Annotated in this window: 97 protein-coding genes, 1 tRNA gene, 1 pseudogene and 1 riboswitch (2 of these 100 cut by a window edge); of the genes and pseudogenes, 79 read left to right on the plus strand and 20 right to left on the minus strand. The window is 71.9% G+C overall.

The annotated features are described in order from the left end of the window. From carA to ACFQ46_RS00940, 14 genes are all read left to right on the plus strand, one after another. Positions 1 to 294, plus strand: partial view of a glutamine-hydrolyzing carbamoyl-phosphate synthase small subunit gene (gene carA, locus ACFQ46_RS00875; RefSeq protein ID WP_380256271.1) — the final stretch only. The gene continues 852 nt to the left of window position 1, outside the view; only the last 294 of its 1,146 coding nucleotides appear in the window; the start codon falls outside the window, past its left edge; it ends in the stop codon at positions 292 to 294. Then, complete coding sequence (locus ACFQ46_RS00880) at positions 291 to 1,484, plus strand: AAA family ATPase (protein ID WP_380256273.1); 1,194 nt, start codon at positions 291 to 293, stop codon at positions 1,482 to 1,484. Before carA ends, ACFQ46_RS00880 begins: the two co-directional genes overlap by 4 nt. Continuing rightward, positions 1,481 to 2,098, plus strand: a complete 618-nt coding sequence (locus ACFQ46_RS00885; protein WP_380256275.1) for a DUF4276 family protein — start codon at positions 1,481 to 1,483, stop codon at positions 2,096 to 2,098. Before ACFQ46_RS00880 ends, ACFQ46_RS00885 begins: the two co-directional genes overlap by 4 nt. Further along, complete coding sequence (gene carB / locus ACFQ46_RS00890) at positions 2,098 to 5,403, plus strand: carbamoyl-phosphate synthase large subunit (RefSeq protein ID WP_380256277.1); 3,306 nt, start codon at positions 2,098 to 2,100, stop codon at positions 5,401 to 5,403. The genes ACFQ46_RS00885 and carB overlap by 1 nt, the downstream gene beginning before the upstream one ends. After that, positions 5,400 to 6,251 carry an orotidine-5'-phosphate decarboxylase gene (gene pyrF, locus ACFQ46_RS00895; RefSeq protein WP_380256279.1) on the plus strand — a complete coding sequence of 284 codons (852 nt, stop codon included), beginning with the start codon at positions 5,400 to 5,402 and terminating at the stop codon, positions 6,249 to 6,251. Before carB ends, pyrF begins: the two co-directional genes overlap by 4 nt. Before the next feature lie 63 nt (positions 6,252 to 6,314). Next, entirely contained in the window at positions 6,315 to 6,596 is a 282-nt protein-coding gene (locus tag ACFQ46_RS00900) for a hypothetical protein (protein ID WP_380256281.1), read from the plus strand. A gap of 129 nt (positions 6,597 to 6,725) precedes the next feature. Beyond that, on the plus strand, positions 6,726 to 8,528 hold the full coding sequence (locus tag ACFQ46_RS00905; RefSeq protein WP_380256283.1) for an ExeM/NucH family extracellular endonuclease: 1,803 nt from the start codon (positions 6,726 to 6,728) through the stop codon (positions 8,526 to 8,528). Between the two features lie 179 nt (positions 8,529 to 8,707). Further along, positions 8,708 to 9,058 (plus strand): integration host factor, actinobacterial type, encoded by a 351-nt coding sequence (mihF, locus tag ACFQ46_RS00910; RefSeq protein ID WP_328295919.1) that lies wholly within the window; start codon positions 8,708 to 8,710, stop codon positions 9,056 to 9,058. Positions 9,059 to 9,063: 5 nt separating this feature from the next. Then, a complete protein-coding gene (gmk, locus tag ACFQ46_RS00915) occupies positions 9,064 to 9,642 on the plus strand; it encodes a guanylate kinase (RefSeq protein ID WP_380256286.1) in 579 nt (192 codons plus the stop codon). 34 nt (positions 9,643 to 9,676) lie between these two features. Then, entirely contained in the window at positions 9,677 to 9,943 is a 267-nt protein-coding gene (gene rpoZ / locus ACFQ46_RS00920) for a DNA-directed RNA polymerase subunit omega (protein WP_328295920.1), read from the plus strand. Further along, the gene (gene coaBC / locus ACFQ46_RS00925) at positions 9,940 to 11,199 is read left to right on the plus strand and encodes a bifunctional phosphopantothenoylcysteine decarboxylase/phosphopantothenate--cysteine ligase CoaBC (protein WP_380256288.1); all 1,260 of its coding nucleotides are present in this window, start codon (positions 9,940 to 9,942) and stop codon (positions 11,197 to 11,199) included. Before rpoZ ends, coaBC begins: the two co-directional genes overlap by 4 nt. Before the next feature lie 26 nt (positions 11,200 to 11,225). Continuing rightward, the gene (metK, locus tag ACFQ46_RS00930) at positions 11,226 to 12,428 is read left to right on the plus strand and encodes a methionine adenosyltransferase (protein ID WP_380256290.1); all 1,203 of its coding nucleotides are present in this window, start codon (positions 11,226 to 11,228) and stop codon (positions 12,426 to 12,428) included. Between the two features lie 13 nt (positions 12,429 to 12,441). Further along, positions 12,442 to 14,502, plus strand: a complete 2,061-nt coding sequence (locus ACFQ46_RS00935) for a primosomal protein N' (RefSeq protein ID WP_380256292.1) — start codon at positions 12,442 to 12,444, stop codon at positions 14,500 to 14,502. A 38-nt stretch (positions 14,503 to 14,540) separates the two neighbouring features. Continuing rightward, on the plus strand, positions 14,541 to 15,551 hold the full coding sequence (locus ACFQ46_RS00940) for an aldo/keto reductase family protein (RefSeq protein WP_380256294.1): 1,011 nt from the start codon (positions 14,541 to 14,543) through the stop codon (positions 15,549 to 15,551). Positions 15,552 to 15,566: 15 nt separating this feature from the next. Here the strand turns inward: ACFQ46_RS00940 and ACFQ46_RS00945 are convergent, their stop codons facing one another. Continuing rightward, complete coding sequence (locus ACFQ46_RS00945; protein ID WP_380256296.1) at positions 15,567 to 15,863, minus strand: DUF6458 family protein; 297 nt, start codon at positions 15,861 to 15,863, stop codon at positions 15,567 to 15,569. Between the two features lie 198 nt (positions 15,864 to 16,061). Between ACFQ46_RS00945 and def the strand changes: the two genes are divergently transcribed. From def to ACFQ46_RS01010, 13 genes and pseudogenes are all read left to right on the plus strand, one after another. Beyond that, the gene (def, locus tag ACFQ46_RS00950) at positions 16,062 to 16,607 is read left to right on the plus strand and encodes a peptide deformylase (RefSeq protein WP_328295926.1); all 546 of its coding nucleotides are present in this window, start codon (positions 16,062 to 16,064) and stop codon (positions 16,605 to 16,607) included. After that, entirely contained in the window at positions 16,607 to 17,527 is a 921-nt protein-coding gene (fmt, locus tag ACFQ46_RS00955) for a methionyl-tRNA formyltransferase (protein ID WP_380256298.1), read from the plus strand. The genes def and fmt overlap by 1 nt, the downstream gene beginning before the upstream one ends. Further along, positions 17,524 to 18,984 (plus strand): RsmB/NOP family class I SAM-dependent RNA methyltransferase, encoded by a 1,461-nt coding sequence (locus ACFQ46_RS00960; protein WP_380256300.1) that lies wholly within the window; start codon positions 17,524 to 17,526, stop codon positions 18,982 to 18,984. The genes fmt and ACFQ46_RS00960 overlap by 4 nt, the downstream gene beginning before the upstream one ends. Before the next feature lie 62 nt (positions 18,985 to 19,046). Continuing rightward, a complete protein-coding gene (locus tag ACFQ46_RS00965; protein ID WP_380256302.1) occupies positions 19,047 to 19,823 on the plus strand; it encodes an isocitrate lyase/phosphoenolpyruvate mutase family protein in 777 nt (258 codons plus the stop codon). 66 nt (positions 19,824 to 19,889) lie between these two features. Next, complete coding sequence (locus tag ACFQ46_RS00970) at positions 19,890 to 20,933, plus strand: alpha-hydroxy acid oxidase (protein WP_380256304.1); 1,044 nt, start codon at positions 19,890 to 19,892, stop codon at positions 20,931 to 20,933. Positions 20,934 to 21,016: 83 nt separating this feature from the next. After that, the gene (gene rpe / locus ACFQ46_RS00975) at positions 21,017 to 21,682 is read left to right on the plus strand and encodes a ribulose-phosphate 3-epimerase (RefSeq protein ID WP_328295931.1); all 666 of its coding nucleotides are present in this window, start codon (positions 21,017 to 21,019) and stop codon (positions 21,680 to 21,682) included. A gap of 54 nt (positions 21,683 to 21,736) precedes the next feature. Then, positions 21,737 to 21,865, plus strand: a riboswitch (FMN riboswitch). 188 nt (positions 21,866 to 22,053) lie between these two features. Further along, positions 22,054 to 23,142 (plus strand): bifunctional diaminohydroxyphosphoribosylaminopyrimidine deaminase/5-amino-6-(5-phosphoribosylamino)uracil reductase RibD, encoded by a 1,089-nt coding sequence (ribD, locus tag ACFQ46_RS00980; protein WP_380256306.1) that lies wholly within the window; start codon positions 22,054 to 22,056, stop codon positions 23,140 to 23,142. Further along, positions 23,123 to 23,752 carry a riboflavin synthase gene (locus tag ACFQ46_RS00985; protein WP_380256308.1) on the plus strand — a complete coding sequence of 210 codons (630 nt, stop codon included), beginning with the start codon at positions 23,123 to 23,125 and terminating at the stop codon, positions 23,750 to 23,752. Before ribD ends, ACFQ46_RS00985 begins: the two co-directional genes overlap by 20 nt. A gap of 29 nt (positions 23,753 to 23,781) precedes the next feature. After that, positions 23,782 to 24,360, plus strand: a pseudogene (gene ribB / locus ACFQ46_RS00990) (3,4-dihydroxy-2-butanone-4-phosphate synthase); the annotation flags it as partial. Between the two features lie 32 nt (positions 24,361 to 24,392). Beyond that, a complete protein-coding gene (ribH, locus tag ACFQ46_RS00995) occupies positions 24,393 to 24,878 on the plus strand; it encodes a 6,7-dimethyl-8-ribityllumazine synthase (protein ID WP_328295935.1) in 486 nt (161 codons plus the stop codon). A 140-nt stretch (positions 24,879 to 25,018) separates the two neighbouring features. Next, entirely contained in the window at positions 25,019 to 25,282 is a 264-nt protein-coding gene (locus ACFQ46_RS01000) for a phosphoribosyl-ATP diphosphatase (protein WP_380156636.1), read from the plus strand. Positions 25,283 to 25,292: 10 nt separating this feature from the next. Next, complete coding sequence (hisG, locus tag ACFQ46_RS01005; RefSeq protein WP_380156634.1) at positions 25,293 to 26,138, plus strand: ATP phosphoribosyltransferase; 846 nt, start codon at positions 25,293 to 25,295, stop codon at positions 26,136 to 26,138. After that, on the plus strand, positions 26,135 to 26,602 hold the full coding sequence (locus ACFQ46_RS01010; RefSeq protein ID WP_380256310.1) for a PH domain-containing protein: 468 nt from the start codon (positions 26,135 to 26,137) through the stop codon (positions 26,600 to 26,602). Before hisG ends, ACFQ46_RS01010 begins: the two co-directional genes overlap by 4 nt. On the opposite strand, the gene ACFQ46_RS01015 is transcribed toward ACFQ46_RS01010, so the two are convergent. Both ACFQ46_RS01015 and ACFQ46_RS01020 read right to left on the minus strand, forming a co-directional pair. Continuing rightward, entirely contained in the window at positions 26,599 to 27,174 is a 576-nt protein-coding gene (locus tag ACFQ46_RS01015) for a dephospho-CoA kinase (protein WP_380256312.1), read from the minus strand. The two genes, ACFQ46_RS01010 and ACFQ46_RS01015, sit on opposite strands and share 4 nt — an antisense overlap. Further along, complete coding sequence (locus ACFQ46_RS01020; RefSeq protein WP_380256314.1) at positions 27,165 to 28,433, minus strand: GNAT family N-acetyltransferase; 1,269 nt, start codon at positions 28,431 to 28,433, stop codon at positions 27,165 to 27,167. The genes ACFQ46_RS01015 and ACFQ46_RS01020 overlap by 10 nt, the downstream gene beginning before the upstream one ends. Before the next feature lie 52 nt (positions 28,434 to 28,485). Here ACFQ46_RS01020 and hisF point away from each other — a divergent pair, with 52 nt between their 5' ends. After that, a complete protein-coding gene (gene hisF / locus ACFQ46_RS01025) occupies positions 28,486 to 29,259 on the plus strand; it encodes an imidazole glycerol phosphate synthase subunit HisF (RefSeq protein ID WP_380256316.1) in 774 nt (257 codons plus the stop codon). Here hisF and ACFQ46_RS01030 read toward each other — a convergent pair. Then, positions 29,256 to 29,909 (minus strand): TIGR03085 family metal-binding protein, encoded by a 654-nt coding sequence (locus ACFQ46_RS01030; protein ID WP_380256318.1) that lies wholly within the window; start codon positions 29,907 to 29,909, stop codon positions 29,256 to 29,258. The two genes, hisF and ACFQ46_RS01030, sit on opposite strands and share 4 nt — an antisense overlap. 61 nt (positions 29,910 to 29,970) lie before the next feature. On the opposite strand from ACFQ46_RS01030, the gene hisI reads away from it, so the two are divergent. The 10 genes from hisI to ACFQ46_RS01080 all read left to right on the plus strand — a co-directional run bounded on the left by hisI (position 29,971) and on the right by ACFQ46_RS01080 (position 42,549). Continuing rightward, positions 29,971 to 30,327: a phosphoribosyl-AMP cyclohydrolase gene (gene hisI, locus ACFQ46_RS01035; RefSeq protein ID WP_380256320.1), complete on the plus strand. Its 357-nt coding sequence runs from the start codon at positions 29,971 to 29,973 to the stop codon at positions 30,325 to 30,327. Then, positions 30,324 to 30,920, plus strand: a complete 597-nt coding sequence (locus tag ACFQ46_RS01040; RefSeq protein ID WP_380256322.1) for a Trp biosynthesis-associated membrane protein — start codon at positions 30,324 to 30,326, stop codon at positions 30,918 to 30,920. Before hisI ends, ACFQ46_RS01040 begins: the two co-directional genes overlap by 4 nt. Positions 30,921 to 31,032: 112 nt before the next feature. Next, the gene (locus tag ACFQ46_RS01045) at positions 31,033 to 31,338 is read left to right on the plus strand and encodes an HGxxPAAW family protein (RefSeq protein ID WP_380256324.1); all 306 of its coding nucleotides are present in this window, start codon (positions 31,033 to 31,035) and stop codon (positions 31,336 to 31,338) included. 78 nt (positions 31,339 to 31,416) lie between these two features. Then, entirely contained in the window at positions 31,417 to 32,241 is an 825-nt protein-coding gene (gene trpC / locus ACFQ46_RS01050) for an indole-3-glycerol phosphate synthase TrpC (RefSeq protein WP_380256326.1), read from the plus strand. Next, the gene (trpB, locus tag ACFQ46_RS01055; protein WP_380256328.1) at positions 32,238 to 33,551 is read left to right on the plus strand and encodes a tryptophan synthase subunit beta; all 1,314 of its coding nucleotides are present in this window, start codon (positions 32,238 to 32,240) and stop codon (positions 33,549 to 33,551) included. Before trpC ends, trpB begins: the two co-directional genes overlap by 4 nt. After that, the gene (trpA, locus tag ACFQ46_RS01060) at positions 33,548 to 34,372 is read left to right on the plus strand and encodes a tryptophan synthase subunit alpha (RefSeq protein ID WP_380256330.1); all 825 of its coding nucleotides are present in this window, start codon (positions 33,548 to 33,550) and stop codon (positions 34,370 to 34,372) included. Before trpB ends, trpA begins: the two co-directional genes overlap by 4 nt. Positions 34,373 to 34,412: 40 nt before the next feature. Beyond that, complete coding sequence (locus ACFQ46_RS01065; RefSeq protein ID WP_380256332.1) at positions 34,413 to 35,237, plus strand: DsbA family protein; 825 nt, start codon at positions 34,413 to 34,415, stop codon at positions 35,235 to 35,237. After that, positions 35,234 to 36,235, plus strand: coding sequence for a prolipoprotein diacylglyceryl transferase (gene lgt / locus ACFQ46_RS01070; protein WP_380256334.1), 1,002 nt, complete (start codon positions 35,234 to 35,236; stop codon positions 36,233 to 36,235). Before ACFQ46_RS01065 ends, lgt begins: the two co-directional genes overlap by 4 nt. Before the next feature lie 241 nt (positions 36,236 to 36,476). Next, positions 36,477 to 41,099 carry a glutamate synthase large subunit gene (gene gltB / locus ACFQ46_RS01075; RefSeq protein WP_380256336.1) on the plus strand — a complete coding sequence of 1,541 codons (4,623 nt, stop codon included), beginning with the start codon at positions 36,477 to 36,479 and terminating at the stop codon, positions 41,097 to 41,099. Further along, entirely contained in the window at positions 41,092 to 42,549 is a 1,458-nt protein-coding gene (locus tag ACFQ46_RS01080) for a glutamate synthase subunit beta (RefSeq protein WP_380256338.1), read from the plus strand. Before gltB ends, ACFQ46_RS01080 begins: the two co-directional genes overlap by 8 nt. Before the next feature lie 79 nt (positions 42,550 to 42,628). Here ACFQ46_RS01080 and ACFQ46_RS01085 read toward each other — a convergent pair whose 3' ends face one another. Next, a complete protein-coding gene (locus tag ACFQ46_RS01085; RefSeq protein WP_380156606.1) occupies positions 42,629 to 43,009 on the minus strand; it encodes a hypothetical protein in 381 nt (126 codons plus the stop codon). Between the two features lie 150 nt (positions 43,010 to 43,159). Here ACFQ46_RS01085 and pyk point away from each other — a divergent pair, with 150 nt between their 5' ends. Beyond that, complete coding sequence (gene pyk, locus ACFQ46_RS01090) at positions 43,160 to 44,599, plus strand: pyruvate kinase (protein ID WP_380256340.1); 1,440 nt, start codon at positions 43,160 to 43,162, stop codon at positions 44,597 to 44,599. Between the two features lie 164 nt (positions 44,600 to 44,763). Here the strand turns inward: pyk and ACFQ46_RS01095 are convergent. After that, a tRNA-Leu gene (locus ACFQ46_RS01095) sits at positions 44,764 to 44,837 on the minus strand. Positions 44,838 to 44,947: 110 nt separating this feature from the next. On the opposite strand from ACFQ46_RS01095, the gene ACFQ46_RS01100 reads away from it, so the two are divergent. The 9 genes from ACFQ46_RS01100 (at position 44,948) to polA (ending at position 56,274) form a co-directional block, all read left to right on the plus strand. Then, a complete protein-coding gene (locus ACFQ46_RS01100; protein ID WP_328295954.1) occupies positions 44,948 to 45,574 on the plus strand; it encodes a response regulator in 627 nt (208 codons plus the stop codon). 302 nt (positions 45,575 to 45,876) lie between these two features. Further along, positions 45,877 to 47,058 carry a branched-chain amino acid ABC transporter substrate-binding protein gene (locus ACFQ46_RS01105; RefSeq protein WP_380256342.1) on the plus strand — a complete coding sequence of 394 codons (1,182 nt, stop codon included), beginning with the start codon at positions 45,877 to 45,879 and terminating at the stop codon, positions 47,056 to 47,058. A gap of 84 nt (positions 47,059 to 47,142) precedes the next feature. Next, a complete protein-coding gene (locus ACFQ46_RS01110; RefSeq protein WP_380256344.1) occupies positions 47,143 to 48,132 on the plus strand; it encodes a branched-chain amino acid ABC transporter permease in 990 nt (329 codons plus the stop codon). Then, positions 48,129 to 49,277: a branched-chain amino acid ABC transporter permease gene (locus ACFQ46_RS01115; protein ID WP_380256346.1), complete on the plus strand. Its 1,149-nt coding sequence runs from the start codon at positions 48,129 to 48,131 to the stop codon at positions 49,275 to 49,277. The genes ACFQ46_RS01110 and ACFQ46_RS01115 overlap by 4 nt, the downstream gene beginning before the upstream one ends. Then, positions 49,270 to 50,097, plus strand: a complete 828-nt coding sequence (locus tag ACFQ46_RS01120) for an ABC transporter ATP-binding protein (protein WP_380256348.1) — start codon at positions 49,270 to 49,272, stop codon at positions 50,095 to 50,097. The genes ACFQ46_RS01115 and ACFQ46_RS01120 overlap by 8 nt, the downstream gene beginning before the upstream one ends. Next, the gene (locus ACFQ46_RS01125) at positions 50,094 to 50,846 is read left to right on the plus strand and encodes an ABC transporter ATP-binding protein (protein ID WP_328295959.1); all 753 of its coding nucleotides are present in this window, start codon (positions 50,094 to 50,096) and stop codon (positions 50,844 to 50,846) included. Before ACFQ46_RS01120 ends, ACFQ46_RS01125 begins: the two co-directional genes overlap by 4 nt. Before the next feature lie 274 nt (positions 50,847 to 51,120). After that, positions 51,121 to 51,720, plus strand: coding sequence for a GNAT family N-acetyltransferase (locus ACFQ46_RS01130; RefSeq protein WP_380256350.1), 600 nt, complete (start codon positions 51,121 to 51,123; stop codon positions 51,718 to 51,720). 38 nt (positions 51,721 to 51,758) lie between these two features. Further along, positions 51,759 to 53,423 (plus strand): diguanylate cyclase domain-containing protein, encoded by a 1,665-nt coding sequence (locus ACFQ46_RS01135; RefSeq protein WP_380256352.1) that lies wholly within the window; start codon positions 51,759 to 51,761, stop codon positions 53,421 to 53,423. A 49-nt stretch (positions 53,424 to 53,472) separates the two neighbouring features. Next, positions 53,473 to 56,274, plus strand: a complete 2,802-nt coding sequence (gene polA, locus ACFQ46_RS01140) for a DNA polymerase I (protein WP_380256354.1) — start codon at positions 53,473 to 53,475, stop codon at positions 56,272 to 56,274. A gap of 202 nt (positions 56,275 to 56,476) precedes the next feature. On the opposite strand, the gene ACFQ46_RS01145 is transcribed toward polA, so the two are convergent. Continuing rightward, on the minus strand, positions 56,477 to 57,295 hold the full coding sequence (locus tag ACFQ46_RS01145; protein ID WP_380256356.1) for a class I SAM-dependent methyltransferase: 819 nt from the start codon (positions 57,293 to 57,295) through the stop codon (positions 56,477 to 56,479). Positions 57,296 to 57,474: 179 nt separating this feature from the next. On the opposite strand from ACFQ46_RS01145, the gene rpsA reads away from it, so the two are divergent. Then, positions 57,475 to 58,998 (plus strand): 30S ribosomal protein S1, encoded by a 1,524-nt coding sequence (rpsA, locus tag ACFQ46_RS01150; protein ID WP_380256358.1) that lies wholly within the window; start codon positions 57,475 to 57,477, stop codon positions 58,996 to 58,998. Positions 58,999 to 59,079: 81 nt separating this feature from the next. On the opposite strand, the gene ACFQ46_RS01155 is transcribed toward rpsA, so the two are convergent. Beyond that, positions 59,080 to 60,117: a LacI family DNA-binding transcriptional regulator gene (locus tag ACFQ46_RS01155; protein ID WP_380256360.1), complete on the minus strand. Its 1,038-nt coding sequence runs from the start codon at positions 60,115 to 60,117 to the stop codon at positions 59,080 to 59,082. 370 nt (positions 60,118 to 60,487) lie between these two features. Between ACFQ46_RS01155 and chvE the strand changes: the two genes are divergently transcribed. From chvE to ACFQ46_RS01205, 10 genes are all read left to right on the plus strand, one after another. Beyond that, positions 60,488 to 61,639 carry a multiple monosaccharide ABC transporter substrate-binding protein gene (gene chvE / locus ACFQ46_RS01160; protein ID WP_380256362.1) on the plus strand — a complete coding sequence of 384 codons (1,152 nt, stop codon included), beginning with the start codon at positions 60,488 to 60,490 and terminating at the stop codon, positions 61,637 to 61,639. A 108-nt stretch (positions 61,640 to 61,747) separates the two neighbouring features. Next, entirely contained in the window at positions 61,748 to 63,346 is a 1,599-nt protein-coding gene (gene mmsA, locus ACFQ46_RS01165) for a multiple monosaccharide ABC transporter ATP-binding protein (RefSeq protein WP_380256364.1), read from the plus strand. Beyond that, the gene (mmsB, locus tag ACFQ46_RS01170) at positions 63,343 to 64,572 is read left to right on the plus strand and encodes a multiple monosaccharide ABC transporter permease (protein WP_380256366.1); all 1,230 of its coding nucleotides are present in this window, start codon (positions 63,343 to 63,345) and stop codon (positions 64,570 to 64,572) included. Before mmsA ends, mmsB begins: the two co-directional genes overlap by 4 nt. Positions 64,573 to 65,166: 594 nt before the next feature. Next, on the plus strand, positions 65,167 to 66,051 hold the full coding sequence (locus ACFQ46_RS01175; protein WP_380256368.1) for a glycosyltransferase family 2 protein: 885 nt from the start codon (positions 65,167 to 65,169) through the stop codon (positions 66,049 to 66,051). Further along, positions 66,048 to 68,381, plus strand: coding sequence for a glycosyltransferase (locus ACFQ46_RS01180; RefSeq protein WP_380256370.1), 2,334 nt, complete (start codon positions 66,048 to 66,050; stop codon positions 68,379 to 68,381). Before ACFQ46_RS01175 ends, ACFQ46_RS01180 begins: the two co-directional genes overlap by 4 nt. An 11-nt stretch (positions 68,382 to 68,392) precedes the next feature. Beyond that, the gene (locus ACFQ46_RS01185) at positions 68,393 to 69,499 is read left to right on the plus strand and encodes a polysaccharide pyruvyl transferase family protein (protein WP_380256372.1); all 1,107 of its coding nucleotides are present in this window, start codon (positions 68,393 to 68,395) and stop codon (positions 69,497 to 69,499) included. Next, entirely contained in the window at positions 69,496 to 71,835 is a 2,340-nt protein-coding gene (locus ACFQ46_RS01190; RefSeq protein WP_380256374.1) for a glycosyltransferase, read from the plus strand. Before ACFQ46_RS01185 ends, ACFQ46_RS01190 begins: the two co-directional genes overlap by 4 nt. Next, a complete protein-coding gene (locus tag ACFQ46_RS01195; RefSeq protein ID WP_380256376.1) occupies positions 71,832 to 72,800 on the plus strand; it encodes a hypothetical protein in 969 nt (322 codons plus the stop codon). Before ACFQ46_RS01190 ends, ACFQ46_RS01195 begins: the two co-directional genes overlap by 4 nt. Then, positions 72,797 to 74,977 carry a hypothetical protein gene (locus tag ACFQ46_RS01200; protein ID WP_380256378.1) on the plus strand — a complete coding sequence of 727 codons (2,181 nt, stop codon included), beginning with the start codon at positions 72,797 to 72,799 and terminating at the stop codon, positions 74,975 to 74,977. The genes ACFQ46_RS01195 and ACFQ46_RS01200 overlap by 4 nt, the downstream gene beginning before the upstream one ends. Then, entirely contained in the window at positions 74,974 to 76,323 is a 1,350-nt protein-coding gene (locus ACFQ46_RS01205; protein ID WP_380256380.1) for a lipopolysaccharide biosynthesis protein, read from the plus strand. Before ACFQ46_RS01200 ends, ACFQ46_RS01205 begins: the two co-directional genes overlap by 4 nt. Here ACFQ46_RS01205 and ACFQ46_RS01210 read toward each other — a convergent pair. Beyond that, positions 76,308 to 77,189: a family 16 glycosylhydrolase gene (locus ACFQ46_RS01210; protein ID WP_380256382.1), complete on the minus strand. Its 882-nt coding sequence runs from the start codon at positions 77,187 to 77,189 to the stop codon at positions 76,308 to 76,310. The two genes, ACFQ46_RS01205 and ACFQ46_RS01210, sit on opposite strands and share 16 nt — an antisense overlap. A 94-nt stretch (positions 77,190 to 77,283) precedes the next feature. Next, positions 77,284 to 78,189, minus strand: a complete 906-nt coding sequence (locus ACFQ46_RS01215) for a family 16 glycosylhydrolase (protein ID WP_380256384.1) — start codon at positions 78,187 to 78,189, stop codon at positions 77,284 to 77,286. A gap of 225 nt (positions 78,190 to 78,414) precedes the next feature. On the opposite strand from ACFQ46_RS01215, the gene ACFQ46_RS01220 reads away from it, so the two are divergent. Further along, on the plus strand, positions 78,415 to 80,490 hold the full coding sequence (locus ACFQ46_RS01220) for a hypothetical protein (RefSeq protein ID WP_380256386.1): 2,076 nt from the start codon (positions 78,415 to 78,417) through the stop codon (positions 80,488 to 80,490). A gap of 68 nt (positions 80,491 to 80,558) precedes the next feature. Here the strand turns inward: ACFQ46_RS01220 and ACFQ46_RS01225 are convergent, their stop codons facing one another. Further along, on the minus strand, positions 80,559 to 81,503 hold the full coding sequence (locus tag ACFQ46_RS01225; protein WP_380256388.1) for a family 16 glycosylhydrolase: 945 nt from the start codon (positions 81,501 to 81,503) through the stop codon (positions 80,559 to 80,561). A gap of 214 nt (positions 81,504 to 81,717) precedes the next feature. Here ACFQ46_RS01225 and coaE point away from each other — a divergent pair, with 214 nt between their 5' ends. Then, on the plus strand, positions 81,718 to 82,851 hold the full coding sequence (gene coaE / locus ACFQ46_RS01230; protein ID WP_380256390.1) for a dephospho-CoA kinase: 1,134 nt from the start codon (positions 81,718 to 81,720) through the stop codon (positions 82,849 to 82,851). A 49-nt stretch (positions 82,852 to 82,900) separates the two neighbouring features. Further along, positions 82,901 to 85,030 carry an excinuclease ABC subunit UvrB gene (uvrB, locus tag ACFQ46_RS01235; protein ID WP_380256392.1) on the plus strand — a complete coding sequence of 710 codons (2,130 nt, stop codon included), beginning with the start codon at positions 82,901 to 82,903 and terminating at the stop codon, positions 85,028 to 85,030. On the opposite strand, the gene ACFQ46_RS01240 is transcribed toward uvrB, so the two are convergent. Further along, the gene (locus ACFQ46_RS01240; RefSeq protein ID WP_380256394.1) at positions 85,018 to 85,404 is read right to left on the minus strand and encodes a DNA polymerase ligase N-terminal domain-containing protein; all 387 of its coding nucleotides are present in this window, start codon (positions 85,402 to 85,404) and stop codon (positions 85,018 to 85,020) included. The two genes, uvrB and ACFQ46_RS01240, sit on opposite strands and share 13 nt — an antisense overlap. 110 nt (positions 85,405 to 85,514) lie before the next feature. Here ACFQ46_RS01240 and ACFQ46_RS01245 point away from each other — a divergent pair, with 110 nt between their 5' ends. Beyond that, positions 85,515 to 87,665 (plus strand): acyltransferase family protein, encoded by a 2,151-nt coding sequence (locus tag ACFQ46_RS01245; RefSeq protein WP_380256396.1) that lies wholly within the window; start codon positions 85,515 to 85,517, stop codon positions 87,663 to 87,665. Between the two features lie 15 nt (positions 87,666 to 87,680). Here ACFQ46_RS01245 and ACFQ46_RS01250 read toward each other — a convergent pair whose 3' ends face one another. Then, a complete protein-coding gene (locus ACFQ46_RS01250; protein ID WP_380256398.1) occupies positions 87,681 to 88,253 on the minus strand; it encodes a MarR family winged helix-turn-helix transcriptional regulator in 573 nt (190 codons plus the stop codon). A 224-nt stretch (positions 88,254 to 88,477) separates the two neighbouring features. Here ACFQ46_RS01250 and uvrA point away from each other — a divergent pair, with 224 nt between their 5' ends. Continuing rightward, on the plus strand, positions 88,478 to 91,375 hold the full coding sequence (gene uvrA, locus ACFQ46_RS01255; protein WP_380256784.1) for an excinuclease ABC subunit UvrA: 2,898 nt from the start codon (positions 88,478 to 88,480) through the stop codon (positions 91,373 to 91,375). 348 nt (positions 91,376 to 91,723) lie between these two features. After that, positions 91,724 to 93,070: a protoporphyrinogen/coproporphyrinogen oxidase gene (locus ACFQ46_RS01260; RefSeq protein WP_380256400.1), complete on the plus strand. Its 1,347-nt coding sequence runs from the start codon at positions 91,724 to 91,726 to the stop codon at positions 93,068 to 93,070. A 27-nt stretch (positions 93,071 to 93,097) separates the two neighbouring features. Here ACFQ46_RS01260 and ACFQ46_RS01265 read toward each other — a convergent pair whose 3' ends face one another. Further along, on the minus strand, positions 93,098 to 94,702 hold the full coding sequence (locus tag ACFQ46_RS01265) for a methyl-accepting chemotaxis protein (protein WP_380256402.1): 1,605 nt from the start codon (positions 94,700 to 94,702) through the stop codon (positions 93,098 to 93,100). A gap of 192 nt (positions 94,703 to 94,894) precedes the next feature. Between ACFQ46_RS01265 and ACFQ46_RS01270 the strand changes: the two genes are divergently transcribed. The 4 genes from ACFQ46_RS01270 to ACFQ46_RS01285 are packed head-to-tail and all read left to right on the plus strand — an operon-like array spanning position 94,895 to position 96,955. After that, the gene (locus ACFQ46_RS01270) at positions 94,895 to 95,764 is read left to right on the plus strand and encodes an ABC transporter substrate-binding protein (RefSeq protein WP_380256404.1); all 870 of its coding nucleotides are present in this window, start codon (positions 94,895 to 94,897) and stop codon (positions 95,762 to 95,764) included. Positions 95,765 to 95,801: 37 nt separating this feature from the next. After that, positions 95,802 to 96,161, plus strand: coding sequence for a hypothetical protein (locus tag ACFQ46_RS01275; RefSeq protein ID WP_380256406.1), 360 nt, complete (start codon positions 95,802 to 95,804; stop codon positions 96,159 to 96,161). A 3-nt stretch (positions 96,162 to 96,164) separates the two neighbouring features. Continuing rightward, positions 96,165 to 96,653: an AAA family ATPase gene (locus ACFQ46_RS01280; RefSeq protein WP_380256408.1), complete on the plus strand. Its 489-nt coding sequence runs from the start codon at positions 96,165 to 96,167 to the stop codon at positions 96,651 to 96,653. A 17-nt stretch (positions 96,654 to 96,670) separates the two neighbouring features. Then, on the plus strand, positions 96,671 to 96,955 hold the full coding sequence (locus ACFQ46_RS01285; protein ID WP_380256410.1) for a Smr/MutS family protein: 285 nt from the start codon (positions 96,671 to 96,673) through the stop codon (positions 96,953 to 96,955). Here the strand turns inward: ACFQ46_RS01285 and wecB are convergent. Then, complete coding sequence (wecB, locus tag ACFQ46_RS01290) at positions 96,933 to 98,114, minus strand: non-hydrolyzing UDP-N-acetylglucosamine 2-epimerase (protein WP_380256412.1); 1,182 nt, start codon at positions 98,112 to 98,114, stop codon at positions 96,933 to 96,935. The two genes, ACFQ46_RS01285 and wecB, sit on opposite strands and share 23 nt — an antisense overlap. A gap of 180 nt (positions 98,115 to 98,294) precedes the next feature. On the opposite strand from wecB, the gene uvrC reads away from it, so the two are divergent. From uvrC to ACFQ46_RS01335, 9 genes are all read left to right on the plus strand, one after another. Then, the gene (uvrC, locus tag ACFQ46_RS01295) at positions 98,295 to 100,319 is read left to right on the plus strand and encodes an excinuclease ABC subunit UvrC (RefSeq protein ID WP_380256414.1); all 2,025 of its coding nucleotides are present in this window, start codon (positions 98,295 to 98,297) and stop codon (positions 100,317 to 100,319) included. A gap of 98 nt (positions 100,320 to 100,417) precedes the next feature. After that, on the plus strand, positions 100,418 to 101,329 hold the full coding sequence (gene rapZ, locus ACFQ46_RS01300; RefSeq protein WP_380256416.1) for an RNase adapter RapZ: 912 nt from the start codon (positions 100,418 to 100,420) through the stop codon (positions 101,327 to 101,329). Beyond that, positions 101,326 to 102,408, plus strand: coding sequence for a uridine diphosphate-N-acetylglucosamine-binding protein YvcK (yvcK, locus tag ACFQ46_RS01305; protein WP_380256418.1), 1,083 nt, complete (start codon positions 101,326 to 101,328; stop codon positions 102,406 to 102,408). Before rapZ ends, yvcK begins: the two co-directional genes overlap by 4 nt. A gap of 91 nt (positions 102,409 to 102,499) precedes the next feature. Beyond that, a complete protein-coding gene (gene whiA / locus ACFQ46_RS01310; protein ID WP_328295985.1) occupies positions 102,500 to 103,480 on the plus strand; it encodes a DNA-binding protein WhiA in 981 nt (326 codons plus the stop codon). Positions 103,481 to 103,642: 162 nt separating this feature from the next. Beyond that, positions 103,643 to 104,647, plus strand: a complete 1,005-nt coding sequence (gap, locus tag ACFQ46_RS01315; RefSeq protein WP_380256420.1) for a type I glyceraldehyde-3-phosphate dehydrogenase — start codon at positions 103,643 to 103,645, stop codon at positions 104,645 to 104,647. 89 nt (positions 104,648 to 104,736) lie between these two features. Next, entirely contained in the window at positions 104,737 to 105,963 is a 1,227-nt protein-coding gene (locus tag ACFQ46_RS01320) for a phosphoglycerate kinase (protein WP_380256422.1), read from the plus strand. A gap of 32 nt (positions 105,964 to 105,995) precedes the next feature. Further along, entirely contained in the window at positions 105,996 to 106,781 is a 786-nt protein-coding gene (tpiA, locus tag ACFQ46_RS01325) for a triose-phosphate isomerase (protein WP_380256424.1), read from the plus strand. A gap of 44 nt (positions 106,782 to 106,825) precedes the next feature. Beyond that, complete coding sequence (gene secG / locus ACFQ46_RS01330; protein ID WP_328295989.1) at positions 106,826 to 107,077, plus strand: preprotein translocase subunit SecG; 252 nt, start codon at positions 106,826 to 106,828, stop codon at positions 107,075 to 107,077. Positions 107,078 to 107,132: 55 nt separating this feature from the next. Then, positions 107,133 to 107,483 (plus strand): RNA polymerase-binding protein RbpA, encoded by a 351-nt coding sequence (locus ACFQ46_RS01335; RefSeq protein ID WP_328295990.1) that lies wholly within the window; start codon positions 107,133 to 107,135, stop codon positions 107,481 to 107,483. Positions 107,484 to 107,551: 68 nt separating this feature from the next. Here ACFQ46_RS01335 and pgl read toward each other — a convergent pair whose 3' ends face one another. The 5 genes from pgl to tkt form a co-directional block, all read right to left on the minus strand. Next, entirely contained in the window at positions 107,552 to 108,295 is a 744-nt protein-coding gene (pgl, locus tag ACFQ46_RS01340) for a 6-phosphogluconolactonase (protein ID WP_380256426.1), read from the minus strand. Further along, complete coding sequence (opcA, locus tag ACFQ46_RS01345) at positions 108,292 to 109,446, minus strand: glucose-6-phosphate dehydrogenase assembly protein OpcA (RefSeq protein ID WP_380256428.1); 1,155 nt, start codon at positions 109,444 to 109,446, stop codon at positions 108,292 to 108,294. The genes pgl and opcA overlap by 4 nt, the downstream gene beginning before the upstream one ends. A gap of 22 nt (positions 109,447 to 109,468) precedes the next feature. Continuing rightward, positions 109,469 to 111,010 (minus strand): glucose-6-phosphate dehydrogenase, encoded by a 1,542-nt coding sequence (gene zwf / locus ACFQ46_RS01350; protein WP_380256430.1) that lies wholly within the window; start codon positions 111,008 to 111,010, stop codon positions 109,469 to 109,471. Then, on the minus strand, positions 111,007 to 112,128 hold the full coding sequence (gene tal / locus ACFQ46_RS01355; RefSeq protein ID WP_380256432.1) for a transaldolase: 1,122 nt from the start codon (positions 112,126 to 112,128) through the stop codon (positions 111,007 to 111,009). Before tal ends, zwf begins: the two co-directional genes overlap by 4 nt. A 93-nt stretch (positions 112,129 to 112,221) precedes the next feature. Beyond that, positions 112,222 to 114,315 carry a transketolase gene (tkt, locus tag ACFQ46_RS01360; RefSeq protein ID WP_380256434.1) on the minus strand — a complete coding sequence of 698 codons (2,094 nt, stop codon included), beginning with the start codon at positions 114,313 to 114,315 and terminating at the stop codon, positions 112,222 to 112,224. 356 nt (positions 114,316 to 114,671) lie between these two features. On the opposite strand from tkt, the gene ACFQ46_RS01365 reads away from it, so the two are divergent. Further along, positions 114,672 to 115,343: the 5' portion of a heme o synthase gene (locus tag ACFQ46_RS01365; RefSeq protein ID WP_380256436.1), read on the plus strand. It continues 348 nt past the right edge of the window; only the first 672 of its 1,020 coding nucleotides appear in the window; its start codon is at positions 114,672 to 114,674; the stop codon falls past the right edge of the window.

The raw sequence follows: 115,343 nt of genomic DNA on the forward strand, positions 1-115,343 counted from the left end.
CACCGCGGGATCAATCAGCCGGTGATGGACCTCACGACCCGCAAGGTCGAGGTCACCGCGCACAACCACGGTTTCGCTGTCGACGGAACCGCCGGGGAGGTCCGCGACACCCCCTACGGGCGGGCCGAGGTGAGCCACGTCGGTCTCAACGACGGCGTCGTCGAAGGGCTGCGCTGCCTGGACGCGCCGGCGTTCTCCGTGCAGTACCACCCGGAGGCGGCGGCCGGTCCGCACGACGCCGCGTACTTGTTCGACCGGTTCGTCGACCTCATGGAAGGGCGGGGCGCGTCGTGACTAGGGAAGCGCAACCCCTCGTCGAGAAGCTGACCATCAAGAACTATCGAGTTCTTAAGGCAGTTGAGTTCGAGAAGCTGTCGCCGCTAACTGTACTCCTAGGCCCCAATGGTAGTGGCAAGTCGACGACCTTCGATGCGATCGCTTTCTTGCACGAAGCGTTCACTTCGGGGCTCAGAGGCGCGTGGGACTCACGCAACCGGATGGCGGAGATCAGGAGTCGCGGTCAGTCCGGGCCGGTCTCGTTCGAAATCAAGTACCGCGAGCACAAGGGTGCCAAGCTCGTCACTTATCATTTGGAGATCGACGAGATCGATAGTCGGCCCGTCGTGGTCGCAGAGAAGATGCGCTGGGTCACTGCGCCGGCTCAGGGTCGGCCCCGTGAAATTTTGACTTTCGAACACGGGCAGGGGACGGTCTATGACGAAGAGACCGCTACCTACACACACGAACGACTCGAGTCACCGGAGTTGCTGGCGGTTTCCACTCTCGGACAACTGAGCCGCCATCAGCGTGTATCGGGTCTGCGTCGGTTCATTGCTGGGTGGTATCTCTCTTACTTGAGTGCTGATCAGACGCGAACTACACCACTGGCTGGCCCTCAGGACAGGCTGTCTCCGACGGGGGACAACCTTCCAAATGTCGTGCAGTTTCTACAGGAACGGCATCCTGAACGTCTTGCCAGCATCCTGCAAGCTCTAAGTCGTCAAGTTCCGCATCTTGAAGGAATCTCCGCGGGTACGCTGCAGGATGGCAGGCTTCTCCTACGTCTGAAAGATGCGCCCTTTGACGACCCAATTCTGTCGAGGTTCACGTCGGACGGCACGTTGAAGCTCTTTGCCTACCTGACGGTCCTCTATGACCCGACGCCAGCAAGCATCGTTGGCATCGAAGAGCCGGAGAATCAGCTCCACCCCAGACTTCTCCCAATGCTGGCGGAGGAAGCGCGACAGGCTGCGGAGCGCAGTCAGGTTCTCGTGACAACCCACTCGCCTCAGTTCGCAGATGCGCTGCAACCACGTGAGCTCTGGATCGTTCATCGAGCTGCTGATGGTTTCACGCGCGTCACGCGTGCTAGTGACATCCCTGTAGTGAACTCGATGATGCGGGCTGGGGCGCAGCTCGGCGACCTTTGGATGGAGAACTACTTCGGGGTCGGAGATCCGCTCAGGGCGGGAGCGGGCGTATGACACACGTCGAGGTCCTGGTGGAAGAACTTTCTGCTGAGCGCGCGCTCCGCCATCTTATCCCTCTCATCGTCCCTTCGGTGTCGTTTGACGTGCGTACCTTCAATGGCAAGCCCGACCTTCTACGCAAGCTGCCGGGTAGACTTGCTGGGTACTCAACCTGGATCCGCCAGGCGGACACGGTGGTTGTCGTGTTGACCGATCAAGATGATGACGACTGTATTGAACTCAAACAAGGTATCGAGGAAGAGTTTGCTCGGGTTGGCCTCGTAACCCTAAGTCAGTCTCAAAGGGGACTGGATGGCTGCACGCGGATTGCAGTTGAGGAGCTCGAGGCGTGGTTTTTTGGAGACGTACCCGCGCTCATCTCTGCCTTCCCTGGAGTTTCCCCGTCGCTTGCACAGCGCCGTGGGTACCGCGACCCCGATGCAATCGCAGGCGGAACGGCCGAGGCACTCGAACGAGTTTTAGACAAGGCTGGCTACGGTTCGTCGCTTCGCAAGGTCGCCACTGCCGAAGCTGTCGCGCCGTTCATGGACGTTGAAGCAAACCGGTCTCGAAGTTTTCAAGTGTTCCGCGACGGCATTCGTCGCCTCACCTCCCTCAAGGAGTCCTGATGCCCCGTCGCACCGATCTGAAGTCGGTCCTCGTCATCGGGTCCGGGCCCATCGTCATCGGCCAGGCCGCCGAGTTCGACTACTCCGGGACCCAGGCCTGCCGCGTGCTGCGTGCCGAGGGGCTGCGCGTCATCCTGGTGAACTCCAACCCGGCGACGATCATGACCGACCCGGAGATGGCCGACGCGACCTACGTCGAGCCGATCACCCCCTCCGTGGTCGAGGCGATCATCGCCAAGGAACGTCCCGACGCGGTGCTGGCGACCCTGGGGGGCCAGACCGCGCTGAACACCGCGATCGCGCTCTACGAGAACGGCGTCCTCGAGAAGTACGGCGCGGAACTCATCGGCGCCGACGTCGACGCCATCAAGCTCGGTGAGGACCGCCAGCTGTTCAAGGGGGTCGTCGAACGTTGCGGTGCGGAGTCCGCGCGCAGCCACCTCTGCCACTCGATGGACGAGGTCCTCGCCGGAGCGGCCGACCTCGGCTACCCCGTCGTCGTGCGCCCCAGCTTCACCATGGGTGGTCTGGGCTCGGGTTTCGCCTACGACGAGAACGACCTCCGGCGCATCGCCGGTCAGGGGCTGCACCACTCGCCCGTGACCGAGGTGCTCCTCGAGGAGTCGATCATGGGCTGGAAGGAGTACGAGCTCGAGCTCATGCGCGACCGCGCCGACAACGTCGTGGTCGTCTGCTCGATCGAGAACTTCGACCCGATGGGCGTCCACACCGGCGACTCCATCACCGTCGCGCCCGCGATGACCCTCACCGACCGCGAGTACCAGCGGATGCGCGACATCGCCATCGCCGTCATCCGCGAGGTCGGCGTCGACACCGGCGGTTGCAACATCCAGTTCGCGGTGAACCCCGCCGACGGCCGCATCATCGTCATCGAGATGAACCCGCGGGTGTCGCGTTCCTCCGCGCTGGCGTCGAAGGCGACGGGTTTCCCCATCGCCAAGATCGCCGCCCGCCTCGCCGTGGGCTACACCCTCGACGAGATCCCGAACGACATCACCCGGTCGACCCCGGCGAGCTTCGAGCCCTCCCTCGACTACGTCGTGGTCAAGGTCCCCCGGTTCGCGTTCGAGAAGTTCCCGGCCGCCGACCCCACGCTGACCACGACGATGAAGAGCGTCGGCGAGGCCATGGCACTGGGCCGCAACTTCACCGAGGCGCTGCAGAAGGCGCTGCGCAGCACCGAGAAGCGCGGTGCGCAGTTCTCCTGGGCGGGTGACCCGGGGGACCGCGCGGACCTGCTGCGCCGCGCCGCGCAGCCCACCGACGAACGCATCGGGCTGGTCATGCAGGCCATCCGTGCGGGCGCGACCCCGGCGGAGCTGTTCGAGTCCACCCGGATCGACCCGTGGTTCCTGGACCAGTTGTTCCTGCTCGACGAGATCGCCGTCGAGGTCCGCGAGAGCGACGAACTCACCCCGGACCTGCTGCGCCACGCCAAGCGGCACGGGTTCTCCGACCTGCAGATCGGTGAACTGCGCCACCTGCCCGAGGACGTCGTCCGCGGCGTCCGGCACGCGCTGGGGATCCGGCCCGTCTTCAAGACCGTCGACACCTGTGCCGCCGAGTTCGCGGCGAGCACGCCGTACCACTACTCCAGCTACGACGAGGAGGACGAGACCCGCCCCCGTGAGAAGGAGGCGATCCTCATCCTCGGCTCGGGCCCCAACCGCATCGGGCAGGGGGTGGAGTTCGACTACTCCTGCGTGCACGCGAGCTTCGCGCTGCGCGACGCCGGGTACGAGACCGTCATGCTCAACTGCAATCCCGAGACGGTGTCGACGGACTACGACACCTCCGACCGGTTGTACTTCGAACCGCTGACCCTCGAGGACGTCCTCGAGGTCGTGCACGCCGAGATGCGCTGCGGCCCGGTCAAGGGCGTCATCGTGCAGCTCGGCGGGCAGACCCCGCTGGGCCTCGCCGCCAAGCTCGAGGAGGCGGGTGTCCCGATCATCGGGACCTCCCCGCAGGCCATCGACCTCGCCGAGGAGCGCGGCGCCTTCGGCCAGGTGCTGGAACGCGCCGGGCTGGTCGCCCCGAAGCACGGGACCGCGTCGAGCTTCCCGGGCGCCAAGGCGATCGCCGCCGAGATCGGCTACCCCGTCCTCGTCCGCCCGAGCTACGTCCTCGGTGGCCGCGGGATGCAGATCGTCTACGACGAGGCCTCCCTTGAGGAGTACATGCGGACCGCGACCGAGGTGTCGCCGGAACGTCCCGTGCTCGTCGACCGGTTCCTCGACGACGCCATCGAGATCGACGTCGACGCGTTGTTCGACGGCGAGGAGATGTACCTCGGCGGGATCATGGAGCACATCGAGGAGGCCGGCATCCACTCCGGCGACTCGGCCTGCGTCATCCCGCCCGCGACGCTCGGGAACTCCGAACTCGCCCGGGTCCGCACCGCGACCGAGGCCATCGCCCGCGGGGTCGGGGTGCGGGGTCTGCTCAACGTGCAGTTCGCCCTCGCCGCCGACATCCTCTACGTCCTCGAGGCGAACCCGCGGGCCTCGCGCACCGTGCCGTTCGTCTCCAAGGCCACCGGGGTCGCGCTGGCCAAGGCCGCCGCACGGTTGATGGCGGGCACGTCGATCCGGGACCTCCGGGCCGAGGGTCTCCTGCCGTCGCGAGGCGACGGTGGGCTGCTGCCGGCGGACTCGCCGGTGTCGGTGAAGGAAGCGGTGCTGCCGTTCGCGCGGTTCCGCACCGCCGAGGGCGTCGTCGTCGACTCCCTGCTCGGGCCGGAGATGCGCTCGACCGGTGAGGTCATGGGCATCGACGTCGACTTCCCGACGGCGTTCGGGAAGTCGCAGACCGCCGCCTACGGCGGGTTGCCGACGGAGGGGACCGCGTTCATCTCGGTCGCCGACCGGGACAAGCGCGCGATGATCTTCCCGATCAAGCGCCTCGCCGACCTCGGGTTCACCCTGGTCGCCACCGAGGGCACCGCGCAGGTGTTGCGCCGCAACGGGATCGCCTCCACCGTGGTGCGCAAGCTCACCGAGGGCGTCGGGGAGGACGGGGAACCCACGATCGTCGGGCGCATCGGGGACGGCGAGATCTCGATGGTCGTCAACACCCCCTCCGGCAACCAGGCCCGCGCCGACGGCTACGAGATCCGCGCCGCTGCCACCGCGGTCGGGGCGCCGATCATCACGACGATCCAGGAGCTCTCCGCTGCGGTGCAGGCCATCGAGGCCTACCGCAACGGCGGCGGGCGGAACGTCGCGTCGCTGCAGGAACACACCGCGCGGCTCGTCGCCGCCTGGGACGGGTTCCGCGCGTGACCACGACGGCGCGCTTCGGTGCACGTCTCGCCGAGGCGATGGCCGCGCACGGTCCGCTGTGCGCGGGCATCGACCCGCACGCCCCGCTGCTCGCGGCGTGGGGCCTGACCGACGACGCCGCGGGCGTCGAACGGTTCGGCCGCACGGTCGTCGAGGCGCTCGCCGGGAACGTCGCCTGCGTCAAACCGCAGGCGGCGTTCTTCGAACGGCACGGCTCCCGGGGGGTGGCGGCGCTGGAACGCGTCGTCGCCGACGCCCGGGCGGCGGGTCTGCTGACGATCGTCGACGCCAAGCGCGGGGACATCGGCTCGACCATGGCCGCCTACGCCGACGCGTTCGTGGGCGACTCGCCGCTGGCCGGGGACGCCGTCACGGTCTCGCCCTACCTGGGGTTCGGGTCGTTGCGCCCGGTCCTGGACCTGGCCGCGGCCAACGGCCGGGGCGTCTTCGTGCTGGCGCTCACCTCGAACGCGGAGGGGGCCGGCGTCCAGCACGCGCTCGGTCACGACGGTCGCTCGGTCGCCCGGACCGTCGCGGAGTCGGCGGCGCGGGAGAACTCCGGTGCGCTGCCCTTCGGCGACGTCGGTCTCGTCGTCGGCGCGACCGTGGGTTCCGCCGTGGAGGACCTGGGCATCGACCTCGACGCCGTGAACGGTCCGCTGCTGGCTCCCGGGGTCGGCGCGCAGGGCGCGACCGCGCAGGACCTGCAGCGGGTGTTCGGCCACGGGCGCCGGTTGGTGCTCGCGTCCAGTTCGCGGGAGGTCCTGCAGGCCGGGCCCGACGTGACGGCCCTGCGCGACGCGGCCCGCCGCAGCGCGGACGCGGTCGGGGCAGCGCTGGCCCGCTAGCGGCAGCCCCACCGCTCACTACGATGGACGGGTGCTCCTGCGACACCCCGGCGAGATCTGCTGATGCCCTCGAAGGAGATCGCCCGCGGGCTCGCGGCCCTCACGGTGACGGCTGTCGAGGTCGGTCACGACGAGCTCGAGGCGCGGCGTCAGGTCGGCGCCTTCCTGCGCGGTCTCCCGCTGGACCCGGTGACGATCCTGCGCGAGGCCGTCGCGGCCGTCGCCGAGCTCGCTCCGGCGGAGATGCGGGTCGCGGGCGGCGAACGGCAGCTCCTCGCCGCGTTGGAGGCCCGCGCCTGGCTGGAGCGGATGACCGTCGACACCGCGAGCGGCACTCCCCTCTGACCCGTGATCCCGCGGGGAATCCCCGCAAGATCGCGGGTCGGGAGTAGGTGTTCACCGTGAGGTGGTTGTGTCGTTGCTGAGAGTGGCTAGGTTGCTCTCGATCACGGAACCGACCGGGGGGACCCACTCATGCGCCGCGCCCGACTGCTGACCGGGGGCGCGCTCGCCCTCGTCCTCGCGAGCCCACTGCTCACCGCCCTGCCCGCCGCGGCGACCGGCTGCGCCGCGCCCACGCAGGCCGTCGGGGCCGTCCAGGGGAGCGGCGACGTCAGTCCTCTCGCCGGTCGGACCGTGACGGTGAGCGGGACCGTCGTCGGCGACGTTCCCGGGTTGTCCGGCTTCTACCTGCAGGACCGCGGCGACCGGGACCGCGCGACCTCCGACGGCGTCTTCGTCTACGCGCCGGACGCCGCCGTCGACCTCGGGGACACGGTGACCGCGACCGGCGCGGTGAGCGAGTACTCCGGCCAGACCCAGGTCTCGGCCCGCGGCGGCGTCACCGTCTGCGCCGAGGGGTCGGCGAAGGACCTGCCGAAGGCCGCGAAGCTGGACCTCCCCGCCGACCCCGCCGCCCGCGAGCGCCTCGAGGGCATGCTCGTCGCCCCGGCCGACGCGCTGACCGTCAGCGAGGTCTACGACCTCACCCGCTTCGGGGAACTGACGCTGTCCGAAGGCGGCCGGCTCGTCCAGCCCACCGAACTGGCCCGCCCGGGCTCGCCCCGCGCGCAGCGCATCGCGACGGACAACGCGAACTCCAGCATCGTCCTCGACGACGCCTCCAGCGCCCGCACCAGCACGACGGCGCGGCCCCACCTCTCGGCCACCACCCCCGTGCGGGTGGGCGACGTGCTGCGGTTCCGCGAACCGCTCGTCCTCGGCCACGGGTTCGACGCCTGGCGGTTGCAGCCCGCCGACGGCACCGCCGACGGGGTGTTCGCGGCCCAGGACACCCGCGAACGCCGCCCCGACCGCGTCGGCGGTGACGTGCAGATCGGGGCCTTCAACGTCCTGAACTACTTCCTGACCTTCACGGGCCCGGACGCGCGGGGGGCCGCGGACCAGGCGGGCCTCGACGCCCAGGCCGCGAAGATCGTCCCCGCGATCAGGGCCCTCGGCGCCGACGTCGTGACCCTCATGGAGGTCGAGGACACCGACTCCACCGGACTCACCCCCGGCAACGCCGACACCGCACTGGCCGACCTCACGCGCCGGTTGAACGCGGCGGGCGGCGGGCACTGGTCCTACGTCCCGATGCCGGCCGAGCTGTACGGGGTGCAGCGCGACGCGATCCGCAGCGCCATCGTGTACCGCGACGACACCGTCCGGGCGCTCGGCGCCCCCGTCGGCCTCGTCGGCCTCGTCGACGAGAGCGTCTGGTCCAACGCCCGCGAACCCCAGGCGCAGACCTTCGTGCAGGTCGGACGGGGCAACACCGACCGGTTCACCGTGGTGGCGAACCACTTCAAGTCCAAGGGTTCCGGTGACGACGCCGTCGGCGACGACGCCGACTCCGGCGACGGGCAGGGAGCCTGGAACGGTGACCGGGTGCGCCAGGCCGCGTCGCTGGCCGGGTTCGCGGACCGGTTGCGCCGCAGCACGGGTGACCCCGATGTCGTCCTGCTGGGCGACTTCAACTCCTACACGCGGGAGGACCCGATCGAGGAACTGCGTCGCGACGGTTTCACCGACCTGGGCTCGAGGTTCGACGCCGGTCGCTACAGCTACGTCTTCGACGCCCTCTCCGGTTCCCTCGACCACGCGCTGGCCACCCGGGAGCTGACGCGGAAGATCACCGGTGTGGCGCACTGGAACGTCAACTCGGTGGAGTCCTTCGCCTACCAGTACGACGGGGACCCGGCGCTGTACGCGGCGAACCCCTACCGCTCCAGCGACCACGACCCGCTGGTGATCGGCGTCGACCTGGCGCGCTGACGGGGCCACGGCGACCCGTTCCCGGAGCCCGCGGGGAGGACCACCCGGGGCGGGTGGGGACCCCCTCCCGTTGCAGGGCTGTGACCAGGGTGGATAGGTTCAGCCGAACTCCTCCTGGTGTTCGTCCGCTCGACCGGGCGACACCGCAGAAACTCGAGTGGACGACCCGAGGTGACTACGTGGCTCTGCCTCCCCTGACCGCCGAACAGCGCGCCGCCGCGCTGGAGAAGGCGGCTGCCGCCCGCCGGGAACGCGCCGCGGTGAAGCACCGCCTGAAGTACACCGGCGGCGACCTCGAAGAGGTCATCAAGGACGGCCAGGAGAACGAGGTCCTGGGCAAGATGAAGGTCTCCGCGTTGCTGGAGTCGTTGCCGAACGTGGGCAAGGTCCGCGCGAAGCAGATCATGGAGGAGATCGGGATCTCGGAGTCGCGCCGCGTGCGGGGCCTCGGGGCGCACCAGATCGCCGCCCTGGTCGACCGGTTCGGGAACCACCGCTCCCCGGACCACGCCGCCGGGAGCACCTCCTGAACGCTGTGACCCCGCGCCTGACCGTTCTGGCCGGCCCCACGGCCGTCGGGAAGGGCACCGTCTCCGCCGACCTCCGCACGCGCTACCCCGAGGTCTGGATCTCGGTGTCGGCGACGACCAGGGCCCAGCGCCCCGGTGAGGTCGACGGGGTGCACTACCACTTCGTCTCCGAGGACGTCTTCGACGGCTACGTGCGCGACGGCGAGCTGCTGGAGTGGGCCCGCGTCCACGGCCGCCACCGCTACGGCACGCCGCGTCGTCCCGTCGCCGACGTGCTGGCCTCCGGTCGACCGGCGCTGCTGGAGATCGACCTCGCGGGTGCGCGTCAGGTCCGGGAGTCGATCCCCGTCACCGGCCTGAACGCCCAGTTCGTCTTCCTCGCCCCGCCCAGCTGGGACGAACTCGTCCGCCGCCTGGTCGGTCGCGGGACGGAGTCGGAGGAGGAGCGCGAGCGCCGCCTGGCCACCGCGAAGGTCGAACTGGCGGCCGAACCGGAGTTCGACGTGACCATCTACAACGACGACGTGCGCCGGGCGACCGACGAGCTCGTAGGATGCATGGGTCTACCGGTCCACCCTGCGTGATGGACCGGACGCTTTCGAACCGAGGAGAACCATCGTGGCTGGAACCGTCGCAGCGCCCGAGGGCATCACCAACCCGCCCATCGACGACCTGCTGACGGCCGCCGACTCCAAGTACGCCCTGGTCATCTACGCCGCCAAGCGCGCGCGTCAGATCAACGCGTACTACTCCCAGCTGGGCGAGGGCCTGCTGGAGTACGTCGGTCCGCTCGTCGAGACCCACGTGCAGGAGAAGGCGCTGTCCGTCGCCATGCGTGAGATCAACGAGGGTCTGCTGACGTCGGAGCCGATCGAGCAGCAGTGAGCACCACCCGTGGTCCCGGGAACGGCCCGCGCGTCGTCCTCGGGGTCGCGGGAGGCATCGCCGCGTACAAGGCGGCGCTGCTGCTGCGCGAGCTGACCGAGTCCGGGCACGACGTGACCGTCGTGCCCACCGCGGCCTCCGAGCACTTCGTCGGGCGCGCGACGTGGGAGGCGTTGTCCGGGAAGCCGGTCGCCACCGACGTCTGGAGCCGCGCCGACGAGGTCCCCCACGTCCGGCTGGGCCGGCACGCGGACCTCGTGGTCGTCGCCCCCGCGACCGCCGACCTGCTGGGTCGGGCGGCGCACGGCCTCGCCGACGACCTGCTGACCAACGTGCTGCTGACGGCGACCTGCCCGGTGCTGCTGGCCCCGGCGATGCACACCGAGATGTGGCTCAACCCGGCCGTCCAGGCCAACGTCGCACTGCTGCGCTCGCGCGGGATCACCGTGCTGGAGCCGGCCTCCGGGCGACTCACCGGTGCCGACACCGGCCCCGGGCGCATGCCCGAACCCGCCGACATCGCCGCGGCCTGCCGTCGCCTGCTGGCCTCCGGACCGCGGTCCTACGACCTCGCGGGGCGACGGGTCGTCGTCTCCGCGGGCGGGACCCGCGAACCGCTGGACCCGGTGCGCTTCCTCGGCAACCGCTCCTCGGGGCGCCAGGGGGTCGCGCTCGCCGCGGCCGCCGCCGCGCGGGGCGCGGTCGTGACCCTCGTCGCCGCGCACGTCGAGGTCCTGGACCCCTCCGGCGTCGAGGTCGTCCACGTCGCGACCGCCGCCGAGCTGGGGGAGACCGTCCGGGCCCTGGCCGCCTCCGCCGACGTCGTCGTGATGGCCGCGGCCGTCGCCGACTTCCGCCCCGCGACCCGCGCCGGCAACAAGATCAAGAAGTCCGAGGACCCGGCCCGCGACCCGGTCGTGGTGCTCGAACGCACCGACGACGTCCTCGCCGGGCTGGTCCGCGCGCGCGCCGGTACCGCCCCCGTGATCGTCGGGTTCGCCGCCGAGACGGGGGACGAGACCGGCACCGTCCTCGAGCACGGCCGGGCGAAGCTGGCCCGCAAGGGCTGCGACCTGCTGGTGCTGAACGAGGTGGGGGAGGCGAAGGGCTTCGCGACCCCCACGAACGCCGTCACGATCCTCGGCGCCGACGGCTCCGAGCGCGAGGTGGCCGAGGCGAGCAAGGACGTCGTGGCCGACGCGGTGTGGGACGCCGTGGTGCCTATGCTGACGTCCGCCGTCACACTGACGACGTGAAGGACCCGTTTGGAGACTGGAGCCCCGTGACGACCCCGCTTCGCCTGTTCACGTCCGAGTCGGTCACCGAGGGCCACCCGGACAAGATCTGCGACCAGATCTCCGACGGGATCCTCGACGCGCTGCTGGCCCAGGACCCCAGGAGCCGGGTCGCGGTGGAGACGATGGTCACGACCGGCCTCGTGCACGTGGCCGGCGAGGTCACCACCGAGGCCTACGCCGACATCCCCACGATCGTGCGCCGGACGTTGCTGGACATCGGCTACGACTCCTCGGCGAAGGGTTTCGACGGGCGCACCTGCGGCGTCGAGGTCTCGATCGGCTCGCAGTCCCCGGACATCGCCCAGGGCGTCGACTCGGCGTGGGAGAACCGCCAGGACGGCGGCGGGGGAGACCCCCTCGACCTGCAGGGCGCCGGTGACCAGGGCCTGATGTTCGGCTACGCCTGCGACGAGACCCCCGAGCTCATGCCGCTGCCGATCCACCTGGCCCACCAGCTCTCCCAGCGGCTCTCGCAGGTGCGCAAGAAGGGGGAGATCCCCTACCTGCGTCCCGACGGCAAGACTCAGGTGACGGTCGGCTACGACGGCGACAAGGCCGTCCGCCTCGACACCGTCGTGCTCTCCACCCAGCACGAGCCGGACGTGGACCTGATCAAGACGCTGACCCCGGACGTGCGCCGCTTCGTCATCGAACCCGTGCTGGAGGGTCTCGACCTCGACACCTCCGACATCCGCCTGCTGGTGAACCCGACGGGCCGCTTCGAGATCGGCGGCCCGATGGGCGACGCCGGCCTCACCGGCCGCAAGATCATCGTCGACACCTACGGGGGCATGTCCCGCCACGGCGGCGGCGCGTTCTCCGGCAAGGACCCCTCGAAGGTCGACCGCTCCGCCGCGTACGCCATGCGCTGGGTCGCGAAGAACGTCGTCGCGGCCGGTCTCGCGACCCGCTGCGAGGTCCAGGTCGCCTACGCCATCGGCAAGGCGCAGCCCGTCGGGCTCTACGTGGAGACGTTCGGCACCGAGAAGGTCGCCCGCGCCCGCATCGAGTCCGCCATCCGCGACGTGTTCGACCTGCGTCCCGCCGCCATCGTGCGCGACCTGCAGCTCCTGCAGCCGATCTACGCCCAGACGGCCGCCTACGGCCACTTCGGCCGGGAACTGCCCGGGTTCACCTGGGAGCGCACCGACCGGGTCGAGCAGCTGCTCGCCGCGACGGGTGCCTGACCCTCACCCGACCGTGTCCGCTGACCACGACGCTCAGCCCGCGCTCGACGGGCTGAGCGTCCCCGCGGTCGCTCCGGCGAAGAAGAAGCCGGCCGCGAGGAAGAAGACCCTCGAGGGGGTCGCGGAGACCGACCCGGTCGCCCGGGTGCTGGTGAGTTCGCAACTGCCGCACCTGGACCGGCCCTTCGACTACCTCGTGCCCGCGTCGATGGAGAACACCGCCGAACCGGGACGCCTGGTCCGCGTCCCGTTCGCGGGCACCGACGCCGAGGGGTACGTCCTGGAACGGCTCGCCGCGAGCGAGCACCCGGGCCGCCTCGCCCGGCTGCGGCGCGTGGTCTCGGGCGTGCCGGTCCTCACCCCCTCCACGCTGGAACTGTGCCGACGCGTCGCCGCGGAGTACGCGGGGACGCTGTCCGACGTGGTCCGCCTCGCCGTCCCCGGCCGGCACGCCGCCGCCGAGGAGTCGGTGCTGAGCGCCGACCCCGTCGTGCACGAACCCGTCGTGCTGGGGGAGGACCTGCACGGGTGGGAACGCCACAGTGCCGGACCCGCCTTCCTCGCCCACGTCCGCGACGGCGGGTCACCGCGGGCCGTCGCCACCTTCGCGCCGGGGACGGACCCGTTCGCGGCGCTCGCGGTCGCCGCGCGCGCGACGCTGGCCTCGGGGCGGACGGCGCTGCTCGTCGTGCCCGACCACCGCGACCTCGACCGGTTGTCGCAGGCCCTGGAGCGCATCGTCCCCGAGGGACACGTCCGCCTCGAGGCCGACGCCGGGCCGTCGCCGCGCTACCGGGCCTTCCTGCAGGCCCTCACCGGCCGCACGCGGATCGTCGCGGGCACCCGGGCCGCGGTGTTCGCCCCGCTGCCCAACCTGGGGCTCATCGCGGTCCTCGACGACGGCGACGACTCCCACGCCGACCAGCGCGCCCCTTACCCCCACGTCCGCGAGGTCGCGGTGCTGCGGGCGGAGCAGACCGGCGCCGCCGCGCTGTTCGCCGGCCGGACCCGCACCGCCGAGACGCAGCTGCTGCTGGAGTCCGGCTGGGCGCGTCCCGTCCTCGCCTCCCGCGACACCGTCCGCTCCTCCTCGCCGCGCATCTCCGTCGCCGGGACCAGCGGCTTCGACGCCCAGGACCCGCTGGCGGCGGCGGCGCGACTGCCCTCCGACGGGTGGCGGGTGCTGCGCGACGCCGTGCGGCGCGGGCCGGTGCTCGTCCAGGTGCCGCGGACCGGCTACGTCCCGACGCTGGCCTGCCAGACGTGTCGCGACCCGGCCCGGTGCACGTCCTGCCACGGCCCGCTCGCCGTCACCGACGCGGGGGAGCGCGCCTCGTGCCGCTGGTGCGGCCGGCCGGCGACGGACTGGGTGTGCCCGAACTGCGGCGACGGCCGCTTTCGGGCCGTGGTCACCGGGGCCCGTCGCACCGCCGAGGAGCTCGGGCGGGCCTTCCCGGGCGTCGACGTCCGCACCTCGGGCGGCTCGCAGGTCCTGGACACCGTGCCGGACAAGCCGTCGCTGGTGATCTCCACGCCGGGCGCCGAACCGGTCGTGGCGAGCGGGTACGCCGCGGCCCTGCTGCTGGACGGGTGGGCCCTGCTGGCCCGCCCGGACCTGCGCGCGCAGGAGGAGGCGTTCCGGCGCTGGACGAGCGCCGCGTCCCTGGTCCGTCCCGCCGCCGAGGGTGGGGCCGTCGTGGTCGTCGCCGACCCCCAGGCCGCGGCGGTGCAGGCCCTCGTGCGCTGGGACCCGGCGGGCTTCGCCGAACGGGAGCTGGCCCAGCGCCGCGAGCTCGACCTGCCCCCGGCGGCGCGCTTCGCCGGTCTCATCGGGGTCGCCGCCGACGTCGAGGACTTCGTCGGGGCGCTACCCGAGCTGCCCGGGGTGCGGGTGCTCGGACCCCTGCCCGTGCCGGACCGGCCCGGTCACGCCCCGATGGTCCGCAGCGTCGTGCGCGTGCCGCGGACGGAGTCGGCCGCGCTGTCGGCCGCGGTGAAGAACGTCACCGCCGGTCGCAGCGTCCGCAAGCTGCCCCTGGTGCGGGTGCGTGTGGACCCCCTCCAGATCGGCTGACCGCGCGCCATCGCCGTGACGGGTGAAGGATCGCGCCCGTGGACTTCCGACACCTCGGCCGCTCCGGCCTGAAGATCAGCGAGATCACCTACGGCAACTGGCTCACCCACGGGTCCCAGGTCGAGAACGAGGCGGCGATCGCGTGCGTGCACGCCGCCCTCGACGCGGGGATCACCACCTTCGACACCGCCGACGTCTACGCCAACACCGTCGCCGAGACCGTCCTCGGGCAGGCGCTGAAGGGGCAGCGACGGGAATCCCTGGAGATCCTCACCAAGGTCTTCGGCCCCATCGGCCCCAAGCAGCACAACGACACCGGCCTCTCCCGCAAGCACGTGATGGAGGCCTGCGAAGGGTCGCTGCGCCGCCTCGGGACCGATCACATCGACCTCTACCAGGCGCACCGCTACGACTACGCGACGCCGCTGGAGGAGACGATGCAGGCCTTCGCCGACCTCGTGCGGCAGGGGAAGGTCCTCTACGTCGGGGTCAGCGAGTGGACCGCCGAGCAGCTGCGCGCCGGCGTCGAACTGGCCGGGAAGCTCGGCTTCCAGCTCATCTCCAACCAGCCGCAGTACTCGATGCTGTGGCGGGTCATCGAGGAGGAGGTCGTCCCGACCTCGAAGGAACTCGGTGTGTCGCAGGTGGTCTGGTCGCCCATCGCGCAGGGTGTGCTGACCGGCAAGTACGTCCCGGGCGGCAAGCTGCCCGAGGGCTCGCGCGCCACCGACACCAAGGGCGGCGCGGACATGATCAAGCGCTTCATGCGCGACGACGTCCTCTCCCGGGTGCAGGAGCTCAAGCCGATCGCGGCGGAACTCGACCTCTCGATGGCGCAGCTCGCCGTGGCGTGGGTCCTGCAGAACGAGAACGTGGCGACCGCGATCATCGGGGCCTCGCGTCCGGAGCAGGTCGCCGACAACGCCGGGGCAGCCGGGAAGACGATCCCGGCCGAGGTGCTGGCCCGCATCGACGCCGTCCTCGGTGACGTCGTCGAACGCGACCCGGCCAAGACCCACGAGTCCTCGCCCAAGCAGCGCGAGGTCTGATCCCCGCGCCCGGGCTCAGGACTCCTGGTGGGGCCGCGGGACCGGGGTGAACGCGCGGGTGTCCCAGGAGGACCACGAGGTCTGCGGGGTCCGGGCGACGGGGCGGGTGGAGGCCAGGCGCAGGTCGGCCTCCACCCGTGCCGCGCGGGCGCGCGGGCGCACCACGGCGAGGTCGACGAAGGCGCCGACCACGGCCACGAGCATGAGGATCCACCCCACCGTCGCCACGTCGACGACGTCGAGGTCGACGTGCACGGCGAAGGCGAGGATCGCGCCGATCGTGAGCAGGCAGCAACTGTTTCCGGTTCGCACGACCCCACCCTCCGCGGTCGCGGCAGGGAAACCCGCCCCGGCTCACCCGCCCGCCGCAGGAGGGTCCCTCCGTGGGCGGCAGTGGCAGCACGCAGAGCCACCGGTCGCGACGGGGCGTCGCTGCGCGTCGTCGTCGACGGTCACCACCGGCCCGTAGACTCGACGCCGCACCCAGCCGTTCCACTTCCAGGGAGCCTCGTGGCGATCCAGCCCATCCGACTCTTCGGGGACCCCGTCCTCCGCCAGCGCGCGGAGGAGGTCACCACCTTCGACAAGGAGCTGCGGCAGCTCGTCAAGGACCTCGAGGAGACGATGCTCGCCGCCCCCGGGGCGGGGCTCGCGGCCCCGCAGCTCGGGGTGTCGCTGCGCGTGTTCACCTACAACGCCGACGACGAGATCGGGCACCTCATCAACCCCGTCCTCGACCTCTCCGAGGAGTGCCAGGAGGGTGACGAGGGCTGCCTCTCGTTTCCCGGCATCGTCGCCGACACCCGGCGCTCCCTGCACGTGGTGGCCAAGGGCTTCGACATGCACGGTGAACCGGTCACGATCTCCGGCTCGGAGTTCAAGGCGCGGGCCATCCAGCACGAGACCGACCACCTCGACGGCATCCTCTTCATCGACCGCCTCGACAAACCGCAGCGCAAGCTGGCGTTGAAGGCCGTGCGCGAGGCCGAGTGGCTGGGTCTGGAGACGCCGCAGATCAAGGTCTCCCCGCACGACACCTTCGGTCAGGCGAGGTAGTGCGCCTCGTCGTCGCCGGAACCCCCGACGTCGCCGTCCCCGCCCTCGACGCCCTGCTCGCCAGCCGGCACGAGGTCGTCGCCGTCCTCACCCGTCCCGACGCGGCCGCCGGTCGCGGCCGTCGCCCCGCCGCCTCGCCCGTGGCGCTGCGGGCCCGCGAGGTCGGACTCCCGCTCCTGCAACCGGTGAAGCCGCGCGGTGAGGAGTTCCTGGCCCAGCTGCGCGAGCTGGCGCCGGACGCCTGCCCCGTCGTCGCCTACGGGGCCCTGGTGCCGCGCGCGGCGCTGGACGTCCCGCGCTTCGGCTGGCTGAACCTGCACTTCTCGCTGCTGCCCGCCTGGCGCGGAGCGGCACCCGTGCAGCGCGCGGTGATGAACGGTGACGACGTCAGCGGCGCCTGCGTCTTCCAGCTCGAGGAGGGGCTGGACACCGGTCCGGTCTACGCCTCGTTCGCGGATCCCGTCGGCCCGACCGACACGTCGGGGGACCTGCTGTCCCGGTTCGCGGTGCGCGGGGCCGCGTTGCTGGTCGACGTGCTCGACGCGGTCGAGGACGGCACCGCCCACGCCGTCCCGCAGCCGTCCGAGGGGATCTCGCTGGCGCCCAAGATCAGCGTCGAGGAGGCCCGGATCGACTGGACGGCGAACGCCGTCGAGATCGATCGCCGGGTCCGCGGCTGCACCCCCGAACCGGGCGCGTGGACGACGTTCCGCGGCGAACGCGTCAAGGTCGGCCCGCTCGTCCCGGGCCCCGAGGACGTGCCCGCGGGACGCATCGTGGTGGAGAGGAAACGGGTCCTGGTGGGTTCTGCCCAGGGCTCCGTGGCGCTGGGCACCGTCCAGCCCGCGGGCAAGAAGGCGATGAACGCGACCGACTGGGCGCGTGGGATCCGGCCGGAGCCGGAAGAGGAGTTCTCGTGACCGGACCGAAACTGGGAACAGGTCAGCAGCGGACCCCGCGCACCGGGGTCAAGCAGGACCGCTTCACCCGCGTCGACGAGTCGCGCAAGGTCGCCTACGAGGTGCTGCGCGCGGTGTCCGGGGACGACGCCTACGCCAACCTCGTGCTGCCGAAGCTGCTGCGCGCCAGGAAGTTGAACGGCCGCGACGCCGCGTTCGCGACGGAACTCGCCTACGGCGTCCTGCGCGGTCAGGGCACCTACGACGCGCTGCTCGCCACGCTCGTCGACCGCCCCTTCGCCGAACTCGACGCCGGCGTCCTGGACATCCTGCGGATGGGCCTGCACCAGCTGCTGGCCATGCGGGTCCCCGACCACGCCGCCGTCGCGACCTCCGTCGCGCTCGCGCGCAACGTGGTCGGCGGCGGGCCGTCCGGCCTGATCAACGCCGTGCTGCGCAGCGCCGCCGGCCGCGACCTCGACGCCTGGATCGCGGAGGTCGCGAGCACCGGCCACGAGGACGACGACCTCGCGCTGCGCTACTCCCACCCGCAGTGGATCGTGCGCAGCCTGCGCGAGGCGTTGAAGGCGCACGGGCACGAGGCGGGCGAGCTGGAGGACCTGCTCACCGCCGACAACACCCCCGCCCAGGTCGCCGTCGCCGCCCTGCCGGGGTTGTCCGAACCCGAGGACCTCGTGGGGAAGGCGTCCTTCCTCGAGGTCGTCCCCGGCCGCTGGGCGCCGACGGCGGTCCAGCTCGTCCACGGCGACCCGGGCAAGCTGCCCTCGGTGCGCGGTGGACGGGCCCGGGTGCAGGACGAGGGGTCGCAGATCGTCGCCCTGGTGCTCGCCGCCGCGGACGTCGAGGGTCGCGACGAGCGCTGGCTCGACCTGTGCGCCGGACCGGGCGGCAAGGCGGCCCTGCTGGCCGCGACGGCCGCCGGGCGGGGAGCCTCGCTGACCGCCGTCGAGCTCGCCCCGCACCGCGCCGACCTGGTGCGCCAGGCCCTCACCGCGATCCCCGGCGAGGTCGAGGTCCGGGTCGGTGACGGGCGCACCGTCGGGGCCGAGGAACCGGCGAGCTACGACCGGGTGCTCGTCGACGCGCCCTGCACGGGCCTCGGGGCCCTGCGCCGCCGCCCGGAGGCCCGCTGGCGCCGGACGCCCGCGGACCTCGGCGAGCTCGGTCCGCTGCAGCGCGAGCTGCTCGCCTCGGCGCTGGACGCGGTCCGTCCCGGTGGGGTCGTCGCCTACGCGACGTGCTCGCCGGTGCTGAGCGAGACCCGGCTCGTCGTCGACGACGCGGTGAAGGCCGCGAAGAAGCGCGGGGTCCTCGTCGAGCGTCTCGACACCCCCGCGGTGCTCGAGCGGGTCGTGCCCGGGATGCCCTCCGCCGCAGCGGGTCAGGCCGTGCAGCTGTGGCCGCACACGCACGGGACGGACGCCATGCACGTCGCTCTGCTGCGCCGCGTGGGCTGATCCCACCCGACGGGAGGCGGGGTCGGTGCGCCCGGGCGGAGGGGGCGTGGGAGGTTTCGGGGGTGAACTCCGCCGAGAAGGCCGCACGACTGCGGCAGCTGCACGCCGACCCCGAACTCCTCGTCCTGGTCAACGTCTGGGACGCGGTCTCCGCCACCGTCGTCGCGGGTGAACCGCAGACGAAGGCGCTGGCCACCGCCGGCCACTCCATCGCCGCCACCTTCGGCTACGGCGACGGCGAGCAGATTCCGCTCGACCTCGCGCTCTCGCTCGTCGAGCGCATCGTCGTCGCCGCCGGTGACCTGCCCGTCTCCGCCGACCTCGACGGCGGGTACGGCAACGCGGGGGAGACCGTCCGCAAGGCCATCGGCGTGGGCGTCGTCGGCGCCAACGTCGAGGACCAGCTGCGACCGCTGGCCGACTCCGTCGCCAACGTCGAGGCCATCGTCGCCGCCGGTGAGGCCGAGGGCGTCCCGTTCGTCCTCAACGCCCGCACCGACGCGTTCGCCAAGGGCGGCGACCGACCCGCCGACGTCGTCCTGGCCGACGCGATCGAACGCGGCCAGGCCTACCTCGCCGCCGGGGCCACCACCGTCTTCGTGCCCGGCATGCTCGACGAGGAGACCGTGACGCGGCTCGTGGGCGCCTTCGGTCCGCAGAAGCTGTCGGTCATCGGTTTCCCGAGCCTGCCGGACCAGGCCCGCCTCGCGGAGCTGGGCGTCGCGCGCATCACCTACGGTCCGCTGACCCAGCGGGTCGCGCTGACCGCCCTGCAGGACGCGGCCCGCGGGATCTACGCCGGTGGGGGCATCCCCGAGGGCACCCGACCGCTGAACTAGTGACATTTGCCCCGGATCGCCCGGAGCGGTCACACCTGTGAGCGTCGGTGGGTGAGGATGCGTTCCGTGACCTGGATCGAAGACCTCGCCCACCGCGCCGACGCCGTGCTGCCGGACTACGTGTCGGAGTACTACCACTCCTACGCCGGCGACGGTTCCTGCGGACGCGAGGGGATCGCTGACTGGAACGCGCTGCGGTTGCGGCCCAGCGTGCTGCGCGACGCGTCAATCCAGAGCACCGCCACCCAGGTCCTCGGGACACCGGTCTCGGCCCCGATCCTGGTGGCCCCGATGGCCCAGCAGGTCGGGGCCCGCCCCGAGGGTGAGGTGCTGACCGCCCAGGGGGCGGCCAAGGCCGGGACTCTGCTCGGGGTCTCCACCAACACCGGCGCGACGTTCTCCGACATCGCCGCCCAGGGCGCGCCCTGGTGGTACCAGGTCTACGTCGCGCGCAACCGCGAGGCGACGCGCCTGCTCGTCCAGCGCGCCGCCGCGGCCGACGCCAAGGCCCTCATCCTCACCGTCGACACCACCCCGATCGGCCGCGAGATCCCCGCGATCGACCCGCGCAACTGGCCCGCCGGCCCGCGCAAGAACCGCACGGCGAACCTCACCGCCGATGAGCTCGACCGGTTCGGCGCCGACACCGACATGGCCCTCGACCTGACCCCCGACACCATCGGCTGGCTCGCCGAGACCTCGGGCCTGCCGGTGCTCTGCAAGGGCGTGCTGACCGCCCGCGACGCGCGCCGCTGCGTCGACGCCGGGGCCGACGGGATCATCGTCTCCACCCACGGTGGTCGCCGCCTCGGCAACTCCGTCACCTCCGCCTACGCGCTGCCCGAGATCCTCGCCGAGGTGGGCTCCGAGGTCGAGGTGCACGTCGACTCCGGCATCCGCGGCGGAGCCCAGGCCGCGGCCGCGATCGCCCTGGGCGCCAAGGCCGTCCACATCGGCCGCCCGGTCATGTGGGGCCTGGCCGCCGACGGGGCCGACGGGGTCGCCGCGGTGCTCGCGACCTACCAGGCGGAGTTCGTCACCACCCTGCGTCAGATGGGGATCGGCTCCGTCCACGACCTCGCGCCGCGCGACGTCGTCGTCCGCCGCTGACGCGGGGGGATCGTTGCCTCCCCGGTCCCGCTGGACGACACCGGGGAGGCAACGATCCCGAGCGCGGCGGCTACCCTCGGCGGGTGTCGAGCACCGTGCAGATCAACCCCAGCATCCTGTCCGCGGACTTCGCCAACCTCGAGGCGGAACTGCAGCGGATCTCCACCGCCGACGCGGCCCACGTCGACGTCATGGACGGCCACTTCGTGCCCAACCTGACGCTCGGGCTGCCCATCGTCGAAGCGCTGCAACGGGTCTCGCCGATCCCGCTGGACTGCCACCTGATGATCGAGGCCCCGGACCGCTGGGCGCCGGCCTACGCCGAGGCCGGTGCGGCGGGGGTCACCTTCCACGCCGAGGCCGCGATCGCCCCGGTGAAGCTGGCCCGCGAGATCCGCGCGGCGGGCGGTCGCGCGGGGATCGCGCTGCGGCCCTCGACGCCGATCGAGCCCTTCGTCGACCTCCTCGGCGAGTTCGACATGATCCTCGTCATGACCGTCGAACCGGGGTTCGGCGGGCAGAGCTTCCTCGACGTCACCCTGCCGAAGGTCCGCCGCGCACGGGCCGCGATCGGTGACCTCGACGTCCGGCTGCAGGTCGACGGGGGGGTCTCCGCGGACACGATCGAGCGGGCCGCCGACGCCGGCGCCGACGTCTTCGTCGCCGGGTCCGCGGTCTACGGGGCGCAGGACGCGGCCGCCGCGATCGGGACGCTCAGGAACCTCGCCGCCGGGGCCTGCAGGCACTGACCGGGTCCGCGTGGCACACTGCCGCCAGCAGTACCAACAGCTAGACCGCACGACACGCGTGCTCCGGGGTCGGTGGAAGTCCGAGCCGGCGGTGACAGTCCGCGAGCCCCTGCTTCGGCAGGTGGTTGATCCGGTGGAACTCCGGGGCCGACGGTGAGAGTCCGGATGGGAGGCAGCGCGCGGTGTCGTCGGTGCGAGCCGTCGTCGCCGTCCTCTGCTGACGCGCGTGCCGGTCCCTCCGACGACGCCCGAGTCGACGGTCAGCTGCGGTGCACCCCTCCGGGGCTGCTCCGTCGCCGACCCGTCGTCGCCCCCTGTGTGCACCCCTCCGGGGTCCGTTCGTCGGACCGTCCGAGAGGCAGGAACCGGTGGTGGCACCAGCAGCAGAACTCGCCGCGATGCGACGCGCCCTCGAGCTCGCCGCACGCGGACCCACGCACGGGCCCAACCCCCGCGTCGGGTGCGTCATCCTCGCCCCCGACGGCACGACCCTGGCCGAGGGGTACCACCACGGTGCGGGCTCTCCGCACGCCGAAGTCGTCGCCCTGCAGGCCCTCAGCACCTCCGCCGTGGGGGCGATCGCCGTCGTCACGCTGGAACCGTGCAACCACACCGGTCGCACCGGGCCGTGCAGCCGGGCCCTGCTCGCCGCCGGGATCACCCGCGTCGTCGTCGCGACCCCCGACCCCAACCCGCACGCCGCCGGCGGCATCGCCGAACTCGCCGCGCACGGCGTCGACGTCGAGGTCGGCCTGCTGGGGGAGGAGTCCCGGGCCCTCAACGAACGCTGGGCCACCGCCGTCGGCCGCGGCGGACCGTGGGTGACGTGGAAGTGGGCCTCGACCCTCGACGGGCGCTCCGCTGCCGCCGACGGGACCAGCCGCTGGATCACCTCCGCCCCGGCCCGGGCCGACGTGCACCGGCTGCGGGCCGAGCACGACGCCGTCCTGATCGGGACCGGGACCGCGCTCGCCGATGACCCCTCGCTCACCGTGCGGCGCGACGGCGTCGTCCGCGGACCGCAACCGCTGCGGGTCGTCGCGGGACTGCGCGACCTGCCGCCCGGAGCGCGACTCCTCGACGGGGACGCGGACCTGCTGCACGTCCGCACCCGCGACCCCCACGTCGTCCTCGCCGAACTCGCCGCCCGCGAGGTCCGGACCGTCCTGCTCGAGGGCGGCCCGGCGCTCGCGGCCGCGTTCCTCGTGGCCGGTCTCGTCGACGAGGTCGTCTGCTACCTCGCCCCCGCCCTGCTCGGCGCCGGTCCCGCCGCCGTCGGCGACCTCGGGATCCGGGGGATGCCCGACATCGCCCGCCTGCGGACCACCTCCGTCGACCTGGTCGGCGACGACGTCCGCATCGTCGCCCGGCCGCTCGGCCGTGACGTTCCACCGCAGTTCCAGCCCAGCCAGACCAGCCACGAGTTGCAGGAGGCCTTCGGTGTTCACCGGGATCGTTGAGGAGATCGGCGAGGTCGTCGCCGTGGAGTTCGGCGCGGAGTCGGCGAGGCTGACCGTGCGCGGTCCGCTGGTCGTGTCCGACGCCGTGCACGGGGCGTCGATCGCGGTGGACGGGGTGTGCCTGACCGTGGTCGACCAGCCCGAACCGGGGACGTTCACCGTCGACGTGATGCAGGAGTCGTTGGTGCGCAGCTCGTTGCACGACGTCGCCGCGGGGCGGCGGGTGAACCTGGAACGGGCGATGGCCGCCCACGGCCGTCTCGGCGGGCACATCGTCCAGGGCCACGTCGACGGCACCGGCACCATCGCCGTGCGGACGCCGGGGGAGGCGTGGGAGGTCGTGCGGGTCGCGATCCCGGCCGACCTCGCCCGCTACGTCGTGGAGAAGGGTTCCATCACCCTCGACGGGACCTCCCTGACCGTCTCCGGGGTGAGCCCCGTCGAGGAGCGGGAACCGTGGCTGGAGGTCTCGCTGATCCCCACGACGCTGGACCTCACGACCCTGGGTCGCAAACCGGTCGGCGCCACCGTCAACCTCGAGGTGGACGTGCTCGCGAAGTACGTCGAGCGCCTCAACGCCTTCGACCGCGCTGCGCAGGTGTCCGCGTGAACGCCCCGACGGTGGGTCTCGACCAGACCATCGCCGCGGCCCTCGACGCGCTGCGCGCGGGGAGACCCGTCCTGGTGAGCGACGCCGCCGACCGCGAGAACGAGGGCGACGCGATCCTCGCGGCGGAGCTCGCCACCCCCGAGTGGGTCGGCTGGACCGTGCGGCACACCTCCGGGATGCTCTGCGCGCCCATGCCCGCGGAGCGCGCCGACGCCCTCGGGCTGCCGCGGATGGTCGAGCGCAACGAGGACTCCTACCGCACCGACTACACCGTCAGCTGCGACGCGGCGGCCGGCGTCACGACCGGCATCTCCGCCGCCGACCGGGCCCGCACCGCGCGCGTCCTCGCCGACCCGTCGTCGGTCCCCTCGGACCTGATCCGACCCGGGCACGTCTTCCCGCTGCGGGCCCGTCCCGGCGGGGTGCGGGAACGGCCCGGACACACCGAGGCCGCCGTCGACCTCTGCCGGCTCGCGGGGCTCGCGCCGGTCGCGCTCATCTCGGAGCTCGTCGAAGACGACGGATCGATGTCACGCTGGGACCAGATCGTCGCTCTGGGTGAGGAGTACGACCTGCCCGTGCTGACGATCGCCGATCTGCGGGCTCACCTGACCGCAGCTGCACCCGAGGGAGAGCACAGATGAGCGGGGACGGAAGTCCGGAGATCACCGTCGACGGGAGCGGGCTGCGGATCGCGGTCGTCGCGGCCCGGTGGCACACCGAGACCATGGACGGCCTCGTCGCCGGTGCGCGCCGCGCGCTGGAGACGTCGGGCGTCACCGACGTCACCGAGGTGCGGGTGCCCGGCGCGTTCGAGCTGCCCGTCGCCGCCTCCCGCCTCGCCCGGGCGGGTTACGACGCCGTCGTCTGCCTCGGCGTCGTCATCCGCGGTGGCACCCCCCACTTCGAGTACGTCTGCGACGCGGCGACCTCGGGGCTGACCCAGGTCGCGGTGACCACCGGCGTCCCGATCGGCTTCGGGGTGCTGACCGTCGACACCGAGGCCCAGGCGCTGCACCGGGCCGGCCTGCGCGGCTCGCGGGAGGACAAGGGCGCCGAAGCCGTCCTCGCCGCCCTGGAGACCGTCGTCGCCCTGCGCGACGTCGCGCCCCTCCCGAAGGGCTGACCCCGCCGGGTGGGATCGCAGGGTGGGATCGTTGCCTCCCCGAGGTCGCTGGGGGTCCTCGGGGAGGCAACGATCCCACCCGGCCGGCTCCACCAGGGGGTGGCGGGAGACGGGGGCGCCACCACCTAGACTCCGTGCACGTGAAGACCTTCGACGCCCTGTTCGCCGAGCTGAGCGACAAGGCGCTGACCCGACCCGCTGGGTCGGGGACGGTGCTGGAACTGGACGCCGGGGTCCATGCCATCGGCAAGAAGGTCGTCGAGGAGGCGGCCGAGGTGTGGATGGCTGCGGAGCACGAGTCCGGGGAACGGACGGCCGAGGAGATCTCGCAGCTGCTGTACCACCTGCAGGTGCTGATGATCTCCCGCGGACTGACCCTCGACGACGTCTACGCCCACCTCTGAGGAACTCACCATGCTGCGCATCGCCGTCCCCAACAAGGGTTCTCTCGCCGAGGCCGCCAGCGCCATGCTGCGCGAGGCCGGCTACAACCAGCGCCGCGAGGCGAAGGAACTCATCCTCGACGACCCGGACAACTCCGCGCAGTTCGTCTTCCTGCGCCCGCGCGACATCGCGCTCTACGTCGGCTCGGGGACCCTCGACGTCGGCATCACCGGTCGTGACCTGCTGCTGGACTCCCACGCTCCGGCGTCGGAGATCCTGCCGCTGGAGTTCGCCCGCAGCACCTTCCGCTTCGCCGGCCGTCCCGGGGTCGCCGAGGGTGTGACCGACCTGCAGGGCCGCCGCATCGCGACCAGCTACTCCGGCCTGCTGGGCAAGCACCTCGCCGAGCACGGCGTGACCGCCGACATCGTGCACCTCGACGGGGCCGTGGAGACGGCCGTCGCCCTCGGCATCGCCGACGTGATCGCCGACGTCGTCGAGACCGGGACCACGTTGCGCGCCGCCGGGCTCGAGATCTTCGGTGAGCCGATCATGTCCTCGGAGGCGACCCTCGTCCGCCGGGCCGACGCCCCGCTCGACCCGGCCGTCGAGGTCCTGGTGCGTCGGCTGCGCGGGGTCCTCGTCGCCCGCCAGTACGTGATGGTCGACTACGACTGCCCGAAGTCGATCGTCGAGGAGGCCTGCGCGATCACCCCGGGCCTGGAGTCCCCGACGGTGTCGCCGATGGCGAACCCGGACTGGGTCGCGGTGCGCGCCATGGTGAAGAAGGCGGCGACCAACCAGGTCATGGACGACCTCTACGACCTCGGTGCGCGGGCGATCCTGGTGACCAGCATCCACGCCTGCCGGTTGTGACGCCCCCCGTGCCGGGTGCGGTCCCGGAGTCCCCGTTCCGCCCGCGCCGGGCGCGGGTCGTCGGACTGGTCTTCGCCCTGGGCATCGTCGTCGTGATGGTCGGGATGTCGATCCTGCTCACGTTCTCGCCGCAGTCCGGGTGGACCGGCCAGGACACCGTCTCGGCCGTCGTCTTCGCCGTGCTGCTCGCCGGCGTCCTCGTCCGCCTCGTCGCGGTCCGCGCCCGGGTGACCGCCGACGGCCTCGAGGTCCGCAACGTCGTCTTCACCCGGCAGGTGGCCTGGGGCGCGGTCGTCGCCGTCCGCTTCGGCGGGGCCGAGCCGTGGCTCACCCTCGACCTCGACGACGGCGAGAACCTCGCGGTCATGGCCGTCCAGCGCGCCGACGGCGAGTTCGCCCAGACCGAGGCGCGGCGCCTGGCCCGCCTCGTCGAGGCGCACGCCCCGCGCCCCGACGTCGACTAGCGCCAGGCCGGTTCCCCGCCCGCCGTGGTGTCGGACGTGAAGACGACGTCGGCACGGAACGGCTCGTGCGAGAACAGCTCCGCCTCCTGAGCGGCCCACGCGTCCCAGTGCGCCTCGAACGTCGCCCCGTCCCGGGTCAGGGCCCGGTCGCGTCGGACGTCGGGGTCGGCCTCCAGGCGGACCAGCAGGTCCACGGGCCGGGCGCAGCCCGACCCGACCCCCTCGACCACGACGGTCCCCGCCCGGGGGAGCACGACCTCGCGGGTGTAGGCCGCTGCGGCCCAGTCCCACACCGGGTGGCTCGTCGACGCGCCGGAACGCAGACCGTCGAGGACCCGGCCCAGCAGCCGCACCGACGCCGCGAGACCGGACCACCCCGGGTAGAGGTCGTCCATGTGCACCACGACCGCCCCCACGCGGGCCGCGAGGACGTCGGCGAGGTCGGTCTTGCCCGATCCGGACCGGCCGTCGACCGCCACCACCACCGGACCGGCGGGTGGGACCGGCGTCGCCGCCAGCAGGGTGACCAGTTCGTCGACGACGTCGGTGGTCGAGCGGGCGGTCAGAACCACGTGGGGCACCAGGGGGCCTCGGGCGTCGCGAAGAGCGTCTGCAGGGCGAACGCGTCCGCGGTCGAGCAGTCGAGGCGTCCCGCGCGGTGCAACGCCACCGCCGAGGTCCCGCCGAGCACGAGCGAGGACAGCTCGCCGACCCCCAGCACGACGTCGGGCGTCGCGTCGGTGGTGGTGATCTCGGCGCAGACCCACCCGTCGGCGCCGCAGCGCTGCGGGGCGACGTGCAGGGAGACGGTCGCGTCGGCCAGCCCCAACGGGTCCACCACCTTCAGCACCAGCGTCCCGCAGCCCAGGTAGCGCCGTGCGGCCAGCGCACCCGGGACGTCGAGGACGCGCAGCCACGCGAAGTCGTCCACCGGCCCGGTCTGCACCGCACGGGGATCGAGGAGCAGGTGCGGCAGCAGTTCGTCCACGGGCCGGTCCTTGGCCCGGGTGGTGCGCACCAGGTCGATCGAGGTCACGAACTCCCAGAGCGCGCGGTACGCGGCGGGCGTCGTCGCCGTCAGGTCCAGGACCGTCGTCGTGCCGGTGACGACACGCCCCACCGACTCGTCGCGCAGCTCGTAGACGACGTAGCCGTCGGCGGTCCCGCGCTCGTCGCGGTGCAGCACCGCGTGACCGTGGGTCCCGATCCAGCGCCCCGCACCCCGGCGGTTCGCGGCCTCCCAGAAGGCGGCGTCGCGGTGCAGGCCACCCGGGCGGGACCGCCGCGCCGCGTCGTGGACCAGGGCCGCCTCGTCGAGCGCTCCGGTGACGAACTCCAGCGACCCGCTCGCCGCCGGCGCGTCGTCGCGGAACCGCACCCGGGTGTTGTCGATCGCCAGGCTGGTCGCCCGGGTCGCGGCCCCGAACCCGAACCGGCCGTAGATCGGGGCCTCCGCCGCGATGAGCGTCGCGAAGGCGTGCCCGGCGAGCCGGGCGCGCTCGAGGTCCGCCCTCAGCATCCGCGTCAGCAGCCCCCGCCGGCGGTGGGTCGCGAGGACGGTCGCCGTGGAGACCGCGTCGACGTTCACCGGACCGGCGCCCGGCATCGTCAGCTCGGAGTCGAAGGTCCGCAGCGTCGCGACCACCCGCTCGCCGTCGCGGACCGCGGTGAGGCGGTGCGCGGCGATGGCCTTCGACCGCTCGTCGAGGTCGGCCTCGGTGGGGGCGGCCTCGAGGAAGGCCGCCCGGCTGGAGGTGTACCAGGCGCGCAGGGCGTCCCGGTCGCCCGGGTCGACCGAGCTCAGCGGAAGGGTCTCCTTGAGCACGCTCATGCCCGCCACCGTAGCGGTCGGGCCCCGACGCGGCCCCGTCTAGTCTGACCCCGTGAGCGTCGCCGTCCGTGTCATCCCCTGCCTCGACGTCGATGCCGGCCGCGTCGTCAAGGGCGTCAACTTCGCCGACCTGCGGGACGCCGGTGACCCCGTCGAACTCGCGCGGCGCTACGACGCCGAGGGCGCCGACGAGCTGACGTTCCTCGACGTCACCGCCTCCTCCGGCTCGCGGGAGACCACCTACGACGTCGTGCGCCGCACCGCGGAGCAGGTCTTCATCCCCCTCACCGTCGGTGGCGGTGTCCGCAGCGTCGCCGACGTCGAGAAGCTGCTGCGCGCCGGCGCGGACAAGGTGGGCGTGAACACCGCGGCCATCGCCCGTCCCGAACTCGTCGCCGAGATCGCCGACCGCTTCGGCGCGCAGGTCCTCGTGCTCTCCGTCGACGCCCGCCGGACCCTGCCCGGCGAACCCACCACCGCGTCCGGCTTCGAGGTCACCACCCACGGTGGCCGACGGGGGACCGGCCTCGACGCCGTCGAGTGGGCCGCCCGCGCCGCCGACCTCGGCGCCGGGGAGATCCTGCTGAACTCCATGGACGCCGACGGCACCAAGGCCGGCTTCGACCTCGAGATGCTCGGCCAGGTCCGCGCCCGGGTCAGCGTCCCCCTCGTCGCCAGCGGCGGCGCCGGGGCCGTCGAGCACTTCCCGCCGGCCGTCGCCGCGGGCGCCGACGCCGTCCTCGCCGCCAGCGTCTTCCACTTCGGCCAGCTCACCATCGGCGAGGTCAAGGACGCGCTGCGGGCCAGCGGGTCCGCCGTCCGCTAGCCCGGGAAGGCCTTTCGGAAGCGCTGCACCGCAGCGGGAGTGCCGTCGATCTCGACCTTCGCCCGACTGCGCCGACCGAACGCGTGCAGCACCAGCTCCGCCGGTTCACCCGTGAGCGAGACGGCCTCCTCACCGGAGCGGACGACGGCGCGCGGGCCGCCCGGGGTGACCAGCACGACCCCGACCCCGGCACGGCGGTAGGCGACACGACCCATCACCCTCACCGTGCGCCACAGCGTCGCCGTCTGCCCCCGGGGGAGCTCGCGCGGGGCCCAGTCGTCCTGGGCCCGCAGGATGTCCTCGTGGTGGACGAAGAACTCCGAGGTGTTCGCCAGGCTGTCCAGCGCCTGCAGCTTCAGCGGCCCGTGCGGGCCGTTGCGCACCCGCTCCACCAGCTCCTCGAAGGGCTGTGCGCCCAGTTCCGCCAGTACCCGCTCGCGCCGCGGGCGCAACGGGCCCACGGCCTCGCCCAGCACCACGTCCGGTCGGTTGTCGCGCACGGCCAGGTGCACCAGCAGGTCGCGCACGTCCCAGCCCGCGCAGAGCGTCGGCGCGTCGGGACCGACCCGCGAGGCGCTGTCGCACAGCGCGTCACGCTCCCGCCGGGCGTCGGTGCGGTGGCTGCTGCGGGGGGCCTGCGCCGTCGTCATGGCCAGATCGTGCCACCCGGGGCGGAGCGCACCACGCGCGGGCGGTGAGACCATCGTCCCCGTGTCGTCCCTCGATCTCGATCCCCACGTCGCCGAGCGGCTCAAGCGCGACGAGGCCGGACTGGTCTGCGCCGTCGTGCAGCAGCACGACACCCGGGAGGTGCTGATGGTCGCCTGGATGGACGACGAGGCGCTCGCGAGCACGCTGGCCACCGGCCGGGCCACCTACTTCTCCCGCAGCCGCCAGCAGTTGTGGCGCAAGGGCGACACGTCGGGGCACGTCCAGTGGGTCAAGAAGGTCTCGCTGGACTGCGACGGCGACGCCCTCCTCGTCGAGGTCGACCAGGTCGGGGCCGCCTGCCACACCGGCGACCGCACGTGCTTCGACGCCGTGACGCTGCCCCTCCTGCCGGCGTGAACGCCGGACGCGAACGCGGTCTGCTGTTGCTCGCCGGGATCGCGGGAGCCGTCGTCGGCCTCGGGGCCGGTGCGCCGACGTGGGTGAGGGGGGCCGTGGAGACCGCCACCGGTGCGAGCGCCGTGCTCGTGAACGGCCGCGACGCCGCCCCCGTCGCCACCGCGCTGAGCCTGGTCAGCCTCGCCGCCGTGGTGGCCTCGACGCTGGGGCGCCGGGTGGCGCGGCTCGTGGCCGCGGTGGTCCTCGTCCTCGGCGGGGCCGGGACGGTCGTGGCCAGCCTGGCCGTCACCTCGGACCCGTCCGCGGCGCTGACCGCACCCGCCCGGGCCGCCAGCGGGACGACCGGGGTCCGCCTCCAGGGCGACCCGTCGGTGCGGCCCTGGCCCGTGGTCTCCGCCGTCGGCGGGGTGCTGGTGCTCGTCGGCGGGGCGGGGGTGCTGGTGCGGACGCGGCGCTGGAACGCGGCCACGCCGTCCGCCGGCTCCACCCGCCACGAACGCGACGCCACCCGCGCCGCGGTCACCCTGGCCCCCCACGAGGACCCCGCCGCGGCCTGGGACTCCCTGACCCAGGGCGACGACCCCACTCGCTGAACTCGCTGAACCCGCTGGACCCGCCCACCCGCTCGACCCACCGCGGCGGGCGGCCGGGCCGGGGGAGTAGGTACGGTGTGCGTAGTACGCCCCCCACCTCCAGGAGCCCACCGTGAGCAGCCAGCAGACCCCCTCGAACAGCCACGGGGCGAACGACTCGACCACCCGCGGAGCCACCGACGTCGTCGACGAGCACGGTCACGGCCACAGCGTCGCGGCCTGGGCCGGTGTCGCGGTCTGCCTCGCCGGGTTCCTCATCCTCTGCCTCGCGATCGTCTTCCCCAGCCTGACCTGGGGGATCATCGGCGGCGTCGTCATCGTGGCCTCCCTGGCCGTCGCGGGCGGGCTGGCCAAGGCCGGCTACGGCGTCAAGAAGGCCGACGGCACCCCCGTCGGCGTCGGCCGCGCCCAGCACTGAGGAAGCTCTCCTGTCCGCCGTCGCGACGGGGTCAGGACGGTGTCGGGGCGTGTCGGTGAGCGGGGATACCCTCGTGCTGTGACTGTCCTCGACGACATCCTGGCCGGCGTCCGTGAGGACCTGGCCGCCCGCAAGGCGCTGACCACCCTCGACGAGCTGAAGGACCGCGCCCACCGTCAGGTCGCGGCGAAGGACGCCCGTGCGCTGCTCAAGCCGCGCGACGTGGAGCAGCGCGGGGTGAAGGTCATCGCCGAGGTGAAGCGCAAGAGCCCCTCCAAGGGCGCTCTCGCCACCATCCCGGACCCGGCCGCCCTCGCCGCGCAGTACGAGCTCGGCGGCGCCACCGTCATCTCCGTCCTCACTGAGCAGCGCCGCTTCGGCGGCAGCCTCGACGACCTCCGTGCGGTGCGCCTCGCCGTGGACGTCCCGGTGCTGCGCAAGGACTTCGTCGTGGATTCGTACCAACTGTGGGAGGCCCGCGCCTGGGGAGCCGACGTCGTGCTCCTCATCGTGGCCGCCCTCGAACAGGAAGCTCTCGTGTCCCTCATCGAACGCACCCAGTCCCTGGGCATGACCGCGCTGGTGGAGGTGCACACGGCCGAGGAGGTCGCGCGCGCCCTCGACGCCGACGCGAAGGTCATCGGGGTAAACAACCGCAACCTCAAGACCCTCCAGGTCGACAACGGCACCTTCGCCGACCTCGCTCCGCTCGTCCCCGACCACGTCGTCAAGATCGCCGAGTCGGGCGTGTCCGGTCCCCGCGACGTCGTCGAGTTCGCCCGCGCGGGCGCGGACGCCGTCCTCGTCGGCGAGACCCTGGTCAAGGGTGCGGACCCCCGTCGCGCGGTCGCCGACCTCGTCGCCGCCGGCGCGCACCCCTCCATCCAGGCGGTGCGCCCGTGAGCGCCTCCGCCGGGGTCAACGAGACGCCTCCGTCCACCCCCGCTCGCAGCTTCGCCCAGGAACGCGGCCCGTACTTCGGTGACTTCGGCGGCCGCTTCGTCCCGGAAGCGCTGGTCGCGGCGCTCGACGAGATCGAGGCCGCCCACAACGCGGCCATGGCCGACGAGGGCTTCCTCGCCGAGCTCGCCGAACTGCACCGCAGCTACTCCGGTCGTCCCAGCATCATCACCGAGGTCCCGCGCTTCGCGGCCCACGCCGGTGGGGCGCGGCTCATCCTCAAGCGCGAGGACCTGAACCACACCGGTTCGCACAAGATCAACAACGTGCTGGGCCAGGCGCTGCTCACCAAGCGGATGGGCAAGAAGCGGATCATCGCCGAGACCGGCGCCGGCCAGCACGGTGTCGCCACCGCCACCGCCGCGGCCCTGATGGGTCTCGAGTGCGTCGTCTACATGGGCGAGGAGGACACCAAGCGGCAGGCGTTGAACGTCGCCCGCATGCGTCTTCTCGGCGCGACCGTCGTGCCCGTCACGGCCGGCAGCCGCACCCTGAAGGACGCCGTCAACGAGGCCTTCCGCGACTGGGTCGCCTCCGTCGACACCACCCACTACGCCTTCGGCACGGTCGCGGGACCGCACCCGTTCCCGGTGCTGGTCCGCGACCTGCAGAGCGTCGTCGGCATCGAGGCGCGCCAGCAGGTGCTCGACCTCGTCGGCCGGCTGCCCGACGCCGTCGCGGCGTGCGTCGGCGGCGGGTCGAACGCCATCGGCATCTTCCACGGCTTCCTCGACGACCCGGGCGTCGCGCTGCACGGCTACGAGGCCGGCGGCGACGGGATCGAGACCGGCCGCCACGCCGCGCCGATCTCGGCCGGCGTCACCGGGGTCTTCCAGGGTGCCCGCCAGTACGTCATGCAGGACGACGACGGTCAGACGATCGAGTCCCACTCCATCTCCGCCGGCCTGGACTACCCGGGCGTCGGACCGGAGCACGCGTGGCTGGCGGCCAGCGGTCGCGCCTCGTACCACCCGGTCACCGACGCCCAGGCGATGGAGGCGTTCCGCCTGCTCTGCCGCACCGAGGGGATCATCCCCGCGATCGAGAGCTCGCACGCCCTCGCCGGTGCGCTGGAGCTGGGCAAGGAACTCGGCTCGGACGCCGTCATCCTCGTCAACCTCTCCGGGCGCGGGGACAAGGACGTCGACACCGCGGCGCGCTGGTTCGACCTCGTCAGCGACGCCGACCTCGTCGCCTCCGAAGCCGAGCGGGTCTCCGAAGCCCCCGAGAAGACCGAAGGATCCGGCTGGTGAGCACTCTGGAGAGCCCCGCACGCGTGGGCAAGGCCGCTGCTGCGGTGGACCGGGCGAAGTCCGAGGGGCGCGCGGCGCTCGTCGCGTACCTCCCGGTCGGCTACCCCGACGTCGACGCCTCGATCGACGCGGCCAAGGCCGCCGTCGCGGGGGGTGCGGACATCATCGAGCTCGGGTTGCCCTACTCCGACCCGACCATGGACGGGCACACCATCCAGCAGGCGGTCGACGTCGCCCTGGCCCACCGGACCCGGCCCGTCGACGTCCTGCGGGCCGTCGAGGGGGTCGCCGCCACCGGCGCCGCCACCCTCGTCATGACCTACTTCCCGCCGATCGACCGCTACGGCATGGACCGCTGGGCGACCGACCTGGCCAACGCCGGGGGAGCGGGGCTCATCACGCCCGACCTCATCCCCGACGAGGCCGCCGCCTGGATCGCCGCCAGCGACGACCACGACCTGGAACGCGTGTTCCTCGTCGCTCCGAGCTCGACCGACGCCCGGCTGACGACCACGGCGGCCGCGTGCCGCGGGTTCGTCTACGCGGCGTCGTTGATGGGGGTCACAGGAACGCGTGCCACGGTGGGTGCGGGAGCGTCGGAACTCGTCCGACGCACCCGCGCGGCCGGTGCCGAACGCGTCTGCGTCGGCCTCGGGGTCTCCACCCCGGCGCAGGCGACCGAGGTCGCGGGCTACGCCGACGGCGTCATCGTCGGCTCGGCCTTCGTCCAGCGCCTGCTCGACGCGGACTCGCCCCTCGCGGGGGCGCGTGCCGTGGAGGAGCTCGCCCGTGCCCTCTCCGAGGGTGTCCGCGCCGGCTGAACGCCTTCACCGACGAGAACCCCGACGAGGAGAACCTGCGTTGAGCACGAAGAAGCCCGGTGGCAACCCCGCACGAGCCGGGGAGGCCGAGGACGCGCGCGAAGCCCGGCGCAAGAAGGCCGCGGCCCTGCGCCAGCGCGAGCTGGCCCGCGAACGCAGCCGCCGGGTGGTGCTCATCAGCATCGCCGTCGTCGTGGTCCTGGCGCTGGTCGCCGTGGTCGTCGTCGTGATCCGACGGGCGAGCGAGCCCACCGCCACGGCAGCGCAGCAGATCCCCGCCAGCGCCGGGGCCGCGGGGGCCGGGTACGTCCTGCCGGGCACTCCGGCCGCCGGGGCGCCGACGGTGGACATCTGGGTCGACTACCAGTGCCCCTACTGCAAGCAGTTCGAGACCGCGGCCGGGGAGAGCTACCTCGCCATGGCCGCGGCCGGGCAGGCCAAGGTCGTGGTGCACACCCTGACCTTCCTCGACGGCAACCTCGGCAACACCGCCTCGCAGCTCGCGGCCGAAGGGGCGGCCGCAGCCGAAGCGCAGGGGAAGTTCCCGGAGTACACGACCACGGTCTTCGCCAACCAGCCGGAGGAGGGCGTCGGCTACACCGTGGCCACTCTGCGTGACCTGGCGAAGGAGGCGGGGGTGCCCGACCTCGACGCCTGGCAGAAGGCCGTCGAAGGTCACGCCTACCGCGACTACGTCGACTCCGTCGAGGACTCGATGAAGGCCGCCGGGGTCAGCGGTACCCCGACCATCACCGTCACCCCCGTCGGCGGGGAGAAGAAGGAGATCCCGACCGCGGACCTCCTCGGCTCCGACCCGGCCGGCGCTCTGCAGCAGGCCGTGACCGCCGCGACGGCCGCGCCGTGATCCCCGCCGCCCTGACCTCCGCCCTCCCCAGCCCCACGGTCGCCGTGTGGCACCTGGGCCCGATCCCGGTGCGCGCGTACGCGTTGTGCATCGTGCTCGGGATCGTCGCCGGCGTGGTCATCGCCGAGCGGCGCTGGCAGGCCAAGGGCGGCCGCAAGGACTTCGTCCTCGACGCCGCGGTGTGGGCCGTCCCGCTCGGCGTGGTCGGGGCGAGGCTGTACCACGTCATCACCTCCCCCCAGGCGTACTTCGGTGCGGACGGCAGCCCGGTCCGCGCCCTCTACGTCTGGGAGGGCGGGCTCGGGATCTGGGGCGCGATCGCCGGTGGAGCCCTCGGGGTGTGGATCGCCTGCCGTCGGGCCGGGTACCGGCTCGCGCCGATGGCGGACGCGATGGCCCCGGGTCTGCTGGTCGCGCAGGCCCTGGGCCGCTGGGGCAACTGGTTCAACAACGAGCTCTACGGTCGCTCCACCGACGTGCCCTGGGCCCTGACCGTCCACCGCTGGGACGAGTCGGCCGGCCGCGCCGTCGTGGGTGCCGACGGCAACCCCGTGGTGCTCGGCACCTTCCACCCGACGTTCCTCTACGAGTCGCTGTGGTGCGCGGCGGTGGCGGTCGTGATCGTGCTGCTCGACCGGCGCTTCCGGCTGCGCCACGGACAGGCGTTCCTGCTCTACGTGGCGCTGTACTGCCTGGGCCGCAGCTACTTCGAGGATCTCCGCATCGACCAGGCCAACGAGATCCTGGGCCTGCGGGTCAACCAGTGGGTGGCGGGCATCGTCTTCGTGGTCGCACTCGTCGCGTTCATCCGTTCACGCAGGGTGCACAGGAACGATCGTGGTCAGCCCGAGGTCCTGGAACGGGTAGCCTCCTCCGAGTCGCCGGCGGTCACCCCGTCCCGTGACGAAGCGATGCAGACCGGCGGACCGACCGTCACCGCGACTGCCGATCACCCTCCGCTGGACCGCGAAGAACGCCCGGACGCGCGCAATTCGTGATGATCCGGTGACGCGGTAGTGCGCCTGAGCACCGCGTCTCGCGCGTTACAGTGAGGTGAACGCGGGCCAGCGCCGCCCCCCGTTCGTGGTGCGCGCCCTCCAGGCGTGAGCCTCATCTCGAAGAGACCCACCCGGCTCGCCGAGATCGCCACCCGTGTGGCGAACGCTCGAGGAGATCCGTCGAGAGACCCCCTGTCCACTCGAGGTCGATCGCGACCTCTCTCCGAGGACGGTGCACTGCATGTCGCATTTCCCCGCGTCGCACCCGATCACCACGTCCGTGACCCGGCCGCTGACCCCGCCGGTCCGCCCGCTGCCGTTCACGTCGTTCCCGCCCTCGGCCGGTCTCTACGACCGAGCCAACGAGCACGACGCCTGTGGTGTCGCCTTCGTCGCCACCATGCGCGGCGAACCCGGTCACGACATCGTCGACCACGCCCTCACCGCCCTGCGCAACCTGGACCACCGGGGTGCGGTCGGCGCCGAGACCAACACGGGTGACGGGGCCGGCATCCTCACCCAGGTCCCCGACGAGTTCCTGCGTGCCGTCATGGCCGAGCAGGGCATCGAGCTCCCGGCCAAGGGGGCCTACGCCGTCGGCAACGCCTTCCTACCGGTGGACGAGACCGAACGCGCCGCCTCGGTCGCCCGCATCGAGGAGATCGCCGTCGCCGAGGGCCTCGACGTCCTCGGCTGGCGCGACGTGCCCGTGACGGCCGACCTCGTGGGCCAGCAGGCGCGCGCCGCGATGCCCTTCTTCGCCCAGCTCTTCGTCGCGACCCGCCGCGAGGGCCTGCAGGCGCAGGAGACCGGCATCGTCCTGGACCGCCGCGTCTACGCGCTGCGCAAGCTCGCCGAGCGCGAACTCGCCGTCTACTTCCCCTCCCTGTCCTCGCGGACCATGGTCTACAAGGGGATGCTCACCACCGGGCAGCTCGAGCCGTTCTTCCCCGACCTCTCCGACCGCCGGTTCACCTCCGAGCTCGGCCTGGTCCACTCCCGCTTCTCGACGAACACCTTCCCGAGCTGGCCGCTGGCGCACCCGTTCCGGGCCATCGCCCACAACGGCGAGATCAACACCGTCAAGGGCAACCGGAACTGGACCGCCGCCCGCGAGTCGACGATGTCCACCCCGCTCATCCCGGGTGACGTCCAGCGCCTCGGCCCGGTCTGCGCGACCGAGGGCTCCGACTCCGCCTCCTTCGACGAGGTCCTGGAGCTGCTGCACCTCAGCGGGCGTTCCCTCCCGCACGCGGTGCTGATGATGATCCCGGAGCCCTGGGAGAACAACACCGAGATGGACCCGGCCCGCCGGGCCTTCTACGAGTTCCACTCGATGTTCTCCGAGCCGTGGGACGGCCCGGCCAACCTCACCTTCACCGACGGCACCGTCATCGGCGGCGTCCTGGACCGCAACGGCCTGCGCCCCTCGCGGTACTGGGTCACCGACGACGGTCTCGTCGTGCTGGCCTCCGAGACCGGTGTGCTCGAGCTGGACCCGTCCTCGATCGTGGCCCGCGGCCGCGTCGCCCCCGGCAAGATGTTCCTCGTCGACACGGCCAAGGGCCGGATCGTCGACGACGAGGAGATCAAGTCCGAGCTCGCCGCCGCCCAGCCCTACGCCGAGTGGCTCAAGAACGTCGTCCACCTCGGGGACCTGCCCCCGCGCGAGCACATCGTGCACAGCCACGCCTCGGTCACGCGTCGTCAGCAGACCTTCGGCTACACCGAGGAGGAGCTGCGGCTCATCCTGGCGCCGATGGCCCGTGCGGCGGCCGAGCCGATCGGCTCGATGGGTTCCGACACCCCGCTCGCGGTGCTCTCGCCGCGCCCGCGGTTGCTCTTCGACTACTTCGCCCAGCTCTTCGCGCAGGTCACGAACCCGCCGCTGGACGCGATCCGCGAGGAGCTCGTCACCTCGCTGATCACCACCGCCGGGCCGCAGCAGAACCCGCTCTCGGAGTCGGCGGCGCACTGCCACCAGCTGGTCCTGCCGTTCCCGGTGATCGACAACGACGAGCTCGCGAAGATGGTCCACATCGACAAGGACCGTCGCAACCCCGGCCGCACCACCCACACCGTCAAGGGCCTGTACCGGGTCGCCGGCGGCGGGGCGGAACTCGCCCGTCGCATCGAGGAGATCCGCGCCGAGGTCTCGCGCGCCATCGCCGACGGCGCCGTCTTCGTCGTGCTCTCCGACCGCGACTCCAACGCCGAGTACGCGCCGATCCCGTCGCTGCTGCTCACCTCGGCCGTCCACCACCACCTCGTGCGCCAGAAGCTGCGCACGCAGGTCGGGCTGCTCGTCGAGGCCGGTGACGTCCGCGAGGTGCACCACGTCGCGCTGCTCATCGGGTACGGCGCGGCCGCGGTCAACCCCTACCTGGCCATGGAGACCGTCGAGGACCTCGTCCGCCACGGCGTCATCACCAACGTCGACGGCACCACGGCCGTGAAGAACCTCATCAAGGCGCTCGGCAAGGGCGTCCTGAAGGTCATGTCCAAGATGGGCATCTCGACCGTTGCGTCCTACCGCGGGGCGCAGGTCTTCGAGGCGCTGGGTCTCTCCCAGACCCTCGTCGACGAGTACTTCACCGCCACGACCTCCCGCCTCGGCGGCGTCGGCCTCGACGTCCTCGCCGAGGAGGTCTCCCAGCGGCACCGCCTCGCCTACCCCCTCGAGGGCCAGGAGCGCGCGCACCGCCGGCTGGAGACCGGGGGCGAGTACCAGTGGCGCCGTGAGGGTGAGCCGCACCTGTTCGACCCCGAGACCGTCTTCCAGCTGCAGCACTCCACGCGTCAGCGCAACGAGGGCCTCTTCCGCAAGTACACCTCCCGGGTGGACGAGCAGTCGGAACGGCTGATGACGCTGCGCGGTCTGCTGCAGCTGAAGAAGGGGGTCCGCGAGCCCGTCCCGCTCGACGAGGTCGAACCCGTCAGCGAGATCGTCAAGCGGTTCAACACCGGCGCGATGAGCTACGGCTCGATCAGCCAGGAGGCCCACGAGGTCCTCGCGGTCGCCATGAACCAGCTCGGCGGACGGTCCAACTCCGGTGAGGGCGGCGAGGACGTCGACCGCCTCTACGACCCGCAGCGGACCTCGCGCGTCAAGCAGATCGCCTCCGGCCGCTTCGGCGTCACGAGCAACTACCTGACGTCGGCGACCGACCTGCAGATCAAGGTCGCGCAGGGCGCCAAGCCCGGCGAGGGCGGTCAGCTGCCCGGGCACAAGGTGTACCCGAACATCGCCAGGACCCGGCACTCCACGCCGGGCGTCGGGCTCATCTCGCCGCCGCCGCACCACGACATCTACTCCATCGAGGACATCGCCCAGCTCATCCACGACCTGAAGAACGCGAACCCGGCCGCCCGGGTCCACGTGAAGCTGGTCTCCGAGGTCGGCGTCGGCACCGTCGCGACGGGCGTCTCCAAGGCCAAGGCCGACGTCGTGCTCATCTCGGGTGCCGACGGTGGCACGGGCGCCGCGCCGCTGACGAGCCTCAAGCACGCCGGCGGTCCCTGGGAGCTCGGTCTCGCCGAGACCCAGCAGACCCTCGTGGTCAACGGGCTGCGCGACCGGATCACCGTCCAGGTCGACGGGCAGTTCAAGACGGGCCGCGACGTCGTCATCGCCGCGCTGCTGGGCGCCGAGGAGTTCGGCTTCGCGACCGCCCCGCTGGTCGTGTCGGGCTGCATCATGATGCGCGTCTGCCAGTTGGACACGTGCCCGGTCGGCGTCGCGACGCAGAACCCGGAACTGCGGGCCCGCTTCACCGGCAAGGCCGAGTACATCGTGAACTTCTTCGAGTTCATCGCCCTCGAGGTGCGCGAGATGCTCGCCTCGCTCGGTTTCCGCTCGGTCGAGGAGGCCGTCGGCCACGTCGAGGTCCTCGACAGCCGTCGCGCCGTCTCGCACTGGAAGGCGTCCGGTCTGGACCTCTCGCCGATCCTGCACGCGCCGGTCCCGCCGGCGGGTACGACCCTCTACCGGTCCCAGACCCAGGACCACGGGCTGGAGAAGGCGCTGGACCACGTGCTCATCGAGCGCGCCTCCGGTGCCCTCGCCGACGGGACGCCGGTCCAGGTCGAGCTGCCCGTGCGCAACGTCAACCGCACCGTCGGCACCCTGCTGGGTCACGAGCTGACCCGGAAGTGGGGCGAGGACGGTCTGCCCGAGGGCACGATCGACGTGACCCTCACCGGGTCGGCCGGTCAGTCCCTCGGGGCGTTCCTGCCCCGGGGCATCACGTTGCGCCTCTTCGGCGACGCCAACGACTACGTCGGCAAGGGGCTCTCCGGCGGGACCGTCGTCGTGCGCCCCGACCGCGCCTCCGGTTCCCGGGGACGCGACATCGTCGCCGGCAACGTCATCGCCTACGGCGCCACGAGCGGTTCGCTCTTCCTGCGCGGTGAGGTCGGCGAACGCTTCTGCGTCCGCAACTCCGGGGCGACGGCGGTCGTCGAGGGGGTGGGCGACCACGCGCTGGAGTACATGACCGGCGGGGTGGTCGTGATCCTCGGCCGCGTCGGGCGCAACGTGGCCGCGGGCATGTCGGGCGGGTTCGCCCACGTGCTCGACCTCAAGGAGTCGCGCGTCAACCGCGACATGGTCGACGTCGTCCCGCTCGACGACGAGGCCGCCGCGACGGTGCACGGGCTGCTCGTGCGCCACCGCGACCACACCGACTCCACCACCGCCGCCAAGCTGCTCGCCGACTGGGGCACTGCGCGGCACCGTTTCTCGACGATCGTCCCGCGGGACTACCAGCGCGTCCTCGAGGTGCGGGCCAAGGCTGTCAGCGACGGCCTCGAACCCGACTCCGACGCCGTGCTCACCCGCATCATGGAGGCTTCGCATGGTTGATCCCCGGGGATTCCTCACCGTCCGGGAGCGGGAACTGCCCCCGCGCCGTCCCGTCCCGCTGCGCCTCATGGACTGGCGCGAGGTCTACGAGAAGCAGGACATGCAGCAGTTGCAGCGCCAGGCCGGGCGCTGCATGGACTGCGGCATCCCGTTCTGCCACAGCGCGTGCCCGCTGGGGAACCTCATCCCCGAGTGGAACGACCTGGTGAGTCGCGGTGACATGCACGAGGCCATCGAGCGCCTGCACGCGACGAACAACTTCCCGGAGTTCACCGGGAAGCTCTGTCCCGCGCCGTGCGAGTCGGCCTGCGTGCTGGGCATCAACCAGCCGCCGGTGACGATCAAGCAGGTCGAGGTGATGATCGCGGAGAACGCGGCCGAGAACGGCTGGCTGGAACCGCGCGTCCCCGAGCGCCTCACGGGCAAGACCGTCGCCGTCATCGGGTCCGGCCCGGCCGGGCTCGCGGCGGCGCAGCAGCTCACCCGGGCCGGTCACACCGTCGCCGTCTACGAGCGCGACGACAAGATCGGCGGGCTGATGCGCTACGGCATCCCCGAGTTCAAGATGGAACGCGCCGTCCTGGACCGCCGTCTCGCCCAGATGGAGGCCGAGGGCACCCGGTTCCGCGCCGGCGTCTCCATCGGTGAGGACATCACCGGCGAGCAGCTGCGGGACCGCTACGACGCCATCGTCGTCGCGACGGGCGCGACGGCGTGGCGCGACGTGGACCTGCCCGGCCGCGACCTGGCCGGCATCCACCAGGCCATGGAGTACCTGCCGCCCACCAACCGCGTCGCGGTCGGGGAGGAACGTCCCGCGGACCACATCGACGCGGCGGGTCTCGACGTCGTCGTCATCGGCGGCGGCGACACCGGCTCCGACTGCTACGGCACCGCCCTGCGCCAGGGGGCGAAGTCGGTCACGCAGCTGGACATCTACCCCCAGGCTCCGGGGGAGCGGCACGAGGCCGAACCGTGGCCGACGATGCCCAAGGTCTTCTCGGTGTCCTCCTCCCACGAGGAGGGCGGGGAGCGGAAGTTCTCCGCCTCGACCCAGGCGCTCATCGGCGAGGACGGTCACGTCACCGCGTTGCGCGTCGTCGAGGTCGAGAAGGTCGACGGCGTCTGGACCCCGATCGAGGGGACCCAGGAGGACCTCCCGGCCCAGCTCGTGCTGCTCGCGATCGGCTTCACCGGTCCCGAGCACGGTGGTCTGGTCGAGCAGCTCGGTCTGCAGGCCGACGCCCGCACCCGCTTCACCCGCACCCCGGGCTACGCGACCTCGACCCCGGGCGTCTACGTGGCCGGCGACGCCGGGCGTGGGCAGTCGCTCATCGTGTGGGCCATCGCCGAGGGCCGTGCCTGCGCGTCGGCCGTCGACGAGTTCCTCATGGGCGACACCGCGCTCCCGTCGCCCATCCGGGCCGACGCGGTGCCGCTGACCGCCTGATCGACCCGACTTCTGGGGGACTTTCCACCCTTCTCGTGCGCGGGAAGGGTGGAAAGTCCCCCAGAAGTGGTTCACCGGACTACCAGCCGGCGACCTCGTCCTTGTCGTAGGTCCAGACGGCGTTGTCGCTGAGCACGGTCACGTCGGCGGCGTGCCCGGACAACCCGCGGGCCTGTGCGGCGGCGGTGACGCGCGCGACCGCGTGCCGGGCCGCGCCCTGGGCGTCCAGACCGTCCCCGTCGACGCTGATGACGACGTCGTGGCGGGGTGCGTCGACCTGCTCGAGGCGCGGGTGGGTCGCGTGCAGGTCGGCCAGCAGCGTCTGCAACGCCCCCGGCGGCCAGCGGCGGTCCTCGTGCAGGCGCAGGTAGACGGCGTACTCGTGCTCGCTCCCCTCCTCCGCGAGTTCGTCGATCTCGCGGTCGAAGTCCTTCTGCTGCTGCGGTTCGTGCGCGTTCACGGGCCCAGTGTGACGGGGCCGGGGGAGTGCGGCCCGTCGAGGCCCCACCCACACGGCGCAGGCGTCGGGCAGGTGACGATCCGGTGAGTTCGAGGGTGCGCGGCGCGCCCCACGCACCGATCACCGCTGCGGGCGCAATAGGGTCTGGGTATGCGCAGAGCGAAGATCGTCTGCACCCTCGGACCCGCCGTGGCGGGTCCCGAAGGGTTGCAGTCACTGGTGGACGCCGGGATGGACGTCGCCCGGCTGAACTTGAGCCACGGTTCCCACGACGACCACCGGGCGAACTTCGAGGGGGTGCGATCGGCTGCGGCCGCCAGCGGACGCTCGGTCGCGATCCTCGCCGACCTGCAGGGTCCGAAGATCCGCCTCGGGAAGTTCGCCGCCGGTCCCCACGACCTCGCGGTCGGTGACGTGTTCACGATCACCACCGAGGAGATCGTCGGCACCAAGGACGTCTCGTCGACGACCTACAAGGGTCTGCCGGGCGACGTGTCGGTCGGCGACGCGATCCTCATCGACGACGGCAAGGTCGGCCTCGAGGTCACCGGGGTCGAGGGTCCCCGCGTCACCACCAAGGTGACCGTCCCCGGCCCCGTCAGCAACAACAAGGGCATCAACCTGCCCGGCGTGGCCGTGAGCGTCCCCGCCCTGTCCGAGAAGGACATCGAGGACCTCCGCTTCGCCCTCCAGCTCGGCGTCGACATGGTCGCGCTGTCGTTCGTCCGCTCCGCCGCGGACGCCGACGACGTGCACGCGATCATGGACGAGGAGGGGATCACCGTCCCCATCATCGCCAAGGTCGAGAAGCCGCAGGCCGTGCAGAACATCCGCGAGGTCGTCGCCGCCTTCGACGGCATCATGGTCGCCCGCGGTGACCTCGGGGTGGAGCTGCCCCTCGAAGAGGTGCCGCTGGTCCAGAAGCTCGCCATCGAGCTCGCCCGTCGTCAGGCCAAGCCCGTCATCGTCGCGACCCAGATGCTCGAGTCGATGATCACCGCGCCGCGTCCGACCCGCGCCGAGGCCTCGGACTGCGCCAACGCCGTCCTCGACGGCGCGGACGCGCTCATGCTCTCCGGCGAGACCAGCGTCGGCGCGTTCCCGTTCGAGGCGGTCCGCACGATGGCCCGCATCATCGAGAACACCGAGACCCACGGCGCGGAACGCATCGCCGCCCTCGGCACGGTGCCGCACACCAAGGGGGGCGCGGTCACCCTCGCGGCCGCCGAGATCGGCAAGCAGCTCGACGCCAAGCTGCTCGTGACCTTCACGCAGTCCGGGGACTCCGCCCGCCGCCTGTCCCGGTTGCGTTCCGGCATCCCGTTGCTGGCCTTCACCCCCGATGAGAAGACCCGCCGCCGCCTCGCGCTGTCCTGGGGCATCGAGCCCGAGTTCGCCGCGTTCATCTCCACCACCGACGAGATGGTGAAGGAGGTGGACCGTCGCCTCCAGGAGATGGGCCGCTGCGCCGTCGGTGACCTCGTCGTCATCGTCGCCGGTGCCCCCCCGGGCATCGCCGGTTCCACCAACGCCGTCCGCGTCCACCGGATCGGCGACGCCACGTCCGGATCGACCGCCGCCTACCGCTGACGGACGACGACGCAGCGCCCCCCGGCCAGGGACCACCTGGAGCCGGGGGGCGCTTCGTCGTCCTCGGGCCGTGCCGTCGGGGGCCGGAGACGACGAAGGCCCCGCAACGGCCCCTCCGGACCGGAGTCCGGGGAGCAGCTGCGGGGCCGACGACCGTTCACGCGTGCCCTGGGTGGGATTCGAACCCACACTGGTGCGAGTTTGAGTCGCATGCCTCTGCCGGTTGGGCTACCAGGGCGTCCCGGAGGATGCCGGATCACCTTACCGAAGCCGGAGCGGTGCCTTCGACACCCCTCGGGGACACCCGACGCGACGACGGGTCGTAGTAGGTGCGGGGTACGGACTAGGATGCCCTCCGTGACGAACACTCCCGACACCCCCGCCCCCTCCGCGACCACTCGTCGGGTGGTCGTCGCGGAGGACGAGGCCATCATCCGGCTCGACATCGTGGAGATGCTCACCGAGGCCGGGTACGACGTCGTCGGTCAGGCGGGTGACGGCGAGCAGGCCGTCGCGCTGGCCGAGGAGCACAAGCCCGACCTCGTGGTCATGGACATCAAGATGCCCATCCTCGACGGCATCTCCGCCGCGGAACGCATCGCCAAGGCCCGCATCGCGCCCGTCGTCCTGCTGACGGCGTTCTCGCAGGCCGAGCTCGTCGAACGCGCCCGCGACGCCGGCGCGATGGCCTACGTCGTGAAGCCGTTCACGTCCGCCGACCTGCTGCCGGCCGTCGAGATCGCGGTCAGCCGCTACCAGCAGATCATGGCGCTGGAGGACGAGGTCGCCGACCTCGCCGACCGCTTCGAGACGCGCAAGCTCGTCGACCGGGCCAAGTCGAAGCTGCAGACCCAGTTCGGCATGTCCGAGCCCGAGGCCTTCCGCTGGATCCAGAAGACCTCGATGGACAAGCGCCTCACGATGCGCGAGGTCGCGACGACGGTCATCAGCGCCGGCGGCGAGGACCGCGCCTGACGTTCTGCCCAGCAGCTCCCGTTGCGGTCACCGCACCACGACGACAGCCTCGACACGCGCTCCGCGCAGGTCGGGGTTGTTGTCGTTTCGGCGTCGATCCGGTCACGGAACGGAACATCTGCGCAGTTCCGGGGCTCGGTGTTGACCGATGTGTGTAACGACCCGGTGAACTCGTACACGCAATACCCCCGAAAGTGCTGTGCGCCCCCTAGTGTTCACCCCGGCTCCACCGCTCACGGGTGGTGCCCGCGGGTGCGTGCGTCGGTGCGCCTCCCGCGCCCACGGCCCAGGAGGACAAGCCAGTGCGCTCCATCGTCAAACTCGCGGCTCCGGCCGCGGCCGCCGCCCTCTTGCTCGCTGCGTGCGGCACCACCGGCGGCGACGACACCGCGACCGGCGGCGAGTCGAGCGGAGGCAGCAGCAGCTGCCCCTCCGACCTCAGCATCGGCTTCTTCGGCGCCCTCACCGGCCCCGACGCGAACCTGGGTGTCAACATCCAGAACGGCGTGAAGCTGGCCCTCAAGGAGCACAACGCCGAGTCCGGCGCGTGCCAGGTCAAGCTCACCCCCTTTGACTCCCAGGGTGACCAGAACCAGGCCCAGGGTCTGGCCCAGAAGGCCGCCGGCGACAAGAACCTCATCGGCCTCGTCGGTCCGGCGTTCTCCGGCGAGTCCAAGGTCGCCGACCCGATCTTCGCCGACCCCGACGTCAACCTCGTCGCGATCACCCCCTCGGCCACCAACCCCGCGCTGGCCGAGAACGGCTGGAAGACCTTCTTCCGCGTCCTGGGCAACGACGCCTCGCAGGGCCCGGCCGCCGCGTCCTACATCACCGGCACCCTGGGCAAGCAGAAGGTGTACGTCGTCGACGACTCCTCCGAGTACGGCAAGGGCCTGGCCGACCTCACCCGCAAGGGCCTGGGCGCGGCCGACATCAAGGACAACACCATCCAGAAGGGCCAGACGGACTTCTCGGCCGTCGTCGCCGACATCCGCGCCTCCGGCGCCGACGCCGTCTTCTTCGGCGGCTACTACGCCGAGGCCGGGCTGCTGCTCAAGCAGATGCGCGACGCGGGGCTGACCTCGGACCAGGTCGCCTTCGTCTCCGACGACGGCGCGAAGGACCAGGGGCTCATCACCGCGGCGGGCGAGTCCGCGGCCGAAGGTGCCTACCTCACCTGCCCGTGCCTGCCGCCGGACAAGGCCGGCGGCACCTTCGTCGCCGACTACACCAAGGAGAACGGTTCAGCGCCGGCCACCTACTCGGCCGAGGGCTACGACGCCGCGACGATCCTGCTCAAGGGCATCGCGGCCGGGAAGGTCACCCGCGCCGACCTGCTGTCCTACGTGGCCAGCTACGACGAGGCCGGTGTCACCAAGCAGCTGAAGTTCGACGACAAGGGTGAGCCCAGCGAGATCAGCGTCTGGGCCTACAAGGTCGAGGGCGGCCAGATCGTGGCCGACCAGGAGATCAAGGCTTCCTGACGTCGTCGACGGCCCCACCCGCCGCTGTGCGGGTGGGGCCGTCGCACGTCCTCACCGTCCCCCCGCTCGTTCCCCTCACCCCGGGTGGTTCCCCTGTCCACGTTTCTCGACCTGACATTCACAGGTCTGGTGATCGGCGCGATCTACGCCCTGTTCGCCCTCGGCTACACCCTCGTCTACGGCGTCCTGCGCCTCATCAACTTCGCGCACTCCGAAGTCTTCATGTGGGGCAGCTTCGGTGCCGTCTGGGCCATGACGCTGCTCGGTGCGCACTCCGGCATGAACTGGGTGGCCGCGATCGGGCTGCTGATCGTCGCGCTGGTCGTGGCCATGCTCGTCAGCGGTGGTGTCGCCCTCGTCGTCGAACGGATCGCCTACCGCCGCCTGCGTGAGAAGCACGCGCCGCCGCTGGTCGCGCTCATCTCGGCCATCGGGGCCTCCTTCATGCTGTCCGAGATCATGGGTCTGCGGGACCGCATCGCCGGCTGGGTCGGCCTCGACGGCGTCCTCGGCGACTACGTCCGCCAGGCCCGGGAGAACACCTCCTTCCCCAACCCGCTGCCCAACGTGCAGGTGCTGGCGGTCGGCGGTTTCGAGATCCGCAGCAACCAGCTCATCGTCCTCATCGCGGCGATCCTCATGATGGTCGCGCTCGACCAGTTCGTCAGCCGCTCCCGCCTCGGCCGGGGTGTCCGCGCCGTGTCGCAGAACCCCGAGGCCGCGGCGCTGATGGGGGTCAACCAGAAGCGCGTCGTCCAGCTGACGTTCTTCATCGGTGGCCTGATGGCCGGTGCAGCGGCGCTGCTGTACCTGCTGCACATCGGGGTCACCCGCTACAACGTCGGGTTCATCCTCGGCATCAAGGCCTTCACCGCCGCCGTCCTGGGCGGCATCGGCAACATCCGCGGCGCCCTCGTCGGCGGTCTCGTCCTCGGCCTGGCCGAGAACTACGCCACGTTGTTCGGGCTGGCGTCGTCGTGGAAGGACGTCGTGTCGTTCCTGCTGCTGATCGTCGTCCTGCTGTTCCGGCCCACCGGCATCCTCGGTGAGTCCCTCGGGAAGGCCCGCGCATGAGCACCTCCGCCACGGCGAAACCCGTGAAGCCGACCCTGGTCGACCGCTGGTCGGCCCTGCCCAAACCCGCCCAGATCCTGGTCTGGGTGCTCATCGCGGTCTTCTTCTTCGTCCTGCCGCTGATGAACCTGCCGATCGTGTCCACCCCGGACGCCGAGTTCGGGTCCGTGCTGGCCACCGTCGCGAACTACGCCCTCGTCGCCCTCGGCCTGAACATCGTGCTCGGCTACGCGGGTCTGCTCGACCTCGGGTACGTGGGTTTCTACGCCATCGGCGCCTACACCGTCGGGGTCGGCGGGTCGCTGCACGGCCACATCAACTGGTTCGTCCTGGTCATCCTGGCCGTCACCATCTCCACCGCGAGCGGTCTGCTCCTCGGGGCCCCGACCCTGCGGGTGCGCGGTGACTACCTGGCGATCGTGACCCTCGGGTTCGGCGAGATCATCCGTCTCACCGCCCTGAACTCCTCGTGGCTGAACCAGGCCCGCGGCATCACCGGGATCCCGCGTCCGCCGTCCACCGAACTGTTCGGCCTGCCCAGCCTGGTCTGGGACGGGGCGACGGCCCAGGTGGACCTCGGGGACGGCGCGAAGTCGATCTTCCTGAAGTTCGGACTGCTCGACGCGGTGCCGTACTACTGGCTGGCCCTGATCGTCATCATCGTCGTCCTCATCGCCGACAAGCTGCTGCAGGCCAGCCGCGTCGGCCGCGCGTGGGAGGCCACCCGCGAGGACGAGGAGGCCGCCGAGCTCAACGGGGTACCGACGTTCCGCTTCAAGCTGCTCGCGTTCGCCATGGGGGCGTTCGTCGGGGGGTTGTCGGGGGCGCTGTACGCCTCGCGCATCGGGTCGATCAACCCCGACTCGTTCATGATCCAGCTGTCGATGATGTTCCTCGCCGCCGTCGTCATCGGTGGTCAGGGCAACCGCTGGGGCGCCATCGTCGGTGGTGTCGTCGTGGCCTACCTGCCGGAACGCTTCCGCGAGTTCGCCGACTTCCGCATCGTCGTCTTCGGCCTGCTCCTGCTGCTGCTGGCGAACTTCCGCCCGCAGGGTCTGCTGCCACCGCGCCGGGCGAAGCGTGCCCAACGCGCCGACGCCGCCACCAAGGAACTCGAAGGGACCGAGGAGGGCGCTCGTGCCTGAGCTCACGAAGGACACCGGGAACACCGCACCGGCCCAGGCCGGCCGTGCGCTGCTGACCATGGAGAACGTCACCCTCAAGTTCGGCGGGGTCGTCGCCCTCAACGAGGTCTCCTTCGAGATCCGCGAGGGGGAGATCCTCGGCCTGATCGGCCCCAACGGCGCCGGCAAGACGACGTGCTTCAACGCCCTCACCGGCGTCTACCAGCCGACGTCGGGCCGGGTCGTCTTCGACGGGCAGCCGCTGGGCAAGCGCAAGCGGTTCCAGATCAACCGCCTCGGGATCGCCCGCACGTTCCAGAACATCCGTCTGTTCGGGAACATGACCGCGCGGGAGAACGTCCTCGTCGGGGCCGACTCCCACCACCGCTCGGGGGTGATCAACTCCCTGTTCCGGTTGCCCCGCCACCGGCGCGAGACCCGCGAGGGGCACCGGCTGGCCGACGAACTGCTCGAGATGATGGACCTCTCCCACCGGGCGGACGACCTGGCGCGCAACCTCTCCTACGGCGAGCAGCGCCGCCTGGAGATCGCCCGCGCCCTGGCCACCCGGCCGAAGCTGCTCTGCCTGGACGAACCCGCCGCGGGTTTCAACCCGGTCGAGAAGCAGCGGTTGATGGACCTGATCCGCCGGGTCCGGGACATGGGCAACACGGTCCTGCTCATCGAGCACGACATGCGCCTGGTCATGGGCGTCACCGACCGGATCGTCGTCCTGGAGTTCGGGAAGAAGATCGCCGACGGGCTCCCCGCGGACATCCGCAACGACCCCGCCGTCATCGCCGCCTACCTCGGCGTCGAGTCCGAGGAGGACGACCAGTGAGCACGCCGACGCAGAAGACCCTCGGTGAGACCCAGCTCGTCGTCGACGACCTCAGCGTCAACTACGGGCGCATCGAGGCCATCCGCAACGTCTCCTTCAGCGTCCCCCAGGGCGGGATCGCAACCCTCATCGGCGCCAACGGGGCCGGCAAGACGACCACGCTCAAGACGGTGTCGGGTCTGCGGACCGTGCGCACCGGCAGGATCGTGTTCGAGGGCGAGGACATCACCAAGGTGCCCTCGCACAAGCTCGTCACGAAGGGGCTCTGCCAGGCCCCGGAGGGACGGGGGACGTTCGTCGGGATGACGGTCGAGGAGAACCTCGACATGGGCGCCTACACCCGCAAGGACCGGCGCTCGGCGGCCTACCGGAGCGACCTCGACCGCGTCTACACGTTGTTCCCGCGGTTGAAGGAACGCCGTACCCAGTTCGCCGGGACGATGTCGGGCGGGGAGCAGCAGATGCTCGCCATCGGGCGTGCCCTCATGAGTCGACCCCGCGTGCTGCTCCTGGACGAGCCGTCCATGGGCCTCGCGCCCAAGCTCATCCAGCAGATCTTCTCGATCATCGTGGAGATCAACCAGCAGGGCACCACCGTCCTGCTCGTCGAGCAGAACGCCGCCCAGGCGCTGCGGATCTCCGACGTGGCCTACGTCCTGGAGACCGGAACCGTCGTGCGGACGGGCACGGGGGCCGAACTGGCCGCCGACGACTCCATCCGCGCCGCCTACCTCGGGGGCGACGTCTAGGTCCTCCCCGTCCGTCTCGACGCCGCAGACCCCGGGAGCCCCGCTCCCGGGGTCTGCGTGCGCCTGACCGCGGGCGCGGCGAATCGTCACGTTGACAGCACAACCGAGCACGCAGCGTCGAAGGTGACCCCCAGATCGTGGGGGTACCTTCCGCCCCGGCGCTCTCGTGCCCTAGTGTCCGGCGCAGTCGCCACGAGCAAGCGGGGCGGCCACCGGAGCGGGGGCCCGGTCTGCTTCGTCGGGTGCGTCGACGCACCTCGTGGAAGGGGATCACGTGGCACGACCTGCCGTAGAGGTCCGAGACGCCGGCACGGGCGATCTCGACGCCCTCATGGAGCTCTACTCGAGCGCCCGCTTCGACCAGGGCCAGCTGCGCGCCTCGGTGGGCAGCGTCCGGGCCCGGCTCGAGCGGGCGATGGAGGCCGGCGAGGTCCAGGTGCTCATCGCGTTCCTGGGCGCCGAGCCCGCCGGCTACGCCCTCCTGACGACCTCGCCGCTGCTGCCGCTGGGCAGCACCGCGGGCCCCAGCATCGAACACCTCCACGTCGTCCCGGCCCTGCGGCGTCGCGGAGTCGGCCGGGCGCTGCTGCGTCGTGCGCTGCACCTGGCCCAGGCCGAGGGCGCCGAGCAGATCGCCTGCACCGTCCTGCCGGGTGACCGCGACTACACCCGCTACATGGCCCGCCTCGGGTTCGCGCCCGCCGTGGTGCGCCGCGCGGTCCCCGTCCACGTCCTGCGTCGTCGTCTCTCCGAGGGACCCGCCGCCCTCGTGCACACCACCGACGTCGTGGCCCGGCGCCGCTCGTTGCGGGCCCGGCTGGCCCGCTCGGCGGCCCCGACGACTCCCGGCACGGGTGTCCCGACCGCCTCCTGAGGCTCAAGACCACCTCCGGGGTGCCCGACACCCCGAAGGTGAGCACGTCGGAAGCAGCTGCCGCCATCGTCGCCGCCATGCGGGCCGACGGGCGGTCCCGCGTCTGCGCCATCGACGACGTGGGCGTGCTCGTCACCGTCCCCGCGAGCCTGGAACTGCCCGCGGGGACCGCGCTCACCCCGCCCGGCCACCGCACGACGCTGGCCCACCTCGTGGACTCCCTGGACCTGATGCGCGTGGTCGAGATGTGGGAGTCCGTGCAGGCCGACGGCGTCGCCTCCGGGGTGGTCAGGCTGCCGGGCAACCCCGAGCAGTACGCCCTCGCCTTCGCCGACGCCCGCGCGGAGCACGGGTGCTACCTGGCCTCGCTGACCCCCCTCGGGGTCACCGTGGTGGGGACCGGCAGCGGCGCCCAGGAGATCACCCGCGTCATCGAGGAGGTGCGTCCGCGCACCGCCACCCTGCGCAAGGACTCCCACGCCCTCATCACCGAGGTCGGCGACCGGGCCGAACGCCTCCTGGGACACCCCGCCGCGGCGATGCTGGGACACCGCTCCACGGAGTTCCTGCACCCCGACGACGTCGCCGTCGCCCTCGACGGGTGGATGCAGATGCTGAGCACCGGAGTCGGCTACCGGTCGCGGCTGCGCCACCGTCGCGGCGACGGCAGCTGGCTCTGGCTCGAGGTCGTGCAGCAGATCGTGCCCACCGACGACGGCACCGTGTCCGTGGTCGCCGAACTCACCGACATCAGCACCGAGATGGCCGCCGTGGAGGAGCTGCGTCGCCGGGAGCGGCTCTTCCGCCGCACCGTCGAGGCGCTGCCCGTCGGCCTGCTCCGGATGGACGTGCAGGGCCGCGTCGTCCAGGTCAACGCCCGCTTCGGCGCGCTGCTGGGCTCGCCCGCGGGCCTGGCCGAGGACGCCTCGCTGGCCGCCCGCCTCGCCGACTGCGGCGAGGACTGCGCCACCCGCACCCTGGCCGCCGTGCAGGCCTGCCTCACCGGGGGTGACGACGCCCACGTCCAGGTCACCGTCGGCGGCGACGACTGGTCCGGCGCCCAGCACTGCTCGATCGACGTCGTCCCCCTGGGCGACGACGACGGTGAACCCGGTGTCGTGCTCGTCGTCCAGGACGTCACCGAGGCCGTGCGCGCCCAGCGGCGCCTCGCCCACCGTGCGACCACCGACGGCCTCACCGGCTGCCTCAACCGCTCCGCCGTGCTGAGCGCCCTCGACGACGCGCTCGCCACCGCCCCGACCGGGGGCGAGCACGCCCCCGCGGTGATCTTCTTCGACCTCGACGGCTTCAAGTCCGTCAACGACCGCCTCGGGCACGCCGTCGGCGACGCGCTGCTGATCCGGGTCAGCGAGGTCCTGCGCGAGGTCGTCGCCGTCCACCCCGGAGGCGCCGAGGTCTCCCGCCTCGGCGGCGACGAGTTCCTCGTCGTGCTGCACCGCAGCGAGGACCAGCAGGAGGTCGAGAACCTCGCCCGGCGCGCCTGCGAGACGTTGCGCGAGAACCTGCCCCGCACCCCGCAGCTGGCCGGGGACCTGCACCGGCTGCCCATCGGGTCCAGCGCCGGCTCCGCGAGGGCCGTCCTCGGCGACACCGCCGGCACGCTGGTCGCCCGCGCCGACGCCGCCATGTACGTGGCGAAGCGCGCGGGGCGCCGGGCGGACTGGAGCGACCCCGGCCGTTGACCCCTCGCTGGTGAGGCCCGTGTCGCAGGGGCTGGCTACCCTGACCGACGTGACACCCGCTGCCTCCACGCCCACTCGCGCCGCCGCGAAGAAGACCGCCGCGAAGCCCGCGAAGAAGGCGGCGCCCACCCGCCCCCGGCTGCTGCTCATCGACGGCCACTCGATGGCCTACCGCGCCTTCTACGCCCTGCCGGTGCAGAACTTCGCGACCACGACGGGCCAGCCGACGAACGCCGTCTACGGCTTCACCTCGATGCTCATCAACCTGCTGCGCGACGAGGACCCGACCCACTTCTGCGTCACCTTCGACGTCTCGCGCGCCTCCTTCCGCACCGAGGTCTACGCCGAGTACAAGGGCACCCGGACCAAGAGCCCGGACGAGTTCCGCGGGCAGGTGGACCTGGTCAAGGAGGTCCTCACCGCCCTGCGGGTGCCGATCGTGGAGATCGAGGGCTACGAGGCTGACGACGTCATCGCCACCCTCACCGAACGGGCCGTCGAGCAGGGTTTCGAGGTCCTCATCTCCAGCGGGGACCGCGACGCCTTCCAGCTCGTCCGCGACGAGGTCACCGTCCTCTACCCGGTGAAGGGGGTCTCCGAGCTCACCCGGATGACCCCCGAGGCCGTGGAGGCGAAGTACGGCGTCCCGCCGCAGCGCTACCCCGACCTCGCGGCCCTGGTGGGGGAGACCTCGGACAACCTGCCCGGGGTGCCGGGCGTCGGCGCGAAGACCGCCGCGAAGTGGATCAACCTCTACGACGGCCTCGACGGCGTCATCGCCAACGCCGACCTCGTCAAGGGCAAGGCGGGGGAGAGCCTGCGCGAGCACCTCGACTCCGTCATCCGCAACCGCCGCCTCAACGCGCTGGTCAACGACCTCCAGCTCTCCGCGACCATCCCCGAGCTGATCCGCCGCGCCTGGGACCGCGAGGAGGTCCACACCGTCTTCGACGGCCTCGAGTTCCGCGTCCTGCGCGACCGGCTGTTCGCGACGCTGGAGTCGGCCGAACCGGAGGCCGAGGAGGGGTTCGGCGTCGACGGCGCGATCCTGCTCGGCGGCGAGGTCGCCCCCTGGCTGCGGGAGCACGCCCAGGGCCGGACCGGACTGCAGGTCACGGGGGAGTGGGGACGCGGTACGGGCGAGGTCACCGGCCTCTCCCTCGCCGGCGCCGACGGCGTCGCCGCCTGGATCGACCCGGTCACCCTCGAACCGGGCGACGAGCAGGCCCTCGCCGCCTGGCTCGCCGATCCCGCACGACCCAAGGTCGCCCACGACGTGAAGGGCCCCACCCACGCCCTGCTCGCCCGCGGCTGGGAGCTGGCCGGGGTCGTCTTCGACACCGCCCTCGCCGCCTACCTGTGCCGCCCCGACCAGCGCAGCTACGACCTCGCCGACCTGTCCGTGCGCCACCTCAAGCGCGAGCTGCGCGCCGAGGGGTCCGCGCCCGGTTCGCCCGCCGAACCCGTCGACGAGCAGCTCACCCTCGACGGTGACGACGGTCCCGTCGGCGGCGACGAGCAGGCCCGCGCCGAGGAGGGCATGGTCCGGGCGCTCGCGATCTCCGAGCTGGCCGGGGTGCTCGCGACCGAGCTCGAGGAGCGTGGCGGCACCCGGCTGCTGCGCGAGGTCGAACTGCCGCTCGTCGAGGTGCTCGCCCGCCAGGAACGGGTCGGCGTCGCCGTCGACGGGCAGCTGCTGACCGACCTCGAGGCGCACTTCGCCGAGCGCGTCGCGCAGGCGCAGACCCTCGCCTACGAGGTCATCGGCACCGAGATCAACCTCGGGTCGCCCAAGCAGTTGCAGACCGTGCTCTTCGAACAGCTGGAGATGCCGAAGACCAAGCGCACCAAGACCGGGTACACGACGGACGCCGACGCGCTGGCCGCGCTCTTCGTCAAGACCGAGCACCCGTTCCTGGCCCACCTGCTCGAGCACCGTGACGCGTCCCGGCTGCGCCAGACCGTCGAGGGGCTGCAGAAGTCCGTGGCCGACGACGGCCGCATCCACACGACGTACCAGCAGATGATCGCCGCGACCGGTCGGCTGTCCTCCACGGACCCGAACCTGCAGAACATCCCGATCCGCACCGAGGAGGGACGCCGGATCCGGGAGGCGTTCGTCGTCGGGTCCTACGCAGCTGGTGGGGGGGAGTTCGAGTGCCTGCTCACGGCCGACTACTCCCAGATCGAGATGCGGATCATGGCCCACCTCTCCGGGGACGAGGGGCTGATCGCCGCCTTCACCTCCGGTGAGGACCTGCACCGCTTCGTCGGCAGTCGCGTCTTCCACGTCGAACCCGCCGACGTGACGTCCGAGATGCGCGCCAAGATCAAGGCGATGTCCTACGGACTCGCCTACGGCCTCAGCGCCTTCGGGCTCTCCAACCAGCTGAAGATCTCCACCGAGGAGGCCAAGGGCCTCATGGACGAGTACTTCGAACGCTTCGGCGGGGTGCGCGACTACCTGTTCGGTGTCGTCGAGGAGGCCCGCCGGACCGGGTGGACCGAGACGATCATGGGTCGCCGCCGCTACCTCCCCGACCTCGCCAGCGACAACCGCCAGCGTCGCGAGATGGCCGAGCGGATGGCCCTCAACGCTCCCATCCAGGGTTCCGCCGCCGACATCATCAAGGTCGCGATGCTCGACCTGGACCGGGGTCTGCGCGAGTCCGGGCTGCGCTCGCGGCTGCTCCTGCAGGTCCACGACGAACTCGTCCTCGAGGTCGCCGAGGGCGAGCGCGAGGCCCTGGAGGCCCTGGTGCGCTCGACGATGGCGGGGGCGGCGGACCTGGCCGTGCCGTTGGACGTGTCGGTCGGCGTCGGGCGCAGCTGGCACGAAGCAGGGCACTGACCCCGGTCGGGCGGGTCGCTGCGGTGGTCACCCCCGCAGCGACCGGCCGACCTGCCACCGGTCCGACCCGACGCTGCCGCGCCGTGGGGTGAGGTGTGGGTGTGCCGGACAGGTCGCCCTGACGCCCACTCCGTCCCACCGACGCCTCACTCCACGTGGTGACGCCGGTGGGTGCGACGGTCCGGGGCGTGCACACGCACGGTCACGGCAGGTCAGCCACCAGGACGAGGGTCCCCGGCAGCAATTCTCCCCGCAGCCGGCTCCACCCGCCCCACACGGCGTCGCCGGCCGCCCACTCGGGTTCGACCAGGTCGCGCACCACGAAACCGGCGCTGACGAGGAGCCGCACCCAGTCGCCGACGGTGCGGTGGTGCTCGGCGTAGGTCACGACGCCGTGCTCGTCGGCCTCAACGTAGGCCCGGCGGTCGAAGTAGGAGTGGGTGGCGGTGAGGCCCTCGGGGCCGGGGACGTCGGGCAGGGCCCACCGCAGCGGGTGCGGGACGCTCGCCGCGAACCGGCCGCCCGGGCGCAGCACGCGGGCGCACTCCGCGAGCACGGCGTCCGCGTCGGCGACGAAGGGCAGTGCCCCGTAGGAGGTGAAGACGACGTCGAAGCTGTCGTCGGCGAAGGGCAGCACCCGGGCGTCGCACTGCACCAGCGGCACCCCTGCGGCGTAGGCGGCGTCGGAGCCCTCGCGCAGCATCCCGAGGGAGAGGTCGCTGGCCACGACCCGTCCGCCGCGGGCGGCGACCCAGCGGGCGCACTGCGCGGCCCCGGCGCCGAACTCCAGGACGGTCCTCCCGGTGAGGTCGCCGAGCAGCCCCGCGTCGGCCTCGCGCAGGCCCTCCGGTCCCCAGACCAGGTCCGAGCCCTCCCGGTCGTCGCCGAGGAAGGCGCCGTGCTCGCGGCGGTACCCGTCGGCCTCGGCGTCCCACCAGCGGCGCTGGGCGGCCACGGTCTCGCTCGCGCCGACGCTGCGGCGTCCCACGGAGGGCTGGTCGGGGAGTTCCTCGGTGCTCACCGGGAGATCGTCCCAGTCACCCCGGTGCCGGGGCGGCTTTGCCCCCTCCGCCGCGCACAGGTAAGCTCGCACGGCTTGCGTCCCCAGGTTCCACCTACGGTTCCCCGGGTGGCGCAGGTGGCGGCCGGGACGACCCGGCCCGCGACCCTACGACTGTCCATGACGGAGCCCCTACCTCCATGACGACCACCACGACCGCGCCGGCGGGCACCACTCCTCAGATCGCGATCAACGACATCGGATCGGCTGAGGACTTCCTTGCCGCGGTCGACGCGACCATCAAGTACTTCAACGACGGTGACATCGTCTCCGGCACCATCGTGAAGGTCGACCGCGACGAGGTCCTCCTCGACATCGGTTACAAGACCGAGGGCGTCATCCCCTCGCGCGAGCTCTCGATCAAGCACGACGTCGACCCCAACGAGGTCGTCGGTGTCGGCGACGAGGTCGAGGCCCTGGTCCTCCAGAAGGAGGACAAGGAAGGCCGTCTGATCCTGTCCAAGAAGCGCGCTCAGTACGAGCGCGCCTGGGGCACCATCGAGGCCAAGAAGGAAGCCGACGAGGTCGTCGAGGGCGTCGTCATCGAGGTCGTCAAGGGCGGCCTCATCCTCGACATCGGTCTCCGCGGCTTCCTGCCCGCGTCGCTGGTCGAGATGCGTCGCGTCCGCGACCTGCAGCCCTACGTGGGCCAGACGATCGAAGCCAAGATCATCGAGCTGGACAAGAACCGCAACAACGTGGTCCTGTCCCGCCGTGCCTGGCTCGAGCAGACCCAGTCCGCGGTGCGCCAGAACTTCCTCACGACCCTGCAGAAGGGTCAGGTCCGCTCCGGCGTCGTCTCCTCGATCGTCAACTTCGGTGCCTTCGTGGACCTCGGTGGCGTCGACGGTCTCGTCCACGTCTCCGAGCTGTCCTGGAAGCACATCGACCACCCCTCCGAGGTCGTCGAGGTCGGTCAGGAAGTCACCGTCGAGGTCCTCGACGTGGACATGGACCGCGAGCGCGTGTCCCTGTCGCTCAAGGCGACGCAGGAAGACCCGTGGCAGCAGTTCGCCCGGACCCACGCGATCGGTCAGGTCGTGCCGGGCAAGGTCACCAAGCTCGTCCCGTTCGGTGCGTTCGTGCGCGTCGACGACGGCATCGAGGGCCTGGTCCACATCTCCGAGCTGGCCGAGCGCCACGTCGAGGTGCCGGAGCAGGTCGTCCAGGTCAACAGCGACATCTTCGTCAAGGTCATCGACATCGACCTCGAGCGTCGCCGGATCTCGCTGTCGCTGAAGCAGGCCACCGAGGCCCTCGCGGCCGCGGGCGAGGAGTTCGACCCCTCGCTCTACGGCATGGCGGCGGACTACGACGAGCAGGGGAACTACAAGTACCCCGAGGGCTTCGACCCCGAGACCAACGACTGGCTCGAGGGCTTCGAGACCCAGCGCGAGGAGTGGGAAGGGCAGTACGCCCTCGCCCACGAGCGCTGGGAGGCCCACAAGAAGTCCGTGGCCGAGCAGGCCGAGGCCGAGGCGAAGGCCGAAGCCGAGGGCGTCACCGCGGCGTCGACGACCAGCAGCTCCAGCTCCTCGAGCAGCAGCAGCTCTTCGTCCTCCACTCCGTCGTCCTACACCTCCGAGGCTCCGGAGGCCGCCGGCACGCTGGCGTCCGACGAGGCCCTGGCGGCTCTGCGCGAGAAGCTCACCGGCGGGAACTGATCGTCCGCTGACACGCTGATCGACTGACGAAGGCCCCGACCGGATCCCGGTCGGGGCCTTTGTCGTGCCGGGGGTGTCCGGTCAGCGGGGGCCGGCGGTGCTGGAACGGACGACGAGAGCGGGGGAGACCGGACCGGTCTCGACGACGCGCTCGCCCAGGCGGCCGAGCAGCACCCGCACGCAACGGCGGCCGATCTCGGCGAAGTCCTGGCTGACCGTCGTCAGCGGGGGGAAGAGGAACCGCGCTTCGGGGATGTCGTCGAAGCCGACGACGCTCACGTCGTCGGGGACGGAGCGGCCCACGTCGGCCAGCGCCCGCAGGACCCCCACGGCCATGTGGTCGTTGGCGACGAAGAGGGCGCTGACCTCCTCCAACGGCAGTTCGCCCAGCGCCAGGTACCCCGACTGCGCGGACCAGTCGCCGCGGACGGGACGGGGTACGACCCGCACGCGCTCGACCAGCGCGGTCCGCCAGCCCGTGGAGCGTGCCCGCGACTCCGCCCAGTCCCGGGGCCCGGCGACGTGGTGGACCGTGGTGTGCCCGAGGTCGAGCAGGTGGTGGGTCGCCTCCCGGGCCGCGGTGACCTCGGCCCAGTAGGCGTCGGCGATCCCGGCCCCGTCGAGGCCCGGGGCCAGCACGCAGGGGAACGCGGCGTCCACCGCGCGGACGGCCTCCTGCGAGGCGTCCTCGGGGACGACGGCGATGGCGCCGTCGACGTACTGCGAGCGGAGTTCCTCCAGCGCCGTCCGCACACCGTCCGGCGTGAGGTCGGGCAGCATCACGAGCGAGACGGAGTACCCGGCCGCTCGGGCCGCCTCCTGGATCCCGGACAGCGTGGTGACACTGCCGTAGAGCGAGGTGTCGGCCGCGACCACGCCGATGCGGTGGGAGCGTCGGGTGACGAGGGTGCGGGCGGCGATGTTGGGCCGGTAGCCGAGCTCGGCGATGGCGAGCTCGACGCGTTCGCGGGTACGACGCGCGACGGAGGGACTGCCGCGCACCACGCGTGAGACGGTCTGCTGGGAGACGCCGGCCAGCGCGGCGACGTCGGCGAGGACCGGAACGCGCGACTCGGCCTCGGGGGCAGCGGCGCCCCGGGCCTCGGAATCGGCGGACATGCCACTTCCTGACTGGTGAGCAGGTCCCGTCCCTCATCGCTGAGGGACGGGAGAGGGCTGAGGAACGACCGGGGGTGCGGGGGAGTGCTCCTGTCGGCGTCGACCTCGCGGCGTCAGGGTAACCCACGCCCGCACTACCACGTGCACCTTCTCGGCGTCTGGGTGAACAGCTTGACGAGCGCGTTTGGCAACGTTAACAATGAAGTCACCAGTCACACCAGATCGTCAGATCGACCTGCTGTCGGGCGCTGGGACGAGGAAGCTCGAGCCCCGCAGTGAACATCCATCCCCCAGCGCCGTCTGGCGCACACTCAGTGCCGCGCGAGTTCGTTCGCGCGGCATTCACGAGGTACAGAGGAGTTCCGCCGTGATGAAACGCCGCAGTGCCCTTGCCGTCTTCGGCGCAGGTATCGCCTTCACCCTCGCTGCCTGTGGCGGTGGCGGTGCGGGTACCGACACCGCCAGCGGTGACGGCAGTTCCTCCGCCAAGCCCTCCGACGTCACCGTCGGTGTCTCGATGCCGACCCAGACCTCCGAGCGCTGGATCGCCGACGGCAACAACGTCGAGGCGGGCCTGAAGAAGGCCGGCTACAAGGTCGACAAGCAGTTCGCCAACGACGACATCCCGACGCAGGCGCAGCAGATCGACCAGATGATCACCAAGGGTGACAAGGTCCTCATCATCGCCGCGATCGACGGCACCGCGCTGACCAGCCAGCTCACCGCCGCCAAGGCCGCGGGCATCAAGGTCATCTCCTACGACCGCCTCATCCGCGGTTCGGCTGACGTCGACTTCTACGTGTCGTTCGACAACTACAAGGTCGGTGTGCAGCAGGGCACCTCGCTGCTGACCGGTCTCGGCCTGCTGAACGCCGACGGAACCCCCGGCACCGCCACCGGCCCGTTCAACGTGGAACTCTTCGCCGGTTCCCTGGACGACAACAACGCGCAGTTCTTCTGGGACGGTGCGATCGACACCCTGCAGCCCTTCATCGACAAGGGTCAGATCGTCGTCAAGTCCAAGCAGTCGAAGATCGACCAGGCCGCCATCCTCCGTTGGCAGCAGGAGGTCGCGCAGCAGCGCATGGAGAACCTCCTGACCTCCGCCTACAACGACGGCAGCAAGGTCGACGGCGTCCTCTCGCCCTACGACGGCATCTCCCGCGGCATCATCACCGCGCTGCAGAACGCGGGCTACGGCGCCGCGGACAAGAAGATGCCGGTCATCACCGGTCAGGACGCCGAGATCGCCTCCGTCAAGCTCATCAACGACGGCGTGCAGTACTCGACCATCTTCAAGGACACCCGCAAGCTCGCCGACGAGGCCGTCACCGCCGCCGGCGACATCCTCGCCGGCAAGGAGCCCACGGCCAACGACACCAAGACGTACGACAACGGCGTCAAGGTCGTCCCGGCCTTCCTGCTCGAGTCCCAGGTCGTCACCAAGGACAACGTGAAGACCGCCCTGGTCGACACCGAGTACTACACCCAGGCCGAGGTCGACGCCGGCAAGGCCAGCTGACCCACCACGTGAACCTCCCGCCCCGGCCCGGTCTCCGCGGCCGGGGCGGGATCCGTGGTGTCGCAGCACGAAAACCCCCCATCCAGAACGAGGGACGACGGTTCACCGATGACCGACACAACCCAGGCGTCGACTTCAGCGACGCAGCCCACCATCCTGGAGATGCGTTCCATCACCAAGACCTTCCCCGGGGTCAAGGCGCTGTCCGACGTCTCGCTGTCGGTCCGTCGCGGTGAGGTGCACGCCATCTGCGGCGAGAACGGCGCCGGGAAGTCGACGCTGATGAAGGTCCTCTCCGGGGTCTACCCCTACGGGACCTACGAGGGCGAGATCCACTTCGACGGCAACCTCTCGCAGTTCTCGGGGATCGCCGACAGCGAGAAGACCGGCATCGCGATCATCCACCAGGAACTCGCGCTGGTGCCCTACCTCTCGGTCGCCGAGAACCTGTTCCTCGGCAACGAGATCAAGGGCCGCAGCGGTCTCATCGACTGGAACCGCACGAACGGTGAGGCGTCGAAGCTGCTGGCCCGCGTCGGGCTCGACGAGAACCCGACGACGCCGATCGGGCAGCTCGGGGTCGGCAAGCAGCAGCTGGTCGAGATCGCCAAGGCCATCAGCAAGGACGTCCGCCTGCTGATCCTGGACGAGCCGACCGCGGCGCTCAACGACAACGACTCCGCGCACCTCCTCGACCTGCTGCGCCAGCTGCGGGAGGAGGGGATGACCTGCATCATGATCTCGCACAAGCTGAACGAGATCGAGGCCATCTCGGACTCGGTGACGATCATCCGTGACGGTCGCACCATCGAGACCCTCGACATGCGCGCCGACGCCGTCACCGAGGACCGCATCATCCGCGGGATGGTCGGCCGTGACCTCGACAGCCGTTACCCCGAGCGCGAGTCGAACCCGGGCGAGGAGGTCCTCCGCATCGAGGACTGGACCGTCGGGCACCCCGTGCAGGACCGGTTGGTCGTCGACCACGCGAGCCTGAACGTGCGGGCCGGCGAGGTCGTGGGCATCGCCGGGCTGATGGGCGCCGGGCGCACCGAACTCGCGATGAGCGTCTTCGGTCGCAGCTACGGCCGCTACCTCGGCGGGCAGTTGTTCCACCGCGGCAAGCCCTTCCAGACCCGCAACGTCGGCGAGGCGATCAAGCACGGACTCGCCTACGCCACCGAGGACCGCAAGAAGTACGGCCTCAACCTCATCGACGACATCAAGCGCAACGTCTCCGCGGCGGCCCTCGACAAACTCGCCACCGGCGGTTTCGTCAACGCCAACGAGGAGATCAAGGTCGCCGAGGACAGCAAGCGGAGCATGAACATCAAGGCTCCGACGGTGACGGCCCTGACCGGGAAGCTCTCCGGCGGGAACCAGCAGAAGGTCGTCCTGTCGAAGTGGATCTACTCCGACCCCGACGTGCTGATCCTCGACGAACCCACGCGCGGCATCGACGTCGGCGCGAAGTACGAGATCTACACGATCATCAACCGGTTGGTGGCCGCCGGCAAGGCCGTCATCGTCATCTCGTCCGAACTGCCCGAACTGCTGGGCATCTGCGACCGCATCTACACCCTCTCGGCCGGCCGGATCACCGGTGAGGTGCCGATCGCCGAAGCATCGCAGGAGAGCCTGATGGTCCTCATGACGAAGGACCGCTCGCTCACCACCACCCCCACCCCCCAGGAGCACACCGCATGAGCGGCACCAGCACGGTCAAGAAGGCGACGCCGCCGCCGGCGCCGAAGACCGGTTCGGCCAACCCCCTCGTCGCCATCACGGCGAACCTGCGCGAGAGCGGCATCTACATCGCGTTCGTCGTGGTCGTGGCGCTGTTCTGGCTGATCACCGACAACCACCTGTCGCTCAGCCCGGGCAACATCACCAACATCATCCTGCAGTACTCCTACGTCCTGGTGCTGGCCATCGGGATGGTCATCGTCATCGTCGCCGGCCACATCGACCTCTCGGTCGGGTCCGTCGTCGCCCTCACGGGGGCGGTCTCGGCGAAGCTGGTGATCGGCGACGGTCACGCGTGGTGGGTCGGCATCCTCGCCGCCCTCGGGGTCGGGATCCTCATCGGTGCCTGGCAGGGTTTCTGGGTCGCCTTCGTCGGCATCCCCGCCTTCATCGTCACGCTCGCCGGGATGCTGCTGTTCCGCGGTTTCACGCTGTTCGTGCTGGACAACGTCTCGCTCTCGCCCTTCCCCGAGCAGTACGGCAAGGTCGCGACCGGGTTCATCAACGGCCTGTTCGGCGGGTACGGCTACGACGCGTTCACCCTCTTCATCGGGGTCGTCGCGGTCGTCGCGTTCGCCGTGGGTCAGTTCCGCACCCGGTTGGCCAAGGTCCGCTACCAGCAGGTCGTCGAGGCGCTCCCGCTGTTCGTGCTGCGCATCGTCCTGGTGGCGCTCGTCGTCATGGCCATCGCGTGGAAGCTCGCGCACAGCCGTGGTCTGCCGATCGTCCTCATCATCCTGGCCGTCCTGATCCTGGCCTACTCCGTGATCATGAAGAGCACGGTGTTCGGTCGTCAGGTGTACGCCATCGGCGGGAACCTCGCCGCGGCGCAGCTGTCCGGCGTGAACGTCCGTCGGGTGAACTTCTGGATCTTCGTCAACATGGGCTTCCTGGCCGCGGTCGCCGGGATCATCTTCTCCTCGCGGTCCAACGGCGCCCAGCCGGGCGCCGGCAACGGCTTCGAGCTCGACGCGATCGCCGCGGCCTTCATCGGTGGCGCGGCCGTCACCGGCGGCATCGGGAAGATCCAGGGCGCCATGATCGGTGGTCTGCTCGTCGGCGTGATCTCCAACGGCATGCAGCTGCTGGGCATCGACCAGTCCCTGCAGTCGGTCATCAAGGGCCTCGTGCTGCTCCTGGCCGTCGCGTTCGACGTCTACAACAAGCGTCGCGGTGGGGTGCGCTGACCCGCCACCACCCACGACGAAGGGCCCGACCGGAGCGATCCGGTCGGGCCCTTCGTCGTTCCGGGCGGGAACGGGTCAGCGGCGCGACAGTCGGCGCCACAGGCTGCCCCGACGCCGGTAGCGCGGGCAGTCGCACTCGCTGCAGTCGCTCCCGCGCCGGTAGTGCTGGTGGTGGCTCGCGGGGTGCCCGCAGACGCAGGTCGGGGAGAGAGGGGCGGTGGGTTCGGTCATCGGGTCCTCTCGGGTGCGCAGGAGAAGCTCAGGATAGGTCGTGAGGAGCGCGGGGAACCGAGTCGGAGCGCCCGTGACGGAGGACGCGTCGAGCCAGCGCAGGCGCCGGGAGGTGCCGCGAGCCGGCGAGCGAGCAGGCAGTAGACGTGGCAGCTGCGAGGCGTTAACGGGCTCGTTACCTGATGGGTATGAGCGGACTGTGCACATTCTGGTACGTTCCGATGCAGGTTGACCCGATCGGGGAACGGCAAACACCCAGCGTCACAAGAGTATCACTGGACGTGAGGATTGTCGTTCCGGTCGGTAGACCTCCCATGACGCGAGGGCATCGCGCCCCTCATCCGCACTCGTCCGAGGAGCACCGTGGCGCAATCCGCGAACCCCCCCGTCATCCCCGCCGACAAGCCGCAGCTGCGTGTCAGCGTCATCATCCCGACGCTGAACGAAGCCCTGAACCTGCCGCACGTGCTGCCGCACCTGCCCTCGGGCCTGCACGAGGTGATCCTCGTGGACGGGCGCTCGACGGACGGGACCATCGAAGCCGCGCTGGAGCTGATGCCCGACATCGTCGTCGTCCGTCAGACCCGCAAGGGCAAGGGCAACGCCCTGGCCTGCGGTTTCCTGCAGGCCTCCGGCGACATCATCGTCATGGTGGACGCCGACGGTTCCACCGACGTCCGGGAGATCCCGCGCTTCGTGGCGCCCCTGCTCGAGGGTGCGGAGTTCGCCAAGGGGTCCCGCTTCCGCCGTGGTGGCCACTCCCACGACATCACCGCGGTCCGACGGGTCGGCAACTGGGGTCTCAACACCCTCGTGAACGTGCTGTTCGGCACTCGCTTCACCGACCTCTGCTACGGCTACAACGCTTTTCACCGCAGCGCGCTCGACGTGATGGACCTGCCCTCGATCGACCTGCCGGCTCCGGCCGACGGTTCCAAGGTGTGGGGCGACGGATTCGAGATCGAGACCCTCATCAACGTCCGGGTGGCCCGTTCCGGCATGGTCATCGACGAGGTGCCCAGCATCGAACAGCCCCGCATCCACGGGGTCAGCAACCTCAACGCCGTGACCGACGGGCTCCGGGTCCTGCGCATCATCGCCTCCGAGCGACTGCGCAGGGCGACCGACCGCCGTCGCGTCGTCGAGCTGCCCGAACCCCGCCCGGAGTTCACCCGCGTCGCGGCCACCCCCGCCCCGGTCGGCGTCGAGTCCGGCGTGCCCGCCGAGGCCGTCGAGAACACCCTGTGACGACTGCTCTCGGCGGAGGCCTTCCGCTCAGCGTCGTCGTCTGCACCTACACCGCGCAACGCCACGACGTCTTCACCACGGCCTTGCACGCCGTGCGCGCCCAGCTGGACGCCGCGGTGGGCGACGAGCTCGTCGTGATCGTCGACCACAACGAAGACCTCCTGCAGCAGGTGACGGTCGAGTTCCCGGACGCCCGCGTGCTCGCCAACACCGGGCCCCAGGGCCTCTCCGGGGCACGCAACACCGGGGTGGCGGCAGCCCACGGCGACGTCGTCGTGTTCCTCGACGACGACGCCGTCCCGCGTGCCGGCTGGCTCGAGGGGTTGCGCGCGGACTTCCGCCGCGACGCGGTGAGCGTCGTCGGCGGTGGTGTCGTCCCCGCCTGGGAGGGGGGTCACGCCCCGCACTGGTTCCCGGAGGAGTTCGGCTGGATCGTCGGCTGCGACTACCGCGGCATGCCCGCCGACGGTGGCGAGATGCGCAACCCGATCGGGGCCAACATGGCCGTGCGGGCCAGCGCATTCGGTGTCGTGGACGGTTTCGACACCTCGGCCGGTCGTGTCGGTTCGCTGCCCGTGGGGTGCGAGGAGACCGACTTCTGCATCCGACTCCGACAGGCCGAACCGGCCTCGGTCGTGGTGCGGCGCAGCAGCGCCGCCGTCGACCACCGGGTTCCCCGGAAACGTCAGACGGTGTCCTACCTGTTCAGCCGCTGCTGGCACGAGGGGCGTTCCAAGGGACTGCTCTCGGCCCGGGTGGGTTCGCAGGACGGGCTCTCCAGCGAGCGCAGCTACGTCGTCAAGGCCGTCGGAGGCGGGGTGCTGCGACACCTCAGCGCGCTCGCGCGCGGTGAGATCGCCGGCCCGGCCCGGGCCGGACTGCTCGCCGCCGGCACCGTCGTGACCGCGGCGGGGTACGCCTCGACCCGGCGGACGACCCCGGCTCCCTCGGCCACGACGACCGCGACCACGACCACGACCGCGGGTTTCCGGCCGCTGCGCATGATCGAGGTCGATCTGCACGGTGACGGTTTCATCCTCGAGGAGGGCGACGCCCGGGTGCGGTTGCTGGTCACCGCCGACGACCGTCCCATCGACCTGGTCGACGTCCCCGAGCACGCTCTCGACCGGCCGCGCCCGACCCACGTCCACGCGGCTGAGGTCCGGAACTGGCTGCAGCAGGACGGGGCGGACCGCCTGGTCCGCCCCGACCACCGGATACCGCCGCCGAGCGCGTCGGGGATCCCGGGAACCGTCGCCGTCTCGGTCGTGGTCCCCACCGCGGGGCGCGGTGAACAGCTCGTTCGCTGCGTCGGATCCCTGCTGGCGCAACGCTTCGGGGACATCGAGGTCATCGTCGTCGACAACAACCCGACACCGGGGCACGTCGCCGGCCTGCTCACCGACCAGCTCGCGCGGGACAGCCGGCTGCGCCTGGTGCACGAACCCGACGGGGGTTCCAGCGGGGCCCGCAACCGCGGGATCCGGGAGGCTCGCGCGGACGTCATCGCCGCCACCGACGACGACGTCATCGCGCACCCGGCCTGGGTGGGAACCCTGCTCGGGGTGTTCACCGATCCCGAGGTGGACGCCGTCACCGGTCTCGTCCTCGCCGACGGGTTGCGGGTTCCGGCGCAGGAGACCTTCGAGCAGTACGGCGGTTTCTCCAAGGGGTTGGACCCGCGGCGCTTCACCCGCGACAGCCACCGCGAGGAGAACCCGCTGCACCCGTACTCGGCCGGCAAGTTCGGTTCGGGGAACAACGTCGCCTACCGCCGTTCCGCGGTGCTCGCCGCCGGCGGGTACGACCCGTTGTTGGGACCAGGATCGGTCGTGCGGGCCGGTCAGGACCTCGACCTGTTCCTCGCGCTGCTCTTCGCCGGATGCACGCTCGTCTACGAACCGGCAGCCATGGTGTTCCACGAGCACCGCGACTCCACCGAACAGCTGCACCGCCAGGTGCACAACTACGGCCGGGGTCTGGCGGCCGTCATCGCCAAGCACGTCTCGGCCTCGCCCGAGCGGGCACTGGGGGTTCTGGTGCGCATGCCGCGTGCGGCCCGGTACCTGCTCTCGCCCTCTTCCGAGAAGAACGCCGGTCGGGGTGCCGACTACCCGCGGACGTTGTCGTGGGCGGAGTACCGCGGTCTCGCCGAAGGAGTTCCGGCTTACGTGCGGGGACGTCTCGACGTGGCCGCCCGCACCACCGGAGCCCTGCACGACGTTCCCGTGGTGACCCTCGAGGTTCCGGAACCCCGGGCCGTCCCGAGTGAACCGGTCCGGACCGTGGTCCTGCCCGAGGTCACCCAGCCGTCAGGAGGTGCCAGCTGAAGCGTCCGGAGGTGGTGTCCTACGTCGACGCCCACACCCAGTTCGACAACCTCGGTGACGACGTCATCCTCGAACGCCTGCTCGCGTTGCTGGCCGAACGGGGCGAGGTCGTCGTCGACACCCGGGGGATCGGTCCCGAACTCCTGGAACTGACCGGCGCCGGGAACCACCGTCGCGCGGGCGCGTTGCCTCTGCGCATCCTCGCCGACGCGGCCCGAGACCGACTGCGGGCCGAGGGTTCGCGGTCGCGTCGGGTCCTCGTCCTGAAACCCGGTCACATCGGGGGGACTCCGAGCGCCCGGGCGATCGCCGAGCGGGTCGTCCTGCTCGGTGTGACCCTCGGGTGTCGTGCGTTGGGCGCGCGGGTCGTGCGCACCGCGTTCTCCGTCGCGGACCTGCACCCCACGATGCTGCTGCTCGAGCGGTGGCAGACGCGTGCGATGCACGTCTACGCCCCCCGAGACAGCCGTAGCGTGCGCTACGCCCGGGGCAAGGGTCTGCGGGTGCACGCGACGTCGGCCGACCTCGCCTGGACCGTCCCGGTCACCCCGGTGCGGCCGCGGACCAGCCCCGGGACGGTCGTGTTCAGCCTGCGCTGCAGCACCTCCGGCTACGAGAAGCAGGATGACTACGAACGCCGGCTCACGGCGCTGGTCGGACGACTGCAGCCTTCGCTGCGGTCCGGCGGGCGCACGCCGGTCTGGGTCTCCCAGGTCGTCTCCGACGACGCGTTCGCCGGGCAGTTGGCGGACGGGCCGGGGGAGCGGGTCGTCTTCGACCGGACTCCCGCCGGTTCACGGCGGGTCCTGGACGCTTACGCGGGGGCCGAGGTCGTGCTGACCAACCGACTGCACACCTTCCTGCTGGCCCTCGCGCAAGGCACCCCGGCGCTCGTGCTGACGGACCCCAGCACCCACGCGAAGCTCGACGGGTTGCTCAGCGACGCCGGCCTGGGCGACCTGCTGCTCGACGTCCGCAGCGTCAGCGCGGACGACGTCCTGGCCCGCATCGACGGTCTGACCGCGGAACTGCCCGACGTCGCGACCGCCGTCGCCAAGGCGTTCGCGACGGGACGCGCGCACATCGCGGCGACGCTCGACGACGCGGTCGCCGGATGAGGGTCCCCGAGGTGGCGATCCCGCGGGTCGCCGTGGTGGTCTGCAGCCTGGGCCGACGGCCCGGGCTGGACGTGCTGGTGCGTCAACTGCTCGACCAGCACGTCCCGCTCGAGGCCGGACGCCCCCGGTTCACGTTCGAGGTCGTCGTCGTCGACAACGACCCGAGCTCGGCCGCGGTCCGGAACGCGCTGGCCGGGGTGGACCGCGAACCCGGGGTCCGTGTCCTCGCCGAACCCCGGCGAGGCCTGGCCCGGGCACGCAACCGCGCCCTCGCGCACCTCGCGGAGACGGGGTTCGACGTCGTCGCCTACACCGACGACGACTGCGACCTCGGCACCCACTGGCTCGCTGCACTCACCGATCCGCTGTGCGGTCCGGGGGCCCACGACCTCGTCGGCTGCGTCACGGGTCGCACGATCGCCCTGGAACCCGGCACCCGGGCCGAGGAACTGTTCGAGGAGTTCGGTTCGTTCACCCGCGGCGCGTACCGCTGCTGCTGGACACCCGACGGCAGCCCGCCGCCGGCGGGTCTGGGCGTCGTGGGGGAACGCCCGACGTTCTTCCCCTACAGCGGGGTGTTCGGCACCGGCAACAACATGGCCTTCCGCACGTCGGTCCTGCGTCGCATCGGGGGTTTCTCGGCGAGCCTCGGGGCCGGCAGCGCGGTCGGCGGCGGAGAGGACCTCTACGCGTTCCTGCGGGTCCTCGAGGTGGGGAGCGCGATCGTCTACGAACCCGCAGCCGTGCTGCGCCACCGCCACCGCAGCGACATGGCCGCCCTGCAGGAACAGGTCCGCACCTACGGGTCCGGACTCGCCGCCATGGTGCTGCACCACGTCGTCTCCCACCCGCGGGCGCTCCCCCGGTTGCTGCGTGCCCTGCCCGCCGGGGTCCGTCACCTGCTCGACCCCGGCTCGGACAAGAACGCCCGGCGCAGCGAGGACTTCCCGAGGCGACTGGCCGTCACCGAGCTCCTGGGTGTCGCGCAGGCCCCGGCCCTCTACGTCCAGGCCCGCTGGCACGAACACGACACCGACCGTCGCAGTGCGGCCGCTGCGACGTCGACCGTGCGACCGGACCGTCGGTTGCGCGTCCTGGTCCCCACCGACGCCCAGGCCGCCCTCGGTGGGGTCGAGGTCAGCACCCTGGAGGTGTGCGAACAGCTCGCCGCGCGCGGGCACGAGATCGTCCTCTTCGCCGCGGCCGGGGGCTCCCTCACCCCGCGGTGGGAACGGGCCGCGGCCCGCACGGTCACCACCCCGCTGCTGACGGTGCCGGTGACCGCCCCCTGGCGGGCGGTGACCCTCGTCCCCGCGGTGCTCGCCGCACGACGGGCCCGGCCCGACGTCGTCTGGCTCAACCGGGCCGAGCAGCTGCTCTTCGCCGCCGCTGCCGGTGGCCTCACCGGAGCCCCCGTCGTCTGCCAGCTGCGCCACGCCCCCTTCGCCGCCCCGGCCGTGCGGGCCCTGCGCGGCCGGGCCGAGCGCTACCTCGCGGTGTCGGTCGCCACCCGGCAGGAGTGGATCCGTGCTGGTCTCGACCCGCAGCGCATCGAAGTGGTGCACAACGGGATCGACGTGGCGGACTACCCCGCTCCGACCCCCGCTCACCGGGCGGCCGCCCGGCTCGCCCTGGGCATCCCGGCCGATGCCGACGTCGTCCTGCACTACGGACGGCTGACGGTGGAGAAGGGGATCGAGGTCCTGCGCGACAGCCTGCCCCTGCTGCGCGCCCGCGCCGCCGGGCGCGACGTGCGGGTGCTGCTGGTCGGCGACCTGCCGGGCGCCGGCCGGACCCACCACGACTGGCTCGCCGCAGCCCCCGAGGTCACCCACCTGCCGGCCCGGACCGGCAGCGAGCTGCTGCAGGTGCTGCACGCGGCCGACGTCGTGGCGCTGCCGGCGCTCGCCCCCGAACCGTTCGGCCGGGTCGTCGTCGAGGCCATGGCCACCGGCCTGCCGGTCGTGGCCAGCCGCACCGGCGGGATCCCGGAGATCCTCACCGGTGAGTTCACCGACTTCCTCGTCGTGCCGGGCGACCCCGACGACCTCGCCCGCGCCCTCGCCGGGGCGCTTCGTCGGCGCCGTGAGGATCCCGACCTCTCCCGCCGGACCCGTGACCACGTCGCCCGCGCGTTCTCCCTCCGGGCCACCGTCGACGCGGTGGAGGGGGCCCTGCTGCGCGCGGCCCGGGCGAACGCCTCCCAGGTCGCCTCGCCCGGTACCTACGGCGGCGTGCTGGTCCTGCCCCTGCCCCCGCCCGCGGCGCCGTCCCACGTCCTCCCGATCCAGCCGTCCCCGTCCGCACACCTGCCCCAGGAGGTCGATCTGCGATGAGCACCACCACCGACAGCCCTGCCACGTCGTCCGACCCCACCCCCTCCGCCCCGGGCACGACCCCGCCCCTCGACGCCGTCCGCCGTCGGGTGCGCGAGGAGATCCGCCGTGCCCGGTGCGAGAACCGCCTCGTGTCCCGCTACGGGTTCAACGCGGCCGCCGTCGCCTCGTACCGCCGCTCGCCCTCGGAACTGACCCCCGCGGGACGGGACGTGCTGCAGGGTCTGCGCCGCGACGGGGTCGCCATGGCGAACCTCGACGACGTCCTGGGTGAACCGGGACGCTTCGAAGCCCTCCGCGCGCACGTCGAGGGGTTGGCCCAGGCCAACGCCGACTCCGAACGCGCCTTCGGGAAGAGCTTCCTCGTGGAGTTGATGGGCTCCGAGCCCGTCGTCGCCGCCGACGACCCGCTGCTGGCCCTCGGCGTCGACCCGCGCCTGCGAGGAATCGCCGAGAGCTACTCCCGGATGGCGCTCAAGGTGCACGACCTCAACGCCTGGCTGAACCTCCCCACCCAGGGCGAGGCCGTGCAGTCCCAGCGCTGGCACCGTGACCTGCCCGAGGACCACGACATCGTCAAGATGTTCGTCTACGTCCGCGACGTCACCCCCGGAGCGGGGCCGCTGAGCTACCTCGCCGGATCCGCCTCCCGCGCGGGCCGCAAGCTGCAGGTGCGCAACGACTGGGACGGAGTGGGCTACCGTCTCGACGACGCCGGGGTCGACGACCTCGTCACGCGCCACCCCGGGCTGGAGGTCCGCTCGGCCACCGCGCCGGCGGGCACGGTCGTCTTCGCCGACACCCGCGGCATCCACCGCGGCGGACACGCGATCGACACCGAACGGTTGCTCACCCAGGTCCTCTGGGCTTCGGCCGCGTGCTGCCGCCCCCGGTCCCTGCACCCTGCCCCCGGCGTCAACCCGAACGCGTTCCAGCACGTCCGTCTCGTGAAAGGCCGCAGGTGACAGCGACCATCGACCGCGCCTCCTCCGCTCGTCCCCTGCCGGGGGAGCGACCCACCGGCCCCGGCTTCACCGTCGTGGCTGCCGCGCTGTCCCTGACGGGTCTGCTCGTCGCGGTCAGCACCCTGACCGGTCTCGGCTGGACCGGACGCTCCGCGGTGACGACCGGCTGGTGGCTCCTCGGGCCCGGCGTGGCCCTCGTGGGCGCCTGGCACCGGCGACTGGACGCGCTGACCGGTGCGGTAGCGGTCGCGGCGTCCCTGGCGCTCGTCATCCTGGTCGGGCAAGGCATGCTGTCCACCGGCCTGTGGCACCCCGTCCCCGTCGCAGGGATCCTCGGGGTCCTCGTCTCCGCGGCACTGGCGGCCGTGGCCGTCACCGGCGCTCGCGACACCGCCGCCGGACGGGACGGCGACGCTGCGCAACCCCGCACCGAGACCCCGCTCACCGGCCGTGTAGCGCCGGTCGTCCTCGCGCTGGCCGCCGCGGCGCTCTGGCCCTGGGGCGTCCTGGGCAGTTCTCCCGCGGAGGCCGGTCCCGCCGGGCTCGCCGGGGTCGTCGGGGCCGGGACGTGGATCTCCTACCTCCTCCTGGCACTCGCGGTCGGCCTAGAGGTCCGCGGTGCCGCTCGCGGTTGGCTGCTCGCGCTCCTGAGCGTGGCCGCGGTGGTCGGGATCTTCGGCCTGCGGTCCCTGTTCGCCGACGTGGCGGGAGACACCACCGGGTGGCTGCACTGGGGGTTCGCTTCTCAGATCGCCCGGGACGGGCACGTCCTGGCGAACTTCGACGCCCGCTACAGCTGGCCGGGGTTCTTCGCCGCAGCGGCGTTCCTCAAGGAGGCCGGCGCGATCGGTGCACCCGAGGAACTGCTCCGCTGGACCCCGCTGGTCCTCGGCGCCGCGGCGACCGCGGCCGTTCGGGTGTGGGCGCGGTCCTTGCTCGGTCCGGGCGTCCGGTCCTGGATCGCTGTGCTCGTCTTCGTCTGCGCGAACTGGGTGGGACAGGAGTACTTCTCACCCCAAGGGGCCACCTACGTCGTGGTGCTCGCGACGATCGGTCTGCTGCTGCACCTGGAGTCGCGGGTGCACGGTCCTGTCCTGCTGCGCGCACGTCACGTCGCCGGACGCCGGACCCCGGCGGTGCGGACCCGCACGACGGTGGCGATCGTCGTGGCGGCATCTCTCGCGATCGCGCCGGCGCACCAGCTCTCGCCGTGGTTCCTCGTCCTCTTCCTCCTCCCGTTGGCGGTCGCGGGTCGACTGCCACGCTGGATCCCCGCGGTCCCGGTCGTGATCGTGGTCCTCTGGTGGGTCACCGGGGGACGGGCCTTCTGGGAGAACAACCTGCCGGCGATGATCGACGGGTTCGGTCAGCTCGGCTCCAGCGTCTCCCGGAACGTCGGCGACCGCTTCAACGGTGCTCCCGTGCGCCGGGTCATCATCGGGCTGCGGATCGCCTCGGCCGGACTGCTCCTGGTGCTGGCGGCGGTCGGGATCGAACGGCTGCGCCGGACCGGCGGCCACTGGAGGACCAGCGTCGTGTGGGCGCTGCTGCCCTTCGCGGCCGTCCTCGCCCAGTCCTACGGCGGCGAGATCATCATGCGTTCCCTCTACTTCGCCCTGCCGGCCCTCGCGGTCTCCGCCGCGCTCGCGGTGCCGTTGCGGTCGCGCAGCCCGGAACCCGGTGAGCTCGACTTCGTCGCGCCGTCGGGTCGTTGGCTGCGGATCCGGGAGACAGGTCCGCTCGGCGCGGTGGCCCTCGTCGTGGTGCTCAGCGCCCTGCTGGCGACCACCGTCACCATCCGCGGCCAGAACGACGCCTTCAACACCTTCACGCCGGACGACCTCTCGGCCTCCGAGGCGGCCTACGCGGTGGCGCGGCCAGGGGACACCCTGGCCACCCTGACCGCCGCGGCACCGACCCGGTACGCGGAAATCGGGGTCGTGCGTCAGATCTCCCTGCAGAACCTCTGCCCGCCGTCGCAGGTGGACGCCGCGTGCGTGGAATCGGCCGCTCCCGACGTGCTCGTCCTCACCCGTTCGGAACAGGCTCAGGGCGTGATCTTCTACGGCCGCGGTGCGGGGTGGATGGACGAGATCGGGGACGACCTCGTCGCCGACGGCACCTACCGCGAGGTCAGCGCGTCCGGGCAGAGCCGCGTCCTGGAGCTGCAGCGGTGACCGCCGGTCCCGACGCTCCCGCGGACGCGCTCGCGACACCCTCGCCACCGGCCGCCGGGGGCTCGCCGCTGCGCAGCGGGACCGCCGTCGCCGCGGGGATGGGCATCGTCTCGCTCGCCGGGTTCCTGACCTGGATCATCGCCGCCCGGTCGATGACCCGGGAGGAGGTCGGTCAGCTCTCGGGGTTCGTCAACGCCTTCATGCTGGTGAGTGGCGCCGGGCAGCTGGGCATCGGTCTCGTCCTCACGCGCTACCTCCCGGTCGCCGGGCGGGCGATGGGGAAGATGCTCCTGTGGGGCGACCTGGCCCTGGTCGCCTCCGTCCTCGCCGTGACCGGGGTCTTCTCCCTGACGCCCTTCGCGGACACCATCGGTGCCGGGCTGAGCCACCCGATGCTCGTGCTCACGGCGTTGACCGTGCTCTGGAGCCTGTACTCGCTGCAGGCCCAGGTCTTCCCCGCCATCGGTCGGGCCGGCTGGTCGCTGCCCAACAGCGTCGCCTTCTCCCTGGCCCGGCTCGGGATGCTCTGGGCCCTGGCCTCGGCAGGGGTCCTCACTGCGCTCGCGTCGTGGTGGGTCCCGTGCGCGTTGAGCGTCCTCGTCATGGGGGTCCTGATCCACCGCCGGGGGGTGCGCGCCCACCGGGAGACGCCGGCGGTCCTGCCGACGAGGCGGCAGGTCGTCTCCTACGCCGGGGGCAACTGGGTCGCGTCGCTGTGGGGGACCCTGTTCTGGAGCGGGTTGCCGCTGCTGGTCCTGCAGATGCTCGGCCCTTCGGTGAGTGCCGTCTTCTCCGCCCTGCACATCCTCGTCCAGACCGTGGACAACCTCGCCGGGCGCTACGGGGCGCAGCTCATCATCGCCGCGGCCTCCGACCGGGGGTCCCTCGCCCGGCACGCGCGCACCCTCGTCCGCGCCGGGGCGGTGGTCGTGCTCCCTGGACTCGCGGTCCTGGCCCTCGTGGCACCCCTGATCCTGCACGCCTTCGGCCAGCACTACGTCGACGAGGGCGCCACCCCGCTACGGATCATGGTGGCGGTGCTCGCGCTCCGGCTGGTGCAGCAGCTGATGGTCAACATCTGGCGGGCCACCGACCGGACGCTGCCGGTCGTGCTGGTGCACATCGCTCAGGTGGTCCCGGTCCTCGTGCTTCTCGGGACGGGTGTGGTCGACGGCCTCGTCGGGGTCGCCCTGACGCTGCTGGGGACGCAGATCGTGCTCTCGGGCCTCATGGTGCGGCCCCTGGTGCGGGCGTTGCGTTCCCGGGTCGCCCCCACCCTCGACGGAGTGGCCGCCGTCGAGGGCTCAGGGGAGCTGCCGACCCCGCGGGGTCACTTGGGGGCGTAGCTGACGACCCAGTCGATCTCGATGTCCGACCGCTGCGGCGTCGTGGCGTCGTCGCAGCTCCCGACGTAGGCGGGTTTGCAGTTGCTGTGCTGGGCCTGCAGCCCCAGCCACATCGGCTGGTGCGGCACCGCGTCGCCGGTGTGGGTCGCCCAGACCCTGCCGTCGACGGTGTACTCCACCTTCTCCGGCGAGATGACGACCCCGAGGGTGTGCCAGCGGGAGAAGTCGTTCTGCAGCCACGAGTGCGCCTGCTTGTTCTCGGGGCTCCAGTGCGACGTGGCCATGACCTCGTCGCGGTCGCCGCCCGAGTCCTCGGCGAAGTCGATCTCCGGGGGCCAGCCGCCGCCCTTGGGGTAGAGGAGGAAGACGTAGCCGACGCCGGCAGCCTTCTGCGCGCGGAAGCGCACGACCCACTTGCCGTAGGTCATGGAGCCGGAGCGGGCGTTGGAGGTGCCACCGGAGTACCAGGCGCCGTCCTCCTTCGTCGTGCGCAGGACCAGCTTCCCGTTCTCCACGAGCGTGTTGCTGCGCCGCCACACGGAGTTGTCCGTGCCCTTGGGGCGGCCCTCGTAGCGGCTCCAGTTGGTGCTGTCGAGGGTGTTCCCGGCGAAGTCGTCGGCGAAGACCTGCTGGTAGCCGCGGAGTTCCCCCGGCATCCTCATGCCCGAGACCGACGCGGACGGGGCGGTGTCGCCGTCGAGGACTCCCCCGGCCAGGGTGCGGGTGGAGCGGGTGACGGCCTCGACCGGGCTCGCGACCGAGGCGAGCAGGCCGGCGACCACGAGTGCGGACGTGGCCGGAGCCAGCAGTCGACGCAGCGTGCGGGAGCGGACGGGGCGAGCGGGCCGGCCTGGTCGGAAGGTCATGCTGGATGTGTCGGACGAACCGGCGTCCAGCCGTGCTCCCCGGCCTGCAGTTCACCCGATCAGCCCGTAACGGGGGCTCAAACCTGACGCTGGGTCACCGGGACTGCGCCGAACGGGTGAGTCCATCCCGGTGGCTGTAACGGGCCACCCAGTCCACCTCGAGCGTGCTGGTGTCCGGGGTGGCGTCCGTGACGCAGGACGACCCGGTCTCGGTGCACTCGTTGGCAGCGGTCTGGATCCCGAGCCACATCGGTACCCCCGGAACGTGTGCGGTCTCGACCACGGCCCACTCCCGCTCGTCCACCAGGTAGGTGATGCGCCCAGGCTGGAGGACGACGCTGACGGTGTGCCAGGTGCTCAGGTCCACGCCCGTGAGGAGGCGGGTGATCGTCTTGTTGTCCGCGTCGTAGTGCAGCGTCGACCGGTAGCCGTCGCGGTCACCCCCACCGTCTTCGGCGATGTCGACCTCCGGCGGCCAGGCACCTCCGGTGGGGTAGAGCAGGACCGCGTACCCGACGCCGGGCGCCGACTGCGCTCGGAAGCGCACGGACCACTTGCCGTACGCCTGGCCCCCCTCGGCCGCCGACGAGATCCCGCCTCCGTGCCACACCCCGTCGCGCTGCCGCGTCGTGCTCAGTTGCAGGACGCCCCCGGTGACGTCGACGTTGGCGGGCCGCCACCAGGTGAGCGGCTGACCCACCGGCCGGCCGGTGTAGGTGGACCAACGTGCGGGATCGAGCGTCGAACCGGTGAAGTCGTCCAGCATCGTCAGCCGCCAGTCGGCGTCGCCGAGGGGAGCCGAAGCGCCGCTGGGGTGCCCTCCCCGCGGGGGCGACGGGGCGTCGCCGTGCAGGACGCCCGATGCCAGGCCCAGGGCCACCAGGGCGACGCCGATCCGCTGCCACGCACGACGGCGCGGCGAGGGACCGAGGGGCCGGAGCGGGGACGGATCGGACCACGCCGTCCGGGCGGTGGGACCGGCCGACGGGCGTCCGAGCACGTGCCGGATCCACCGTCCTCTGGTCGACACGCTTGGACTTGCAACGTGATTGTCCAGAGAGTACGCGGCGGGAGCCGATCACCGGTAGGTTCACGGCAACCACTGATCGCTTGTTCGTCGGGCGTTCGGGTGACGCCCGGTCACCCGGGCGGCCCTCGGCCCGACGAACGGTGACGATGCTCACCCTCGTGCGCCACCACCCCCCGACGCCCCGAAGAGGTCGACATGCCGCCGGTCACCCACGTCAAGCCGCTCAGCCGCCGCGTCCGCCACCCCGTGGCGGTGACCGCGGCGCTGACCCTCAGCCTGCCCCTCGTCCTGCTCGACGTCGCCCCGGCCTCCGCCGCGGCCACGGCCCAGTGCCCACCGACACTCGGTGGGCGCAGCTGCGCCGACCTGGCGCCCGCGCTGCCGCTCACCCTCGACTTCACCGACCCGGCGGACGTCGACCGGTTCACGATGCGTCAGGCGAGCACGAGCGGTGCCCTGCTCCCGGGCAACCTGGGTGTCGACACCTCCGGCGCCGGGGTCCTGAAGGTCAAGGCGACCTCCGGGTCCAGCTACCTCACCCCCACGGCGACGACCCCCGCGGGCAACTCGCTGGACAACGGCATCGGCATCGGTGTCGACGGTGCGGGGACGACGACCGCCAGCGTCACCCTCACCGACATCCCGGCGACGACGAACTCAGGCGAGGGGTTCGGCCTCTGGTTCGGTCCGGGGGAGGACGACTACGTCAAGCTGACCGTCGTCGCGACCACGGGTGGCGCGATGAAACCCCAGCTCGCGCGTGAGGTGGGCGGCGCCAGCACGTCCGCCGACGAGCGCAACGGGAAGGTGCTCTCCCTGGCCGGCAGCAGCATCACTCTCACGCTCGTCGCCAACCCGCGCACGCGGGTCGTCTCGGGCACGTACACCACGCCGGGCGCATCGCCCGCCTCCCTCGGCAGTCTCACCGTGCCCGCCGACTTCTTCGGGCCGGACGGGCAGAGCGCGTTGACCCCGGGGTCCTCCACCTTCGTCGGGCTCTTCACCAGCAGCCGCCGGGCGAAGAACCCGCCGACCGTCTCCTTCGACCGGTTCGCGGTCAGCTCGGACGCGCAGGCGCCCACCCCGACCCCGACCGACACGCCCACGGCGACGCCCACCGCCACGCCCACCCCGACCGACACGCCCACCGCCACCGCGACGCCGACCGCGACGCCCACCGTCACACCGACCGCGACGCCCACCGCGACGCCCACCGCGACGCCCACCGCGACGCCCACCGCGACGCCCACCGCGACGCCCACCGCGACGCCCACCGCGACGCCCACCGCGACGCCCACCGCGACGCCCACCGCGACGCCCACCGCGACACAGGCTCTGCTCCTCACACCCGATGACCTCCTGCCGGGGGACCGGGTGGTCATGAACCGCATCCAGACCCCGGACAACGCCTCGGAGCGCACGCACTCCACAGCTGTGGTCACGTTGCGCAACCCGGGCGACAGCCCCACGACGGTGACCTCACTCGCGACGACGGGCGCGTTCTCCGTCTCCGGGGTCACGCTCCCGCTGACCCTCGCACCGGGTGCCACGGCGAAGGCCACCGTGACCTACACCGCCACCTCGGGACCCCGCAGCTCGGGGACGCTCACAGCCACGAGCGGGTCGGGCACGAGCGCCGTCCTCCCCCTCGAGGGCTGGTGGCAGCGCTACTCCGAACGAGGACTGGAGCCGCTCCTCAAGGACGTCACCTCGATGTTCGGCTACACCACGGCGTTGCCGACGGCCATCTACAGCCGTGGTGCGTACCAGTCGTTCAGCTCCGACGAGGTGCTCTCGCCCTACTGGGCCCGCCTCGACCCAGCGAAGCCCGTGACGGTGATCGACGTCGCCGCTTTCCACACGTACCCGTCCTACGGCTACCTGTGGTGGTTCCCGCAGGGGAGCACGTCGACGTTGTCCACGGCGATCGCGCACAGCAACCTCGACGCGCAGTCGTTCCTGCCCCGCACGTCGCGGCCGAACCTCGGTGACGCGAGCGGCCTCTCCACCTCCTCGTTCACCCCGGCCGGGTCGTTCGGGATCAAGGTCGACAACGAGTGGGGCGACGCGAAGCTCAACGACCCGACGATCGACCGGCAGAAGGGCTGCAAGGCCGTCGTCTGCGGGCAGCACGTCCGGACGTTCGTCCTGCGCAACGCCGCAGGAGCGGTCGTGCCGGGCGCCTACCTGGTGGCCGTCGACCTCGCAGGCGTCAACTACGACTACCAGGACCACGTCTTCGTGATCCAGAACGTCCGCCCGGCCTCCTGAACGGGACGGCTGCACAGCACGCGGGCCCGGGGTCGTCGACCCCGGGCCCGCGTCCGTCCTGCGGGGACTCAGGAACGCTTGTAGCGCGCCACCCAGTCGACCTCGACGTCGGCCGAGCGTGGCGTCGAGGAGTTGACGCAGAGCCGAGCCGTTCCGGAGCAGCGGGTCTCCACCATCGACTGCAGGCCGAGCCACATGGACTCGTCGGGAACCCCCGAGGTCCAAGCGGTCGCCCAGGCCCGGCCGTCGAGGGTCCAGACGATCTTGCCGGGGCTCGTCTCGACCCCGACGGTGTGCCACTGCGTGAAGTCGACGCCGCTGAGGCGCTTGTGCACCCGCTGGTGGGTCCCCTGGGCGTCGTCGTAGTGGAGCGCACCGAGGACGTCCCGCTTGTCACCGCCGCCGTTCTCCGCGATGTCGACCTCCGGAGGCCAGCCACCACCCTGGGGGTACAGCAGGAAGACGTAGCCGAGGCCGTCCCCGGCGTCGGCGCGGAAGCGGATCAGCCACTTGCCGTAGCGCTGCGACCCCGCGCGGGCGTTCGAGACGCCCCCGGAACGCCATCCGGCGGAGGTCTTCTGGGAGCGGAGGACGAGCTTGCCGTCCGAGACGGACACCTGCTCACGCTGCCACGTGGTGCTGGGGTCCCCTGCGGCCCGACCCTCGTACCGCGACCAGTCGCCGGTGTCGAGGGCGCCCGAGAAGTCGTCGACGTAGGTGCGCTGCCAGCCGTTGCCGCTCCCCGGGGCGCTGCTGCTGGCCGCGTCGGCCGCGTCAGCAGTGCTGACGGTGCCGACGAGGAGGGTCGCGGCACTGAGGACCCCCACGAGTCCTCGCAGGCGCCGCGTGCGGGGCGCAGCACCGGCGTGGTGGCGGGGGGCGAGGTGCCGGGGGTGCCCCGGGGGTCCGGTGGGGCCGAGACGGCCGGCTGAGTCGGTGCGGTGGGTCGACGGTCTGGCGATGTCGTGGTGCGGGGCCCCGGCCGGGCCGCGCACGGACGTGAAGTCGAACAACTTTCCTCCCGAGAGTCCTTGCGGACGAAGTGTGGTGATCTTGTGAAGTGCAAGCTGATGATGACTGCGGAGCGTCACCATTCGTGTTACCCAAGCGTGATGCGCAACGGTTGCGCAAGCCCCTGTCGCGTTCAACTTGTCCCGCACCGGATTTGCCGGCACGTGATCATGGTGTGATCAGTCAGTGATCGCGTAGGGTCCGAGTGTGCTGAGAGTGGGTCTTTCGGGGGGGATCGGGGCCGGGAAGTCGACCGTCGTGCGTGCGTTGCGGGCGGCAGGGGCCGTGATCATCGACGCCGACGTCCTGGCTCGGGAGGTGGTGGCCCAGGGGACGCCGGGTCACGCCGCGGTCGTCAGCTACTTCGGGCCCGACATCCTGAACACGAAGGGTGACATCGATCGCCCTTCGTTGGGGCGCATCGTGTTCAGGGACGCGACGGCGCGCGGGGCGTTGAACGGCATCGTCCACCCCTTGGTCGCTGCGCGCCGGGCGGAGCTCGCCGCCGCCGCCCCCGTCGACGCGGTCGTCGTCGAGGACGTCCCGCTGCTGGTGGAGACCGGTGCCGCGGCGGGCTTCCCCCTCGTCGTGGTGGTCGAGGCGCCCACGGCGGAACGGCTGCGCCGCCTCGTCGAGGACCGCGGGATGAGCCCTGAGGACGCCCAGGCGCGCATCGCCGTCCAGGCCGGCGACGAGGAGCGGCGCGCCGTCGCCGACGTGCTGCTGCCCAACCCGCGTCGGTCCGACGCAGCCTCCGACCCCCTGTCGGGCCTGGTGGCGGCGCTGTGGGAGGAGCGGCTGCTGCCCTTCGAGGCCAACCTCCGGGCCGGTGTCGCGGCACGGCGTGGCCCGCTGGCACCGGTGGACCCCGATCCGGGCTGGGCCGCGGCCGGGGCGCGGGTCTGCGCGCGCATCGCGCGGGTGGCCGGGATGCGGGCCCTCGACGTCGCGCACACCGGTCCGACCGCCGTGCCGGGACTGGCGGCCAGGGACGTGATCGACGTCCAGGTGGTCGTGGCCGACCTCGGAACCGCCGACGCGCTCGCCCGCGACCTGGTGTCGGCGGGCCTGGTGCCCGCACCGGGACGTCGCAGCGATCGGCTCCCCGGCGGTGGGAGCGTCGAGAAGGCCTTCGCCGCCTCCGCCGACCCCGGTCGTGCCGTGGACTGCCACGTGCGACCCGCCGACTCACCCGCGGCCGCCCACGTCCTGGCCCTCGGGGACCGGTTGCGGACCGACGCCGGTCTGCGCGGGCGCTACCTCCAGCTCGAGCGGTCCCTGGTCGCCGCAGACGAGGACTCCCGGGCCGACGCCACGGCGGCCTTCGTCCGCGACGTGCTCGCGGGGTGAGCGGACGCCGCTGACGGCTCGTGTCGGAGCTCCCGCCTACGCTTCCCCCATGCGGCCGACGACAGACATCGAGCGCCGGGTGGCGCCCTTCGAGGTGGTCTCCGAGTTCTCACCCTCGGGCGACCAGCCCGCAGCCATCGCGGAGCTCGCGAAGCGGGTGAACGCAGGGGAGCAGGACGTCGTGCTCCTCGGCGCGACGGGTACCGGCAAGTCGGCGACGACGGCGTGGCTCATCGAGCAGGTCCAGCGGCCCACCCTGGTGATGGCCCCCAACAAGACCCTCGCGGCCCAGCTGGCCAACGAGTTCCGCGAACTCCTGCCCAACAACGCGGTCGAGTACTTCGTCTCCTACTACGACTACTACCAGCCGGAGGCCTACGTCCCGCAGTCGGACACCTACATCGAGAAGGACTCCTCGGTCAACGACGAGGTCGAGCGGTTGCGGCACTCGGCCACCAACTCGCTGCTGACGCGGCGCGACGTCATCGTCGTGGCCTCGGTGTCGTGCATCTACGGGCTGGGCACGCCGCAGGAGTACGTCGACCGCATGGTCCCGCTCAAGGTCGGCGACACCATCGAGCGCGACGACCTGCTGCGCAAGTTCATCGTCGAGCAGTACACCCGCAACGACCTCGCCTTCACCCGTGGCACCTTCCGCGTCCGCGGGGACACCGTGGAGATCATCCCGGTGTACGAGGAGCACGCGATCCGCATCGAGTTCTTCGGCGACGAGATCGACAAGCTCTACACGCTGAACCCCCTCACCGGGGAGGTCCTGCGCGAGGAGGAGCACGTCTACATCTTCCCGGCCTCGCACTACGTGGCCGGCCCCGAACGGCTGGAACGCGCCATCGGGACGATCGAGGCCGAACTCACCGAACGCCTCGCCGAACTCGAGCAGCAGGGCAAGCTGCTCGAGGCGCAGCGGCTGCGCATGCGCACCACCTACGACATCGAGATGCTGCGCCAGGTCGGTTCCTGCTCCGGGGTGGAGAACTACTCCCGCCACTTCGACAACCGGGCCCCCGGGTCGGCGTCGAACACCCTGCTGGACTACTTCCCCGAGGACTTCCTCCTCGTCATCGACGAGTCGCACGTCACCGTCCCCCAGATCGGGGGGATGTTCGAGGGGGACATGTCCCGCAAGCGGACCCTCGTCGACTTCGGGTTCCGCCTGCCCAGCGCCATGGACAACCGGCCGTTGCGCTGGGAGGAGTTCCTCGAGCGCACCGGGCAGACGGTCTACCTCTCGGCCACCCCGGGGCAGTACGAACTCTCCCGCGGGAAGGGCGTCGTCGAGCAGATCATCCGCCCGACGGGACTCGTCGACCCGCAGGTCGTGGTCAAACCCACGAAGGGCCAGATCGACGACCTGCTGCACGAGATCCGTCTGCGCACCGACAAGGACGAGCGCGTCCTGGTGACGACGCTGACGAAGAAGATGGCCGAGGACCTCACCGACTACTTCCTCGACCAGGGCGTCCGGGTCCGGTACCTGCACTCCGACATCGACACCCTGCGCCGGGTGGAACTGCTGCGGGAGCTGCGTCAGGGCGAGTACGACGTCCTCGTCGGGATCAACCTGCTGCGTGAGGGCCTCGACCTGCCCGAGGTGTCCCTGGTGGCGATCCTCGACGCCGACAAGGAGGGGTTCCTCCGCTCGGCCACCTCGCTGATCCAGACGATCGGGCGAGCGGCCCGCAACGTGTCGGGCGAGGTGCACATGTACGCCGACCGGATCACCGCCTCGATGGAGCAGGCGATCGAGGAGACGAACCGTCGCCGCGAGAAGCAGGTCGCGTACAACCTCGAGCGCGGGGTCGACCCGCAGCCGCTGCGCAAGCGCATCGCCGACATCACCGACCTCATCGCCCGCGAGGACGCCGACACCGCCGACCTCCTCGCCGCCGCGAGCCAGGGCGGCAGCGGACGTTCGCAGTCGCGGGGGAAGGCCCCGACCCCGGCGAAGAGCAAGGGCCGGAAGACCGCGCAGGGCGAGACGGCGGCTTCCCGCCCGGGCATGGCCCAGGCCGACCTCGCCCAGCTCATCCAGGAACTCTCCGACCAGATGCACGGTGCCGCCGCAGAACTGCAGTTCGAGCTCGCGGCCCGGTTGCGTGACGAGGTCGGGGACCTGAAGAAGGAACTGCGGGGGATGCAGGCGGCTCAGGGCGCCTGACCCTGGTCCTTCGTGAGGTGCAGCAGGAGGTTCTCCGCCTGCGGCCCGCCGGTGCGGATCAGTGCGTACCGGCGGGTCCCCGCGCTCCCGTGCAGGGCGAAGAGGGTGCGGCGCTCGGTGCGGTCCAGCAGTTCCCACCAGCCGGTGTCGGCGATGGTCTTGTCTTCGTCGGTGTAGGTGAGGTGGTCCAGGTCGTGGTCGGGGACGGCGATCGCCAACCGGTCCTCGACGGGCGTGGGTGGCAGGCCCCGGGGCAGCGCCCAGGACCGCAGGACCCCGTCCTCCTCGAGCCTCAGGTCGTGGTGCGGCCTAGGTCGCCGGTGGTCGTGCAGCACGAAGGCGGGGAGTTTCCGGATGATCAGTCCTTGATCCATCTAGTACCGACGGGCTAGCCTCCGGCGCGTCGGGACTGCTTCGCCGTCGCCGCCGAGACCGCCCGAGAGATCCCAGCCAGACGTCGACTGCAGGAAACCGGAGGGCCGACGTGCACCAGCCTGAATCCCCGACGACCAGACCGCCAGCCGGGAGCCTGCCGCGGTCGCGCAGCGGTGGGGTCGGGCTCTCTTCCCAGCTCCCCTCGAGTGGTCGGTCCTTCCGGCCCGACATTGAGGGCCTGCGTGCGGTGGCCGTTCTGCTCGTGGTCCTCTACCACGCCGGTGTGCCCTTCCTGCCGGGTGGTTTCGTCGGGGTCGACGTCTTCTTCGTCATCTCGGGCTTCCTCATCACCAGTCACCTCCTGGACCAGGTGAGCGCGGGAACGCTGACGGTCCGCGGCTTCTACGCCCGACGCGTCCGACGACTGCTGCCCCTGTCCGTGCTGGTGCTGCTCGTCACCGTCGCCGTTGCGGCGATCTTCCTGCCTCCGCTGGAGAACCGGCAGTTGGCCGCGGACGCGGTTTGGAGCGGGTTGTTCGCGATGAACCTGCGGTTGGCGTTCCAAGGCGTCGACTACCAGAACAACGCTGAGCCCTCTGCCCTGCAGCACTTCTGGTCCCTGGGTGTCGAGGAGCAGTTCTACCTCTTCTGGCCGCTGGCGATCCTCGCCGTCGCGGTGGTCTGGCGTCGGCGCCGGATGTCGGGGACCACCGGCTGGTCGTTGCGCCGCTGGCTGGCCGTCGCCGCCGGGCTGGCCACCGTCGTCTCCCTGCTCGGCAGTGAACTCGCGATGCGCTGGGCCCAGCCCTACGCCTACTTCCTCAGCCCGGCCCGCGCCTGGGAGCTCGGCGTCGGGGCGCTGGTCGCTCTGGCCGCCCCCTGGGTCGCTCGCCGTTGGCAGGGGCCCGGCGTCGGTTTCGCGGCCGGGGTGGGTCTGCTCGCCGTCCTCGCCGCGGGCCTGGCCTACGACGACGGGACGCGCTTCCCCGGGGTCAGCGCCCTGTTGCCCGTCCTCGGGACCGCCCTGGTGATCGCCGCCGGTACCGCGCGGTCCAACGCGCCGGAACGTCTCCTCCTGGGGCGACGGGTCCCGCTCGAGATCGGGCGGGTCTCCTACGGCTGGTACCTGTGGCACTGGCCGGCCCTCGTCCTGATCCCCGTGATCCTCGACCGGCCGCTCGACCTCCCGCTCGGTCTCGTCCTGGCCGCGGCGACCTTCCTGCTCGCTCTCGGCTCCTACCAGGTGCTCGAGAACCCGGTCCGCCGGTCGGTGGTGCTTCGTCCACGCGGTCGCGCCCTCGGACTCGGGGCCGTGCTGACGGCCCTCGCCGTCCTGGTCCCCGCCGCCGCGGGTGCGGGTGCCGGGGTGACCCGCGGCCCCGGCCCCGACGCCCCGGCTCCGGACCTGACGACCGTGGTGGCCACGACGGCCGCGCTGACCGCCGGTCTGGGCCGCGTGCCCGTCCCCGCCGATCTCACGCCGAGCCTGGACGCCGCGGCGGACGACCGGCCCCGGACGCCGGAGGGCGGCAGCTGCCACGTGGGCCTGCGGGCGAGCGCCCCCGCGCCGGGTGAGTGCGCCGCCGGTGACCTGAACGGCAGCACCACAGCCGTCCTGGTCGGCGACTCCCACGCACAGCAGTGGCTGCCTGCGTTGGACGCGTGGGGCCGGGCCGCGGGGGTGCGGGTCGTGTCGCTGACGAAGTCCGGCTGCCCCCTCTACGACCTCCGCATCGACCAGGCCCAGCTGGGACGCGACTACTCCGAGTGCTACGCCTGGCGCCGGGCTGTGTTCTCCCGCATCACCCGCGAGGCTCCCGCCGTGGTCGTCACGTCGGCTGTCGGCACGTACTCCTCAGGCGGTCAGGATCCCGCGACCGCCTACGGCGACGGAGTCGGGACCACCGTCACGCAGTTGCGTGCGGTCGCGGACCGGGTGGTCGTGCTGGAAGACACCCCCTACCCGGCCGGCGACGTGCCGACCTGCGTGGCCCGCCACCTCGACGACGCCGCAGCGTGCGCCCTCGACGAGAAGAGCGCGCTCGGCGACGCCGATCTGCGCACCGCCGTCCGCGACGCCGCGACGAGGGCCGCCGCCGTGGTCGTGGACCCGACCCCGCGGCTGTGCACCGATGGGGAGTGTCCGGTCGTGCTGGGAGACACCCTGGTGTACCGCGACGAGAGTCACCTCAGCGCCACCATGGCCCGGCTCCTGGTGCCGCTGATCACGGAGGCCGTGCAGGGGACGGTCACGAGCTGACCGGCCCTGGAGTCGTCAGCGGCGAGGGTGCACGCCCGGGACGGGGGAGACGCTGCCGGTCTCGGTGAGGTGGGCCATCAGCGTCTCGCCGATCCCGCGCAACTGCTCGAGCTGGGTGGGGGAGAGCTGGTCGAAGAGGTCGCGCCGCACGGTCTCCACGTGGCCCGGGGCGGCCTGGGCGAGGGCGGTGAAACCCTCGTCGGTGAGGACGGCGAGGTAGCCCCGGCCGTCGGTGGGGCAGGCTTCGCGGCGGACCCAGCCCCGTTCCTCCATCCGGGCCACGGCGTGCGAGACGCGGCTGCGGGAGGACAGCGAGGACTCCGCGAGCTCGCTCATGCGCAGCGAGCGGTCCGGGGCCTCCGAGAGGCGCACCAGCATCTCGTAGTACGTGAGGACGATCCCGGAGTCCTGCTGCAGCTGCCGGTCGAAGCGGTCCAGCAACAGCTGCATGGTCGACAGGAAGGTCCGCCAGGTCACCTGCTCGTCGTCGTCCAGCCACCGGGTGCCCTCGCCCGCCACCGGGCCCGGTTCGGCGTCCTGCGACGCGGTGGTGCTCTGGACCTCGATCAGGGTGCCGGACGGTGCCATGTCCCCAGCTTATGCAGTGCTTTCAACTACCGCGTCCGCCGAACGGTTGACCCTGAGGTGGGCGTTCGTCACCGACCGGGGTCCCCGAACACCGTCCGAACACCGCGGAGGCTCGTGTCGGAGGGGACGCCTAGGGTTGCCCCGTGGCCACTCGCTCTCCCTCCTCCAGCCCTCGCACCCCGGGTCCCCGCTCGAAGACCGCCGCCAGCGCGGCGACGCGATCGGTGACCTCCGCCCGGGTGGCCAACGACCGTCTCGTCGTGCGCGGCGCCCGTGAGCACAACCTGAAGAACGTCTCCGTCGACCTGCCCCGGGACAGCCTCGTCGTCTTCACGGGCCTCTCGGGTTCGGGCAAGTCCTCGCTGGCCTTCGACACGATCTTCGCCGAGGGGCAGCGCCGCTACGTCGAGTCGCTCTCGGCCTACGCCCGCCAGTTCCTGGGTCAGATGGACAAGCCCGACGTCGACTTCATCGAGGGGCTCTCCCCGGCCGTCTCGATCGACCAGAAGTCGACCTCGCGCAACCCCCGCTCCACCGTCGGGACGATCACCGAGGTCTACGACTACCTCCGTCTGCTCTACGCCCGTGCGGGGCGGCCGCACTGCCCCGTCTGCGGGGAGCCGATCGGTCGCCAGACCCCGCAGCAGATCGTCGACCAGCTGCTGGAGATGGCCGAGGGCACCCGCTTCCAGGTCCTCGCCCCGATGGTGCGCGACCGCAAGGGCGAGTACGCCGACCTCTTCCGCGAGCTGCAGACCAAGGGCTTCGCCCGTGCCCGCGTCGACGGCGAGGTCGTGGCCCTCGACAACCCGCCGGAGCTGCAGAAGAAGCTCAAGCACACCATCGAGGTCATCGTCGACCGCCTCGTCCTCAAGGACGGTGTGAAGCGGCGCCTCACCGACTCCGTCGAGACGGCCCTCGTCCTCTCCGCCGGGCTGCTGGTCGTGGACCTCGTCGACGTCGAGGGTCCCGAGGGGGAGCGCCGCTTCTCCGAGAAGATGGCGTGCCCCAACGAGCACCCGCTGGACATCGACGACATCGAACCGCGGAGCTTCTCCTTCAACGCCCCCTTCGGCGCCTGCCCGGAGTGCACCGGCATCGGCACCCAGCTCGAGGTCGACCCCGAGCTCGTCGTCCCCGACGAGGACCTCTCGCTCAACGAGGGCGCCATCGCACCCTGGGCCAGCAGTTCCGCCGACTACTTCCAGCGGCTCATGACGGCGCTCGCGGCCGACCTCGCCTTCTCCATGGACGTCCCGTGGCGGGCCCTGCCCAAGCGCGCCAAGGACGCGTTGCTGCGCGGCAAGGACCACGAGGTCCACGTCCGCTACAAGAACCGCTGGGGGCGCGAACGCTCGTACTCCACCGGCTTCGAGGGCGTCGTCGACTTCATCAAGCGCCGCCACGGCGAGACCGAGTCGGACATGAGCAAGGAGCGCTACGAGGGCTACATGCGCGAGACGCCGTGCCCGGTGTGCCACGGGGCCCGGCTCAAGCCCTCGATCCTCGCGGTGAAGGTCGGCGACCGCTCGATCTCCGAGGTCTGCGCGATGCCGCTCGACGAGTGCTCGACGTTCCTCAACGCCCTGCAGCTCTCGACGCGGGAGAAGCGGATCGCCGCGCAGGTCCTCAAGGAGATCCAGGCCCGGTTGGGGTTCCTCCTCGACGTCGGCCTGGACTACCTCTCGCTGGACCGGCCGGCGGGCACGCTGTCCGGCGGAGAGGCCCAGCGCATCCGGCTCGCGACGCAGATCGGTTCCGGCCTGGTCGGGGTCCTCTACGTCCTCGACGAGCCGAGCATCGGGCTGCACCAGCGCGACAACCGCCGCCTCATCGACACCCTGACCCGGCTGCGCGACCTGGGCAACACCCTCATCGTCGTCGAGCACGACGAGGACACCGTCCGGGTGGCCGACTGGATCGTGGACTTCGGTCCGGGGGCGGGGGAGCGCGGTGGTGAGGTCGTGCACTCGGGCGACTTCAAGGGCCTGCTGGAGAACCCGCGCTCGCTCACCGGGCAGTACCTCTCCGGGGCCCGGGCCATCGAGGTCCCCGAGCAGCGCCGGGCGATCGACCCGGCCCGCAAGCTCGTGGTCACGGGGGCGCGGCAGAACAACCTGCAGGACGTCACGGTCGAGTTCCCGCTGGGCTGCCTGGTCGGCGTGACGGGGGTGTCGGGGTCGGGGAAGTCGACGCTGGTCAACGACATCCTCTACACGGTCCTGGCCAACCAGCTCAACGGTGCCCGCCGGGTGCCGGGGCGGCACAAGGCCGTCAAGGGCCTCGAGCACCTCGACAAGGTCGTGCACGTCGACCAGAGCCCGATCGGGCGCACGCCGCGTTCGAACCCGGCCACCTACACCGGTGTCTTCGACCACATCCGCAAGCTGTTCGCCTCCGCCCCGGAGGCCAAGCTGCGCGGCTACCAGGCCGGCCGGTTCTCCTTCAACGTCAAGGGCGGCCGCTGCGAGGCGTGCTCCGGTGACGGGACCCTGAAGATCGAGATGAACTTCCTCCCCGACGTCTACGTCCCGTGCGAGGTCTGCCACGGTGCGCGCTACAACCGCGAGACGCTGGAGGTGCACTTCAAGGGCAAGACCATCGCCGAGGTCCTCGACATGCCGATCGAGGAGGCCAAGGACTTCTTCGCGGCCGTCCCGGCGATCTCGCGGTTCATGACGACCCTCACCGAGGTCGGTCTCGGCTACGTCCGTCTCGGGCAGCCGGCGACGACGCTGTCGGGGGGCGAGGCCCAGCGGGTGAAGCTCGCCTCGGAGCTGCAGAAGCGCTCCAACGGCCGGACGATCTACGTCCTCGACGAACCCACCACGGGTCTGCACTTCGAGGACATCCGCCGTCTGCTCGGTGTCGTGCAGGGTCTCGTCGACAAGGGCAACAGCGTCCTCGTCATCGAGCACAACCTCGACGTCATCAAGTCCGCCGACTGGCTGGTGGACATGGGTCCCGAGGGTGGCAACGGCGGCGGCACGGTCGTGGCCGAGGGCACTCCCGAGGACGTCGCGGCGAACCCGGACAGCTACACCGGCCAGTTCCTCGCCGAGGTGCTCAAGACCCCGACGGCAGCGACGACGACGACGCGTCGGCGAGCCCGCGCGAGCTGAGCCCCGCCTGTGGGCGACGGTGATCGGGGCTGCTGAGTGCCCCGATCACCTACTCCCCGTGAAGGTTTGGTGCCCTCCTCGGCAACTGCCGGTCACCGTCGAGAACGCTTCGTGTTTCTCGCGCGCAGATCGGGGGTTTGCCGCCCCGACGGTCGTCCCGCCTGCCACACTCCTCGTGATCACGCACGGATTCCGGGGGGTCTCCGCGCGGTAGCGACCCGGGGGGACGTTGAACGACACCGTGACCACGAGCACCGCACCGCCGCGGGGGGCCGTGCTCCAGGGACCCCTCGTCGCGGGGACCACGGATCGTCTCGGGGAGAAGCACATGGGGCAGAGGAGTACGACGTGAGCGCGCTCGTCGTCGAGGGTGTGACCGGCCGCGCCGGCACCGACCAGCCGGTCGTCGTCATCGGGGCCGGTCCCGCCGGGCTGGCCGCCGCCGAGCACCTGCTCGACGCCGGGGCCCAGGTCGTCGTCGTCGACGGCGCCCCCGGGGTCGGTGGTCTGTCCCGCTCGATCGAGTTGTGGGGCCACCGCTTCGACCTCGGCCCCCACAGCTTCCGGTCCGACTCCCACCCGGAGTCGGTGACCCGGTGGCTGGACCTCGCGGGCGCCGTCGGCGGGGTGGAACGCACCCGGGTGCGGCGGTCCGCCGTCTGGCGCGGACGTGTCGTGGGTTTCCCGCCCCGTCCCGGGCAGGTCCTGCGCACCGTCGGCGCCGGAGCCGCGGCCCGCGCCGCCGGTACCCGCCTCGCCGCGACGCTGAACCGCCGCGAACCCCGCACCCCCGTCGACGCCTACCAGGCGCTCGTCGCGAGCCACGGCCGCGCCGTCGTCGAGGAACTCCTCGTCCCCTACACGCGCAAGTACCTCGGGGCTCACCCCCGCGACCTGTCCCCGGCCTTCGCCGACGAGCTGCAGGCCACCCGCCGCGGCGGGGAGCGACCCGTCGAACTCCTCACCCCGCGCGAGGGGACCGGCGCCGTCTGGGACGAGCTGGCCCGTCGGCTGCGCGCCCGCGGCGCCCGCATCCTGCTCGGCACCAGCGTGACCGGACTGAGCGCCACCGACGGCCGGGTCACCGCCGTCCGGGTGCGCGACACCTCCGCCGAGTTCTCGATCGCCGCCCGCGCCGTGGTCTCCAGCGTCCCCGCGCCCGTGCTGCTGCGGTGGCTCCCCGGCACCACCGCCCCGAGCGTCCCGTCGCTGCGCAGCCGCGACACCTACCTCGTCCACCTGCTCCTCGACGGGGACGTCGGCCAGGACAGCCACCACGTCACCGCCTACGACGAGTCGCTGCGCGTCGGACGCCTCACCAACACCCGGGTCTGGCGGCCCGCCGCGTTCCGCGACGAACCCCGGACCGTCCTCTGCGCGGAGTTCTGGAGCTCCGGCGACGACGACCTGTCGGCCCGGACCGACCACGAGCTCGCCCAGCTCGCCATCGCGGAACTCCCCGCCTTCGGGGTGGACCGCGGCGTCCGCGTCCTGGACCACGACGTGCTCCGCCTGCCGCGCAGCGTGCCCGTGCCGACCCGTGGCGTCGAAGCGGCCCGCGCGCAGCTCGACGTCCAGCTCGACGCGTTCTCCAACCTCGCCCGGGTCGGCCGCCACGGGCGCCACGACGGGGACGGGCAGGAGGACGCGCTGCTCACGGGCCGCAGCATCGACGCGCACGTCCTCACCGCCTGACGCACCCACGCGACAGCGGCCGGGGATTCAGACCTGGAAGCTGCGGACCGCCTCGTCGAGGCGGGCGGCCGAGCGCGCGACCTGCTCGGCCGCGTCCGCCGTGCGCTGGGCGTCACCCGTCGTGCGGTTCACGTCCTGCGCCATCCCCGTGATGGACCGGGTGACGTCGCTGGACCCGGCCGCGATCTCCTCGACGTTGCGGACCATCTCCCGCGTCGTCGCGGTCTGCTCCTCCACGGCGCTCGCGATCGTCGACTGGATCGCGCTGATGCGTTCCACGACCTCGTCGATGCGCCCGATCGCGACGCTGGCCGCGGCCGCGTCCTGCTGCGCCGCGGCGATCTTCGCGACGATCGTCTCCGACGTGCGCGCCGACTCGGTGGCGAGTTCCTTCACCTCGCTGGCGACGACGGCGAACCCCTTGCCGTACTCACCGGCGCGAGCGGCCTCGATGGTCGCGTTCAGGGCCAGCAGGTTCGTCTGCTCGGCGATGGAGGTGATGACCTTCACGATGTCGCCGATCTCCGCCGACGACCGGGCCAGGCCCTGGACCGTGCGGGCCGCGTCCCCGGACGCCGCGACGGCGTCATGGGCGACCTGGCTGGCCTCGGTGGTCGCCGCCGCGATCTGGGCGATGGCCTGTTCCATCTCCGCGCTGGAGTCGGCGACGGAACGGATCGTCACCGAGATCTCCTCCGACGCCGCCGAACCCGCGTCGGCCTGGGACGCGGACCCCGCGGCCCGGTCGCGCAGGTCACCGGAGACGCCGGTCAGGTCCGCGGCGGACGCGGTCAGCTCGTCGCTGGAGCGCGCGACCTGGGACAGCAGGCCCGACATCCGGTCCAGAGCGGTGTTGAGCGCTGCGGTCATCCGGCCGATCTCGTCGTGGCGACCGACCTCGCCGCGCTGGTCCAGGCGGCCCTCGGCGAGCGCCTCGAGCACCGTCACGGTCGCGCGCAACCGCCGGCGCAACGACGTCACGACCGTCACCGCGACCACCGCCAGCAGAGCGGCGACGACGGCGGCCGTGGCCAGCGTCAGCAGCTGCGCCTTGCGCCGGGCACCGTCCGCCGCGGTGATGGCTCCGGCGCGGGCGGTGGACGCCTGCTCGCGGATCTGCGGCAGTGCCGCGGCGACCGTCGTGGCCTGCGCGGTGAACGCGGGTACGGCCTCGCGGGCCGCGACCTGACCGGGGTCGGTGACGTCGTGGTTGGCGAGGGAGACGACCCGCTGGCCCAGCGTGACGAGCTGCTCGGACTGGGTCAGCAGCTGCTCGGCGGCCGCGCGCGTCTGCGGGTTGCCCGCCGCGGCCAGCTCGCGCAACGCCGATCGGAGCGCGACGGCGTCGTCGCCCAGCGCGGACATCGCCGCCTGCCGGTCGGTGGCGTTCGCCGCCACCACCGACACCAGCACGTCCGCGCGCAGGGCGGCCTGCTGCGCGTCGACCGTCTCGGCCAGGGTGGCGGCCCGCTCCGCACGCACCAGCGTGGTCCGGGCGGAGTCCTGGCTCGCGGAACCGACGAGGCCGATGGTGCCCACGGCAGCGACACCCACCAGGCCGGTGACCGCGAGCAGCGCGACCCGGGTGGCGAGACTCGTCGAACGGCGGGGGGCGGCGGTCGTGCTGGACATGCGGGGGCTCCTGACCGGTCGGTGGGGACCAGACCCCACGAGGTTCGGCATCGGCGTCCCGTCGCGGTGACTGAACCGGTTGCGCCGAGGAAGCGACACCCGAACGGGTGAACGGGCCCACCGCCCCAGCTGCCGATGGACACAGCGGGGGCCCCACCGGGCCCCTTCGTCGCCGGAGTCCGAGGAGCCACCGTGCCCGCACCGCTGTCCCGATCCCGGGCGCTCACCGCCACGCTCGTCCTCGCGGCGACCCTGCCGGTCCTGGCCGGCTGCGGGGGAGACGCCACCGCCACCGCCCCCGCCTCGACGGTCGCGGTCGACCTCCCCCTGCTCACGCCCGGGACCCTCACGGTGGCCACCGACGCCACCTACGCCCCGATGGAGTCGATGAACGGCACCGCGTTCACCGGTGCCGACATCGACGTGGTCACCGACCTGGCCCAGCGGATGGGCCTGAAGGTGACCTTCGTCCAGACCGGCTTCGACGACCTCATCGACACCGTCGGCGCGCACCGGGTCGACCTCGTCGTCTCCTCGATGACCGACCGCGCCGCCCGCCAGGAGAAGGTCGACTTCGTCGACTACTTCATCGCCGGCAGCCAGGCCATCGCCGCGGCCGGGAACCCCCTCGGCCTGGCCGCGCCCGACACGTGGTGCGGGCACACCGCGGCCGTCAACTCCGGCACGACCAACGGCGACCTCGTCGCCGCGCAGTCCGCGCTCTGCACCGCCGCCGGGCGACCCGCCGTCGCGATCGTCGACGTCCCCAACGGCAAGAGCGCGGACCGGGTCGCGGCGGGTGCCGCCGACTTCGGCGTCGAGGACTACCCCTCGGCCGCCGACCTCGTCACCACCTCGAGCGGCGCGCTCTCCCTCGCCGGGGACCCGCTGCAGGCCGCGCCCTACGGCCTGGGGTTCGCCAAGGACCGCAGCGACCTGCGCGACGCCGTCCAGGTCGCCCTCCAGCAGTCCATCGCCGCCGGTCGCTACGACGAGATCCTCAAGGCCCACGGCGTCGAGGCCGCCGCCCTGCGCACCACCGCGATCAACGGCGGCGCCTGAGGCCCGGGGCTGCGGGGGCGAGGCCTAGGCTGGGGCCGTGAACACGACGTGGTGGCGCACCCATCCGGTGGGGCACCGGCTCCTGGCCGTCCTGGTCTGCGAGGTCCTCTACCTGGGTCTCCCGGGCCGCGGAGTCCTCGCCCTGGTCTGGTTCGCGCTGGACCTGTGGCTGCTGCACCGCATCCGGCGCAGCAGTGGTCTGGCCTGGGTCGTGCTCCTCGCCCTCTCGGTCCTCGCCGGCGGCCTCGGGGTCGCCTCGCTCGTGGTGGTGGGGTTCGGCGTCACGGCCCTGGCCGCCGTCGTGCTGAACGTCGCCGTCGCGGTCCTGCTCCTCACCCGTCCCGTCCGCGGCTGGGTCGCCCGCTCGGGGTTGATGTCGCTCCCGGGTGAGCACTGAGCGGTGGGTGTGCGCAACGTCCTGGTGGAGGGGGTCTCCGGCAGCGGCAAGACCTCGGTCTGCCGGGAGTTGCGGCGGCGCGGTCACCACGCCGTCAACGGCGACACCGAACTCGCGTACCAGGGGGACCCGGTATCCGGTGAGCCCACGACCGGTCGCACCCACGACCACCACCTGTGGCGGGTGGACGAGGTCCGCACGCTGGTCGCGGACCGGAGCACCCCAGCCACCTTCTTCTGCGGGGGCTCGCGCAACCACGCGACGTTCCTCGACCTCTTCGACGCCGTCGTCGTGCTCGACCTCGACCGCGCGACCCTGATCGCCCGCCTCGCCGCGCGCGGCGACGACGAGTTCGGCGGGCGGCCCGAGGAGCGCGACCTCGTCCTGCGGGTGCACGCCACCGGGGAGGACCTGCCGCGCGACGCCGTCCGGATCGACGCCACGGCCCCGCTGTCGCGGGTCGTCGACGAGATCCTCCGCCACGCCGGCTGAGGCCTCATCCTGGTGGGGTGCTCTCCCTCGACCTGCACCCCGTCTTCCGCAGCGGCCGCGACATCGACAACGGCCTGCGCACGTTCCTGCTGCGGGCCGCCGCGAGCGGTGAACCGCAGGCGGAGATCGTGTGCGGCAAGGGGTCCGGGCAGCTGCGCGAGCGGGTGCTGACGTTCCTGAGCCAGCCCCACGTCCGCCGGTTGCACGCGGGCGCGGCGCCCGACCCGCACAACCCGGGTCGGGTCCTGGTGCGCTTCGAGCGCGCGGTCAGTGGTCCAGTCAGTAGGGAGCGACCAGCTTGACGATCGACTCGACGATGACCCGGCTGGCCGACCCGTCGCCGTAGGGGGAGGGAACGTCCAGCAGCGTCCGCGGGTCCTCGGCCAGCGCGGAACGCACCGCGGCGCCCAGGCGCAGGCCACCCGGGACCAGCGTGGCGAAGGTCCCCAGCACCTCCGGGCGTTCGGTGGACCGGCGCAGCACGAGCAGCCGCTTCTTCAGGACGCTGACCTCCTCCTGCACGCCACCGGAGTCGGAGACCACGAGGCGGGCCCGGTCCAGCAGCGCCAGGAACTCCGCCGGCGGCTGCGGTGCGATGGTCGTGAAGGCGTCGAGGAGGTCACCGAGACCGTTGCCGCGCAGGCGGTCCAGCGTCCGCGGGTGGGCCGGGAAGACGACCTGCAGGCCCTCGGCGACGACGCCGCGCAGCTCGGCGAGGACCTGACGCAGGACGGCCGGGTTGTCGACGTTCTCCGGCTGGTGGAGCGTCAGGAGGAGGTGGTCGCCGCGGATCCCGAGGCCGGCGAGGGTCCGGTCCTGCTCCTCCCGCGCCGGCAGCAGCTGCTGGACGGACTCCACCACGGTGTTCCCGGTCAGCAGGATCCGTTCGTCGGAGATCCCCTCGGCGCGCAGGTGGGCGACGGCGGTCGGGGTCGGGGCGCAGCAGAGGTCGGCCAGGTGGTCGATGGTGACGCGGTGGTGCTCCTCGGGCGTCCGCCGGTCGAAGCTGCGCAGACCGGCCTCGACGTGCACGAGCGGCAGGTCGGCGGCGTTCGCGGCCAGCGCGCCCGCCAGGGCGGCCGTCGTGTCGCCCTGCACGACGACGCAGGAGGGCCGGTGCCGCGCGAAGGTGGCGTCGAGCGCGACCACCGCCGCCCCCAGCTGGTGACCGCGCGAGGTCCCGCCGACGCCCAGACCGAGCGGGGTGGTGCCGAAGCCGAGCTGGGCCGTGACGTCGGACCACGTCGCGGCGTCGTCGTGCTGGCCGGTGTGCACGAGCAGTCCGGCCCCGCCGAGCCGGCGCACGACGTCCGCGAGCTTGATGGCCTCCGGGCGGGTGCCGAGCACGACGGCGACCGGGCCGGGAGCGTCCTCGCCGACGGGGAACCCGAGCGGTCGCCGCAGGCCCCGCGGACGCTCGGGCACGGGGAGGTCGGCGGAGCTCATCGTCGGGGTGGCCACGTACGGACGGTAGGCCGGTGGACACCCCCGGCGAGGTGCTTCCACCGCGATCCGGCGAGAGTTCACACCAACTGCGCACCCGTTGTCGCAGAACGTGTTCGGTCAGGAACGAAGCGTGCGTGAGCGACCACGAAGGACCACGAGGGGCCCGTGTCGGACCCGCGACCTAACCTCGTACCCGTGCCCGACCCCGCCACCTACCGCCCCAAGCCGGGGGAGATCCCGATCGATCCCGGGGTGTACCGCTTCCGCGACCCCCAGGGCCGCGTGATCTACGTCGGCAAGGCCAAGAACCTGCGCGCCCGGCTCTCCAACTACTTCCAGGACCTCTCGGCCCTGCACCCGCGCACGATGACGATGGTCACCACCGCCGCCAGCGTCGAGTGGACCGTGGTCACCACCGAGGTCGAGGCCCTGCAGCTGGAGTACTCCTGGATCAAGGAGTTCGACCCGCGCTTCAACGTCAAGTACCGCGACGACAAGTCCTACCCCTACCTCGCCGTCACCATGGCGGAGGACGTCCCCCGGGTCCAGGTCATGCGCGGGGCCAAGCGCAAGGGCACCCGCTACTTCGGCCCCTACACCCACGCCTGGGCCATCCGCGAGACGGTCGACCTGCTGCTGCGCGTCTTCCCCGTCCGCACCTGCTCCACCGGCGTCTACAAGCGCGCCGGTCAGGTCGGACGCCCCTGCCTGCTCGGCTACATCGACAAGTGCTCCGCCCCCTGCGTCGGCAAGATCAGCCCCGAGGACCACCAGGCCCTCGCCCAGGACTTCTGCGACTTCATGGCCGGCAACACCCAGAAGTTCGTCCGCCGCACCGAACGCGAGATGAAGGCCGCCGCCGCCGACCTCGACTACGAACGCGCCGCCCGGCTGCGCGACGACCTCGGCGCCCTCGACAAGGCCCTGGAGAAGTCCGCCGTCGTCCTGCCCGACGCCACCGACGCCGACGTCTTCGCCATCGCCGACGACGAGCTCGAGGCCGCCGTCCAGGTCTTCCACGTCCGCGGCGGCCGGGTCCGGGGCCAGCGCGGCTGGATCTCCGAGAAGGTCGAGGACGTCGGCACCCCCGAACTCGTCGAACAGCTCCTGCTCCAGGTCTACGGCGGCGAGACCGGCGAGGGCGTCCCCCGCGAGGTCCTTGTCCCCGAACTGCCCGCCACCGTCGAGAGCGACGTCGAGGACTGGCTCTCCGAACTGCGCGGCTCCCGGGTGGACCTGCGGGTGCCCCAGCGCGGGGACAAGCGCGCCCTGATGGAAACCGTGCAGCGCAACGCCTCCCAGGCCCTCGTCCTGCACAAGACCCGCCGCGGCGGGGACCTCACCACCCGCAGCCAGGCGCTGCAGGAACTGCAGGAGGCCCTCGGCCTCGACGAGGCCCCGCTGCGCATCGAGTGCTACGACGTCTCCCACACCCAGGAGACCAACGTCGTCGCCTCGATGGTCGTCTTCGAGGACGGCCTGCCCAAGAAGTCCGACTACCGCCGCTTCGCCGTCCGCGGCGACGAGGGCGGCGTCGACGACACCCGCGCCATGCGCGAGGTCCTCACCCGCCGCTTCCGCCGGCTGCGCAGCGACGAGGCCGACGACGCACGCATCACCGAGACCGACGACGGCGCCGAGATCGAGACCTCCGCCCCGGTCAGCGGGGAGGTCCTCGCCGGCATCGACCCCGACACCGGCCGCCCCCGCCGCTTCTCCTACGCCCCCAACCTCGTCGTCGTGGACGGCGGCCAGCCCCAGGTCGAGGCCGCCGCCCGAGCGCTCGCGGACGTCGGGATCGTCGACGTCGCGCTCTGCGGCCTGGCCAAGCGCCTGGAGGAGGTCTGGCTGCCGGGGGAGACGCACCCGATCGTGCTGCCCCGCACCAGTCCCGGGTTGTTCCTGCTGCAGCGGGTCCGTGACGAGGCGCACCGCTTCGCCATCACCTACCACCGCTCCAAGCGCAGCAAGGCGATGACGACCAGCGCCCTCGACGGCGTTCCCGGCCTCGGTCAGGCCCGCAAGACGGCGTTGCTGCGCCACTTCGGGTCGGTGAAGAAGCTCCGTGCCGCCTCCGCCGAGGAGGTCGCGGCCGTCCCCGGCATGGGACCGCGCACGGCGCAGGCCGTCGTCGAGGCGTTGCAGGGCGGCGGCACCCAGGCGGTCGACACCGCGGCGCAGCCCGCGGTCAACACGGCCACCGGGGAGCTCCTCGACTGACGGCCGGGACGGCCCCGCTGGAACGCAGGGTGATCGGACGACAACGACGAGTACCAGGCTCGTCGCGGGCGACACGCCCGGGATGACAGGATGGGCGAGTGCAGGACGCGGCGGACAGTACGAGCGACGCAGGGGACGGGGAACGGCAACGCCGTCCCGAACTCCTGATCATCACCGGCATGTCGGGGGCCGGGCGCTCGACCACCGGCAAGGCGCTGGAGGACCTCGGCTGGTACGTCGTCGACAACCTCCCGCCGCAGATGCTGGAACCGCTCGCGGAACTCGCCGCCCGGGCCGGGCTGACCATCCCGCGCCTCGCCGTCGTCGTCGACGTCCGCGGGCGCACGTTCTTCGCCGAGCTCACCGGCGCGCTGGCCGCCCTCGACACCCGGCACGTGTCCCCGCGGGTGCTGTTCCTCGACGCCACCGACGACGTCCTGGTGCGCCGCTTCGAATCCGTACGTCGTCCGCACCCCCTGCAGGGCGACGACCGCATCGTCGACGGCATCGCCCGCGAACGCGCCCTCACCGGCGAACTGCGCGCCCGGGCCGACGTCGTCGTGGACTCCAGCTCCTTCAACGTCCACCAGCTCGGCGCGCTGGTCGCCTCGCTCTTCGAGGCCGACCGCGCGGAGGACCTGCGGGTCACGGTCATGAGCTTCGGGTTCAAGTACGGGACCCCCGCCGACGCCGAGCACGTCGCCGACGTCCGGTTCATCCCGAACCCGCACTGGGAACCCGAACTGCGCCCGCTCACCGGCCAGGACGCCCCCGTCTCCGAGTTCGTCCTCGCCGCCGACGGGGCCGCGACGTTCCTCGACCGCTACGAGGCCGCGCTCGCGCCGGTCTTCGACGGTTACCGCCGGGAGAACAAGCGCTACGCGACGATCGCCTTCGGCTGCACCGGCGGCAAGCACCGTTCGGTCGCGATGACCGAGGAACTGGGCAAGCGGCTGCGCCGTGACGGGGTGCCGGTGCGCGTCCTGCACCGCGACCTGGGCCGGGAGTGAGCACGCTGCCCGAGCACTCGCACCCCTCGTCCACGAGCTTCCCGACCGGCATGATCCCCACCGTCGGGGCCGTGCCGGCGACGGGTTCCCCGCCCCTCACCCCGTCCGGGGTCGGCGCCTCCGGTGCGCCCGCCGTGGTCGCCCTCGGCGGCGGCCACGGGCTCTCGGCCTCGCTCTCGGCCCTGCGCCACCTCACCGACCGCCTCACCGCGGTCGTCACCGTGGCCGACGACGGCGGTTCCTCCGGGCGGTTGCGCCGGGAGCTCGGCGGCCTGCCGCCGGGTGACCTGCGGATGGCCCTGTCCGCCCTCTGCGACGACTCCGAGTGGGGCCGGACCTGGCGCGACGTGCTGCAGCACCGCTTCTCCAGCGAGGGGTCGCTGCACGGTCACGCCACCGGCAACCTGCTCATCTCGACGCTGTGGGAACTGCTCGGCGACGAGGTCGCCGGCCTGGACTGGGTGGGGCGCCTGCTCGGGGCCCGGGGCCGGGTGCTGCCGATGGCCGCGGTCCCGCTCGACATCGAGGCCGACGTCCTCGGTCTCGTCGAGGGCGCCCCGGAGGAGACCACTGCGGTGCGCGGACAGGTCGCGGTGGCCTCCACGACGGGTCGCGTCGCGAACGTCCGGCTCGTCCCCTCCGACCCACCGGTGCGGCCCGAGGTCGTCGAGGCCATCGGGTCGGCCGACTGGGTCGTGCTCGGGCCGGGGTCGTGGTTCACCAGCGTCCTGCCGCACCTCATGGTGCCGGGACTGCTCGCGGCGCTGACCAGCACCCGGGCCCGGACGTGCGTCACGCTGAACCTCGCCGTCCAGCCGGGGGAGACCGACGGCTTCAGCGCCGAGGCGTACCTCGAGGTCCTCGCGGCCCACGCCCCGGAGCTGGTGATCGACGCGGTCCTGGCGGACCCGGTGGCCGTCGGGGACGTGGACTCGCTGGTGCGGGTCGCGGAGGCCCTCGGTGCGGAGGTGTTGCTGCGCAGCGTGTCGATGGGCGACGGAACGCCCCGCCACGACGCGCTGCGGTTGGCCGCGGCCTACCGTGACGTCTTCTCCTCGCCCCGGTTCGCGGCGCGGTGAAGGGTGCGGTGGTAGTCGTGGGAACAGACGTGCGGACAGAGCGGCAACGAGGAGACTCACGCGTGGTGCGGGTGTCGGGGGAGGTCCAGTCATGGCGATGACGGCAGCGGTCAAGGACGAGCTGAGCCGGTTGCCGGTGACGACGACGGCGGCGCGCAAGGCCGAGGTGTCGGTGATGCTGCGCTTCGCGGGCGGGTTGCACATCGTGTCCGGTCGCATCGTCATCGAGGCCGAGCTCGACTCGGCCTCGATCGCGCGGCGCCTGCGACGTGACATCGCCGACGTGTTCGGGCACCCCAGCGACCTGCTGGTCGTCCAGGCGGGGGGGCTGCGCCGGGGGACCCGTTACGTGCTGCGCGTCGCGCGCGACGGGGAGTCGCTGGCCCGCCAGACGGGACTGCTCGACACCCGGGGTCGCCCGGTCCGCGGGCTGCCCTCGCACATCGTCTCCAGCTCCGCCCAGATCGCCGAGGCCGCCTGGCGCGGGGCGTTCCTGGCCCGCGGTTCGCTCACGGAACCCGGCCGCTCCGCCGCGCTCGAGGTGACCTGCCCCGGTCCGGAGGCGGCGTTGGCCCTCGTCGGTGCGGCCCGCCGCCTCGAACTGTCGGCGAAGGCCCGCGAGGTCCGCGGCGTCGACCGCGTCGTGCTGCGCGACGGCGACGCCATCAGCGCGCTGCTCACCCGACTCGGGGCCCACGACGCGATGATGACCTGGGAGGAGCGCCGGATGCGGCGCGAGGTCCGCGCCACCGCCAACCGCCTCGCGAACTTCGACGACGCCAACCTGCGCCGCTCCGCGCGGGCCGCGGTCGCCGCGGGCGCCCGGGTGGAACGTGCGCTGGAACTGCTCGGCGACGAGATCCCCGACCACCTGCTGCAGGCCGGTCGGCTGCGCCTGGAGCACAAGCAGGCCAGCCTCGAGGAGCTGGGTCAGCTCGCCGACCCGCCCATGACCAAGGACGCGATCGCCGGCCGGATCCGGCGGCTGCTCGGCATGGCGGACAAGAAGGCCATCGAACTCGGGATCCCGGGCACGGAGTCCGGGCTCACGGCGGACATGCTCGACGCCTGAGCGCGGACCCCCGTTCACGGGGAACGTGACGCAGGCCATAAGGTCGGGGCGACGCCGCGGGGCCGCGGCGCAACACCCTGCAGGACCAGACACAGGACCGGTACCGCAAGCACGAGACGCACCAGGCCCGCCCGGTCGAAGGTGCGTCAAGGAGGAGAGCGCATGACCACTCGCGTCGGCATCAACGGATTCGGTCGCATCGGCCGCAACTTCTTCCGCGCGGCACTCGCGCAGAACGCGGACTTCGAGATCGTCGCGGTCAACGACCTCACCGACGCGAAGGCCCTGGCCCACCTGCTCAAGCACGACTCGATCCTCGGCAAGCTCGCCGAGGACGTCCGGGTCGAGGGTGACTCCATCGTCGTCGGCTCGAAGACGATCAAGGTCCTCGCCGACCGCGACCCCGCCAACCTCGGCTGGGGCGCGCTGGGCGTCGACGTCGTCGTGGAGTCCACCGGGTTCTTCACCGACGGCGAGAAGGCCAAGGCGCACCTCACCGCCGGCGCCAAGAAGGTCGTCATCTCCGCCCCGGCGACCAACAACGACGTCACCCTGGTCATGGGGGTCAACGACTCCGACTACGACGGCTCGAAGCACTCGATCATCTCGAACGCGTCCTGCACCACGAACTGCCTGGCCCCGCTGGCGAAGGTCCTCGAGGACTCCTTCGGCATCGAACGCGGTCTGATGACCACGATCCACGCCTACACCGCGGACCAGAACCTGCAGGACGGTCCGCACAAGGACCTCCGTCGCGCCCGCGCCGCGGCCCTCAACATCGTGCCGACCTCGACCGGTGCCGCCAAGGCGATCGGCCTGGTCCTGCCGCAGCTCAAGGGCAAGCTCGACGGCTACGCGCTGCGCGTCCCGGTCCCGACCGGCTCGGCGACCGACCTCACCGTCACGCTGGCCCGCGAGGTCACCGTCGACGAGGTCAACGCCGCCTACCAGGCCGCGGCCGACGGTCCGCTCAAGGGCTACCTCGTGTACTCCGACGAGCCGCTGGTCTCCACCGACATCGTGACCGACCCCGCGTCGTGCATCTACGACTCGGGCCTCACCAAGGTCAACGGCAACCAGGTCAAGGTCGTCGGCTGGTACGACAACGAGTGGGGCTACTCCAACCGCCTCGTCGACCTCGTCAAGCTCGTCGGCTCCTCGCTCTGAGGTCCTGACACGTCGGCCCGGGCACTCGCGTCACGAGTGCCCGGGCCGTCGTCCGTCCGGACCCGGGCAGTCACGCGAAAGGAACACCCGTGAAGACGATCGACGACCTCGAGGCCCAGATCGGCGGCCTGGCCGGCAAGCGCGTCCTCGTGCGCAGCGACCTCAACGTCCCCCTCGACCGCTCCGGTGACGCTCCCGTCATCACCGACGACGGCCGCATCCGCGCCTCGGTGCCGACGCTGCGTCGCCTCCTCGACGCCGGTGCCCGCGTCGTGGTCACCGCGCACCTCGGCCGCCCCCAGGGCACCCCGGAGGCCAAGTACTCCCTGGCGCCCGTGCACGCCCGCCTCGCCGAGCTGCTCGAGGGTGTCTCCGTCGGCTTCTGCCCCGTCACCGTGGGGCCGGAGGCCAAGGCCGCGGTCGACGCGCTCGCCGACGGTGAGCTCGTCCTCCTCGAGAACATCCGCTTCAACGCGAGCGAGACCAGCAAGGACGACGGGGAGCGCGGCGCCTTCGCCGACGAGCTCGCCGCCCTCGCCGACGCCTTCGTCTCCGACGGCTTCGGTGCGGTGCACCGCAAGCACGCCAGCGTCTACGACGTCGCGCGCCGGTTGCCGCACGCCGCCGGTGGCCTCGTCGCCACCGAGGTCGAGGTGCTGAAGCGGCTGACGACCTCCCCGGAACGGCCCTACGCCGTCGTCCTGGGCGGCTCGAAGGTCTCCGACAAGCTCGGGGTCATCGACAACCTGCTCGGGTCGCTGCTGAGCGAGGGCGATCGCCTCCTCGTCGGCGGGGGGATGGTCTTCACCTTCCTCAAGGCCCAGGGGTACGAGGTCGGGACCTCGCTGCTCGAGGCCGACCAGCTCGACCGCGTCGCGCAGTACGTGCGGACCGCGAAGGACAAGGGCGTCGAGCTCGTCCTGCCCACCGACGTCGTCGCCGCGACCGCCTTCGCCGCGGACGCCGAGCACGACGTGGTCGCGGCGGACGCCATCCCCGCCGACCGCCTGGGCCTCGACATCGGTCCCGACTCCGGCGCCGCGTTCGCCGCCCGCCTCGCCGACGCGCGCACGGTGTTCTGGAACGGCCCGATGGGCGTCTTCGAGATGGAGCCCTACGCCCACGGCACCCGTGCCGTCGCGCAGGGCATCGTCGACTCCGGCGCCTTCAGCGTCGTCGGCGGCGGCGACTCCGCGGCCGCGGTGCGCAGCCTCGGCTTCGCCGACGAGCAGTTCGGGCACATCTCCACCGGTGGTGGAGCGAGCCTGGAGTACCTGGAGGGCAAGCACCTGCCCGGCCTCGACGTCCTCGACTGACCCGCCCGAACCGACGAGACGAAGGATCGACGATGACCCGCACCCCGCTGATCGCCGGGAACTGGAAGATGACCCTGGACCACCAGCAGGGCACCCTGCTGGTCCAGAAGCTGGACTGGACGCTGAAGGACGCCAAGCACGACTACTCGGCCGTCGAGGTCGCCGTGCTGCCCTCCCACACCAGCCTGCGCACGGTGCAGACGCTGATCGAAGGGGACAAGCTGTCCCTCAAGCTCGGCGCGCAGGACGTCTCCGAGCACGACTCCGGGGCGTACACCGGTGAGGTCTCGGGCGCGATGCTCGCCAAGCTCGGTGTCGCCTACGTGGCCGTCGGGCACTCCGAGCGTCGCCAGTACCACGGCGAGGACGACGCGGTCGTGCGGACGAAGACGGCGAAGGCGCTGGCCAACGGGCTGACCCCCATCGTCTGCGTCGGCGAGGCCCTGGAGATCCGCCAGGCCGCGCAGCACGTCGAGTTCACCGTCGGGCAGGTCACGCAGGCGCTCACCGGGCTCACCGCGGAGCAGGTCGCCGGTCTCGTGCTGGCCTACGAACCGGTCTGGGCGATCGGCACCGGCGAGGTCGCGACGCCCGAGGACGCCCAGGAGGTCTGCGCCGCGCTGCGCGCCGCCGTGGCCGAGCAGTTCGACCGGGCCACGGCGGACGCCGTGCGGGTCCTCTACGGCGGCAGCGTGAAGCCCGTGAGCATCGCGGCCATCATGAAGCAGCCCGACGTGGACGGTGCGCTGGTCGGCGGGGCCAGCACGGACGCCGCCGACTTCGCCGCGATCGTCCGCTTCCGCGACCACCCCGCGTGACGAATCTGCGGGAACACCGCCAGTGATGGCTTAGGCTGACCGGTGTGAGCGTGCTCCGCATCGTGCTGCAGGTCATCCTGGGGATCTCCAGCTTCCTCCTGACGCTGTTGATCCTCCTGCACAAGGGCAAGGGGGGTGGGCTGTCCGACATGTTCGGCGGCGGCGTGACGACGAGTCTCTCCGGGTCGAGCATGGCCGAGCGGAACCTCAACCGCTTCACGGTCGGTCTGGGACTGGTCTGGTTCGCCACGATCGTCACCCTCGGCCTCGTCGAGCGGTTCACCAACGAGTTCTGACCAGCCAGCACCGCAGCACGGCATCCACCGAGACTGAAGCAGGAAGAGGACCGACGTGGCAGGTGGCAACGCCATCCGGGGCAGCAGGGTCGGCGCCGGCCCCATGGGCGAGGCGGAACGTGGGGACACCGCGCCCCGCATCCGCATCTCCTACTGGTGCGCCAACGGGCACGAGACGAAGCCCAGCTTCGCTGAGGAGTCCGGGGTCGAACCGCCCGAGACCTGGGACTGCCCGCGGTGCGGGTTCCCCGCCGGCACGGACCGGGCCAACCCGCCCGCTCCGTTGAAGAACGAGCCGTACAAGACGCACCTGGCCTACGTGAAGGAACGTCGCTCCGACGCGGACGGCGAGGCCATTCTCAACGAAGCGCTCGACTCCCTGCGGGCCCGCGGTCTCATCCGCTGACCTGTTCTGTTGAACGCGAGAAGGCCCCCTGCGGTTCCCGCAGGGGGCCTTCTCGCGTCTGCGGTGCTTCAGAGGTCGGAGGCCGCGGTCTCGTCGACGAGCCAGAGCGTCCGTTCGGTCCCGAAGACCCCCGCCGCGGGGGTCTCGGAGACGTCACCGGCCGCGACCCCCCGGGCCACGGCGGCCGCCTTCTCGGCCCCGGCCGCCACGAGCCAGACCTGGCGGGCGCGGGCGATGGCCCCGAAGGTGAACGACACCCGCAGCGGCGGCGGCTTCGGGGACTCCCGGACCCCGATGACGCTGGAGTCGTCGCGACCCAGCCCGGGGTGGTGCGGGAAGAGCGACGCGACGTGACCGTCGGGCCCCATGCCGAGGAGCAGGACGTCGAACGCGGGGACCTCGGCCCCGCCCCCGAAGGCCAGCAGCTCGGCCGCGTAGCGGGCCGCGGCCGCGTCGAGGTCGTCCCCGTCCGGACCGTCGGTGGCCGGCGGCAGGTGCACCGTGGCCGGGTCCAACGGCAACGCGTCGAGCAGTGCGTCGGCGGCCTGGGTCGCGTTGCGCTCCGGGTCACCGCTCGCGAGGAAGCGTTCGTCGCTCCACCACAGGTGGACGCGGGACCAGTCGACGCTGTCGCGCGCGGGGGAGGACCCCACCGCGGCGAGCGTCTTGCCCCCGATGGTGCCGCCCGTGAGCGACACGTGCGCGATCCCGCGTTCGGCCTGGGCGTCCGCGATGGCCGCGAGCAACCGGCCGGCCGTCGCGGCGGCCAACACGTCCGGCGTCGCGTGCCGGACGACGAGCGCCCGGGTCACGCGGTGGCCTTCTTCGCCGCGGCGCGCTTGCGCGGAGCCGGCCTCTTCGCCGCCGGGGTCGGGCTGACCGGCGCCGCGAGGGTGAGTTCCTCGTTCGGTTCCGGCTCCGGCGGAGCGCCCTTCATGCTGCGCGAGACCTTGGCCGACTGCTGCTCGGCGGCGGCCTGGCGCTTCGCGGCGGCCGCCGGGGTCGAGAGCTTCCCGGCGGTCTGCGCGTCGCGGACGGACATGACCTTCTTGTTGACCTGGGGCAGGCCGTCGGCCAGGACCTCGCCGTAGACGTCGTCCGGGTCGAGACGGCGCAGCTCCTCGGACAGGCAGTCCTTCACCAGTCGACGCGCCAGCGACAGCCGGCGGTCGGGCTGCCCGGGCTGGGTGAGGGTGGCGACGCTCTGCTCCGGCCGGATCAGTTCCACCGCACCGGACTTGCGCTCCAACCGGACGCTCTGCACCCCGGTCCCACGCTTGGTGCGGGCCCGCACGACCGGTGCCTTCAGCTTCGCCGCGAGCCACGCCGCGAGGAGTTCGGTGCTGGGGCTGTCCGGGGCACCGGCCACCGTGATCGAGGTGACCGGCTCGTAGGGCGGCTGGTCCAGCGCGGCCGCGAGCAGCGCACGCCAGTTGGTCAGCCGCGTCCACGCCAGGTCGGTGTCACCGGCCCGGTAGCTGGTGCGGCGGGAGTCCAGCGCCTTGGCCGGGTCCCTCGCCTCCGCCGAGTCGGTGATGCGGCGCTGCGCGATGGCCCCGATGGGGTCGGTGCGCAGGTCGTCGGGCGCGGTCCCGGGCCAGTACGCCACGATCGGCGCGTCGGGCAGCAGCAGGGAGACGATGGTCGTCTCCCCGTGCTCGACGAGCGGGCCGTAGGCGCGCAGCACGATGACCTCGCTCGCGCCGGCGTCGCCGCCGACGCGGATCTGGGCGTCGAGACGGGCCGCTCCGCGCTTGTTGCCGCGGGCCAGCACGAGCACCCGGCAGGGGTGCTCGCGGCTGGCCTCGTTGGCCGCCGAGATGGCGTCCTCGGCGTGGGCGTCGTCGGTGATGACGACGAGGGTCAGGACCCGGCCGAGCGCGACGGCCCCGCCGGAGTCCCGCAGGTCGACCATCGCCTTGTTGATGGCGCTGGTCGACGTGCTGGGCAGGTCGATGATCACATCAGCTCCTGGTGGGTCTGGCTCACGGGCGCCGCCACTGCCGGCCGGACCGTTCGAGCATGGCGTCGGCCGAGGCGGGACCCCAGTTGCCCGACGCGTAGGGCTCGGGCTTGCCGTTGCGGGCCCAGAACTGCGTGATCGGGTCGAGGACCTTCCACGACAGTTCGACCTCGGTGTGGCTGGGGAAGAGCGGCGGGTCACCCAGCAGCACGTCGAGGATGAGGCGTTCGTAGGCCTCGGGGCTGGACTCGGTGAAGGCGTGGCCGTACCCGAAGTCCATGGTCACGTCGCGCACCTCCATGGCCGTCCCGGGGACCTTCGACCCGAACCGCATGGTGATGCCCTCGTCGGGCTGCACCCGGATCACCAGGGCGTTCTGCCCGAGTTCCTCGGTGGCGGTCTTCTCGAAGGGCAGGTGCGGGGCGCGCTTGAAGACGACCGCGATCTCGGTCACCCGACGGCCGAGCCGCTTGCCGGCCCGCAGGTAGAACGGGACCCCCGCCCAGCGGCGGGTGTCGATCTCGAGCTCGATCGCCGCGAACGTCTCCGTCGTCGAGGTCGAGGGGATCCCGTCCTCGTCGAGGTAGCCCTTGACGAACTCCGAACCCTGCCAGCCCGAGGCGTACTGGCCTCGTGCCGTCGACTTCGCGATGTCCTTGGCCGGACGCACGGCGGAGAGGACCTTGGCCTTCTCCGCGCGCAGGTCGGCGGCGTCGAAGGAGACGGGCTCCTCCATCGCGGTCAGCGCCAGCAGCTGCAGGAGGTGGTTCTGGATGACGTCGCGGGCGGCGCCGATCCCGTCGTAGTACCCCGCGCGGCCACCGATGCCGATGTCCTCGGCCATGGTGATCTGCACGTGGTCGACGTGGTTGGCGTTCCAGAGCGGCTCGAACATCTGGTTGGCGAAACGCAGCGCCAGGATGTTCTGGACCGTCTCCTTGCCGAGGTAGTGGTCGATGCGGAACACCGAGTCCGGCGGGAACACGTTCTCGACGACGGCGTTCAGCTCGCGCGCCGACTTGAGGTCGTGCCCGAAGGGCTTCTCGATGACGACGCGTCGCCACTGGTCGCCGTGCTGGGCGCTCAACCCGCTGCGCGCCAACTGCTTGGCGACGACGGGGAAGAACCGCGGCGGGATCGACATGTAGAACGCGTGGTTCCCGCCGGTGCCGCGGACCCGGTCGAGGTCGGCGACGGTCGTGGCGAGCTGGTCGAACGCCTCGTCGTCGTCGAACTCACCGGGGACGAACCGGAAGCCCTCGGCGAGCTGGGCCCACACGGACTCCCGGAAGGGGGTCCGGGCGTGCTGGCGCACCGAGTCGTAGACGATCTTGCCGAAGTCCTGGTCGACCCAGTCGCGACGGGCGAAACCCGTCAGCGCGAAACCGGGGGGCAGCAGGCCCCGGTTCGCCAGGTCGTAGATCGCGGGCATGAGCTTCTTGCGCGCGAGGTCACCCGTCACGCCGAACATCACCATGCCGCACGGACCGGCGATCCGCGGGAGCCGACGGTCCCGCGGATCGCGCAGCGGGTTCTCCGCGTGCGTCACCCGCGTCGGACTCACTGGGCGTCGACCTGCGTCTTCACTCGCTCCAGCTCGTCGGTGACGGTGGTGAGCAGCTCGCCCCAGCTCTTCTCGAACTTGTCGAGACCGTCGGTCTCGAGGAACTCGACGACGTCGGTGTAGGAGACGCCGAGACGCTCGAGGTCGTCGAGGACGGCCTGGGACTCGCCGTAGGAACCGCGGATGGTGTCCCCGGTGACCTCGGCGTGGTCGATGGTCGCCTCGAGGGTCTTGCCCGGCATCGTGTTCACGGTGTTCGGGGCGACGAGCCCGGTGACGTAGAGGGTGTCGGGGAGGTCGGGGTTCTTGACCCCGGTCGAGGCCCACAGCGGACGCTGCGCGCGGGCGCCGGACTCCTTGAGGACCTGCCAGCGCGGGGTCGAGAAGACCTCCTCGTAGGCCTGGTAGGCCAGGCGCGCGTTGGCCAGACCGGCCTTGGACCGCAGGGCCTTGGCCTCGTCGGTCCCGATCTCCTCGAGACGCTTGTCGATCTCGGTGTCGACGCGGGAGACGAAGAAGGAGGCGACCGACTCGATCTTGGAGATGTCGTGGCCGTTCTGCTTGGCCTGCTCGAGACCGGTGAGGAACGCCTGCATGACGGCGCGGTAGCGGTCGAGGGAGAAGATCAGGGTCACGTTGACGCTGATGCCCTCGGAGATCGCGGTGGTGATCGCGGCGAGACCTTCGACGGTCGCGGGGATCTTGATGTAGAGGTTCTGGCGGTCGACGGCCTTCCACAGCTTGCGCGCGGAGGCCTCGGTGCCGGCGGTGTCGCGCGCCTGGCGCGGGTCGACCTCGAGGGAGACGCGGCCGTCGAGGCCGTCGGTGCGGTCGAAGACCGGCTTGAGCACGTCGCACGCCTTGCGGACGTCCTCGGTGGTGATCTGGAAGACGGCTTCCTCGGTGTCGGCGCCGGCGGCGACGAGCTCCTTCACCTGGTCGGTGTAGCGGTCGCCCTTGCTCAGCGCGCTCGCGAAGATCGTCGGGTTCGAGGTGACGCCCAGGACGCCGGCCTCGACGAGGCGGCCGAGTTCACCGCCGTCGGTCAGCTCGCGGGAGAGGTCGTCCAGCCAGACCGACACGCCGTGTTCGTGCAGGGTCTCGAGGTTGTTGCTCATGAGGTGCTCCGTTCCATCGTCCACTGGGTGGGTGGGCGCCGGGACGGCGCCCGCAGAACCCGGGGGCCGCGGATCGCGGCCCCCGGGAAGAGGTCACTGCAGACCGGCGAGGGATTCCTTGGCCGCGGTGACGACCGCGGTGTCGGTCATGCCGAACTCGCGGTAGAGGTCCTGGTAGTCCGCCGAGGCACCGAAGTGCTCGATGCCCACGACGCGGCCGGCGTCGCCGGTCAGGTCGTGCCAGCCCTGGGCGATGCCCGCCTCGACGGCCACGCGCGCCTTGACGCCGGGGATGAGGACGGTGTCGCGGTAGGACTGGTCCTGCGCGTCGAACCACTCGCGGCACGGCATCGACACCACGCGGGTGGGGATGCCCTCGGCCTCGAGCTTCTCGCGGGCGGCGACCGCGATCTGCACCTCGGACCCGGTACCGATGAGGATGACCTCGGGGTTCGCGGTGGAGGCGTCGACGAGGACGTAGGCGCCCTTGGCGACGCCGTCGGCCGCGCCCCAGCCCGGCTGCGAGCGGTCGAAGGTGGGCAGGTCCTGGCGGGAGAGCGCCAGACCGGCGGGCCGGTTCGTCGTCTCCAGGATCGTCTTCCACGCCCACGCGGTCTCGTTGGCGTCGCCGGGGCGCACCACGTCGAAGCCGGGGATGGCGCGCAGCGAGGCGAGGTGCTCGATCGGCTGGTGGGTCGGGCCGTCCTCGCCCAGGCCGATGGAGTCGTGGGTCCAGACGTAGGTCACCGGCAGCTGCATGATCGAGGCCATCCGCACCGCGGGGCGCATGTAGTCGCTGAAGACCAGGAAGGTGCCGCCGTAGGGGCGGGTCCCGCCGTGCAGCGCGATGCCGTTGAGGATCGACCCCATGGCGTGCTCGCGGATGCCGAAGTGCAGCACGCGGCCGTAGAGGTTCCCGTCCCAGGTCTTGGTGGTGCGGCTGGGGGGCAGGAAGGACGGCTCGCCCTTGAGGGAGGTCAGGTTGGACTCGGCGAGGTCGGCCGAACCGCCCCACAGCTCGGGCAGCGAGGAGGCGATGGCGTTGAGGACCTGGCCGGAGGCCTTGCGCGAGGCCATCGCCTTGCCGGGCTCGAAGACGGGCAGCGACTGCTCCCAGCCGGCGGGCAGGGTGCGGGTGCGCATGCGGTCGAACAGCTCCGCACGCTCACCGGCGTCCTTGCGCCACGCGTCGAAGGCGCTCTGCCAGGCCTCGTGGGCGCTCTTGCCGCGCTCGCGGACCGCACGGGCGAAGCCGATGACCTCGTCGGAGACCTCGAAGGTCTTCTCGGGGTCGAAGCCGAGGACCTCCTTGGTGGCCTTGACCTCGGCCTCGCCCAGCGCGGAGCCGTGCGACTTCCCGGTGTTCTGCAGGGTCGGCGCGGGGTAGGCGATGATCGTGCGCAGCACGATGATCGAGGGCTTGCCCGTCTCGGCCTTGGCGGCCTCGATCGCAGCGTGCAGGCCGGCGACGTCCTCGGTGTAGGGGCCTTCGCCGCCGTTGGTCCAGTCCATGGTCTGGACGTGCCAGCCGTAGGCCTCGTAGCGCTTGGCGGTGTCCTCGCCGAGCGCGATCGCGGTGTCGTCCTCGATGGAGATGTGGTTCTGGTCGTAGATGACGACCAGGTTGCCCAGCTCCTGGACCCCGGCGATGGCGGAGGCCTCGGAGGTCACGCCCTCCTCGATGTCCCCGTCGGAGCACAGCACGTAGACGTGGTGGTCGAAGGGGCTGGTGCCGGGGGCGGCCTCGGGGTCGAACAGACCGCGCTCGCGGCGGGCGGCCATGGCCATCCCGACGGCGGAGGACAGACCCTGGCCCAGCGGGCCGGTGGTCATCTCGACGCCGGCGGTGTGTCCGTGCTCGGGGTGGCCGGGGGTCTTGGAACCCCACTTGCGCAGCGCCTTCAGGTCGTCGAGCTCCAGGCCGTAGCCGGAGAGGTAGAGCTGGTTGTACAGCGTCAGGCTCGAGTGCCCGCAGGACAGCACGAACCGGTCGCGCCCGACCCAGTCCGGGTCGGCGGGGTCGTGCCGGAGGACCTTCTGGAACAGCAGGGTGGCCACCGGGGCGAGGCTCATGGCCGTACCCGGGTGACCGTTGCCGGCGCGCTGCACCGCGTCCATCGCCAGGACGCGGGCGGTGTCCACCGTCCTCTGGTCCAAGTCGCTCCACTCGAAGCTGGGCTGGCTCACGTGTCTCCTCCCGTGCGAACCAGCTGACCGACCAGCGCCGGGATGGCGGTGGAGGACCGGCCGTGGTCCGCTCTGTGTCTCCGTCGTCCGTCGCCACCGCGTGCGGTGCGACGTCCCGAGGCGTTCGTCTGTGTGCGGCTCCTCCGTCCCGACACGACGGGCGCGGCGGGAGGATCACCGAGAGCGAGCCTACTCGCACGGGACTCTGGCGCAGCTCGTGAGGGTGGCGCACCGGGAGTGCTCAGGGGCCTCGCGCGACGCCCCGTCGCCGACACGGGAGGTGGCACCGCGTACGACACTGCGTAGCAGCGGCGTAAGCTCGTGCTCGCCCGTTGTCGCCTCGCCCTGAGGACACTGTGACCGTCGCCGACCCGCGTCTGACCGACGCCCCCGCGCACTCCCGGACCAGCTTGCTGGGCCGGCGCCGCAAGGGGCGTCCTCCGCGTTACCCCCGGGTGGCCGCCTACGTGGCGCTCACCAAGCCGCGCATCGTCGAGCTGCTGCTCATCACGACCATCCCGGTCATGCTCTTCGCCGCGGGTGGCCTGCCGTCCGGCTGGCTCATCCTGACGACGTTCGTCGGGGGGGCGTTGTCCGCGGGCTGCGCGAACACGCTCAACTGCTACTTCGACCGCGACATCGACGCGTTGATGAAGCGCACCGAGAACCGACCGCTGGTGACGGGTCTGATCTCGCCGAACCAGGCGCTCGTCTTCGCCACGGTCCTGGGGCTCGCCTCGACGGCGATCTTCGTCGCCTTCGTCAACGTCCTCTCCGCGGCGCTGGCGCTGCTCGCGATCCTGCTCTACGTCGTGGGCTACACGCTGCTGCTGAAGCGCCGGACCTCCCAGAACATCGTCTGGGGCGGGGTCGCGGGGTGCATGCAGGTGCTCATCGGCTGGACCGCGGTGCGCGACTCCCTGGACTGGGCGCCGTTCGTGCTGTTCGGGGTGATCTTCCTCTGGACCCCGCCGCACTACTGGCCGCTCTCGGTGCGCTACCGCGAGGACTACGCCAACGCCGGTGTC

This window comes from Kineococcus sp. GCM10028916 (assembly GCF_042674865.1).
In the GTDB taxonomy this organism is placed as follows: Bacteria; Actinomycetota; Actinomycetes; order Actinomycetales; family Kineococcaceae; genus Kineococcus.

Excerpts from the sequence above, each read along its gene's own strand:
- gap (WP_380256420.1), top strand. The coding sequence starts at position 103,643 with ATGACCACTCGCGTCGGCATCAACGGATTCGGTCGCATCGGCCGCAAC.
- hisG (WP_380156634.1), top strand. The coding sequence starts at position 25,293 with ATGCTGCGCATCGCCGTCCCCAACAAGGGTTCTCTCGCCGAGGCCGCC.
- carB (WP_380256277.1), top strand. The coding sequence starts at position 2,098 with ATGCCCCGTCGCACCGATCTGAAGTCGGTCCTCGTCATCGGGTCCGGG.
- ACFQ46_RS01250 (WP_380256398.1), bottom strand. The coding sequence starts at position 88,253 with ATGGCACCGTCCGGCACCCTGATCGAGGTCCAGAGCACCACCGCGTCG.
- ACFQ46_RS00905 (WP_380256283.1), top strand. The coding sequence starts at position 6,726 with ATGCGCCGCGCCCGACTGCTGACCGGGGGCGCGCTCGCCCTCGTCCTC.
- ACFQ46_RS01080 (WP_380256338.1), top strand. The coding sequence starts at position 41,092 with ATGGTTGATCCCCGGGGATTCCTCACCGTCCGGGAGCGGGAACTGCCC.
- ACFQ46_RS01155 (WP_380256360.1), bottom strand. The coding sequence starts at position 60,117 with ATGTCCGCCGATTCCGAGGCCCGGGGCGCCGCTGCCCCCGAGGCCGAG.
- ACFQ46_RS01265 (WP_380256402.1), bottom strand. The coding sequence starts at position 94,702 with ATGTCCAGCACGACCGCCGCCCCCCGCCGTTCGACGAGTCTCGCCACC.
- ACFQ46_RS01020 (WP_380256314.1), bottom strand. The coding sequence starts at position 28,433 with ATGAGCGTGCTCAAGGAGACCCTTCCGCTGAGCTCGGTCGACCCGGGC.
- pyk (WP_380256340.1), top strand. The coding sequence starts at position 43,160 with ATGCGCAGAGCGAAGATCGTCTGCACCCTCGGACCCGCCGTGGCGGGT.
- ACFQ46_RS00900 (WP_380256281.1), top strand. The coding sequence starts at position 6,315 with ATGCCCTCGAAGGAGATCGCCCGCGGGCTCGCGGCCCTCACGGTGACG.
- ACFQ46_RS01030 (WP_380256318.1), bottom strand. The coding sequence starts at position 29,909 with ATGACGACGGCGCAGGCCCCCCGCAGCAGCCACCGCACCGACGCCCGG.
- ACFQ46_RS01210 (WP_380256382.1), bottom strand. The coding sequence starts at position 77,189 with ATGACCTTCCGACCAGGCCGGCCCGCTCGCCCCGTCCGCTCCCGCACG.
- chvE (WP_380256362.1), top strand. The coding sequence starts at position 60,488 with ATGAAACGCCGCAGTGCCCTTGCCGTCTTCGGCGCAGGTATCGCCTTC.
- uvrB (WP_380256392.1), top strand. The coding sequence starts at position 82,901 with ATGCGGCCGACGACAGACATCGAGCGCCGGGTGGCGCCCTTCGAGGTG.
- ACFQ46_RS01115 (WP_380256346.1), top strand. The coding sequence starts at position 48,129 with ATGAGCACCTCCGCCACGGCGAAACCCGTGAAGCCGACCCTGGTCGAC.
- ACFQ46_RS01190 (WP_380256374.1), top strand. The coding sequence starts at position 69,496 with ATGAGGGTCCCCGAGGTGGCGATCCCGCGGGTCGCCGTGGTGGTCTGC.
- ribH (WP_328295935.1), top strand. The coding sequence starts at position 24,393 with ATGAGCGGGGACGGAAGTCCGGAGATCACCGTCGACGGGAGCGGGCTG.
- ACFQ46_RS01240 (WP_380256394.1), bottom strand. The coding sequence starts at position 85,404 with ATGGATCAAGGACTGATCATCCGGAAACTCCCCGCCTTCGTGCTGCAC.
- gltB (WP_380256336.1), top strand. The coding sequence starts at position 36,477 with ATGTCGCATTTCCCCGCGTCGCACCCGATCACCACGTCCGTGACCCGG.
- mmsA (WP_380256364.1), top strand. The coding sequence starts at position 61,748 with ATGACCGACACAACCCAGGCGTCGACTTCAGCGACGCAGCCCACCATC.
- ACFQ46_RS01195 (WP_380256376.1), top strand. The coding sequence starts at position 71,832 with ATGAGCACCACCACCGACAGCCCTGCCACGTCGTCCGACCCCACCCCC.
- tal (WP_380256432.1), bottom strand. The coding sequence starts at position 112,128 with ATGAGCAACAACCTCGAGACCCTGCACGAACACGGCGTGTCGGTCTGG.
- tpiA (WP_380256424.1), top strand. The coding sequence starts at position 105,996 with ATGACCCGCACCCCGCTGATCGCCGGGAACTGGAAGATGACCCTGGAC.
- rpsA (WP_380256358.1), top strand. The coding sequence starts at position 57,475 with ATGACGACCACCACGACCGCGCCGGCGGGCACCACTCCTCAGATCGCG.
- ACFQ46_RS00885 (WP_380256275.1), top strand. The coding sequence starts at position 1,481 with ATGACACACGTCGAGGTCCTGGTGGAAGAACTTTCTGCTGAGCGCGCG.
- ACFQ46_RS01220 (WP_380256386.1), top strand. The coding sequence starts at position 78,415 with ATGCCGCCGGTCACCCACGTCAAGCCGCTCAGCCGCCGCGTCCGCCAC.
- mmsB (WP_380256366.1), top strand. The coding sequence starts at position 63,343 with ATGAGCGGCACCAGCACGGTCAAGAAGGCGACGCCGCCGCCGGCGCCG.
- ACFQ46_RS01100 (WP_328295954.1), top strand. The coding sequence starts at position 44,948 with ATGCCCTCCGTGACGAACACTCCCGACACCCCCGCCCCCTCCGCGACC.
- whiA (WP_328295985.1), top strand. The coding sequence starts at position 102,500 with ATGGCGATGACGGCAGCGGTCAAGGACGAGCTGAGCCGGTTGCCGGTG.